General features: G+C 59.2%; 108 protein-coding genes (2 of these 108 only partly in view). 64 read left to right on the forward strand and 44 right to left on the reverse strand.

The window, feature by feature from the left end:
- The 9 genes from HUW35_RS06660 to HUW35_RS06700 all read left to right on the forward strand — a co-directional run.
- Positions 1-2,310, forward strand: the 3' portion of a protein-coding gene (locus HUW35_RS06660) for a GlyGly-CTERM sorting domain-containing protein (RefSeq protein ID WP_181254818.1). The gene continues 846 nt to the left of window position 1, outside the view; 2,310 of the gene's 3,156 nt are visible here — the last part of the coding sequence; the start codon falls outside the window, past its left edge; its stop codon occupies positions 2,308-2,310.
- Positions 2,311-2,449: 139 nt separating this feature from the next.
- Positions 2,450-3,025: a cysteine hydrolase family protein gene (locus HUW35_RS06665; RefSeq protein WP_219932661.1), complete on the forward strand. Its 576-nt coding sequence runs from the start codon at positions 2,450-2,452 to the stop codon at positions 3,023-3,025.
- A gap of 141 nt (positions 3,026-3,166) precedes the next feature.
- Entirely contained in the window at positions 3,167-3,406 is a 240-nt protein-coding gene (locus HUW35_RS06670) for a VF530 family DNA-binding protein (protein WP_181254820.1), read from the forward strand.
- A 7-nt stretch (positions 3,407-3,413) separates the two neighbouring features.
- Positions 3,414-3,956: a lipocalin family protein gene (locus tag HUW35_RS06675; protein ID WP_219932662.1), complete on the forward strand. Its 543-nt coding sequence runs from the start codon at positions 3,414-3,416 to the stop codon at positions 3,954-3,956.
- Between the two features lie 137 nt (positions 3,957-4,093).
- On the forward strand, positions 4,094-4,630 hold the full coding sequence (locus HUW35_RS06680) for a sugar dehydrogenase complex small subunit (protein ID WP_181254821.1): 537 nt from the start codon (positions 4,094-4,096) through the stop codon (positions 4,628-4,630).
- 3 nt (positions 4,631-4,633) lie between these two features.
- Positions 4,634-6,241: a GMC family oxidoreductase gene (locus tag HUW35_RS06685; protein ID WP_181254822.1), complete on the forward strand. Its 1,608-nt coding sequence runs from the start codon at positions 4,634-4,636 to the stop codon at positions 6,239-6,241.
- A gap of 2 nt (positions 6,242-6,243) precedes the next feature.
- Positions 6,244-7,566 carry a cytochrome c gene (locus HUW35_RS06690; protein ID WP_255463531.1) on the forward strand — a complete coding sequence of 441 codons (1,323 nt, stop codon included), beginning with the start codon at positions 6,244-6,246 and terminating at the stop codon, positions 7,564-7,566.
- A 396-nt stretch (positions 7,567-7,962) separates the two neighbouring features.
- Entirely contained in the window at positions 7,963-8,367 is a 405-nt protein-coding gene (locus tag HUW35_RS06695) for a DUF6795 domain-containing protein (protein ID WP_181254823.1), read from the forward strand.
- A 27-nt stretch (positions 8,368-8,394) separates the two neighbouring features.
- Entirely contained in the window at positions 8,395-9,561 is a 1,167-nt protein-coding gene (locus HUW35_RS06700) for a lipase family protein (RefSeq protein ID WP_181254824.1), read from the forward strand.
- 21 nt (positions 9,562-9,582) lie between these two features.
- Here HUW35_RS06700 and HUW35_RS06705 read toward each other — a convergent pair whose 3' ends face one another.
- From HUW35_RS06705 to HUW35_RS06715, 3 genes are all read right to left on the reverse strand, one after another.
- Complete coding sequence (locus HUW35_RS06705; protein WP_181254825.1) at positions 9,583-11,478, reverse strand: monovalent cation:proton antiporter-2 (CPA2) family protein; 1,896 nt, start codon at positions 11,476-11,478, stop codon at positions 9,583-9,585.
- Positions 11,479-11,525: 47 nt separating this feature from the next.
- Positions 11,526-12,824 carry a sodium:proton antiporter gene (locus tag HUW35_RS06710; RefSeq protein WP_181254826.1) on the reverse strand — a complete coding sequence of 433 codons (1,299 nt, stop codon included), beginning with the start codon at positions 12,822-12,824 and terminating at the stop codon, positions 11,526-11,528.
- Positions 12,825-12,885: 61 nt separating this feature from the next.
- Positions 12,886-13,776 (reverse strand): pirin family protein, encoded by an 891-nt coding sequence (locus HUW35_RS06715; protein ID WP_181254827.1) that lies wholly within the window; start codon positions 13,774-13,776, stop codon positions 12,886-12,888.
- Between the two features lie 139 nt (positions 13,777-13,915).
- On the opposite strand from HUW35_RS06715, the gene HUW35_RS06720 reads away from it, so the two are divergent.
- The 6 genes from HUW35_RS06720 to gstA all read left to right on the forward strand — a co-directional run bounded on the left by HUW35_RS06720 (position 13,916) and on the right by gstA (position 18,910).
- Entirely contained in the window at positions 13,916-14,803 is an 888-nt protein-coding gene (locus tag HUW35_RS06720) for a LysR family transcriptional regulator (protein WP_181254828.1), read from the forward strand.
- A gap of 58 nt (positions 14,804-14,861) precedes the next feature.
- Positions 14,862-15,848, forward strand: a complete 987-nt coding sequence (locus tag HUW35_RS06725; RefSeq protein ID WP_181254829.1) for a Gfo/Idh/MocA family protein — start codon at positions 14,862-14,864, stop codon at positions 15,846-15,848.
- 175 nt (positions 15,849-16,023) lie between these two features.
- Positions 16,024-16,428 (forward strand): DoxX family protein, encoded by a 405-nt coding sequence (locus HUW35_RS06730; RefSeq protein WP_181254830.1) that lies wholly within the window; start codon positions 16,024-16,026, stop codon positions 16,426-16,428.
- A gap of 13 nt (positions 16,429-16,441) precedes the next feature.
- Entirely contained in the window at positions 16,442-17,416 is a 975-nt protein-coding gene (locus tag HUW35_RS06735) for a glutathione S-transferase family protein (RefSeq protein WP_181254831.1), read from the forward strand.
- Between the two features lie 201 nt (positions 17,417-17,617).
- Complete coding sequence (locus HUW35_RS06740) at positions 17,618-18,229, forward strand: hypothetical protein (protein WP_181254832.1); 612 nt, start codon at positions 17,618-17,620, stop codon at positions 18,227-18,229.
- 81 nt (positions 18,230-18,310) lie between these two features.
- On the forward strand, positions 18,311-18,910 hold the full coding sequence (gstA, locus tag HUW35_RS06745; protein WP_181254833.1) for a glutathione transferase GstA: 600 nt from the start codon (positions 18,311-18,313) through the stop codon (positions 18,908-18,910).
- A gap of 7 nt (positions 18,911-18,917) precedes the next feature.
- Here gstA and HUW35_RS06750 read toward each other — a convergent pair whose 3' ends face one another.
- From HUW35_RS06750 to hexR, 3 genes are all read right to left on the reverse strand, one after another.
- Positions 18,918-20,165, reverse strand: coding sequence for a multidrug effflux MFS transporter (locus tag HUW35_RS06750; RefSeq protein ID WP_181254834.1), 1,248 nt, complete (start codon positions 20,163-20,165; stop codon positions 18,918-18,920).
- Between the two features lie 154 nt (positions 20,166-20,319).
- A complete protein-coding gene (locus HUW35_RS06755) occupies positions 20,320-22,113 on the reverse strand; it encodes a DUF4153 domain-containing protein (protein WP_181254835.1) in 1,794 nt (597 codons plus the stop codon).
- 12 nt (positions 22,114-22,125) lie between these two features.
- Complete coding sequence (gene hexR, locus HUW35_RS06760; RefSeq protein WP_181254836.1) at positions 22,126-22,980, reverse strand: transcriptional regulator HexR; 855 nt, start codon at positions 22,978-22,980, stop codon at positions 22,126-22,128.
- 455 nt (positions 22,981-23,435) lie between these two features.
- On the opposite strand from hexR, the gene uvrD reads away from it, so the two are divergent.
- From uvrD to pbp4b, 5 genes are all read left to right on the forward strand, one after another.
- Entirely contained in the window at positions 23,436-25,661 is a 2,226-nt protein-coding gene (gene uvrD, locus HUW35_RS06765; protein WP_181254837.1) for a DNA helicase II, read from the forward strand.
- Positions 25,662-25,728: 67 nt separating this feature from the next.
- On the forward strand, positions 25,729-26,922 hold the full coding sequence (locus tag HUW35_RS06770; RefSeq protein ID WP_181254838.1) for a TRAP transporter substrate-binding protein: 1,194 nt from the start codon (positions 25,729-25,731) through the stop codon (positions 26,920-26,922).
- A gap of 163 nt (positions 26,923-27,085) precedes the next feature.
- A complete protein-coding gene (locus tag HUW35_RS06775; RefSeq protein WP_181254839.1) occupies positions 27,086-27,793 on the forward strand; it encodes a hypothetical protein in 708 nt (235 codons plus the stop codon).
- A gap of 120 nt (positions 27,794-27,913) precedes the next feature.
- Complete coding sequence (locus tag HUW35_RS06780; protein ID WP_181254840.1) at positions 27,914-28,798, forward strand: hypothetical protein; 885 nt, start codon at positions 27,914-27,916, stop codon at positions 28,796-28,798.
- A 212-nt stretch (positions 28,799-29,010) separates the two neighbouring features.
- Positions 29,011-30,375 (forward strand): penicillin binding protein PBP4B, encoded by a 1,365-nt coding sequence (gene pbp4b / locus HUW35_RS06785; RefSeq protein WP_255463535.1) that lies wholly within the window; start codon positions 29,011-29,013, stop codon positions 30,373-30,375.
- Between the two features lie 81 nt (positions 30,376-30,456).
- Here the strand turns inward: pbp4b and groL are convergent, their stop codons facing one another.
- Both groL and groES read right to left on the reverse strand, forming a co-directional pair.
- Complete coding sequence (gene groL / locus HUW35_RS06790) at positions 30,457-32,097, reverse strand: chaperonin GroEL (RefSeq protein ID WP_181254841.1); 1,641 nt, start codon at positions 32,095-32,097, stop codon at positions 30,457-30,459.
- Complete coding sequence (gene groES / locus HUW35_RS06795; RefSeq protein WP_181254842.1) at positions 32,094-32,414, reverse strand: co-chaperone GroES; 321 nt, start codon at positions 32,412-32,414, stop codon at positions 32,094-32,096. Before groES ends, groL begins: the two co-directional genes overlap by 4 nt.
- A gap of 226 nt (positions 32,415-32,640) precedes the next feature.
- On the opposite strand from groES, the gene HUW35_RS06800 reads away from it, so the two are divergent.
- Together HUW35_RS06800 and HUW35_RS06805 are read left to right on the forward strand one after the other, a co-directional pair.
- Positions 32,641-33,237: a hypothetical protein gene (locus tag HUW35_RS06800; RefSeq protein ID WP_181254843.1), complete on the forward strand. Its 597-nt coding sequence runs from the start codon at positions 32,641-32,643 to the stop codon at positions 33,235-33,237.
- A gap of 85 nt (positions 33,238-33,322) precedes the next feature.
- Positions 33,323-33,859: a demethoxyubiquinone hydroxylase family protein gene (locus HUW35_RS06805; RefSeq protein WP_181254844.1), complete on the forward strand. Its 537-nt coding sequence runs from the start codon at positions 33,323-33,325 to the stop codon at positions 33,857-33,859.
- A gap of 57 nt (positions 33,860-33,916) precedes the next feature.
- On the opposite strand, the gene HUW35_RS06810 is transcribed toward HUW35_RS06805, so the two are convergent.
- The gene (locus HUW35_RS06810; RefSeq protein WP_181254845.1) at positions 33,917-34,207 is read right to left on the reverse strand and encodes a hypothetical protein; all 291 of its coding nucleotides are present in this window, start codon (positions 34,205-34,207) and stop codon (positions 33,917-33,919) included.
- Positions 34,208-34,442: 235 nt separating this feature from the next.
- Complete coding sequence (locus HUW35_RS06815; RefSeq protein ID WP_078083180.1) at positions 34,443-34,832, reverse strand: acyl-CoA thioesterase; 390 nt, start codon at positions 34,830-34,832, stop codon at positions 34,443-34,445.
- Between the two features lie 196 nt (positions 34,833-35,028).
- Between HUW35_RS06815 and HUW35_RS06820 the strand changes: the two genes are divergently transcribed.
- The 4 genes from HUW35_RS06820 to HUW35_RS06835 all read left to right on the forward strand — a co-directional run bounded on the left by HUW35_RS06820 (position 35,029) and on the right by HUW35_RS06835 (position 41,558).
- Positions 35,029-35,409 (forward strand): hypothetical protein, encoded by a 381-nt coding sequence (locus HUW35_RS06820; protein WP_181254846.1) that lies wholly within the window; start codon positions 35,029-35,031, stop codon positions 35,407-35,409.
- 81 nt (positions 35,410-35,490) lie between these two features.
- The gene (locus HUW35_RS06825) at positions 35,491-36,780 is read left to right on the forward strand and encodes a TolC family protein (protein ID WP_181254847.1); all 1,290 of its coding nucleotides are present in this window, start codon (positions 35,491-35,493) and stop codon (positions 36,778-36,780) included.
- Between the two features lie 18 nt (positions 36,781-36,798).
- Entirely contained in the window at positions 36,799-38,433 is a 1,635-nt protein-coding gene (locus HUW35_RS06830) for an efflux RND transporter periplasmic adaptor subunit (protein WP_181254848.1), read from the forward strand.
- The gene (locus tag HUW35_RS06835) at positions 38,430-41,558 is read left to right on the forward strand and encodes an efflux RND transporter permease subunit (RefSeq protein ID WP_181254849.1); all 3,129 of its coding nucleotides are present in this window, start codon (positions 38,430-38,432) and stop codon (positions 41,556-41,558) included. The genes HUW35_RS06830 and HUW35_RS06835 overlap by 4 nt, the downstream gene beginning before the upstream one ends.
- Before the next feature lie 337 nt (positions 41,559-41,895).
- Here the strand turns inward: HUW35_RS06835 and HUW35_RS06840 are convergent, their stop codons facing one another.
- Together HUW35_RS06840 and HUW35_RS06845 are read right to left on the reverse strand one after the other, a co-directional pair.
- Positions 41,896-43,254: a TRAP transporter large permease subunit gene (locus tag HUW35_RS06840; RefSeq protein ID WP_181254850.1), complete on the reverse strand. Its 1,359-nt coding sequence runs from the start codon at positions 43,252-43,254 to the stop codon at positions 41,896-41,898.
- Positions 43,251-43,886: a TRAP transporter small permease subunit gene (locus HUW35_RS06845; protein WP_181254851.1), complete on the reverse strand. Its 636-nt coding sequence runs from the start codon at positions 43,884-43,886 to the stop codon at positions 43,251-43,253. Before HUW35_RS06845 ends, HUW35_RS06840 begins: the two co-directional genes overlap by 4 nt.
- 264 nt (positions 43,887-44,150) lie before the next feature.
- Here HUW35_RS06845 and HUW35_RS06850 point away from each other — a divergent pair, with 264 nt between their 5' ends.
- The 7 genes from HUW35_RS06850 to HUW35_RS06880 all read left to right on the forward strand — a co-directional run bounded on the left by HUW35_RS06850 (position 44,151) and on the right by HUW35_RS06880 (position 52,140).
- The gene (locus HUW35_RS06850; RefSeq protein WP_181254852.1) at positions 44,151-45,218 is read left to right on the forward strand and encodes a PstS family phosphate ABC transporter substrate-binding protein; all 1,068 of its coding nucleotides are present in this window, start codon (positions 44,151-44,153) and stop codon (positions 45,216-45,218) included.
- Positions 45,219-45,373: 155 nt separating this feature from the next.
- Entirely contained in the window at positions 45,374-46,753 is a 1,380-nt protein-coding gene (pstC, locus tag HUW35_RS06855) for a phosphate ABC transporter permease subunit PstC (protein WP_181254853.1), read from the forward strand.
- On the forward strand, positions 46,746-48,032 hold the full coding sequence (gene pstA, locus HUW35_RS06860) for a phosphate ABC transporter permease PstA (RefSeq protein ID WP_181254854.1): 1,287 nt from the start codon (positions 46,746-46,748) through the stop codon (positions 48,030-48,032). Before pstC ends, pstA begins: the two co-directional genes overlap by 8 nt.
- A 222-nt stretch (positions 48,033-48,254) precedes the next feature.
- Positions 48,255-48,995 (forward strand): phosphate ABC transporter ATP-binding protein PstB, encoded by a 741-nt coding sequence (gene pstB, locus HUW35_RS06865; RefSeq protein ID WP_255463603.1) that lies wholly within the window; start codon positions 48,255-48,257, stop codon positions 48,993-48,995.
- Positions 48,996-49,020: 25 nt separating this feature from the next.
- A complete protein-coding gene (phoU, locus tag HUW35_RS06870; RefSeq protein WP_181254856.1) occupies positions 49,021-49,716 on the forward strand; it encodes a phosphate signaling complex protein PhoU in 696 nt (231 codons plus the stop codon).
- A gap of 309 nt (positions 49,717-50,025) precedes the next feature.
- Complete coding sequence (locus tag HUW35_RS06875) at positions 50,026-50,886, forward strand: putative porin (RefSeq protein WP_181254857.1); 861 nt, start codon at positions 50,026-50,028, stop codon at positions 50,884-50,886.
- Positions 50,887-51,339: 453 nt separating this feature from the next.
- Positions 51,340-52,140 carry a putative porin gene (locus tag HUW35_RS06880; RefSeq protein WP_181254858.1) on the forward strand — a complete coding sequence of 267 codons (801 nt, stop codon included), beginning with the start codon at positions 51,340-51,342 and terminating at the stop codon, positions 52,138-52,140.
- Between the two features lie 85 nt (positions 52,141-52,225).
- Here HUW35_RS06880 and HUW35_RS06885 read toward each other — a convergent pair whose 3' ends face one another.
- Positions 52,226-53,518, reverse strand: coding sequence for a M48 family metalloprotease (locus tag HUW35_RS06885; RefSeq protein ID WP_181254859.1), 1,293 nt, complete (start codon positions 53,516-53,518; stop codon positions 52,226-52,228).
- A 98-nt stretch (positions 53,519-53,616) separates the two neighbouring features.
- Here HUW35_RS06885 and HUW35_RS06890 point away from each other — a divergent pair, with 98 nt between their 5' ends.
- The 5 genes from HUW35_RS06890 (at position 53,617) to traF (ending at position 57,358) form a co-directional block, all read left to right on the forward strand.
- Positions 53,617-54,108, forward strand: a complete 492-nt coding sequence (locus tag HUW35_RS06890) for a DUF4265 domain-containing protein (RefSeq protein WP_078083360.1) — start codon at positions 53,617-53,619, stop codon at positions 54,106-54,108.
- Between the two features lie 56 nt (positions 54,109-54,164).
- Positions 54,165-54,944: a peroxide stress protein YaaA gene (yaaA, locus tag HUW35_RS06895; protein ID WP_181254860.1), complete on the forward strand. Its 780-nt coding sequence runs from the start codon at positions 54,165-54,167 to the stop codon at positions 54,942-54,944.
- Positions 54,945-54,950: 6 nt separating this feature from the next.
- Positions 54,951-55,547 carry a DUF938 domain-containing protein gene (locus tag HUW35_RS06900; protein WP_181254861.1) on the forward strand — a complete coding sequence of 199 codons (597 nt, stop codon included), beginning with the start codon at positions 54,951-54,953 and terminating at the stop codon, positions 55,545-55,547.
- A gap of 20 nt (positions 55,548-55,567) precedes the next feature.
- Positions 55,568-55,927, forward strand: a complete 360-nt coding sequence (locus HUW35_RS06905) for a hypothetical protein (RefSeq protein WP_181254862.1) — start codon at positions 55,568-55,570, stop codon at positions 55,925-55,927.
- Positions 55,928-56,197: 270 nt separating this feature from the next.
- Positions 56,198-57,358 (forward strand): conjugal transfer protein TraF, encoded by a 1,161-nt coding sequence (traF, locus tag HUW35_RS06910; RefSeq protein ID WP_181254863.1) that lies wholly within the window; start codon positions 56,198-56,200, stop codon positions 57,356-57,358.
- 76 nt (positions 57,359-57,434) lie between these two features.
- On the opposite strand, the gene phoR is transcribed toward traF, so the two are convergent.
- The 4 genes from phoR to HUW35_RS06930 all read right to left on the reverse strand — a co-directional run bounded on the left by phoR (position 57,435) and on the right by HUW35_RS06930 (position 61,295).
- Complete coding sequence (gene phoR / locus HUW35_RS06915) at positions 57,435-58,748, reverse strand: phosphate regulon sensor histidine kinase PhoR (protein WP_181254864.1); 1,314 nt, start codon at positions 58,746-58,748, stop codon at positions 57,435-57,437.
- A gap of 235 nt (positions 58,749-58,983) precedes the next feature.
- Positions 58,984-59,688 carry a phosphate regulon transcriptional regulator PhoB gene (phoB, locus tag HUW35_RS06920; protein ID WP_181254865.1) on the reverse strand — a complete coding sequence of 235 codons (705 nt, stop codon included), beginning with the start codon at positions 59,686-59,688 and terminating at the stop codon, positions 58,984-58,986.
- A 131-nt stretch (positions 59,689-59,819) separates the two neighbouring features.
- Entirely contained in the window at positions 59,820-60,701 is an 882-nt protein-coding gene (ubiA, locus tag HUW35_RS06925; RefSeq protein ID WP_181254866.1) for a 4-hydroxybenzoate octaprenyltransferase, read from the reverse strand.
- 18 nt (positions 60,702-60,719) lie between these two features.
- On the reverse strand, positions 60,720-61,295 hold the full coding sequence (locus tag HUW35_RS06930; RefSeq protein WP_181254867.1) for a chorismate lyase: 576 nt from the start codon (positions 61,293-61,295) through the stop codon (positions 60,720-60,722).
- 185 nt (positions 61,296-61,480) lie between these two features.
- On the opposite strand from HUW35_RS06930, the gene HUW35_RS06935 reads away from it, so the two are divergent.
- Positions 61,481-62,791 carry a dicarboxylate/amino acid:cation symporter gene (locus tag HUW35_RS06935; protein WP_181254868.1) on the forward strand — a complete coding sequence of 437 codons (1,311 nt, stop codon included), beginning with the start codon at positions 61,481-61,483 and terminating at the stop codon, positions 62,789-62,791.
- 92 nt (positions 62,792-62,883) lie between these two features.
- Here the strand turns inward: HUW35_RS06935 and HUW35_RS06940 are convergent, their stop codons facing one another.
- The 4 genes from HUW35_RS06940 to HUW35_RS06955 form a co-directional block, all read right to left on the reverse strand.
- Positions 62,884-63,564, reverse strand: coding sequence for a hypothetical protein (locus HUW35_RS06940; RefSeq protein ID WP_181254869.1), 681 nt, complete (start codon positions 63,562-63,564; stop codon positions 62,884-62,886).
- A 269-nt stretch (positions 63,565-63,833) separates the two neighbouring features.
- Positions 63,834-64,517 carry a hypothetical protein gene (locus HUW35_RS06945; protein WP_181254870.1) on the reverse strand — a complete coding sequence of 228 codons (684 nt, stop codon included), beginning with the start codon at positions 64,515-64,517 and terminating at the stop codon, positions 63,834-63,836.
- A gap of 202 nt (positions 64,518-64,719) precedes the next feature.
- Positions 64,720-66,813: an ATP-dependent DNA helicase RecG gene (gene recG / locus HUW35_RS06950; RefSeq protein ID WP_181254871.1), complete on the reverse strand. Its 2,094-nt coding sequence runs from the start codon at positions 66,811-66,813 to the stop codon at positions 64,720-64,722.
- Complete coding sequence (locus HUW35_RS06955) at positions 66,810-67,733, reverse strand: hydrogen peroxide-inducible genes activator (RefSeq protein ID WP_078082899.1); 924 nt, start codon at positions 67,731-67,733, stop codon at positions 66,810-66,812. Before HUW35_RS06955 ends, recG begins: the two co-directional genes overlap by 4 nt.
- Positions 67,734-67,969: 236 nt before the next feature.
- Here HUW35_RS06955 and HUW35_RS06960 point away from each other — a divergent pair, with 236 nt between their 5' ends.
- Both HUW35_RS06960 and HUW35_RS06965 read left to right on the forward strand, forming a co-directional pair.
- Positions 67,970-68,221 (forward strand): GlsB/YeaQ/YmgE family stress response membrane protein, encoded by a 252-nt coding sequence (locus HUW35_RS06960; protein ID WP_181254872.1) that lies wholly within the window; start codon positions 67,970-67,972, stop codon positions 68,219-68,221.
- Between the two features lie 215 nt (positions 68,222-68,436).
- A complete protein-coding gene (locus tag HUW35_RS06965) occupies positions 68,437-69,315 on the forward strand; it encodes an NAD-dependent epimerase/dehydratase family protein (RefSeq protein WP_181254873.1) in 879 nt (292 codons plus the stop codon).
- Positions 69,316-69,368: 53 nt separating this feature from the next.
- On the opposite strand, the gene HUW35_RS06970 is transcribed toward HUW35_RS06965, so the two are convergent.
- From HUW35_RS06970 to HUW35_RS06990, 5 genes are all read right to left on the reverse strand, one after another.
- Positions 69,369-69,752 carry a RidA family protein gene (locus tag HUW35_RS06970; protein ID WP_181254874.1) on the reverse strand — a complete coding sequence of 128 codons (384 nt, stop codon included), beginning with the start codon at positions 69,750-69,752 and terminating at the stop codon, positions 69,369-69,371.
- Between the two features lie 327 nt (positions 69,753-70,079).
- Entirely contained in the window at positions 70,080-72,197 is a 2,118-nt protein-coding gene (locus HUW35_RS06975) for a bifunctional (p)ppGpp synthetase/guanosine-3',5'-bis(diphosphate) 3'-pyrophosphohydrolase (RefSeq protein ID WP_181254875.1), read from the reverse strand.
- A 56-nt stretch (positions 72,198-72,253) separates the two neighbouring features.
- A complete protein-coding gene (rpoZ, locus tag HUW35_RS06980; RefSeq protein ID WP_181254876.1) occupies positions 72,254-72,517 on the reverse strand; it encodes a DNA-directed RNA polymerase subunit omega in 264 nt (87 codons plus the stop codon).
- Positions 72,518-72,841: 324 nt separating this feature from the next.
- Positions 72,842-73,462 (reverse strand): guanylate kinase, encoded by a 621-nt coding sequence (gene gmk, locus HUW35_RS06985; RefSeq protein ID WP_181254877.1) that lies wholly within the window; start codon positions 73,460-73,462, stop codon positions 72,842-72,844.
- Between the two features lie 239 nt (positions 73,463-73,701).
- Positions 73,702-74,946 carry a sterol desaturase family protein gene (locus HUW35_RS06990; protein WP_181254878.1) on the reverse strand — a complete coding sequence of 415 codons (1,245 nt, stop codon included), beginning with the start codon at positions 74,944-74,946 and terminating at the stop codon, positions 73,702-73,704.
- A 145-nt stretch (positions 74,947-75,091) separates the two neighbouring features.
- On the opposite strand from HUW35_RS06990, the gene HUW35_RS06995 reads away from it, so the two are divergent.
- Positions 75,092-76,099 (forward strand): NAD(P)-dependent alcohol dehydrogenase, encoded by a 1,008-nt coding sequence (locus HUW35_RS06995; RefSeq protein ID WP_181254879.1) that lies wholly within the window; start codon positions 75,092-75,094, stop codon positions 76,097-76,099.
- A gap of 96 nt (positions 76,100-76,195) precedes the next feature.
- On the opposite strand, the gene HUW35_RS07000 is transcribed toward HUW35_RS06995, so the two are convergent.
- Positions 76,196-78,283 (reverse strand): S8 family peptidase, encoded by a 2,088-nt coding sequence (locus tag HUW35_RS07000; protein WP_181254880.1) that lies wholly within the window; start codon positions 78,281-78,283, stop codon positions 76,196-76,198.
- A gap of 460 nt (positions 78,284-78,743) precedes the next feature.
- Here HUW35_RS07000 and HUW35_RS07005 point away from each other — a divergent pair, with 460 nt between their 5' ends.
- Positions 78,744-79,295, forward strand: coding sequence for a DUF805 domain-containing protein (locus HUW35_RS07005; protein ID WP_181254881.1), 552 nt, complete (start codon positions 78,744-78,746; stop codon positions 79,293-79,295).
- Positions 79,296-79,345: 50 nt separating this feature from the next.
- Here the strand turns inward: HUW35_RS07005 and HUW35_RS07010 are convergent, their stop codons facing one another.
- Positions 79,346-80,581, reverse strand: coding sequence for a glycosyltransferase family 4 protein (locus tag HUW35_RS07010; protein ID WP_181254882.1), 1,236 nt, complete (start codon positions 80,579-80,581; stop codon positions 79,346-79,348).
- A 7-nt stretch (positions 80,582-80,588) separates the two neighbouring features.
- Positions 80,589-81,464 carry a YicC/YloC family endoribonuclease gene (locus tag HUW35_RS07015; RefSeq protein WP_181254883.1) on the reverse strand — a complete coding sequence of 292 codons (876 nt, stop codon included), beginning with the start codon at positions 81,462-81,464 and terminating at the stop codon, positions 80,589-80,591.
- Between the two features lie 140 nt (positions 81,465-81,604).
- Between HUW35_RS07015 and rph the strand changes: the two genes are divergently transcribed.
- Both rph and HUW35_RS07025 read left to right on the forward strand, forming a co-directional pair.
- On the forward strand, positions 81,605-82,324 hold the full coding sequence (rph, locus tag HUW35_RS07020) for a ribonuclease PH (protein ID WP_181254884.1): 720 nt from the start codon (positions 81,605-81,607) through the stop codon (positions 82,322-82,324).
- Positions 82,325-82,485: 161 nt separating this feature from the next.
- On the forward strand, positions 82,486-84,183 hold the full coding sequence (locus HUW35_RS07025; protein WP_181254885.1) for a hypothetical protein: 1,698 nt from the start codon (positions 82,486-82,488) through the stop codon (positions 84,181-84,183).
- A 95-nt stretch (positions 84,184-84,278) separates the two neighbouring features.
- On the opposite strand, the gene HUW35_RS07030 is transcribed toward HUW35_RS07025, so the two are convergent.
- Positions 84,279-85,046 carry an exodeoxyribonuclease III gene (locus tag HUW35_RS07030; protein WP_078083116.1) on the reverse strand — a complete coding sequence of 256 codons (768 nt, stop codon included), beginning with the start codon at positions 85,044-85,046 and terminating at the stop codon, positions 84,279-84,281.
- Between the two features lie 123 nt (positions 85,047-85,169).
- Here HUW35_RS07030 and pyrE point away from each other — a divergent pair, with 123 nt between their 5' ends.
- The gene (pyrE, locus tag HUW35_RS07035) at positions 85,170-85,826 is read left to right on the forward strand and encodes an orotate phosphoribosyltransferase (protein WP_181254886.1); all 657 of its coding nucleotides are present in this window, start codon (positions 85,170-85,172) and stop codon (positions 85,824-85,826) included.
- A gap of 97 nt (positions 85,827-85,923) precedes the next feature.
- Positions 85,924-86,520 carry a hypothetical protein gene (locus HUW35_RS07040; RefSeq protein ID WP_181254887.1) on the forward strand — a complete coding sequence of 199 codons (597 nt, stop codon included), beginning with the start codon at positions 85,924-85,926 and terminating at the stop codon, positions 86,518-86,520.
- A 199-nt stretch (positions 86,521-86,719) separates the two neighbouring features.
- Here HUW35_RS07040 and slmA read toward each other — a convergent pair whose 3' ends face one another.
- The 4 genes from slmA to coaBC all read right to left on the reverse strand — a co-directional run bounded on the left by slmA (position 86,720) and on the right by coaBC (position 92,207).
- Positions 86,720-87,331: a nucleoid occlusion factor SlmA gene (slmA, locus tag HUW35_RS07045; RefSeq protein ID WP_078082858.1), complete on the reverse strand. Its 612-nt coding sequence runs from the start codon at positions 87,329-87,331 to the stop codon at positions 86,720-86,722.
- 217 nt (positions 87,332-87,548) lie between these two features.
- The gene (argB, locus tag HUW35_RS07050; protein ID WP_181254888.1) at positions 87,549-88,481 is read right to left on the reverse strand and encodes an acetylglutamate kinase; all 933 of its coding nucleotides are present in this window, start codon (positions 88,479-88,481) and stop codon (positions 87,549-87,551) included.
- A gap of 56 nt (positions 88,482-88,537) precedes the next feature.
- Positions 88,538-90,886, reverse strand: a complete 2,349-nt coding sequence (locus HUW35_RS07055) for a phosphomannomutase/phosphoglucomutase (RefSeq protein WP_181254889.1) — start codon at positions 90,884-90,886, stop codon at positions 88,538-88,540.
- Between the two features lie 100 nt (positions 90,887-90,986).
- Positions 90,987-92,207, reverse strand: a complete 1,221-nt coding sequence (gene coaBC, locus HUW35_RS07060; protein WP_181254890.1) for a bifunctional phosphopantothenoylcysteine decarboxylase/phosphopantothenate--cysteine ligase CoaBC — start codon at positions 92,205-92,207, stop codon at positions 90,987-90,989.
- A gap of 141 nt (positions 92,208-92,348) precedes the next feature.
- Between coaBC and radC the strand changes: the two genes are divergently transcribed.
- The 8 genes from radC to HUW35_RS07100 all read left to right on the forward strand — a co-directional run bounded on the left by radC (position 92,349) and on the right by HUW35_RS07100 (position 96,940).
- Positions 92,349-93,023: a DNA repair protein RadC gene (radC, locus tag HUW35_RS07065; RefSeq protein WP_181254891.1), complete on the forward strand. Its 675-nt coding sequence runs from the start codon at positions 92,349-92,351 to the stop codon at positions 93,021-93,023.
- A 409-nt stretch (positions 93,024-93,432) separates the two neighbouring features.
- Positions 93,433-93,669 (forward strand): 50S ribosomal protein L28, encoded by a 237-nt coding sequence (gene rpmB / locus HUW35_RS07070; RefSeq protein ID WP_010132080.1) that lies wholly within the window; start codon positions 93,433-93,435, stop codon positions 93,667-93,669.
- A 32-nt stretch (positions 93,670-93,701) separates the two neighbouring features.
- Positions 93,702-93,857 (forward strand): 50S ribosomal protein L33, encoded by a 156-nt coding sequence (gene rpmG / locus HUW35_RS07075; RefSeq protein ID WP_066960071.1) that lies wholly within the window; start codon positions 93,702-93,704, stop codon positions 93,855-93,857.
- Positions 93,858-94,090: 233 nt separating this feature from the next.
- On the forward strand, positions 94,091-94,906 hold the full coding sequence (gene mutM / locus HUW35_RS07080; RefSeq protein ID WP_181254892.1) for a bifunctional DNA-formamidopyrimidine glycosylase/DNA-(apurinic or apyrimidinic site) lyase: 816 nt from the start codon (positions 94,091-94,093) through the stop codon (positions 94,904-94,906).
- On the forward strand, positions 94,907-95,542 hold the full coding sequence (locus tag HUW35_RS07085) for a hypothetical protein (protein ID WP_181254893.1): 636 nt from the start codon (positions 94,907-94,909) through the stop codon (positions 95,540-95,542).
- Positions 95,543-95,552: 10 nt separating this feature from the next.
- Complete coding sequence (locus HUW35_RS07090) at positions 95,553-95,987, forward strand: hypothetical protein (RefSeq protein WP_181254894.1); 435 nt, start codon at positions 95,553-95,555, stop codon at positions 95,985-95,987.
- A 208-nt stretch (positions 95,988-96,195) separates the two neighbouring features.
- The gene (locus HUW35_RS07095; RefSeq protein WP_181255799.1) at positions 96,196-96,348 is read left to right on the forward strand and encodes a DUF5993 family protein; all 153 of its coding nucleotides are present in this window, start codon (positions 96,196-96,198) and stop codon (positions 96,346-96,348) included.
- 10 nt (positions 96,349-96,358) lie between these two features.
- Positions 96,359-96,940, forward strand: coding sequence for a disulfide bond formation protein B (locus HUW35_RS07100; RefSeq protein WP_181254895.1), 582 nt, complete (start codon positions 96,359-96,361; stop codon positions 96,938-96,940).
- Positions 96,941-96,991: 51 nt separating this feature from the next.
- Here HUW35_RS07100 and ggt read toward each other — a convergent pair whose 3' ends face one another.
- From ggt to rsmD, 3 genes are all read right to left on the reverse strand, one after another.
- Positions 96,992-98,767: a gamma-glutamyltransferase gene (gene ggt, locus HUW35_RS07105; protein WP_255463536.1), complete on the reverse strand. Its 1,776-nt coding sequence runs from the start codon at positions 98,765-98,767 to the stop codon at positions 96,992-96,994.
- A 68-nt stretch (positions 98,768-98,835) separates the two neighbouring features.
- Positions 98,836-99,324: a pantetheine-phosphate adenylyltransferase gene (coaD, locus tag HUW35_RS07110; protein ID WP_181254896.1), complete on the reverse strand. Its 489-nt coding sequence runs from the start codon at positions 99,322-99,324 to the stop codon at positions 98,836-98,838.
- Positions 99,325-99,433: 109 nt separating this feature from the next.
- Positions 99,434-100,027, reverse strand: a complete 594-nt coding sequence (gene rsmD / locus HUW35_RS07115) for a 16S rRNA (guanine(966)-N(2))-methyltransferase RsmD (RefSeq protein WP_181254897.1) — start codon at positions 100,025-100,027, stop codon at positions 99,434-99,436.
- 149 nt (positions 100,028-100,176) lie between these two features.
- Here rsmD and ftsY point away from each other — a divergent pair, with 149 nt between their 5' ends.
- From ftsY to HUW35_RS07150, 7 genes are all read left to right on the forward strand, one after another.
- Positions 100,177-101,463, forward strand: a complete 1,287-nt coding sequence (ftsY, locus tag HUW35_RS07120; protein WP_181254898.1) for a signal recognition particle-docking protein FtsY — start codon at positions 100,177-100,179, stop codon at positions 101,461-101,463.
- A gap of 257 nt (positions 101,464-101,720) precedes the next feature.
- The gene (gene ftsE / locus HUW35_RS07125) at positions 101,721-102,404 is read left to right on the forward strand and encodes a cell division ATP-binding protein FtsE (RefSeq protein ID WP_078082713.1); all 684 of its coding nucleotides are present in this window, start codon (positions 101,721-101,723) and stop codon (positions 102,402-102,404) included.
- Positions 102,388-103,386 carry a permease-like cell division protein FtsX gene (gene ftsX / locus HUW35_RS07130; protein WP_181254899.1) on the forward strand — a complete coding sequence of 333 codons (999 nt, stop codon included), beginning with the start codon at positions 102,388-102,390 and terminating at the stop codon, positions 103,384-103,386. The genes ftsE and ftsX overlap by 17 nt, the downstream gene beginning before the upstream one ends.
- A gap of 380 nt (positions 103,387-103,766) precedes the next feature.
- Positions 103,767-104,621, forward strand: a complete 855-nt coding sequence (gene rpoH / locus HUW35_RS07135; protein ID WP_078082715.1) for an RNA polymerase sigma factor RpoH — start codon at positions 103,767-103,769, stop codon at positions 104,619-104,621.
- Between the two features lie 264 nt (positions 104,622-104,885).
- Positions 104,886-105,263: a DUF423 domain-containing protein gene (locus tag HUW35_RS07140; protein ID WP_181254900.1), complete on the forward strand. Its 378-nt coding sequence runs from the start codon at positions 104,886-104,888 to the stop codon at positions 105,261-105,263.
- Positions 105,264-105,474: 211 nt separating this feature from the next.
- Positions 105,475-106,212: a tRNA (guanosine(46)-N7)-methyltransferase TrmB gene (gene trmB, locus HUW35_RS07145; RefSeq protein ID WP_181254901.1), complete on the forward strand. Its 738-nt coding sequence runs from the start codon at positions 105,475-105,477 to the stop codon at positions 106,210-106,212.
- 93 nt (positions 106,213-106,305) lie between these two features.
- Positions 106,306-107,142: an outer membrane beta-barrel protein gene (locus HUW35_RS07150; RefSeq protein ID WP_181254902.1), complete on the forward strand. Its 837-nt coding sequence runs from the start codon at positions 106,306-106,308 to the stop codon at positions 107,140-107,142.
- Between the two features lie 33 nt (positions 107,143-107,175).
- Here the strand turns inward: HUW35_RS07150 and HUW35_RS07155 are convergent, their stop codons facing one another.
- The gene (locus HUW35_RS07155; protein ID WP_181254903.1) at positions 107,176-109,095 is read right to left on the reverse strand and encodes an ATP-binding cassette domain-containing protein; all 1,920 of its coding nucleotides are present in this window, start codon (positions 109,093-109,095) and stop codon (positions 107,176-107,178) included.
- A 68-nt stretch (positions 109,096-109,163) separates the two neighbouring features.
- Between HUW35_RS07155 and HUW35_RS07160 the strand changes: the two genes are divergently transcribed.
- A complete protein-coding gene (locus HUW35_RS07160; protein ID WP_255463537.1) occupies positions 109,164-109,697 on the forward strand; it encodes a TIGR02444 family protein in 534 nt (177 codons plus the stop codon).
- Positions 109,698-109,746: 49 nt separating this feature from the next.
- On the opposite strand, the gene HUW35_RS07165 is transcribed toward HUW35_RS07160, so the two are convergent.
- Positions 109,747-110,763: a histidine kinase gene (locus HUW35_RS07165; RefSeq protein WP_181254904.1), complete on the reverse strand. Its 1,017-nt coding sequence runs from the start codon at positions 110,761-110,763 to the stop codon at positions 109,747-109,749.
- Positions 110,764-111,284: 521 nt separating this feature from the next.
- Between HUW35_RS07165 and HUW35_RS07170 the strand changes: the two genes are divergently transcribed.
- Positions 111,285-112,070, forward strand: a complete 786-nt coding sequence (locus tag HUW35_RS07170; RefSeq protein WP_181254905.1) for an FKBP-type peptidyl-prolyl cis-trans isomerase — start codon at positions 111,285-111,287, stop codon at positions 112,068-112,070.
- Between the two features lie 86 nt (positions 112,071-112,156).
- Here the strand turns inward: HUW35_RS07170 and rsd are convergent, their stop codons facing one another.
- The 5 genes from rsd to HUW35_RS07195 all read right to left on the reverse strand — a co-directional run.
- Positions 112,157-112,624 (reverse strand): sigma D regulator, encoded by a 468-nt coding sequence (gene rsd / locus HUW35_RS07175; protein ID WP_181254906.1) that lies wholly within the window; start codon positions 112,622-112,624, stop codon positions 112,157-112,159.
- A gap of 140 nt (positions 112,625-112,764) precedes the next feature.
- Positions 112,765-113,511, reverse strand: a complete 747-nt coding sequence (locus tag HUW35_RS07180) for an LrgB family protein (protein WP_255463538.1) — start codon at positions 113,509-113,511, stop codon at positions 112,765-112,767.
- A complete protein-coding gene (locus HUW35_RS07185; RefSeq protein ID WP_181254908.1) occupies positions 113,501-113,884 on the reverse strand; it encodes a CidA/LrgA family protein in 384 nt (127 codons plus the stop codon). The genes HUW35_RS07180 and HUW35_RS07185 overlap by 11 nt, the downstream gene beginning before the upstream one ends.
- A gap of 3 nt (positions 113,885-113,887) precedes the next feature.
- On the reverse strand, positions 113,888-114,388 hold the full coding sequence (locus HUW35_RS07190; protein ID WP_181254909.1) for a disulfide bond formation protein B: 501 nt from the start codon (positions 114,386-114,388) through the stop codon (positions 113,888-113,890).
- Positions 114,389-114,422: 34 nt separating this feature from the next.
- Positions 114,423-114,728 carry the 3' portion of an ACP phosphodiesterase gene (locus HUW35_RS07195; RefSeq protein WP_181254910.1) on the reverse strand. 288 nt of this gene lie beyond the right edge of the window, so the window shows 306 of its 594 coding nt (coding positions 289-594); the start codon falls outside the window, past its right edge — the gene reads right to left on this strand; its stop codon occupies positions 114,423-114,425.

Below are 114,728 nucleotides of genomic sequence, written 5' to 3' on the forward strand. Positions count from 1 at the left end.
ACACTTGCCGAACTTCAGTGCCCTACCAGCGCCGACAACACCAGTTGTGCAGAACCCACCCTGTACGAAACCTGGGCTGAATACACCGATGCTCAGGGGAATCTTTACTGGGATTATGGAACCGATACCGAACTTCCGGGATTGCGCCTGCAGGGCCGCCTGTATCGCGACGGCGATGGGGATGGTGCAGAAGCGGACTATGACGATTTTCCTACGCAATTCGCCGCAAGCGTCGACAGTGATGGCGACGGTGCGCCGGACTTTTGGAAAATCGGCTGCGAGGAAGAATGCCGCATCGCAAGCGGCCTGGTTTTGGACCAGTTCCCCGACAGCTTCGCTGCCACCATCGATACCGACATGGATGGCCTGCCCGACCGATGGAACGACGATTGCGACAGTGCCTGCCAATCTGCTTCCGGCCTGACACTGGATGACGACAACGATGGTGATAGTGTTGCCAACATTGACGACGCCTTCCCCGCGAATCCTGCCGCTGCAGCAGATACTGACAGCGACGGGTTGCCAGACGCTTGGCATGCCGCCTGCGATAGTGACTGTCAGACTACCTCTGGCCTCACCCTGGACCCTTCTCCGAATGATACCGACAACGACGGCGTAATAAATGACCAGGATGCGTTTGTCGACAACAGCGCTGCGGCAGTTGATGCCGATGATGATGGTCTGCCGGACGCCTGGCTAGAAAGCTGTGACAGCACCTGCCAATCCAATTCTGGCCTGACCCTGGATACATCCCTGAACGACACCGACAACGATGGTGTGGTGAACGAGGAAGATGATTTCATTAACAACAGTGCCGCCTCCGTGGATGCCGATGGCGATGGCTACCCGGACGCCTGGCTCGAAAGCTGTGACAGCGCCTGCCAATCCAACTCTGGTCTGACTCTGGATATCTCCCTGAACGACACCGATAACGACGGCGTGGTGAATGGCAATGATGCGTTTGTAAATAACTCTGCCGCCGCAGTGGATACCGATGGTGATGGCCAACCCGACGCCTGGCTCGATAGTTGTGACAGTGCCTGTCAATCTTCCTCTGGTCTGACGCTGGATGAAGACAATGATAACGATGGCGTGGTCAACAGCGAGGATCCTTACCCGCTGGATAACGAACGCTCCGTCGACGCCGACGCGCCGGAACTGCTGCAAGTACCACAGGAGATCAGCATGGCAGCCACAGGGGAATCCACCCTGATAACGCTGAATGTCATGGAAGCGCAGGCGATTGATAACTTCGATGACGAACTCGAGTTTCAGGTAGAGCTCAATAGCGAGCTGCTGATACGTAATGAGGATCAGCAGGTTTCGCTGCCGAGCGGCGCTTTGTCCCTGCAGTGGTTTGCCGTAGACGACGCGGGTAACCGCTCCGAGCCTTTGGCGCAGATGGTAAACATCTATCCCCAGGTGCGCTTTGCCGAAGCCGATTCAATCACCGGTGAGCAGCGTGTAGCTCCCGTTGCACTGCGTCTCTCGGGCCCATCTCCGGAATACCCGGTTTCGATATTGGTCAGTTGGGTAGAGTCCGAGAGTATCGCCACGTCGGCAGACGTAGTGACCGAAGGCGACAACGGTGTAAACCTGAGTAAACTGATCGTTACCATCGAATCTGCCGAAGCGCAGGACGATGCCGCGCTACTGATTCCTGTAGCCGCGGATGAGGAAGTGGAGCCGGACGAGTATCTGACACTTGAACTGGCGGCTGCACAGGCAGGCAGTGATACTACGTTCGAAATGCCAATCAACGCTGATCATCAGCGCCACCGTCTGACAATAACCGACACCAATATCGCGCCGACGGTAACGGTCACGGCGGCACAAAACGGTGAGCAGGGTACGGTATTCGTCACCGATGCCGGCGAAGTGACCCTGAATGCCGAAGTCACCGACGTCAACGGCGGCGACAGCCACAGCTACCAGTGGTATACGAGTGAGCTACCGGTGACACCGGGTAACGAGGCATCCTTCACTTTTAACCCGCAATCTATGGCCGTGGGTGAGTACAGTGTCAGTATTGTGGTTACCGATGATGGCGTACCGATGTTGTCCTCGGAGCAAGTGGAATTCACCTTTACCCTCCAGGAAGCCGATGGCGCGGATGGGGGCGATGACGGGGATAACGGCGATGGCGGCAATGACGACACTGGCGATGGAATCTCTACCGGCGGTGGTCAAACTCCAGTGCCGGAAGAGACTGGCAACTCTGGCGGCGGCTCCAGCGGCGGTAGCGTTGGCTTCTGGCTACTTTGCATGATGATGTTCGTTGGCCTGTGGCGTCGGAGATCCCTGGGTTAAACACGGCCCATTAAATACCTAAAAGCCGGTGGTAATCCCACCGGCTTTTTCGGTTATGTGCAGAATTAATAGTTAACTTGCGTTAGCCTGAGTGAATAGCCTTTTATAGCTCTGGGATTTCGCAATGAGGGAGACGCTTTTGCAATCGCCAAACCCCGCCCTTCTGATCATCGATGTTCAACAGGCAATCGATCACTTCGACGATGGCTACCGCATCAACCCCGATGCGGAAAAAACCATCGCTCTACTGCTGGATCACTGGCGAAAGTCCGGGCTGCCCATCGCCCACGTCCGCCACGCTTCAAAATTCCCGGAGTCGCCCTACCACCCCGCCTCTCCCCATTTCGCGTTCAAACCGGAAGTGATGCCGGAGGGCGATGAGCCGGTTTTCACCAAGTCGGAAAACTGTGCATTTATCGGCACCAGGCTCGAGAGCTGGTTGAACGAATGCGGTATCAGTGAAGTGGTTATCTGCGGTGTGCTTACCAACAACTCGATAGATGCGACGGTGCGCGTTGCGGCGGGTTTGGGATATCGGGTTTTGGTTCCCGAGGATGCAACCGCGGCTTTTCCACTACAGCGACTGGATGGGAAGTTTGTGTCGGCGGAGGATATCCAGTGGATTTATCTGAGTAATCTGCACGGCGAATACTGTCGGGTTTCCAGCACAGCAGAATTGCTGTCTTCTTTCCAAAAATCGGCCAATCAGGCCTAGTGTTGCGGGTAATTTATTAGCTGACTCGACCTATCCCGCATCGCAGGCGGTTTTGACGGGAAACAAAAACCAGATAGGCGGGATAAAATCCAGTATGGTGAAAGGGTCAAAATTGAATCGTCTGTTTGGATGAAATTCGCCATGCATCATGAGCAACCCAACAACCCACTGCACGGAATCAAGCTTGAAACCATTGTGGTGAAACTGGAGCAACACTACGGTTGGGAGGGGCTGGCCGAGCGGGTGCCGGTCAACTGCTTCAGAAATGACCCGTCAGTGAAATCCAGTCTGAAGTTCCTGCGTAAAACCCCCTGGGCCCGGGAAAAGGTTGAGGCGCTGTATATCTCCACCTTTACTGGTAATAACCCCTGGAAGAGCTGAACCGGCGATGATCGAGACCCTGCGCAACCGAATCCTGAAACCTTTGCTGATCCTGTGTATTGGCGCACTCTCTGCGTGTACCGGGCTGCCACAGGGTGTCGAGCCCGTTGACGATTTCGAACTGCAGCGCTATCTGGGCAAGTGGTACGAGATCGCACGCCTGGATCATTCCTTCGAGCGCGGCCTGAGTCGGGTGACCGCGGAGTACAGCCTGCGCGAGGACGGCGGTGTTAGGGTTATCAACCGCGGCTACTCCGCGGCAAAGGGCGAGTGGGAGCAGGCGGAAGGCAAGGCGTATTTTGTCGGTGAGCCGGATATTGGCCACCTCAAGGTGTCCTTTTTCGGGCCCTTCTACGGCTCCTATATCGTGTTCGAATTGGGCGCCGATTACCGCTACTCCATGATCTCGGGGCCCGACCGCTCCTATCTGTGGTTCCTGTCGCGAACCCCCACGGTGGATGACACGCTGAAACAGCGCTTTATCGACAAGGCCCGCGCGCTGGGCTTTGATACCAATGCGCTGATTTTTGTGGAGCAGCAATCTCCGTGAAGCGCGCACGAATCGGTGCCAGATAAAATACCGTTCCGTCAAAAAGCACCAACTGTGTCTCTTTTCCCAATCCGTACGCTTCCTGAGCCTTTCCTATACTGCCTGTAGCTGAAAAATTTCCGTGCAGTGAGGATGGTGTGAGCTCAGGCGTTTCCTCCAAATCCGGACCCGGTCCGGTTCCCCCCAAATCCCTCCGCCCGCTGTCGCTCGGCCGGCGGCAGTTTGTTCGCACCCAGTTCCTGGTGGCCGGCGGCCTGCTGGCGTGCCCTGCTGCCCTGCTCAATGCACAGCCGGGCCAGGTAAGGGAGGCGGAAACCCGCTTGAGCAAGTTCTTTGCGGTGTCGCAGAAACTGTTGCATCCACTACCGGTGGACACCCATCTGGACAGGCGGGTGGCGGCGCGTTTGCTCGCTGCGCTGAATCGCGAGTACCCGAGTTTTCCACAGCAGCTGGATTTGTTTCCCGACAATCCGGGGGAGGGTGAGCAGCATTCGCCCCTGGCGCGCCTGATTATTGCCGCGTGGTTTCTCGGAATTGTCGGCAAGGAGCTGGTTACCTACGAGCGCGCCATGATGTACCGGCTGACTTCGGACGTCTTTCCCGTGCGCTCCTACTGTGTGGGTGAGCCCGGCGCCTGGGCGAAGGCTCCAGAAATGAAATTCGGGAGGGTTTAAAGCGTGGCGGGCAAGGAAGCCGAATACGTAGTGATAGGTTCCGGTGTGGCCGGGGCACTGGTGGCGAATGAGCTGGCCAAGGCGGGCAAATCTGTGCTGATCCTGGAGGCGGGCCCGCGGGTACGCCGCTGGCAGACCGTGGAGCGCTTTCGCAACCAGCCGGACAAAATGGACTGGATGGCGCCCTACCCCTCTCCCTCCTGGGCACCGCATCCGGAGTACGGAGAGCGCGCCAACGATTATCTGATCTTCAAGGGCTCCCATAAATTCAATTCCCAGTATATCCGCGCGGTGGGCGGAACCACCTGGCACTGGGCCGCCTGTTGCTGGCGCTACCTGCCCAGCGACTTCAAGATCAAGACACTGTACGGCGTGGGACGGGACTGGCCGATCGACTACGACGATCTGGAACCGTGGTACTACCGCGCAGAACAGGAGCTGGGCGTATGGGGCCCCAATGACCAGGACCTGGGGTCACCGCGCTCCGCGCCCTACCCCATGCAACCCTTGCCGGTTTCCTATAGCGAACAGCGCGTTTCCAGCCGTATGAACCGACACAACCCCAACTGGAAGGTAGTGACCGAGCCGGCGGCGCGCAACAGTCGCCCGTACGATGGTCGCCCCATTTGCTGCGGCAACAACAACTGCATGCCCATCTGCCCGATCGGCGCCATGTACAACGGCATCGTCCACGTGGATAAGGCGGAAGCCAATGGCGCCGAGCTTATCCACAGCGCGGTGGTAAACCGCCTGGTGAGCGAGGGTGAGCGCATTGTTGCCGCCGAATACAAGGACCCCGCGGGCAACGATCATCGCATCTCCGGTAAAACCTTCATCCTCGCCGCCAACGGTATCGAGACGCCCAAGCTGATGCTCATATCCTACGGACGCAAGCACCCCACCGGGGTTGGCAACAGCTCCGATATGGTGGGTCGCAACCTGATGGATCACCCGGGCACCGGGGTGCGGTTTTTCGCAGACGAAAAATTATGGGCGGGACGCGGCCCGCAGGAGATGACCTCGGTAGTGGGGTTTCGCGACGGTGACTTCCGCGCAAAATACGCTGGTAAAAAGCTCAACCTGTCGAATATCTCCCCGGTGGAAAGGGTAACCCGGGAAATCCTGCAGGAAGAAACATCTCTCGATGTGCCGGATCTTACCGCGCGCCTGCGCGATCGTGCCGCCCGTTTTGTAGAGTTCGCGAGCTTTCACGAAATTCTGCCTCAGCCGCAAAACCGCATTCGCCCCAGCACCTCGGAAAAAGATGCCAGTGGCATCCCGCGACCGGAGATCACCTACAGCATCGACGACTATGTAAAGAAGAGCGCGGTGCATACGCGGGAAATCTACGGGGAAATTGCCCGGGTCATGGGTGGCACCGAGGTGCGCTTCTCCGACGACTTCGCCCCCAATAATCACATTACTGGCTCCACCATCATGGGAGAGAAAGCGGAGGATTCGGTGGTGGACAAAGACTGCCGCACCTTCGACCACCCCAACCTGTTTATCGCCGGCAGCTCGGTAATGCCCACGGTGGGCACGGTCAATGTCACTCTCACCATTGCCGCCCTCGCCCTGCGCCTGGCGGATACGCTTATCCGGGAGGGATAGACGTGCAGTATGTTAAGCGCGTCTTGATGATGCCGCTGTTGATTTTACTCACAGCGTTGACCAGCGGTGTTGGCGACTCTGTCGCCCAGGAAGTTTGGGATCGCGCTGCGGCGGTGGAAGTGAATCAGGAGCTGAACCGACCGGAACTGATTGAAAAAGGGCGCTATCTGGCCATTGTTGGTGATTGCAAAGCCTGCCATACGGCGCCCGGCGGCAGTGATTTTGCCGGCGGGCGCGCGATGGAAATGCCCGTACTGGGCACCATCTATACCAGTAACATCACCCCTGATATTAATACTGGAATCGGTGGCTGGACACTGCCGGAGTTTGATCGCGCACTGCGTCGCGGTATCGGCAAGGACGGGCGCAACCTGTATCCGGCAATGCCCTACGAGTCCTATGCGAAAATTACCGACGACGATATAAAAGCGCTATATGCCTATTTTCTTTTCGGTGTCTCCCCGGTACATGAAGCACCACCAGCGAACAAGATTCACAAGGCGTTACAGGCGCGCTGGCCACTTAAAGTCTGGAATTTCCTGTTTGCCCCCGATGAAGCTTTTACACCGGATTCGTCGCAGAGCGATGCATGGAATCGCGGCGCCTATCTGGTGCAGGGACTGGCCCATTGCGGCGCATGTCATACGCCGCGGGGTATCGCGTTTCAGGAAAAAGCCTACGACGAAAATGGCAATAGATTCCTCGCAGGTGGCCCGGTGCTCGACGGCTGGCAGGCTTACAACATAACCTCCGACCCGGTGAGCGGTATCGGCGAATGGAGCGATGAACAGTTGACGCAGTACCTGAAAACCGGGCATGTCAATCGCCTTGCCCAGGCTGCAGGTCCTATGGCTGAGGCTATTGAAAACAGCCTGTCGCGGCTCAGCGACAGCGATATAGCGGCGATGGTGACCTACCTTCGCACGGTCCCTGCAGTGCGGGGCAAGGCGCGTGTAGCGCGTCACTCGCTGGGCACGCCGGCTACCGATGTAATCATCAAGCGCGGCAATCCCCTGGCGGTGGACCGGGCGGCCAACCTGAAATCTGATGGCGCCCGTCTGTATCTGGGCCTGTGCGCAACCTGCCACGGTGTGGATGGCAGTGGCAGCAAGGATGGCTACTACCCCTCCCTGATAAACAACTCCACCGTGGGCGCCGAAAGCGAGCACAACCTGCGGCAGACAATCCTGCAGGGCGTGCGCCGCAATATCGGTGATGACGAAATCATGATGCCGGGATTTGCCAGAGATCTGGATGAGGCACAGCTGAAAAAGCTCCTGGAATATCTTCGCCGACAGTTCGCCACACCCGCCGAAAACACATAGAACACCCGGTCACGTAAGGTCCGAAGCGATTTTTCAGATCTGTACTGGAAAAAAATAATGATATTTGACTCTGGAACTATTTTTGCAGGCCCCGGAATTCCGTAAAAGTGATACGACTGTACCAATACAGTATTGAATTAGCGGTTTTTAACTCCTATCAAGTCCGTTAAAGTCCCCTTTTACCTAAAGTTCGAAGAACCAAAAATAAACACTGAACGGGATGTAAATCCAAATTTATTAAATTATGACCTTTTAAGTGAAAGCCGATGGGTAGAGAAAGCTAGAGGCGCACTAATTACGATCTGCACTTGAGAATAGTGGTGTTAGTCGATGAAAAGAGAAATTTTCAAGAAGTTATTTCTGATAATAATTTTATTACCAGTGAGTGGATACTGTATGGCAGTGTTTGATATTGGAAAGGCCTATACCTTTTCCGGCATGAACTTGAAGATTACACACAAGGGCAATCCGGCGGCTAATGCCAAAGTAACAAGGGTTGTCGAGTGGCAAAAAGAGCAGGTGGATGAATTCACTGCGGATGAGTCCGGTCAGGTCGAACTGCCTGAAGTCAAGGAGCGCTCTCTCACTCAGCTCCTGCCGACACAATTTGTGGCCGCCCAGGTCGTAAATGTTGAGTTCGAAGGAAAAGAATACGAAATCTGGGTTAACAGCAAAATGAGCCCGGAAAAAAATTCAGAACTTGGCGGACATCCATTGGATCTCGAGTGTGAACTTACTCGCGAGCCCGTTGCCGTCGAAGACTTTGACACAATCCTTGTTACCAGCTGTCACTGGAAGTGATACCAAGAAATAAATAGGGAAATAGACATGCCTGAGCTGGATCCGAATTTTGCTGCGCGCCTTGCTACCGGTGCTTACGCGATCAAAAACGAGAAAACCAGAAGCGCGTTTTATACGACGTTTAAAAACTATCTGGAGCTCGGAGAGGACAAGAAGCTAGAGAACAAGGGCCTAGTGGGAAAAACCGGCGGTATTCTCCTGCAAACCTCACACATGATGGGAGTGGCAGCAGAGGGAAAGTCCGGTAGTGAGTATCAAGACCAGGGGATCATTGCGATCAAGGGTACGGCAAGCCTGATGGATGGGCTGACAGACCTGAATGCCGGGATCAAAAGCGCTAAAACCGGCGGTATGGTGCACCAGGGGTTTCTCTCTACCTTTAATTCATTTGTCGATCAGCTGCCTCAATTTTCCCCCAATGTGCATACCATCCACTGTGTTGGACACAGCCTCGGTGGGGCCTTGGCAACATTGACGGCCGATTGGTTGAAATCGAACAGTGGCAAGCAGGTCAAACTCTACACGTTCGGTTCCCCCCGGGTCGGGTTGGAGTATTACGCGCAAAAAACGGAACGCCGTTTGGGCGCCGGTAATATTTATCGTCTCTATCACCAGACCGATCCGGTCCCCATGGTACCAACGTGGCCGTTCTTCCATGTTCCCGATGGTGGAGAAGGTGATTTCCTTTTGCCATCCGGTTTGCACCTCAAGCCCTGGGAATTCCACAGCATGGCCAGATATGCCAAGTCCACGAGGGGTGGCGATGGCAAGCCAGTTGACTGGCCGATACTCAAGTCACGCCGCCCTCAGGATTTTCTTGATTCCAGTATCGAAGCCTGGTTGAAATCCAGCAGCATCGTATCCTTTACCCTTAATTCCGCGCGACTGTTGAGCGCGGCCATTCTGTGGGTGGTGAAGAAGCTGACCAACCTGTTGGGCATCACTGTAGTTATCGCGGGCAGTACCACCTTCACTCTGCTGGATCGCCTGGCCATGCTGATGAGCAAGGGCCTGGAGCTGGCAAAGGATGTCTCAATCTGGGTAACGCGCCTGATCAAGCGTATGGCACAGATGCTCGGTATCGTCGTGCTCGAAGGTGCCGAAATGACCATGCGGTTTATTCGCCAGGTTTTTATCCAGGCGCATCACGCGGTATCCGAGCTGGTACGCCAGGCCGGCCGAACCTTGCACTGATCGCCCGCCACCAGACCGGGGCTAGAGCCCCGGTCTGGCTTTCGATTCGGACGTCTTGCTATCTTTTTCCCGCTTCCCTTCTTTGTTTCTATCCGCCCAGTGATGATCCAGATGTAGATCCGGATCCCGGCGATCTTCCTGCAGTGCCTGCAGCAACTGTTCGCGGTAGATTCTGGTCTGCGCGATGTGCTGGGATTCGTTGCGCCAGTAGGGGAACAGGGATTCCAGCATGCGCTGGTCGTGTTGTTTGAACTTGCGCGCGGCGCGCTGGGCCTGATGCCTGGAGAGCCCCAGCAGCTCCAGCGCGCCGGCACCGATCTCCAGTGCACTGTCTACGGTTTCCCGATAGATGTACTTCACCCCCGCCTCCATCAACGCATACTGGTGCATGCGGTTGCGCGCCCTGGCGAGAATGGTCAGGTGCGGAAAGTGCTTCTGGATACGGCTGACGATCTCCAGGGACGCGGCCTGGTCACTCAGGGTAAGGACAACGATTTTTGCATTCTCGGCACCGGCCGCGTGCAACAGGTCTTCACGGGAGGCATCGCCGTAGTAGGCCTTGATGCCGTAGCGGCGCACCAGCTCAAGTTGCTCGGCGTTGTGTTCCAGCAGGGTGGTATCGAACCCGCTGGCATTGAGCAGGCGCCCGGCGATCTGCCCGTAGCGGCCGTAGCCGATAATGATCACCGGAGAACCGTCGTCGTGGGGATCGGAATCCGGCAGGTCCGGCTGTCGCGGCCCGGCGAAAAAGCGCGGCTGGATCAGCAGTTCATAGGCGAGCAGTAGCAGTGGAGTGACCGCCATGGACAGGGCGATCAGAGCAATGAGTACACTACTGACGTCGTCCGGCAACACCTTGTTCTGGCTGGCGTAGGCCAGCAATACAAAACCGAATTCCCCCGCCTGGGCGAGTGACAGTGCGAACAGCCAGTCTTCTCCCCTGGCCATCCCCCGCACCCGTGCCAGTGCGAACAGGATGGCGAACTTTACCGCCACCAGCAGGATCAGCAGCCCGAGCAATAGCAGCGGTTTTTGCAGTACCAGCGCCAGGTCCAGGTTGGCACCCACCGCGAGAAAGAACAGCCCGAGCAGCAGCCCCTTGAACGGCTGGATATCCGCCTCGAGTTCGTGGCGAAATTCGCTGTCGGCCAGCACCACGCCGGCGATAAACGTGCCCAGTGCCGGTGACAGTTCCAGCCAGCTCATGATGGCTGCGGCGCTCAGCACAATCAGCAGGGAACAGGCGGTAAACAGTTCCCGGGTGCGGGCGCCCACCACCAGGCGCAACAGCGGCGTGAGCAGGTAACGTCCGGCCAGTACCAGCGCGGCGATCGCCCCGAGTACCGCCAGGGCGTAAGTCCAGCCCTGCAGGTCATCGGGATCCTGGGAAATCTCCACCGTCGCCAGCAGCGGCAGCAGCGCGAGGATCGGGATCACGGCGATATCCTGGAACAGCAGCACACTGAAGGCATTGCGACCGCCCTCGGTTTTGAGCAGATCCTTTTCCGACAGGGATTGCAGCACGATGGCCGTGGAGGACAGCGCGAGGATAAGGCCGATGGCAATGGCCGCATTGGTACTCTGGCCGAACAGGTAGACAGCGATCAGGGAGATTGCCGAAGCGGTGAGTAGTACCTGCGCGCCGCCGGTGCCGAAGATGGAACCACGCAGGGCCCACAGCTTGCGCGGCCGTAATTCCAGGCCAATCAGGAACAGCATCAGTGCCACACCAAATTCTGCAAAGTGCAGTTCATCGCTGGTGTCGCCAACCAGGCCGAAGGCGTGGGGGCCGATCAGTACCCCCGCCACCAGGTAGCCCAGCACCGAGCCGAAGCCGAGGCGTTTGGCGAGCGGCACAGAAAAGACGGCGGCGGCAAGGAAGATGACGGTCTGAAGTAGGTAGTTGTCGTGCGGCATGGCCTGTTCTTGTTGGAGTTAGAAGGTATGCCGGGAGTCCGGCAAGCTCAGTCTGGTTGCGGGCTGGGGCCGTCGACTTCGGGGCAGCTGGCGGCGCGGCTGCGGTGAATCAGCGGCGCAATGGTCGAACCCTGGACCACAATGGAGAAGACTACCACGCCGTAGGTCATTACCACCCACAGGTGTCGCAGGTCGTGATTGCCACCCACGATGTAACCGGCGGGAATCGACATCGCCAGGGCCAGTGCCAGGCCGCCCCGCAGCCCTCCCCAGACCAGTATGCGCCCGGTGTACGGATGGTACTTGCGACGCCGTTTGAGGAACATGAACGGCACACTGACCGCAGCGATACGCCCCACCAGCACGATGATGATGGCGGCAACAATCAGCGCGTAGTCAATGGGCCTGAAGTCGATGGTAATCAGGAACAGCCCCACCAGCAGGAACAGGATCCCGTTCATGAACTCTTCGGTGATGGTCCAGAAGTTGTCCAGCTCGTGCTGGCTCACCCGGGAAAATCCGCGTTCGCGGGTAAAGTTGCCGATGATGATGCCGGCCACCACCATCGCCAGGGCACCGGATACGCCGAGAATATTGGCGGTGGCAAACCCGGCGGTGGGGATCACCAGGGTCAGCAACAGTTCCAGGCTGTGGTCGTTGGTGGAGCAGATCAGCCAGTGGAACAAGCCGCCAATGGCGAGGCCGAGGGCGATCCCCCCCAGCGCTTCCACCAAAAACAGGTGGCTGATGGCCGGCAGGGTCGGGTCTGTGCCCTCGAATGCCAGCGCGTAGATCACCGCAAAGACCACCATGCCGAAGCCGTCGTTGAACAGCGACTCCCCTTCCACCTGGATCGATATCTGCTCCGGCGCCTTCATGCTCTTGATGATCGCGAGCACCGCAATGGGGTCGGTGGGAGAAATCAGCGCACCGAATAGCAGGCAGTAGACAAGGTCTACCGGCATACCAATGGCGCCAAACAGCCAGTAGAGCAGGTAGCCCACCACAAAAGTGGAAATCAGCGTGCCGAAAATCGCGAGTACAGTGATTTCCAGCTTCTGGTTGCGCAGCATCAACAGGTCGATATGCAGGCTGCCGGCAAATAGCAGAAAGCCGAGCATGCCCTTGAGCAACAGATCTTCCAGGTTCATCAGCGGCAGCAGCTGCGCCACCCAGTCGCGCAGCTCCACGATTTCCAGCTTGCCGAGGCCGGTGACAATCAGCGACAGTGCCAGCGAGCCGGCGGTAATCGCGATGGTGGTCTGGGTGCGCAGCACATACTGGTTGAGAAATCCGAGGAACACGGACACGGCGGCGAGAAAGCAGAAGATGTAATAGACGTCCATGCCCTGGGGGGTACCTCGATTGGAAGGTTGGCGCGCCGGGGGCCGGCCGGCGCGCCCGGGGTCAATCCGTGAGCGTGCCGTTATTGTAGTCGCGCAGGGTCTGTTCTATTTGTTCGCGGGTATTCATCACGAACGGGCCGTAGTGCACCACCGGCTCATTGAGCGGTCGTCCATGCAGCACCAGCAGGCCGGTGCCTTCGGCTGCATCCTCCGGCGCGCGCAATTGTAGCGATTCACCGGCACCAAACAACACCAGATTGCCGCGCTGCACCGTGCCGCGCTCGGTGGCCAGGGAACCGCGGTAGATATATACCAGCACCGAGTGTTCCGCCGGCAGGGAAAGGGAGACATCTGCACCCGCCGCCAGGCGCACATCCGCCACCGCCGCCTCGGCAGCGGCTTCCTGCAGGGGACCGCACTGGGGTTCGCCGTTCACCTGCCACTGGCCGGCAATCAGGCGCGCCAGCGATCCCCGCTCATCCAGGGACAGCTCCCGCACCTGGCCTGGTTGTATATCCCGCCAGCCGGGTTTGTTCATCTTGTCCTTTGCCGCCATGTTGATCCACAGCTGGAAGCCGTGCATTCCACCCTCGCCCTGTGAGGGCATTTCCGAATGGATGATGCCGCGGCCGGCGCGCATCCACTGGGCGCCGCCCTGGGCAATGGCGCCGCGGTTGCCCAGGTGATCCTGGTGCTCGAATTCGCCACTCAACATATAAGTGAGAGTTTCGATCCCCCGGTGAGGGTGTGGCGGGAAGCCAGCGATATAGTCGTCGGGATTTTCCGAGCGGATTTCATCGATCATCAGGAACGGGCTGAACTCCTGAGACTGGAAGCCAGCGACGCGATGGATCTTCACGCCGGCGCCATCCGCCGACGGATGCCCCGCCACTACACGGGCTGCTGGGCGCACACTGGCGCCTGATGCTTTGTTGTGTGTGAATTCCTGCATGGTTCTGCTCCTCTGTTTGCGGCAGTATAGGCCGATTAAATCGCCAGAAAATGGCAAATAATCGCAGCTAATATTCGAACAGCTCGACAGATCTTCAGTTAAAACAGTTCGCCCAACGGAATCAGACAAAGGACAGTCCATGGCCAAGGTAACCCTCGAGCAGTGGCGCATGTTTCAGGCGGTAGTGGAGCACGGCGGCTTCTCCCAGGCCGCGGAGGCAGTGCACAAGAGCCAATCCTCGATCAATCACGCGGTACACAAATTACAGGAGAGCCTCGGCGTGGCGCTGCTGGAGGTGCGCGGTCGCAAGGCGGAGCTCACTGATGCCGGTCGCGTCATGCTGAACCGCGCCGCGGGCCTGCTGGACGAGGCGGAGGCACTGGAATCCGTGGCCGCGAGTCTCGCCGCCGGCACCGAAGCACAGCTACGGCTGGCGGTGGATGTGCTGTTTGACTACGAGGCACTGCTCAATGCGGTGGAGCGTTTTACCGCAGAATATCCCCATACCCGCCTGGAACTCCGCGAGACGGTGCTGTCCGGTGCCGAGGAACTGCTGCTCCAGCAGGAAGTGGACTTCATTATCACCGCGCGGGTACCTCAGGGGTTTGTCGGCGAGCCCATTTCCCGGGTCAAGTTCGTGCCGGTCGCTCACCCGGACCACCCCCTGCACCAGCTGGGACGTCCGGTTAATCGTGAGGACCTCAAGGCGAGCCGCCAGATCGTGATGCGCGACTCGGCGCTCAAGAACCGCCAGGATGCCGGCTGGCTGGGATCGGACCAGCGCATTACCGTCACCAACGTGCACACCTCCATCGAATTGATCGAGCGCGGCCTCGGTTTCGCCTGGCTGCCGCAGACCCGGATCCGCGATTCCCTGTCGGCGGATCGCCTGTTGCCCCTGCGCACCGAGGAGCCCTGGGAGCGGGATGTGAGTGTGTATCTGGTGTATGCGGATCAGGATCGCGCCGGACCGGCGGCCTGTCTGCTGTTGCGGGCGCTGCGCGAGGGGTTGTCCCCGCTGGATTGATCGCCGCAGGTATTTTCCCCAGGCTAAACCAACACGAAATTAAAACAGGATGTATGCAATGGATCCGCTGGACACCGAAATCAACTGGGGGATCATCGGCTGTGGCGATGTCACCGAAGTAAAAAGTGGCCCCGCATTCAACAAGGTGGCCGGCTCCCGGTTGCTGGCGGTGATGCGTCGGGATCGGGAAAAGCTGCTGGACTACGCCGAGCGCCACGGTGTCCCCCGGACCCATGTGAGTGCCGACGACCTGATTCACGACCCCGAGATCGACGCCATCTATGTGGCCACGCCGCCGGGCAGCCATCGGGAGTACGCCCTCAAGATAGCGAGTGCTAACAAACACTGCTGTCTGGAAAAGCCGATGGCGCTCAATTTTGCCGAGTGCGAGGAAATTGCCGCGGCGTTCGCGGGCAAGGAGGCGCAGCTGTTTGTCGCCTATTACCGTCGTTCCCTGCCCCGCTTCAATCAGGTGAAAGCGTGGATCGATAGCGGCGAGATCGGTGCCATTCGCCACATCAACTGGAGTTACTTTCGCCCGCCCTCCGCCGCGGACCTGTCGCCAGAATACGACTGGCGCACCGATCCGGCGGTTTCTGGCGGCGGTCATTTTGTCGATCTGGCCTGTCACGGCCTGGATCTGTTTATTCATCTCGCCGGTGATATCCGCGATGCCAGGGGGATCGCCGTCAATCAGCAGGCCCTGTACGACGCCGAAGATGCGGTTTCCGCCTGCTGGGTATTTGACAGCGGCGCCACCGGTGCCGGCTTCTGGAATTTCGGCGCCAGTGAATACGGTGACGAGGTAGTGATCTACGGCAGCCGCGGCTGCATCCGTTTTTCGGTGTTTGCGGATAGACCGCTGGTGCTGGAAGGCAGTGACAGATCTGAAACCGTGGAAATTCCGCACCCGGAAAATATTCAGTACTTCCACATCGAGAACATGGTCAAACACCTGACGGGCAACGGCCAGCACCCGGTATCCGGCGCCGAGGGCGGCAAGGCGTCACGGATAATGGACCAGATTCTGGCGGGGCCCGGTTGAGTCCCCGCAGCGCCTGTTTAAGGCGCTCTTTTGCCGTTAATGGGCGCTTCCCTCCTAAAAAATCGACGTTTTCCGTCGAAAATCTGCAATTTTTGTTTCGAAAACTCGAATTACACTGAACAGCGTTGTCACTCCATACACTTAGCTCTCTGTTAGTCCATTAGAGGGCTCGAGTATGAGTAACGGTGTTATGTGTGACTTCACCAAGCTGGTGGCGCGTATTCTGATGTCGGTGATGTTTATCGTTGCCGGTTACAGCAAGATCGGCGCCTATGCCGGTACCCAGGAGTATATGGCCTCGGCCGGTGTGCCCGGGTTGCTGTTGCCACTGGTGATTCTGCTGGAGCTGGGTGGCGGTCTCGCGATCCTGTTCGGTTTTTTTACCCGCTGGATCGCGCTGGCGTTTGCCGCCTTCTGCCTGATCAGCGCGTGGATGTTTCACAACGTTCCCGGGGATCAGATGCAGCAGATCATGTTTATGAAAAATGTCACCATCGCTGGCGGTTTCCTGATACTCGCCTGCGCCGGTGCCGGTAAATTCAGTTTTGATCACGCCATGGCGCGGGTCAAAAGCAGCTGACAGGAGCAAGTAAATGGGACTGCTGGTCAACGGAGAGTGGAAAGACCAATGGTACGACACCGAAAAGCACGGTGGCGCCTTTGAGCGTGAGGCGGCCCAGCTGCGCAACTGGGTCACTGAGGACGGCAGCGCCGGACCCAGTGGCGAGGGCGGATTTCCCGCCGAGAAAGGCCGCTACCACCTGTATGTGTCCCTCGCCTGCCCCTGGGCACACCGCACGCTGATTTTCCGGCAATTGAAACAGCTGCAGGACTACATCAGTGTGTCGGTGGTCAGTCCCTACATGATGGAGAATGGCTGGACCTTCGATCAGGATGAGGGCAGCACCGGCGACGCACTGTATGGCAGCGAATTCATGCACCAGATCTACACCCGCAACCGCAAGGACTATTCCGGCCGGGTTACGGTGCCGGTGCTGTGGGACAAGGATCAGGAACGCATCGTCAGCAATGAATCGGCGGAAATCATTCGTATGTTCAACACCGCGTTCAACCAGCTGACCGGGGATACGCAGGACTTCTACCCCGAAGACCTGCGCGGGGATATCGATGCCACCAACGACCTGGTGTATCAAAACATCAACAACGGCGTGTACCGCGCGGGCTTTGCCACCAGCAAAGAAGCGTATGAGGCCGCGTATCACCAGCTGTTTACAGCGCTGGAACAGCTGGAGCAGCGACTTGCGGACAATCGCTACCTGACCGGTGCGCGGATCACCGAGGCGGACTGGCGACTGTTCACCACCCTGATCCGGTTTGACGCGGTGTATCACGGCCACTTCAAGTGCAACAAGCAGCGGCTGGCGGACTACCCCAACCTGTGGGGCTATGTGCGCGAGCTGTACCAGTGGCCGGCGGTGGCCGATACGGTGGATTTCCACCATATCAAAACCCACTACTACGCCAGCCACCGCAACATCAATCCCACCGGTATCGTGCCGGCGGGACCGGAGCTGGATTACTCGGCGCCCCACGGCCGCGGTGCCTGATCAGGCCGTAACCGACCTGGAACATTTTCCGCAGGTGGCGTTAAGCCATCAACCGCGACCGCGTCGGTAGATAAGCGCGGTGCGGTCAGCGTATTATCTGGCAGATTTTTTTGCCCGAGAGTGAGTACTCACGTCCGAATGCCCGGTTTCAGGGAGCTCGGGTGGGGCCACCGGGGAACTTCATTGCTGTAAGAGATCAATATGCGGATTTTTGTATTAACGACGGGGCGTTCCGGGTCAACGACTTTCGCCGAGGCCTGTACCCACATCGAGGGCATGACCTCCGGTCATGAGATTCATGCGGGCATGATCAACGGACGCCTGGAATATCCGGACAACCATATTGAATCAGATAACCGGCTGGTGTGGTTTCTGGGCACCCTGGATCAAATGTATGACGATGAGAATACCTTCTACGTCCACCTGACCCGCGATCACGAGAAGATAGCGCGCAGCTATCGCGACCGCTGGCAGGGGGCCATCTGCGTGGCGCGGCACTTCTACCACGGCATTTTGATGTGTCGCAAGAAACCGGATATGGAGAGCGCGCTGGATGCCTGTCGACTGCTTGTGGACACGGTGCATGACAATGTCACCTTCTTTCTGAGCCGTCGCCAGAACTGGGTAACCGTGCGCATGGAGTCCCTGGAAGAGGATTTCTTCAAGTTTATGGATGCCGCCGGTGTGCAAGGTGATCGGGATAAAATCCTGGGCGCACTGCGCACCGTGAAAAGCGGTAACAAGTACGCCCGCAAGAAAAAGGGCCTCCTTTACAAGCTGCGTTCGCTCTATTCCTCACGCTTTCTGCGGTGATCGATCTGGAGTGAAGGTTGCCCGCTGATTCGCTTCCGTCGCGGCTATACTCGAGGCAACCTTCCGAACCCGGAGTTCCCGATGAAACTGTTTTACGCCCCCGGTGCCTGTTCCCTGTCTCCACATATTGTCGCCTGCGAGGCGGGTATCGACCTGGAGCTGTGCAAGGTCGACCTGAAAGCCAAGGAAACCGAGACCGGCGGCGACTACACGCAGGTCAACCCGAAAGGCTATGTGCCGGCGCTGCAGCTGGAAGGTGGCGAAGTGCTCACCGAGGGGCCGGCGATTGTGCAGTTCCTGGCGGAGCAGAAGCCGGAGAAGAAGCTGGCGCCGGAGTACGGCTCGCTGGATCACTACCGGGTGTTGGAATGGCTGAATTACATTTCCACCGAGGTACACAAGTCCTTTGTGCCCCTGTTCTGGGACGGCAGCGATGACGAGAAGTCGGCGGCGAAGGAAAAGGTCGGCAAGGCCTTCCAGTTTGTGGAGGACCGCCTCGGTGGTGACTACCTGCTGGGGGACAACTTCTGTATTGCCGACGCCTACCTGTTTACCGTGTACAACTGGTGTGACAAGGTCGGTGTGGACACCGATAGCTGGCCGAAACTCAAGGCCTTCGCCGAGCGCATGTCCCAGCGCGACGGTGTGCAGAAAGCGATGAAGGCGGAAGGGCTAATCTGACCTTTTCCTACTTCACCCGCTCTTCAATCCCGATCGGCTGCCGCGCCCTGGCCACAAACAGTACCAGGCACAGTGCGGCCGCCGAACAGCACAGCATTCCCACCGCGATCGGCACCAGCGTGCCGGTATGGACCGCGTTCACCGCGCCGCCCAGGACCCCGCCAAAAATAAACAGGGATGCGCCGTAGAGCGCATTCGCGGTGCCGCTGATATTGGGGAAAAACTCCAGATAACAGGCGGCGGAATTGGGCGTGATGATACCGATCGCACCCATCGCCATCACCAGTGGAATCATCCACGCCAGCAGTGGCTGTTCACCCCCGAAATACAGGGTGCTGGCCAGCAGCAGTAAACAGGACACCGCCTGCAGGCTAATCCCCACGAGCAGAATCTGCCGCGGCTCGAACACTTTCAGCAGGCGGATGTTCAGCTGCACCAGAATCACCAGCCCCAGCACGCAACTGCCGAACAGTATGGGGAAGTTCTGCGAACTGACGCCGAAATGCTCCATAAACACAAAGGGTGCGGTGGTGATGTAGATAAACATGCAGCCACTCACAAACGCCTGCCCGAACAGGAAGCCCAGGGCGCGCCGGCAGCGGAAAATCTGTGCGTAACCCTGCAGCATACTGCGCCGGGACTGGCGCTGGCGCTTGGCGCGGCGGAAGCGGGAAACCGTCTCCGGCAGAATTCCGCGCACCAGCACCATCATCAGCAGGCCGTACACCACCAGGAAGATGAAGATCGCGTGCCAGTCGCCGAAGGTCAGCAGGGTGGCGCCGATCACCGGTGCCACCATGGGGGCAATCAGCATCATGGTGGCGATCATCGACATGATCCGCGCGGCCTCGCGCCCGTGGTACAGGTCGCGCACGATGGCGCCGCAGATCACCGTGGCAAAACCACCACCCACCGCCTGGCAGAAGCGCAGGGCCACCAGGGCTTCCACATTATTGGTAAACAGAATCAGCATGGAACTGACGATAAAGATGCTGAGGCCGATGGTACCCACCAGAATCCGCCCCCAGCGATCCGACAGCGGCCCACCGAAGATCTGCCCCACCGCAAACCCCAGCAGATAACTGGACACCGAATGCTGCACCTGCGCCACTTCCACGCCCAGCGCCACGGCCATGGCGGGGATTGCCGGTAGATAGGTATCGATGGCAAAGGGGGTCAGCGCCACCAGTGCGGCGAGACAGGGGGCGAGCCAGCGTGGCGGCTTGCCATCGGCGTCGAAGAAATTCGGCGGCATAACAACTCGTATAAGGGGTAATTCGGGTACGGCAGCGGATAAGTTTGCAGAGAGGTCGGCACAGGGCTGTCTGGGCAGCCAGTGCCGTGCGCCGGCATGTTAACGGGGGCAGTCCGCGGTTTCCATCACCGGCGGCCAGATTTCGCTCAAATGATTACTGGGTGGGATCGAACAGTAGCTCGTCGTTGAGATAAAGACCCTGCCAGCGCGATGGGCGCAGACTGATCTGGCCGGTGGCGAGTCGCTGTTTCAGCGCGTCGAAGGGCTCTTCGGTCTCGCGGCTGTTGTTGCCGACTACCTGCCAGCCGCTGTCACCGGCGGCATAGGCTATTACTTGCAGCCAGTGCCGATCCTTGTTGCCGCTGGCGCTGTGGACGAACAGCAGGTACTCCAGGGTGCCGTCGCCGTCCAGGTCCTGCGCCAGCCACAGGCAGGCGCGCTCTTGCCGCTCGCAGTCCTTGCCTTCAACCTGCAGCGCGGCGCTGTGCGGCGGCAGTTCAGCACCTTCGGGGAAAATCGGGATTTCGCGCAGGCGTTGCGCGCGCGCTGTCGCCTGCAGCGGATTTTCCCGCAGCGCCCAGTCCGGGCGCCCCGGCACCAGCAGCGCATCCAGATGGTCGGCCAGCTCTTTATCCTGCTGGATCTGCGGCATCTCCCGGAGCTCTTCGAGGGCATCGAGCCCCGCCCGCCCCAGTTTCTGGCGCAGGAAAAAGAAGTCGAAATCCGCCAGCGCCACGCGTCCGTCGCGCAGTCGTTCCACCTGGCTGTCGGCGCTGATGCGCGCGAAGTTCAGCAGCGGCGACTGGGTGACAACACACACTGCCAGCACCCAAAGAGCCAGCCCGGTATTGATCCGCCGCAAGCCGTCGGCCCAGTGGGCGCCGCGGCGCAGGATCGAAATGCTGTAGCTGAGCGCCAGCAGCGACAGGGTCAGCGCCACCACACATCCCCACAGCCGCTCCGGGGTCCAGCCGTACTGGTCCACCCGCAGGTACACCCCGTAGAGCCCGAACGCCGCGTAAAACGGCGCTATTGCGAGGGCGAGCAGCAATACCCGGTTGATCCACGTGGGATAGCGGGAGAACGGGAACTCGTCCTGGATCACGCCGTTGGTAAAGAACAGCAGTAACGCCACCAGCCACAGCAGCAGGGCACTGCCGTGGCCGGTATCCCAGATCGGCTGCAGGCCGGTAAACGGCAGGGTGGCGAGAAACACAATGGTGAGTACCGCCAGCAGCGGCAGCAGTGCCAGCAGCATGGTGCGCAGCAGGCGCTTCAGGGTGAGCACGAAACTCTGCTGGGAGCGGAACAGGATGGCGCCGCAGCCCGCCACCAACCAGGTCACCGGAAAGATAAACCACTCTTCGCGGAACAGGTCGTGGAAGAAGTCTACGCCGACCAGTTTGAACAGTGCCTGCCACAGCTGCAGGATCAGCCAGAAGATACCGGCGAAGACCAGGGTCAGTGCTGCGGTCAGTGCGTTGTCCCAGGAGTAGTGGAAAAGACCGCTGTATTCGGGCTTCTTCAGGCGCTGTACGCCGGTGGCGCTGGCGCGCAGCATAAACGCGAGGATAAACGTGGCGATCGCCATGGTGATGGAGAATTCCACCGGCCAGTCGCAGCGGATCTGGTCTGCAGGTGTGCACTGGTAACCCTGGTACAGCCCGAGCAGTGCCAGCAGGAGTGCGTATCCGCCGATAATCCACCAGTAGCTGTGGGTCAGGCGCGGGGCAATGCTGATGATGACCAGTGGCGGGATGGCGAGGGTGATGGTGTAACACAGGAATTGCCACACCGGTGACCAGGCTTCGACCGCAGCCGAGGATTTCAGTGCGTAGAGCACCAGCCCCTGCAGCAGTGCGGCAATCAGGATCAGGCGCTTTTCGCTGAAGCCAAGATCGGAATCATTCCGCTCGTTTTCTGTCACTTCGCTGCTGCTTCCCTGCATTTCGCGTCCCGGTCAGTGCTTTTCCTCACGCAAGTTATACAGGCCCTTTTTCAGCTTGAGCAGGTGTTCCTGCAGCTGGGGGCCCTTGCGCTGGGCGACGCCGATGGCAAGTACGTCGATCACTACCAGGTGGGCGATGCGGGAGGAAAGCGGGGTGTACAGCTCGATATCCTCTTCCACATCCACTTCCAGGGGGATACTGGCCTGGCGGGTCATGGGGGAGCCGCTGGGGCCGAGGCCGATAACGGTGGCGCCCTGCTGTTTGGCCATTTCCATGGAACGCAGCAGGGAGGAGGTGCGACCGCTCTGGGAGATAGCGACCACCACATCGCCGGGCTGCATGCTCATGGCGGACATGCTCTGCATGTGGTGGTCGGAGTGGGCGGCGGTGGCCATCTGCAGGCGGAAAAATTTGTGCTGGGCGTCGGCAGCGACCGCACCGGAGGCGCCAAAGCCGAAGAACTCCACCCGCTTGGAGGCGGCGATGGCGGACACGGCCGCTTCCAGGGCGCGCCCGTCGATCTTGTCGCGCACGTTCAACAGGGTGTCGACGGTGGAGTCGAAGACCTTGCGCTTGTATTCGGCGATGGTGTCGGTTTCGGTAACGGCGATCTGGCCGAAGCTGGGGCTGGAGGCCAGTTGCTGTGCCAGGTTGAGCTTGAATTCCTGGAAGCCGGAACAGCCGACGGCGCGGCAGAAGCGCACCACGGTGGGCTCACTCACCTGGGCTTCGGTGGCGAGATCCACTATCCGCATATGAATGATTTCGCCGGGATTGGCGAGGATGTATTCGGCGACCTTGCGCTCCGATTTCCGCATGGCGCTCAGCTGTTCGCTGATCCGCTGCGTGACTTCCGCTGGCTTCACGACACTACCTTCTATGGTTCAAGCTGTGCAGTTTAGCGGCATGGCGGGGTGCTGGCGAGCCTTGGCTTGTTTTGGCGTTGGTGGCGGTAGTGATGCCGGTGGGCCTATGCGGGACACGCCGTGAACCCATCCCTGGGGGCTCTTCCGCGAGGTCCCTCTCGCGGAAGGTCCCGCATAGGCCCACCGGCACCACCACCTTCGCTTCGGGTCTCTGAGTTTTGGGCAAATTTTGCGAGTCAGACAGGACTCGAATGCTAAGGGGCTGATACCGGATATAGCTTTGCGGGACCGTCTGCGGCCAGGACGGCCGCAGCCGAGCCCCCAGGGATGGGTTCACGGCGTGTCCCGCAAAGCTATATCCGGTAGCAGGCCCGCCACCGAACCTTATTCGGGCGCACCACAAAACCCTGTTTATATACCCAGTTATCCCAAAACCCCTGATACAATCCGCCCCCATGGACGTATCTGAACTCTTAGACCCCCTCAACGACCCCCAGCGCGAAGCCGTCGCGGCGCCGCCGGGCAATCAACTGGTTCTGGCTGGCGCCGGCTCGGGCAAGACCCGCGTGCTGGTGCACCGTATCGCCTGGCTGATGCAGGTGGAGGGGGCATCGCCCTACTCCATTATGGCAGTGACCTTCACCAACAAGGCCGCACGCGAGATGCGCGGGCGCATCGAGGAGCTGCTGGGGGTAAATACCTTCGGCATGTGGGTGGGCACTTTCCACGGGCTCGCCCACCGCCTGCTGCGCGCCCACTGGCAGGAAGCGAAGCTGCCACAGAACTTCCAGATCCTCGACAGCGACGACCAGCTGCGTCTGATCAAGCGGGTGCAGAACGAACTGGGGTTGGACGACAAGAAGTGGTCCCCGCGGGAGACCCAGTGGTGGATCGGCGCCCAGAAAGATGAGGGCATCCGCCCGCAGTATATCCAGCTGACCGGCGATCCCTGGCTGCAGACCATGGTGCGGATTTACAGCGCCTACGAAGAGGCCTGCCAGCGCGCCGGGGTGGTGGATTTTGGCGAGCTACTGTTGCGCGCACACGAGCTGTTGCTCAACAACGACAGCATTCTCGCCCACTATCGCCGCCGCTTCCCGTTCATCCTGGTGGACGAGTTCCAGGATACCAACACCATTCAATACGCCTGGCTGCGCCTGCTCGCCGGCGATCAGTGCTGTATCACCGCGGTGGGCGACGACGACCAGTCCATTTACGGCTGGCGCGGCGCCAAGATCGAGAATATCCAGCACTTCGAGGCCGACCTGAAAGGTGTGCAGACGGTGCGCCTGGAGCAGAACTACCGCTCCACCAGCACCATCCTCAACGCCGCCAACGCGGTCATCGCGCACAACTCCGGCCGTCTCGGCAAGGAGTTGTGGACCGAGGGTGACAAGGGCGAACCTATCTCGCTCTACTCCGCCTACAACGAACAGGACGAGGCGCGCTTTATTGTCGAGCGTATCCAGGACTGGGTGCGCGACGGTAATCGCCATGACAGCGTGGCAATCCTGTATCGCTCTAACGCCCAGTCTCGGGTTTTAGAAAGCGCTCTGCGCGATGTTTTGCCTTACCGTATTTATGGTGGACTAAGTTTCTACCAGCGCAAAGAAGTAAAAGATGCGCTTTCTTACATGCGCCTGATCACTAACCGTCACGACGATACCTCCTTCGAGCGGGTGGTGAATACCCCCACCCGCGGGATCGGCGTGCGCACCGTGGATCTGGTGCGCGAGTTCGCTCGCGAGCACGGCAGTTCCATGTGGGATGCCGCGGCCAAGATGTTGCAGCAGAAGGTGCTCGCCGCCCGCGCTGGCAACGCGCTGGCCAATTTTCTCAGTCTGATCGACGCCTTGGACGAAGAGAGCACCGACAAAACCCTCGACCATATCGCTGAGCTGGTGGTGGAGCAATCTGGCCTGATCGAATTTCATAGTAAGGAAAAAGGCGAGAAGGGTCAGACCCGGGTGGAAAACCTGCAGGAGCTGGTCAGCGCTTGTCGAGAGTATACTGGTGAGCCTACCGTCGACCCTGATGGCGAAGCGATGGACGAGGAAGAGATTCCACTGATTAACCAGTTTCTCGATGGTGCGGCACTTGATTCTGGCGAAGGTCAGGCAGACGAGTTCGTTGACGCGGTGCAGCTGATGACCCTGCACTCCGCCAAAGGCCTCGAGTTCCCGCTGGTATTTATGGCCGGGGTGGAGGAAAACCTGTTCCCGCACAAGATGTCCGCCCAGGAACCCGGGCGCATGGAGGAAGAGCGCCGCCTGTGTTACGTGGGTATCACCCGCGCGATGCAGAAGCTGTATATCACCTACGCCGAGAGCCGGCGTCTGTTTGGCAGTGAGACCTACAACAAGCCGTCGCGCTTTGTGAGTGAGATTCCCGTGGAATACATTCACGAGGTGCGCCTGAAGACGGAAGTTTCCAAGCCATTGTTCCAGCCGAATTATGGAAAGTTCGGCGGTGGGGTTAACCCCTACTCCGATGCCGCCCCGGAATTTGACGACGACCTGCCACCGCTGGCGCTGGGGGGGCGCGTCGACCACGCCAAGTTTGGCGAGGGTACCGTGGTCCAGTTCGAGGGCAGCGGTCCGCGTGCGCGGGTACAGGTAAACTTCGATGATGCCGGGAGCAAATGGCTGGTAGTATCCATGGCCAAGTTGCAGCCCCTCTGAAGGTATCCCGGAACGGTTCCGGGTTACCGCGACAAAAATAAGACAAACAATAAAAATTCAAACGGATATGAAAACAATAAACTGGTATCCCCCTGTAATCCTGGGGCTGCTCGCGCTGCTGGTACTTACCTTCGGTGCCCTGGTGGTGTCCCGCTCGGATCAGGAGCAGACGGTCACCGAGATAAAGAGTGCAGCCCTGAAAAATGCCGGCCAGCAGATTTTCGAGTGGAAGCTCGTTACCACATGGCCGAAAAATTTTCCTGGCCTCGGCAGTGCGCCGGAGCGTTTCGCCAGGAAGGTCGAAGCCATGTCCAATGGCCGCCTGAAGATCAAGGTGTTCGGGGCCGGCGAGCTGGTGCCGGCGATGGGCGTATTTGGTGCGGTATCCAGTGGTGCCGCCCAGGTCGGGCACGGCGCTGCCTATTACTGGAAGGGCAAGGTGCCCGCCGCGCAGTTTTTTACCGCAGTGCCGTTCGGTTTGAATGCCCAGGAAATGAATGGCTGGCTGCATTACGGCGGTGGCCTGGAATTGTGGGAAGAACTCTACGCGCCTTTCGATCTGCTCCCCATGGCTGGCGGCTCCACCGGTGTGCAGATGGCGGGCTGGTTCAACAAGGAAATCAATTCCGTTGAGGACCTGAAAGGTCTCAAGATGCGTATCCCCGGCCTCGGCGGCGAAGTGCTGAATCGCGCCGGTGGTACCGCCGTCACCATTCCCGGTGGTGAACTCTATACTGCGCTACAGACCGGCGTGATCGACGCTACCGAATGGGTCGGCCCCTACAACGACCTCGCCTTCGGCTTTCACCAGATTGCCAAATACTATTACTACCCGGGTTGGCATGAGCCGGGTTCCATCCTCGAAATCATCGTCAACAAAACCGCTTTCGAAAAACTCCCCGCAGATCTGCAGGCCATCGTGCGCACCGCTGCCCGCGACGCCAACCAGGATATGCTCGACGAATATACCGCGCGCAATAACCGCGCGCTGAAAGAGCTGGTAGAAGAACACGGTGTGGAGCTTCGCAAATTACCCGACGATGTCATTGCACATCTGAAGGCAATCAACTCCCAGATCATGCAACAGACCGCCGCGAGAGATCCCCAGTTCAATCGCGTCTACAAAGCCTTCCGGGAATTTGAGTCCCAGGTGATTCCGTATCACCGGATTAGTGAAGAGGCGTATTACAAGACGCGAAATATTGGCGAAAGAACAAATGAATGCGGGTCAATATTAACTGAGTTAAATCAAAAAAACTGACCGGAGTGTCCCCGATAGTAATATCTTCATATTGGATGGTGCGTTCGAACAATATTACGGCTTCCCCACTTTAATGCGCGCTAAATATCGATAATAATGTCTTTGTCAGTGAATTCAGCTGATCAAATGCCAATATTAAAAATATTTCCATTGGGGACTAATAATGAAGTTGAAGTTTTTTGGGGTTCTGGCCCTTGGGGTAGCTCTGTTGTCCGGTTGTGCGGGCGCACCGCAAATGCCAGTTACGCCGGATGCGGTGTTCTGGGAGCAGCCAAGCAAGCGCATTGGAGTGGTTGTATCGGAAGTGCCGAGCCCGGACGTTTACCTGCCTGGTGCCAGCTGCCTGCTGTGTCTCGCGGCGGCTGAAATGGCCAATTCATCCCTGAGCAAACACACCGAAACTCTGTCTACCGACGACGCAAAAACCCTGAAGGCTGACCTGGAAAAACTGCTGCAAGCCAAAGATGTTGAAGTTGTCGAAGTGACCGAGCCGCTGGTTGTAAACAAGCTGCCGAAGTTCAAATCCGAGGTGCCCAACACCGCCAAACGTGACTTCACTGCGTTCAAGAATCGCTACAATATCAGTCATCTTCTGGTAATGGATATCAATGCAGTGGGTATGCAGCGCCCTTATTCCAGCTACATTCCCACCAGCGACCCCAAGGGTTACTTCAACGCTCTGGGATTCCTGGTTGACCTCTCCGACAATACCTACAAATGGTACAAGCCGGTAGTCGTCACCAAGGCCGTCACCGAAGAGTGGGACGAGGCTCCCACCTTCCCAGCGCTGACCAACGCTTATTACCAGGCGATTGCGGAAGGTAAGGAAATTATTATTTCTTCACTGGACAGCAAAGCTGTAGAGAACTGAGTTCAAAGTACTCTCCAAAAAGGTACAACCAAGTAATTGGCTGTACCTTTTTTTATTCAGAAATTTAACTGAATGCGGGTTTAACTTTTCCATTTTCAAACAATAAATACAAAAGTAAAAATGAATAAATTCATAACTATAGTGTTGGTCATATTTTTGGCTGCCTGTGCCAGCTCAAAAAATCAGAATTATGTAGAACATGTAAAGCGTACTTCGGAGGTGACTCCGGGATCGATATTGCTGGTCAAGATGACCCCGGATCAAAAAGTAGATTTCTACGGCGAAGTAGATCTTGACGACGTGAACGCCGATCACGGTTCGATGATGTACGTCGCGAATACCCCGGGTGTATTTGCCGCATCGGTTCTTGCGCACGCCGTTATTGCGGGATCGGCCAACGATAATCAGAAGGCGAAAGCGCAGGAAGAAGCAAACAAGGTGCTTTTGCCATACGCCGATACCATCGATTCTCTGACCGAGGCAAGCTTGATACAGGGTGCTTTGGACAGTCGCGAATTCTCCACCTATGAATTCTCCCCGTGGAGTGAGTCTTCCCAGAGCGGCTGGTCTGTGGTGGTGAAACCGGTTTTCCTTTTATCCCAGGACCAGCGCACTATGACGTTGAAGAATGCGGTCACCTTGATTGCAAATGACAACGAAAAGACGCCAGCTTATCAGAACCTTATAGAAGTGGTGTCTATTCCTGGGGATGTTGAAGGCGTGCTTGCGCAGGAGGAAATACCCTTCGTGGCAGGTGAGCTGATCTCTATCTCGCTTGCTATTCTGGAAGAAGAGCTACAAGGCAAGCATGTGGATAAGACCAAGCAGAAAACCCTGAGTTACCAACAAGGTGGAAAAAAGAAATTCGAGCGCGGCGTAATCTTGTCGGAACAGTGTGATCGAGTAACTTTCCGCTCTTTGCGCGGATGGGTTAAATCGGTGCCTGGCGGCACTGGTGAGTGTGAAGTGCAGGCTCGGACCGACGCGGCTGCAGTGCAGATTTAGTCAGTGTCAAAGTTAACGTCAGAGGAGGCCCATTAAAGTATTGATGGGCCCTTTTTTTCGTTTTAAGCCGGATAAACAATGATTCGGACGGTAATAGAGTGGACCACCTCTGATTCAATCGTGTTTGCCCCGTGGCAGCATAGGGAATATCGGAAAATCTCCATTCAAACAAGGCTAAAAATTCGAGCTGCGCGATGTTATCAGTAAGTGCGATGGATCATTCAGAAGGAAAAGGTATGAGGAAGCCTGGGAATCACGTCCTAATTTGGATCTTTAGCCTTTTTCTTTTCAACACCGCATTGCCGGTGTCCGCAAATACCGAACAATTAAGTACTTTTCCGTTATTACGACCGGCCATTTCGGCGGAAAGTGCCGGATTCTCCGCAGAGAAACTGAAAGAGCTTGACGGGTTGATTTCCAGAGATATCGCTGCCGGTTTCCCGGGGGCGGTCTTGTTGATTATCCGTGACGGAAAAATCGTCAAGAATACCAGTTATGGTTATCGCCAGAAATTTGACGGGGCGGAGCCACTGGAAGACTTCCTGCCAATGACCACCGATACGCTCTTTGACCTGGCCTCTAATACAAAAATGTATGCAACGAATTTCGCGCTGCAGAAACTGGTCAGTGAGGGTAGGCTGGATTTAAAGGCGAGAGTGCGCGATTACCTGCCGGAATTCCGCGATCTGGACAGCGATTCTATCCGTGGCAAAGATGAACTGACCGTAGAAGATGTGTTGCGCCACCGCGCTGGCTTTATGCCCGACCCGCAATACCACAATCAGGAGGTGGCAAAAAGTCTTTACTCACAGGCAAAAGACCTTACTCACCAACAGATTGCACTGACTCCACTGGTCTACCCGCCGCGCACAGACACTGTGTACAGTGATGTAGATTATATGTTGCTCGGCCTGATTATTGAGCGGATTACCGGCCAAAAACTGGATGAGCATGTGGAGGGCTCGATCTATACGCCTCTGGGATTAACGCATACCCGCTTCAATCCATTGCAAAAAGGTTTTGATCGTTCGAAGTTTGCGGCTACTGAGCTTCAGGGTAATACCCGGGGCGGTACCGTCTCCTTTCCCAATATCCGGACTGCTACGCTGCAGGGGCAGGTTCACGATGAAAAGGCTTACTATGCGATGGCGGGTGTTGCTGGCCACGCTGGTCTGTTCTCCACCTCGGGGGATCTCGCGGTACTTCTGCAGGTGATGCTCAATGGCGGCGGCTATGATCAGGTTGCACTGTTCGACGCCGATACTATTCGGCTATTCACGCAACCTTCCGAGCGCGACCCGACCTTTGCATTGGGTTGGCGCATCAATGGCAATGAAGACATGCAATGGATGTTCGGCGAACATGCGAGCAACCAGGCCTACGGTCATACCGGATGGACCGGTACGCTCACCATCATTGATCCGGTTTACGATCTCGGGATTGTGCTACTTACCAATAAAAAACACTCACCCGTAATTACCCGGGGACGCGGCACCGGCAGATTTATCGGGGATTACTTTGCGGTTGGACGTTACGGAGAGGTGGTATCGGCGATATATCGGGCGATGATAATGTAGTGTCAAATCGACCATCTTCGCCCGTGTAAAAAAAGGGGGCCTTGCGGCCCCAAATAATACAAAGCACTGGGGGTTGGAAGATCAAAAATCGTAAGCGTCTGCCTCCGCATCCGATTTTTTCTCCTCGGGCTTGTCTGCCACCATCACTTCGGTCGTGAGCATCAGCCCGGCAATGGATCCTGCGTTCTGCAGCGCTGAGCGGGTGACCTTGGCGGGGTCGATGATGCCGAACTCCAGCATATCCCCGTATTCGCCGGTCTGGGCGTTGTAGCCGAAGTTGGCGCTGTCGTCCGAGCGCACATTGTTCAGCACCACGCTGCCTTCCACACCGGCATTGGCGACGATCTGGCGGAAGGGTTCTTCCATCGCGCGCAGGGCGATATTGATACCCACCTGCTGATCGTCGTTGGCCCCTTTAAGGCCCCCTTTTCCATTCAGACCGCGCAGGCTATCGGCAACGCGCACCAGGGTCAGACCACCACCGGCGACGATACCTTCTTCCACCGCCGCACGGGTTGCGTGGAAGGCGTCGTCCACCAGATCTTTTTTCTCCTTCATTTCAACTTCGGTGGCGGCGCCCACCTTGATCACCGCAACACCGCCGGCCAGCTTGGCCACGCGCTCCTGCAGTTTCTCCTTGTCGTAATCGGAGCTGGATGCTTCGATTTCCGCGCGGATCTGTTTTACGCGGCCGTCGATCGCGGACTTGTCGCCGGCGCCGTCCACCACCACGGTGTTGTCCTTGCTGATCACCACACGCTTGGCGCTGCCGAGCTGTTCCAGCTGAACTTTCTCCAGGGTCAGCCCTACCTCTTCGGAGATCACGGTGCCACCGGTAAGGATGGCGATATCCTCCAGCATGGCCTTGCGGCGGTCGCCGAAGCCGGGGGCTTTTACCGCGGCCACCTTGATGATGCCGCGCAGGCTGTTGACCACCAGCGTCGCCAGCGCTTCGCCTTCAATATCTTCAGCGATGACGACCAGCGGGCGGCCCGATTTCGCTACGGACTCCAGTACCGGCACCAGGTCGCGGATATTGCTGATCTTTTTGTCGAACAGCAGGATGTAGGGGTTGTCCAGTTCCGCCTGCATCTTTTCCTGGTTGGTCACGAAGTACGGCGACAGGTAACCGCGGTCGAACTGCATACCTTCCACGACTTCCAGTTCATTGTTGAGGGACTTGCCCTCCTCCACGGTAATTACACCGTCGCGGCCCACTTTTTCCATCGCCTCGGCGATGATCTTGCCGATGTCCTCGTTCCAGTTGGCAGAGACGGTGCCCACCTGGCCGATGGACTTGGTGTCGTCACAGGGCTTGGCCAGTTTCGCGAGTTCTTCCACCGCCGCTTTTACCGCGGTGTCGATACCCCGTTTCAGATCCATGGGGTTCATACCCGCAGCGATGGACTTGTGTCCCTCGCGCACCAGTGCCTGGGCCAAGACCGTGGCGGTGGTGGTGCCGTCGCCGGCCACGTCCGCGGTTTTGGACGCGACTTCTTTCACCATCTGCGCGCCCATATTCTGGAACTTGTCCTTCAGCTCGATTTCCTTGGCTACGGACACACCGTCTTTGGTCACACGCGGGGCGCCAAAGCTTTTGCTCAGCACCACGTTGCGGCCTTTCGGCCCCAGGGTGGCTTTTACCGCGTCGGCGAGAATGTTCACGCCCGCCAGCATGCGTTCGCGGGCGTCATCGGAAAACTTGACTACCTTGGCGCTCATGCGGCTTTCTCCTGTTGTTTGTCTTCCACTTGTTCCAGTACGGCGAGAATGTCGGACTCTTTCACGATCAGATAGGTCTCGCCGTTGTGCTTGATTTCGGTGCCGGCGTACTGACCGAACAGCACCCGGTCTCCCACTTTGACCGCCAGGGGGCGCAACTCGCCGTTGTCCAGCGGGGCGCCGCTACCTGTGGCAATCACTTCTCCCTGGGTGGGTTTTTCGGCAGCCTTGTCCGGAATAACGATGCCACCCTTTGTCGTGGTCTCGGCGGCAAGGCGTTTCACAACCACCCGGTCGTAGAGCGGTTTGATACTCATCGGATTTCCTCCCAATAAGCATTTGGATGTTTCAATGGTTAAAGGGTTTGCCGGGCAGGATCTGGGTTCCTCCCGACAATCGCGAAAATAGGATTCAAACAATGATTTTCAAGGGGGTAAAAACGGATTTTTTATAAAAAATTTTTATAAAAATACGAGGTCAAAAAATAGAAGGGGGATAAGGGTGGATTTATAGTTGTAGTGATGGAAAGAGAAGGAGGAGCTGATGCCATCCGTATCACAAGCCACCTTTGAGCGAACCCTGGCGGATTTTTTTCGCGAGCGACTGCAGGCCGGAGCCAATGAGCTGGATCCGCGCCCCCAGGAGGACACCCTGTGGTATCTGGGCAGCCTGCTCGCGCGCTTCGGCGATAGTGGCCAGGTCTTTAGCTACGACGAAGGCGAAGTGTCAGTTCGTCCACTGGCGCTACTGTACCGGGACGCGGTGGAGGTGGATAACCACTACCACCGCTGTCTGATCCTGCGCCAGCTGGGGGACCTGGCGCTGTTTATGGGCGCACTTTTTCCGGAAAGCTACCGTCGCCGTGGGATCAGTCGGGATTACTTTATCGGTATGGGCGGTGGCGCCTACGACTACCTGGGGGAAAACGCACGGCACAACCGGCGTGTATTCAGCGAGCTCGCAGAACACTTTGCCCGATTGTTGGAGCTGGTGGCGGCGGTGTGCGGGCGCGGGCGGGGGATGGACGCCACGGATATTCTGCAATTGTTCCAGCGCTGGCGAGAAACCAATGACCCGAAACTGGCGATACAGTTGCGCGGCCTCGGCGTCGTGCTACCGGAGGTTGGCGGGCTGCATTGAGGCGGTGGTCCCGGCTCCAAAAAATACTGACAGTGGTAGGCTATATTTCGCTGACTTGGGGTAAAGACAAGGGAGTGTCTATACCGTGGAAACAACTGCCGCACCCGCGGTTACCCGCGAAGTCGAACGCATACTCAGGGTCGACCATGCCGGCGAGTATGGCGCCATCCACATTTATCGTGCCCAACGATTTATTGCCCGCCGGTTCTATCCCGACATCGTATCCGAGTTTGACGAAATGCTGGCCCATGAACGCGGGCATTTCCGCCGGTTTGATGAGATCCTCAGGCGGCGATCCATCCGTCATTGTTATGCGCTGAAACTGTGGGCACTGGGTGGATTACTGCTCGGTAGCTTTGCGGCGTTGCTGGGACGCAATGCCATCTGGGTCTGCACCTATTCCATTGAATCCACGGTGTTGCACCATCTGGGATGGCAGCTGGAATTTCTCGATCTTCACGATCGCGAAGTCTTCGATGCGGTGCAGAGTATTCAGGCGGATGAAGAGGAGCACCGGGACAAGGGGCTCAAGTACGGCACCAGCCCGGATGCGCACCGGTGTATTTTCTGGGTGGTGCGCCGGGCTACGGAGTTTGCAATCTGGCTGTCCACCAAGCTCTGAAAATGCGATTGCCGGTTCCGGTCCGGCAATCGCTTTAGACGGTGGTTAGTTGATGAATCAGCGTTCGGCCCGCTCTGAAGGCAGTGGAATAAACCGCACCAGTAGTAGTTTGTAAATCAGTGCTCCGCCGATCAGCATGAAAAGCAGGTAGCGACCGGCCAGCTCGGTCGTTGCCAGGCTGACCTCCAGTATGGATGGAACAACACCGGCCGCAGTAATCGTTACCAGCACCGCGCCGATGCGGATCAGCGAGCGATAGAGCGTGCGCTGGGTCCTCCTGGCAATCGCCAGTCCCGCATAAAAAATAATGGTACATGTGGCTGCGATTATTAATGCGCTTACGATCATCGACTTCTCCCTGTTTGAAAATATCCCTTGATGTCGGCGCGTATTGTTCTGCTGAACTTCGCCACCGTCAAACTGGTACGTATTTTCAAACTGGGCTGTTGCCGGCTGTTCGCTAAAAGTATTCGCGGAAAGGCGCGGGAGAAGGCAGGGAAAGGGGAAATGCAGGAGATGGCGACCGGCTGCATAGCGGCCGCCTCACATTCAGTCGGGCGAGATGCTTTGGTAAACGACAGGCTCAGGGCAGCGGTCGTGTGCGTCCGCGGTCGTCTATGGCGACGAAGACAAATTCGCCCTCGGTCACTTTCACCTGTTCGCCGGTGTCTACCCGGGTGAGCCACACTTCCACCATGGTTTTTATGGAGGAGCGCCCGACTTCCACGGCCTCGGCATAACAGCTCACGGTGGAGCCTACCGGTACCGGGCGCAGGAACACCATGCTGCCGACGGCGACGGTGGTCACGCGACCGCGGGCGATGCCCTGGGCGAGGATGGCACCGGCCACGTCCATCTGTGACATCAGCCAGCCGGCAAATACGTCACCCTGAGGATTGGTATCCCGGGGCATGGACTGGGTTTGCAGGGTCAGGGTACCGCTGGGTTGCGGCTCTTCATCTATGGCGGACATCGCAGGTGCTCACATTCTTAGATTTATTGATCCCCCGGAATGGCGCTTGGGCCTCCGTCGGGGTGGCGCATTCTAGCACAAACTGGGCACTAATTAGCCAGTACCCGTCGTGCAAATTCTTGCGAAACTTTTCAGAAACCGCAGCATAATCTGCGCCAGCTTGTCTGATTTTCCAACATCTCCTAGACTCCGCTCCATGCGTGCACTGATTTTGACCCTGATCCTGTGGTGTTTTGCCGCCCAGAGCCTGGCTCTGGCGGTTGCGCCTGCCTGCGATCCGGGTGCCGATGCCCACGGCGATCACGCCGCCATGATGGCCGGCACCGGTGTGCATCCGGCCAGCGACATGCACGCCGATGACCACCACAGTATGCCCTGCTGTGATGAGGCCGAGGACAGCTCTGCCGCTGAACTCTGCCTGATGACCTGCGCCGTTGGCGGCTGTGGTGCCGCCGCGCCCCTGGCGCAGGAATGGCAGCACGCGGCACTGCCCGGTGTTGCCCTGTTCCAGCCGATCTCCCCTTCCCCCCTCGCTGCTTCGCAGCGCAACCTGTTGCGCCCACCCATAAGCGCCTGATGCTTCCCGCTCAACGTCTCACCAGGCGTTGAATTCAACGATCGAGCCATCGATCAGGTATCAGACAGACAGGATTTATCCATGGGATATGCATTGCGCGCCCTGGGCCCACTGGTCCCGGCGCTGCTGATTTGTGCGATTGCCCTGCCCGCACAGGCGCAGCTGAGCCTCGAGAGTGCGGTACAGCTGGCCCGGGAACAGGACCCACAGACCGCAGCGGCCATTGCCGCGGCGGAGGCGACCGCGGAAACCGCTGTGGCCGACAGTCAGTGGGAGGACCCCAAGCTGAAACTCGGCATCGCCAACTTGCCCACCGATAGTTTCGCCTTCGACGACCAGCCGATGACCCAGAAAGTGATCGGCATCAGCCAGAAACTGCCTCGCGGCGACTCGGCTGCGCTGGCCGGCGAGCGCGGTGGACATGCGGCCGAGGCGGGTTTCGCCGGTGCCGCGGATATGGCGCTGGTGCTGGAGCGGGAAGTGGGCCTCGCGTTTCTCACTCTGTCGGAGCAGCTGCGCGTGCGTGAACTGCTGATGGAAAACCGCGGCTGGATGCAGGAGCTGGTGGGCTACAACCGCGCGCGCCTCGCCAGTGCCCAGATCCAGTCCCAGCAGTTGCTGCAGTCGCAGCTGGCGCTGGCGCGCCTGGATGACCGTATCGCCGCGGTGGACGGGGAGATCAATCGCGCCCGCGGCACCCTGAGCCGCTGGATCGGTGGTGCCGCCTGGGGCGCGCTGGACGCAACCCCACCGGCCTGGCGGGATACCCGCGACTGGTTGGCGGGGCAGTCACTGCCGGTGCCGATGGCGCTGCTGGAGCAGCACCCCGCGGTGGCTGCCAGCAGTGCCCGCGTCGCTGCGGAGCGGGCCAATGTGGCGCTGGCGCAGGAGGCCTACAAGCCGCAGTTCGGTGTCGACTTCAGCTATGGCCAGCGCGACAGAACCCCGATGAGCGACGGTTCGGACTTTGCCAGCGTCATGGTGTCCTTCGACCTGCCGCTGTTCCGCCAGAACCGCCAGGACCGGCGCCTCGCCGCCAGCCGCGCGCGCGAGAGTGCCGGTATCCTGCAGCACCAGAACCTGTTGCAGCAATTGCACGCCGAGCTGAATAGCGCCGTGGCCATGGCTCAGACCCTCGATCGCCGCCGCGCGGAGTATCGCGAGTATCTGTTGCCGCAGGCGGAGGCTACCGCCGATGCGGTCCTGCGGGGCTACGCCAGCAATACCGCGGATCTGGAAGCGGCGATCGCCGCGCGCATGGACGATATCGAGACCCAGATCAGCGCCGCGCGCCTCACCTACGGCTACTTCCGCGCCCTCGCGCGCATCCGTTACTTCCGCGCCGTCGAGCCCGACGCCAACATCAAATAACCAGCGGTCTGCCAAGTTATGAACAGAATTCTGATTGTCGTTTTCGCCATCATCGCCCTGGTGGTGGGCGTTCTTGTGGGGCGCAGCCTGCCCGGTGGTGACGACACCGCACCGAGCGCCAGTGGCGAAAAGAAAATCCTCTACTGGGTCGCCCCCATGGATCCCAACTACCGCCGCGATGGACCCGGCAAGTCGCCCATGGGCATGGACCTGGTGCCGGTGTACGAGGGCGAAGAGGGTGAAGCAAAGCCGGGTACCGTCTCCATTGCCCCCCAGGTGGAAAACAACCTGGGCGTGCGCACTGCGGTCGCCGAGAAAGGCCCGGTGCAGATCGAGGTGGATACCGTGGGCCTGGTGCAGCTGGATGAAGATAAGCTGCACCACGTGCACACCCGCCTGAGCGGCTGGGTGCACAAGAGCTGGGTCAAGGCGGTGGGTGATCGTGTGCGCAACGGGCAGCCACTGGTGGCTATCTACTCGCCGGAGCTGGTCAAGGCGCAGAGCGAACTGGTGGCGGCCCTGGAGAGCGGCAACCGCACCCTGATCGAGGCCACCCGCGAGCGCCTGGACAGCCTCGGGGTGCCCGCAGAGCAAGTGCGCGCGCTGGTCAAATCCCGAAAGGTAAGCCAGACCATCACCCTCTATTCGCCCACCGATGGCTATGTGAACGAATTTGCCGCCCGCGATGGTATGTATATCACTCCCGCAACCACGCTGATGAGCATTGGCCCGCTGGACACCGTGTGGGTGGAAGGCGAGCTGTTCCCGAAACAGGGCGCCCAGGTACAGGTGGGCGACACCGCCACCCTGCACGGCGAATTCGCCCCCGGCCGCAGCTGGACCGGCGAACTGGTGCACATACTGCCCGATCTCGATCCCAAGACCCGCACCCTGCGCGTGCGGGTGCTGGTGGACAACGCCGACAAATCCCTGCGCCCGGGCATGTTTGTGCGCCTGCAATTGGAGGGACCGAAGGTGGACACATTGACGGTACCGCGCAGCGCCCTGATCCGCACCGGTGACATGGACCGGCTGGTGATCGCCGAGGGCGGCGGCCGCTATCGCTCCGTGCGGGTGCGGGTGGGCCGGGAGCTGGGCAAGCGGGTGGAGATTCTCGCCGGCATCGAGCCCGGTACCGAGGTGGTCACCTCGGCCCAGTTCCTGCTGGACTCCGAGTCCAGTATCAGCGCCGATCTGCAGCGTATCGAAGGTGAAGGAGCCGCGAACAGCAGCGAAAAGTCGGTAAAAGCCGAGACTGCCTGGGCCGAAGCGACAGTGCTCAGTATGCCCGATGACAATCATTACGCGCGCCTGGAGCACGGCCCGGTACCCGAATGGGACTGGCCCGGCATGGTGATGGGTTTCCATGTGGCGGAAGCCGCGCAACAGGCGTTGCGCGAGGCGCTGGAAAGCGGAGCGCCGCTGCGGGTGCAGATGCGCCAGCGCGACGACGGCAAATACGAGGTGATCGCTACCCGCGCGGTGGCCGGTGCTTCCCTGGTGCCCGGGCATGAAGGCCACCAGCCGATGGACCACTCGCAGATGGGGCACGGCGACATGAACCACGATGATGTGGATCATTCGCAGATGGATCATGGCGACATGGATCATGGAGAAAGGGATCACGATGGGCACCAGGAGCCGCAGAAATGATCGCGCGTATCATCCAATGGTCCCTGCACAACCGCGCGCTGGTGCTGATCGGCGCGGTGGCCCTGACGATTGCCGGCCTCTACAGTCTGCGCAATACGCCGGTGGATGCCCTGCCGGACCTTTCCGACGTGCAGGTGATCGTCAAGACCAGCTACCCGGGCCAGGCACCGCAGGTGGTGGAAGACCAGGTCACCTACCCCCTTACCACCGCCATGTTGAGCGTGCCCGGTGCACATACGGTGCGCGGTTACTCATTTTTTGGCGATTCCTACGTTTACGTCATTTTCGACGACGATGTCGACCTCTACTGGGCCAGATCCCGGGTACTCGAATACCTGAGCCAGGTGGCCCCGCGCCTGCCCAGTGCCGCGCGCTCGGAGCTGGGGCCGGATGCCACCGGCGTGGGCTGGATCTACAGCTACACCCTGGTGGACCCCACCGGCAAATACGACCTGGCGCAGCTGCGCTCACTGCAGGACTGGTTTCTGAAATACGAGCTGCAGACCCTGCCCGGGGTGTCCGAGGTGGCGACCGTGGGCGGCATGGTGCGCCAGTATCAGGTGCAGGTGGATCCCCTGCGCCTGCGCGCCTACGACCTCACCCTGGCCCAGGTGCAGGCGGCGATCGAGCGCGGCAACCGCGAGTCCGGCGCCTCGGTGGTGGAAATGGCGGAAGCCGAATACATGGTGCGCGCCAGCGGCTACATCCAGAGCGTGGAAGACCTGCGTCAGCTGCCGCTGCTGGTCAATGCCGCCGGCACCCCGCTGCTGCTGCGGGATGTGGCGGACGTACACCTGGGGCCGCAGATGCGGCGCGGTCTTTCCGAGCTGGATGGCGAAGGCGAGGCCGTGGGTGGCGTGATCGTGATGCGCTTCGGTGAGAACGCGCGCGCGGTGATCGACCGCGTGCGTGAGCGACTGGAAGAATTGCAGCGCAGCCTGCCGGCGGGTGTGGAAATCGTGCCCACCTACGACCGCAGCGAGCTGATCGACAGCGCGGTGGACAACCTGTGGCACAAGCTGCTGCAGGAATTCTTCGTGGTGGCACTGGTGTGCGCCCTGTTCCTGTTCCACCTGCGCTCGTCGCTGGTGATTGCCATCAGCCTGCCCCTGGGGATTATCGGTGCCTTTATCGTGATGCGCCTGCAGGGTATCAACGCCAACATCATGAGCCTGGGCGGCATTGCCATCGCCATCGGTGCCATGGTGGACGGCGCCATCGTGATGATCGAGAACCTGCACAAGCATTTGGAGCGCACCCCGCTCACCGAAAAAAACCGCTGGCAGGTGGTGGGTGAAGCGGCCAGTGAGGTGGGGCCGCCGCTGTTCTTCAGCCTGCTGATCATCACCCTGAGTTTCCTGCCGGTATTCGCGCTGGAAGGCCAGGAGGGGCGGCTGTTTGCGCCGCTGGCCTACACCAAGACCTACGCCATGGCAGTGGCCGCCGGTCTCGCCATCACCCTGGTGCCGGTGCTGATGGGCTATCTGGTGCGCGGCGAAGTGAAGCCGGAACAGGCCAACCCAATCAATCGCGCTTTTACTGCCGCCTACCGCCCGGCGCTGGAGCTGGCGATCCGCCATCCGCTGTTCGTCGTCATTACCGCTCTGTTGTTGCTCGCCAGCAGCCTGTATCCCCTGTCGCGCACCGGCAGTGAATTCATGCCGCCGCTGGACGAAGGCGACCTGATGTATATGCCCAGCACCCATCCCGGCATTTCCATCGGCAAGGCCCGCGAGCTGCTGCAGCAGACCGACAAGATGATCATGCAGGTACCGGAAGTGGCGCAGGTGTGGGGCAAGATGGGCCGTGCCGAGACCGCAACCGATCCGGCGCCGCTGACCATGGTGGAGACGATTATCCGCTTCAAGCCCCGCGACCAGTGGCGGCCGGGGATGACCCCGGAAAAACTGCGCGCGGAACTGGATGCCGCGGTGCAGTTGCCCGGCGTCACCAACGCCTGGGTGATGCCGATCAAGACCCGTATCGACATGCTCGCAACCGGCATCAAGACCCCGGTGGGTATCAAGGTGGCCGGTGCCGACCTGCACCAGATCGAGCAGATCGGCACTCAGCTGGAATCCCTGCTCAAGAATGTGCCAGGTACCGCGTCGGTATTTGCCGAGCGCGTCGAGGGCGGCCGCTATATCGATATCGACATCGACCGCAGTGCCGCGGCGCGCTATGGCCTGAATATCCAGGACGTGCAGACGGTGATCGACACCGCGGTGGGCGGCAAGAAGGTGGGCGAGACCACCGAAGGCCTGGAGCGCTACCCGATCAATGTGCGTTATCCACAGGCCTGGCGCGACTCGCCGGAAAGCCTGCGCGGCCTGCCGCTGGTGGCCCCCAACGGTACCCACCTGAGCCTGGGGGATGTGGCGACCATTGAGGTGCAGAGCGGTCCGCCGATGATCAAGACCGAGAACGCGCGCCCCAATGGCTGGATCTATATCGATATCGCCAACCGCGATCTGGGTTCCTGGGTGGCGGAGGCACAGCAACTGGTGGCAGACCAACTGGAGCTGCCGCCGGGCTATTCCCTGGCGTGGTCCGGGCAGTACGAATACATGGAGCGCGCCCGCGAGCGCCTGGGTCTGCTGTTGCCGGTGACCTTGGGCATCATCGTTTTGTTGCTGTACTTCAGCTTCCGCCACTGGGGTGAGGTGCTGGTGATCATGGGCACCCTGCCACTGGCGCTGATCGGCGGTCTGTGGCTGTTGTACTCGCTCGATTACAACCTGTCGGTGGCGGTGGGCGTGGGCTTTATCGCGCTCGCCGGCGTGGCGGTGGAGATCGGCGTGATCATGCTGGTGTACCTCAACCAGGCCTGGAAACAGGTGCTGGCAGATTGCGCGGCTGCTGACCGTAAACCTGAGCTTGATGACCTGCGCGATGCGATCCGCCGCGGTGCCGGTCAGCGTATGCGCCCGGTACTCATGACCACGGCCACGGTGTTTATCGGTCTGGTGCCGGTGATGATTGGTTCCGGGGTTGGCTCGGAAGTGATGCAGCGGATTGCGGCGCCGATGGTCGGGGGCATGGTCAGCGCGATGCTTCTGACTCTGATGGTTTTGCCTGCGGTTTATCGACTGTGGAAAGGGCGGGGTCTGCAGGGGGCTTCGTAGCGAAGTGCTGTGGCGGCGGGGCACCGGGTGCAGGTTTTCAGGACCGCTGCGAGTACATCCATGTACGCTGCGTCGCAAACGTCCCTGTTTGCGACGCTCCTGAAAACCTGCACCCGGCACCCCGCCTTCGCTTCGTGTTGCACACTCCGTAGCCGCGGCTGTAACTGCTCACGAAGTATGAAAGTTCAATGCGAAGGTAGAGTGCCGGGTAGGCGTTTTTGAAAGCGTCGGAAACAGGGATGTTTCCGACGCAGGCTACAGGGACGTATTCATGCCGGTTTCAAAAACGCCTACCCGGTGCGCTACCGCCACCGGGCCAGCGCAGAAACCACGCAACCTACCCGGCTACGAAGCCAGGTAACCAGGTCGCCAATGAAGGCCAAATCGCGAGCAACAACATCACCAGCAACTGGATGGCAATAAACGGCACCACCCCGCTGTAAATGGCCCCGGTGGCCACTTCCGCAGGGGCCACACCGCGCAGGTAGAACAGCGCAAAACCAAACGGTGGGGTGAGGAAGGAAGTCTGCAGGTTCAGGGCAATCATCACGCCCAGCCACACCGGATCCAGCCCCATAGCCAGCAGTACCGGGCCGACAATGGGCACCACCACAAAGGTGATCTCGATAAAGTCGAGGATAAAGCCCAGCAGGAAGATCACCAGCATCACCAGCAGGGTCGCGCCGACCACGCCGCCCGGCAGGCTTTCGAACAGGTGGGTAACCACTTCCTCACCGCCAAATCCACGGAATACCAGAGAGAACAACGACGCACCGATCAGGATCGCGAACACCATCGCCGTGACCTGCAGCGTGCTCTGCCCCACTTCGCCAGCGCGCGCCCAGTTCAGTGCACCGCGGCTCCAGGCCAGGATGCCCGCACCCAGCGCGCCTACCGCCGCGGCCTCTGTGGGCGTGGCGGCACCGGTGATGATCGAACCCAGCACCAACAGCATCAGCGCAATGGGGGGAAACAGGCTCTTCAGGGTCTGCAGTAGATCCACGTCTTCCGCAGCGCGTTCCGTGGCGGGTTCGCGGCGGGCGATAAACAGCAGGTAGAGGATATACGCCGCTACCAGCAGCAGGCCGGGAATGATCGCGCCCATAAACAGGTCGCCGACGCTCACCGGTTTCGGGTTGAAAATACCCTGGCTGAGCTGGGCCTGCTGGTAGGCGTTGGACAGGGTATCGCCCAGCAATACCAGTGCGATGGACGGGGGAATGATCTGGCCCAGGGTGCCGGTGGCGCAGATGGTGCCGGTGGCGAGTTTGGGTGAGTAGCCCCGCTTCAGCATGGTCGGCAGGGACATCAATCCCATGGTTACCACCGTCGCGCCGACGATACCGGTACTGGCGGCGAGCAGAGCGCCTACCACCACCACGGAAACCGCCATCCCCGCGGGAATCCCGGAGAAGACGCGGGCGAGATTGACCAGCAACTCTTCGGCGATCCGCGCCCTTTCTAGCATTACGCCCATCAGCACAAACAGCGGCACCGCCATCAGGGTGCCGTTCTGCATGATGCCGTAGAGGCGGTCGGGGAAGGCGCGCAGCAGCTCCGCATCGAATATTCCGGTGACGATACCGAGGCCGGCGGCAATCAGCGCGGTACCGCCCAGGGTGAAGGCGACCGGATAGCCGAACATCAGTGCTGCGCACACAGCGACAAACATCAGCAGGGGGATCAGTTCCATCATGCGCTTGCCTCCCCAGCCGCTTCCCGCACCAGCGGGCGGGGTTTCTCCGCGGCCTTTTCCGCAGCCTGGGTGGACTCCGTATTGAAGGGGGTGGTGCTGCCGGCGCGGCTTTCAACCTGCATCAGGGTATGCAGTGCGCGCGTAAACTGGGCAATCCCCTGCAGGGCCAGGGTCGCGGCGGCGAGGGGCATCAGGCTTTTCAGCAGGAACACACCGCCGAGACCGTCAGCGCTGGCGCTGGATTCCAGCACCGCCCAGCTGCTGGCGGCAAACTGCCAGCTGCCCACTGCAATGAAGATGCAAACCGGGAGCAGGAAAATAAGGCAGCCCACCGCATCGACCCACGCCTTGCCGCGAGCGGACATGGTCCGGTAGAACACGTCCACCCGCACATGGGCCCCCGCCTGCAGCGCATAGGCCAGGCCGAGCATAAAGGCCGCGCCGTGCAGGTAGACCACGGTGTCCTGCAGGGCGGTGGAACCGCCGTCGAACCCGTAGCGCAGGGCCACCACCAGGCTCTGGATCAGCACCATCGCCAGGGTAAACCAGCCCAGTACGCGGCCGCTCAGGCCGGCGAAACGGTCCAGAGCACCGGCCGTACCGAGGAGCAGATTTCGTGGGGAAGACTTCATGGGGAATGTCTCACATCATCTTTATTGTTCTGTTATGTAGGGCAGAGACTACCTGCTGGTCAAAGTTTGCGCCAGTTCTGCCGGGGCTGCCGCCAGCCGTGCCCTGAGCGCGAAATGACGCATCCGTGGCTGTTTGGTCACGTAATGAGTCGACCACTGTAATCTTTTTGTAACTTTTCATTCATAGAATCGTCACCGGTTCGACATAGCATGCGCCGCGTGCAGAGATTTTGAGCAAATAAGCGACCACTTTTGGAGATATCCATGAACAACCGTTCTGCGAGTAAGAAAGTCCTGGCCTCGGCCCTGGCCGCCCTGACTGTTGCCGCCTCCAGCGCTGCCCTCGCCGCGCGCGATCACATCAGCATTGTCGGCTCTTCCACCGTATACCCGTTCACCACCGTGGTTGCCGAGCGCTTTAGCCGCGCTACCCAGTTCAAGACCCCGGTTGTCGAGTCCACCGGTACCGGTGGCGGCATGAAGCTGTTCTGCCAGGGCGTGGGTGAAAACACCGCGGACATCACCGGTGCTTCCCGCCGCATCAAGCAGTCCGAACTGGACATGTGTAACGACAACGGCGTCGACGTTGTGGAAGTGCAGATCGGTTACGACGGCATCGTTCTGGCCAACGCCAAGACTGCCGAGCCGTTTGAGCTGTCCCGCAAGGACATCTTCCTGGCCCTGGCCAAAGACGTGCCCAACCCGGACGGTTCCGAGTCACTGGTGGCCAACCCCTACAAAACCTGGAAAGACGTGAATCCGTCCCTGCCCGCGCACGACATCGAAGTTCTGGGCCCGCCCCCGACATCCGGTACCCGCGACGCCTTTGCCGAGCTGGCGATGGAAGGTGGCTGTAAAAAATTCGACTGGATTGCGGCCAAGAAAAAATCTGACAAGAACGGCTACAAGGCCATCTGTCATAACATCCGCGAAGACGGCGCCTACGTGGAAGCCGGTGAGAACGACAACCTGATCGTGAACAAGCTGGCGGCGAACCCGAATGCGCTGGGTATCTTCGGCTTCAGCTTCCTGGACCAGAACGCAGACAAGGTGCAGGGCTCTCTGATCGAAGGCCAGGAGCCGACGTTCGACTCCATCGCCGACCAGAGCTACCCGGTTTCCCGTCCGCTGTTCATCTATGTGAAAAAAGCACATGTGGACGTTGTGCCCGGCATCAAGCAGTTCCTGAGCGAGTTCACCAACGCGCGCGCCTGGGGTGAAGAAGGTTACCTGGCGGACAAGGGCATGATTCCCCTGCCCAACGCCAAGCGCCAGCAGGTTGCCAGCGATGTGCGCAAGCTGAATGCCCTGACCAACCTCGCGGCAAAATAACCATCTCGCAGTAACTGGTAGATGGAATTACCGGCCAAGCCCCATAAGAAGGGCTTGGCCTTTTACGTATAAAAGAGGCACAGGTTTTATCGCCTCATGCAATTGCGGCCACAAGCACCGATAATGGCCGACAAATTTTTTAACCGAGTGAATCGATGCAGACTCCCACTCTATTTGCCCTGCTGTTGCTGCTGATACTGGTGGCCTACGGTACCGGTTTCAGCCGCGCCATTGGCGCTGCCCGCAGCCGCGGCGGAATCCGCAGCCTGGCTTCCCTGCCCAGCTATTACGGTGTGCACACCGCACTCTGGTGTGGCCTGCCGGCGTTGATCATCCTGGGCCTGTGGCTGGTATTTGACGACGCCATTATCCGCACGCTGGTGATGGGCGGAATTGCGGACAAGCCCGAATCCCTGTCCGGCCAGAACCTGCTGTACGCGCAGATCCAGAATATGGCATCGGGCAATCTGGTGGGCGAGGCTACGCCACAGCTGGAGGCAGCGTCGGCACATCTGAACAGCCTGCGCCAGAGTGGCCAGTGGCTGCAGACTGCATTGATCCTGATTCTGTCCGTTGGTCTCGGTGCATATGCGCTGCTGAAGGTTTCCCCGGAGATGCGCGCGCGGGAAAAAGTCGAGAAGGTGCTGCGGGCGATTCTGTTGATGTGTGCCTGTGCGGCCATCTTTACCACCGTTGGCATCCTGTTGTCGGTATTGTTCGAGTCCGTGCGCTTCTTCCAGGCGGTCCCGGTCACCGAGTTCCTGTTCGGTTTGCACTGGAGCCCGCAGATGGCGATGCGCGAGGACCAGGTAGGTTCCAGCGGCGCTTTCGGTGCGGTGCCCCTGTTTACCGGTACGCTGATGGTGTCTGCCATCGCCATGCTGGTCGCCGTACCCGTAGGCCTAATGTCTGCGATTTACCTGGCCGAATATGCGGGCAACAAGGTGCGCGCCTTCGCCAAGCCGCTGATCGAAATTCTCGCTGGCGTGCCCACTGTGGTTTACGGCTTCTTCGCTGCGCTTACCGTGGCGCCGTTTGTGCGCGAGTTGGCGCAGTCCGTGGGCCTCGAAGCTTCCAGTGAAAGCGCCCTGGCCGCGGGTCTGGTGATGGGGGTGATGATCATCCCGTTCGTATCCTCCCTGTCCGACGATGTGATCAACGCGGTACCCCAGTCCCTGCGCGACGGTGCGCTCGGCCTCGGTTCCACCAAATCCGAAACCGTGCGCAAGGTGGTGATCCCCGCGGCTCTGCCCGGCATTGTCGGCGGCGTGCTGCTGGCAGTTTCCCGTGCGATCGGCGAGACCATGATTGTGGTGATGGCCGCCGGCCTCGCCGCCAACCTCACCGCCAATCCACTGGAGTCGGTCACTACCGTGACGGTACAGATCGTCACCCTGCTGGTGGGCGACCAGGAATTCGACAGCCCGAAAACCCTGGCTGCCTTCGCCCTCGGTCTGATGCTGTTTATCAGCACCCTGATTCTGAACTTTATCGCCCTGCACGTAGTGAAAAAATACCGGGAACAGTATGACTGATCTTACTCAAACCCAGGTGCGCGAGCGTATTGCCGCGCGCCTCGCCAGCCGTCACCGCAAGGAAAAGCTTTTCCGCGGTCTGGGTATTGCGAGTATCGCGTTCGGCGTACTGGCGGTACTGGTGCTGTTCACCGATATCATCAGCAAGGGCGCCAGTGCTTTCGTGCAGACGGATATCCAGCTGCAGGTGACCTACGACCCGGCCGAGCTCGGTATTGAACAGGTGGATGAAGAGAGCCTGGCCTGGGCCAATTTTGACGGCGTTATTCGCGCGGCCCTGCGCGAGCGTTTTCCCGATGTCAGCGGCCGCCGCGACAAGCGCGAGCTGTATTCGCTGGTATCCAACGGTGCCGGCTTCGAGTTGCGCGAGCGCTTGCAGAACCATCCCGAGTTGCTCGGCAAGTCCGAAACCCTGTGGTTCAACGCTGACGACGATGTGGATACCTATGTAAAAAGCCTGTCGAAATCCGAAAACGGTTTCCTTGGCCGCACCTCCGAGCAGAAAGCGCAGTGGATCCTGACCCTGCGCGAATCCGGCGAGCTGAAAAAGCGCTTCAATACCACCTTCTTTACCAACGGCGACTCGCGCGAGCCGGAGCAGGCGGGTATTCGCGCGGCGCTGGTGGGCTCCCTGTTCACCCTGCTGGTAACCCTGGTGCTGTCCTTCCCTATTGGCGTGGCCGCGGCGATTTACCTGGAAGAATTCGCGCCCAAGAACCGCTGGACCGACCTGATCGAGGTGAATATCAACAACCTTGCGGCGGTGCCGTCCATCGTGTTCGGTCTGCTGGGCCTGGCCATTTTCATCAACTTTTTCGAGCTGCCGCGCTCCGCGCCGCTGGTTGGGGGCTTGGTGCTGACCCTGATGACCCTGCCGACGATCATCATTTCCAGCCGCGCATCGCTCAAGTCCGTGCCGCCTTCCATCCGTGAAGCGGCGATGGGCATGGGCGCTTCGCGCATGCAGGTGGTGCTGCACCATGTACTGCCGCTGGCAATGCCCGGCATGCTGACCGGCGCCATCATCGGTATGGCGCAGGCACTGGGCGAAACCGCGCCGCTGCTGATGATCGGTATGGTGGCGTTTATCGTCGATGTGCCCCACGGGGTTACCGACCCCTCCACGGTGCTGCCGGTACAGATTTTCCTGTGGGCCGACAGCCCGGAGCGCGCCTTTGTCGAGCGCACTTCCGCCGCGATCATGGTACTGCTGGCAGTCCTGATCACCATGAACACCTGTGCAGTGTGGCTGCGCAAGAAACTCGAGCGCCGCTGGTAACGCGCTGCGCTGCCAACGAATGCTAAGATTGCGAACCGAGATAGATCCATGACCACCATGACACTGAAAGCCGGCGAAGCAGGTCCGGCTGAAGATCAGACCGCCAACCCAGCCAGCGAATCTGCTGTGGAGCAAAGTGCAGTGAAAGCCAGAGCGGCCAATACCAATATCGAAGTTACCGGCACCGTCGGCAGTCCTTTTTGCGACGACGCCAAACTCAGTATGCGCAACGTCAACGTTTTCTACGGCGAGGCCCAGGCCATTCACGACGTGAGCCTGGATATCGGCCGCAACCAGGTGGTGGCGATGATCGGCCCGTCCGGTTGCGGTAAATCCACGTTCCTGCGCAGCCTCAACCGTATGAATGACACCATTGAGGGGTGTCGTGTCGAGGGCGAGCTGACGCTGGATGGCGAAGCGATTTACGGACCCAAGGTAGACGTGGTGCCGCTGCGCGCGCGCGTGGGTATGGTGTTCCAGAAGCCCAACCCCTTCCCCAAGTCCATTTACGACAACGTCGCCTACGGCCCCAAGATTCACGGCATCGCCAGCCGCCGCGCGGAACTGGATGAGATCGTGGAAAACAGCCTGCGCCGCGCCGGCCTGTGGAACGAAGTGAAGGATCGCCTGGACAAGCCGGGTACTGGTCTCTCCGGCGGCCAGCAGCAGCGCCTGTGTATCGCCCGCGCCATCGCCGTGAGCCCGGAAGTGATCCTGATGGATGAGCCCTGCTCGGCCCTGGATCCCATCGCCACCGCGCGTATCGAAGAGCTGATCGACGAGCTGCGCCAGAACTACACCATCGCCATCGTGACCCACTCCATGCAGCAGGCCGCGCGGGTAAGCCAGCGCACCGCCTACTTCCACCTGGGCAAGCTGGTAGAGGTCAATGACACCGAGACCGTGTTCACCAATCCGGAGCACGAACTCACAGAAGCGTACATCACCGGCCGTTTCGGCTAAGGTTGGGGGGAGCCCGCAAAAGATTATGGAAATGCATTTCGATCAACACATCTCCCGCCAGTTCAACGAAGATCTTGAGTCCCTCAAGACGGAAATGCTGGAAATGGGTGGCATGGTCACCCGCCAGGTAGCGGACGCCGTGGAAGCCCTGGCCAACGCCGACAGTGAGCTGGCAGAGAAAGTTCTCAAGGTGGAAGAGGAAATCGACCGCTGCGAAATGGAGCTGGACGAGCACGCGACCCTGATTATTGCCAAGCGCCAGCCGGCGGCATCGGACCTGCGCATGGTGATGTCCGTGATTCGCATCGCACGCGATCTGGAGCGCGTGGGTGACGAGGCCAGCAAGGTAGCGAAGATGGCCATCGCCCTCACTGACGAAGGCACCGCACCGCGGGGTTACACGGAGATCCGCCACATCGCCAATGCGGTGCGCAAGATGCTCAATGACGCCCTCGATGCCTACACCCGTTTTGACGTCGCCTCCGCCATGGAAACCCTCGCCGAAGACGAACAGGTGGATATGGACTACCGCAGTGCGGTGCGCGAAATGATCACCTACATGATGGAAGATCCACGCAGTATTTCCCGGGTGATGAATGTGCTGTGGACCCTGCGTTCACTGGAGCGCATCGGCGACCACGCAAAGAATATCTGCGAGCAGGTGGTGTATCTGGTGAAAGGTGCGGATATCCGCCATGGCAACGAACAGAACCTACGATAAAAGCTAGGGTGGTAGCTATAGCTACCGAAAAGCTATTTCAAGAAGGCCGCCGTTGCGGCCTTTTTTATATTTATCGAAAGTGGGAACTATTCATTGCAGTTGCTGCCATAGAGTGCGCAGTGCGAGCTGGGCCAAGACTCTATAACCAAAAGCTTGCGTTGGTACGTTGGTTACCTGAGAGTTTGGGTCCGGTATATTTATTATTATTCGCAAGCCATTTTTTGGATAATTTTTTTGCCCGTATATTTCATCAAAGAGATATTGGGGATCGTCGTTATATGCGCATAGTTTAAAACAAGGAACACTTATATGAAGTTTAAATTTTGCACGCTTACATTAATACTTACCTCTAGTGCAGCCATTGCAGATGAATACCAGTCCTTTACCGATGCCAATTATCGCCTAAGTGATTATGGAATCGCTGAGTCCAATGATTATTTGATTTCATCTCAATACTATTTTGGCTCCTTGAATACTCTCGGTCCCCGTAAAGAATTTTCGTATATTCTTCCTGTTTCAAATGTTTACGGAAGTTATTACCGTAGTAAACGGAAGTATGATAGTGGTTTCTCTGGGTACAATAGCACGGACGAAAGCTTTTCTGTTGGGGGGGAGTACTTTGCACGACAATTGAAACTTTTTGGTGGAGTTAGTGATTCTAATTCTAGAAGTTACCATGCAGGAATTGGTTACCTTTTCACCTCAAATTTTCTCGCGGAGGTTGAAGTAGATAAGCAAGAATGGGACGTTGAGTACGAGTCTTCAATTATAGAATATGACGAAACTACGACTTGGCTGCGAGGCAAGTACAATCATCAAATAAGTGATACCGATTACATTGGATTTTCCGCGCAGGTTAATGATGATTTTGATAGCCGTAGTATTTCCTCAAAATATTTCACCGCTTTATCTTCTGGGCGTTATTTGACTGCGGGGCTGAGTCTCATCGACAGGGATCGTGTTGACCTCTATTGGGGAGGCGAAGTAGAGTTTTTCTTTAATCAGGATACTTCCATTGGTGCTCGATATGATGAATTTGATAACTTTGAGCTGAATGCTACTCATTTCTTTAACCGTAATGTTGCGGCAAGCTTTTCATATGGATCATCAACCGAATCTTTGTTAGATAATTTGGATATTTTTAGTTTAGGGGTGACCGTACAGCTTTGATCCCATCTTAAAAGGTCTCTAGCTATAAAGTTGCATCGATCTAATGGCGTTTAGAAGTTATTTCTGCAATGGCCGCCGCTGCGGCCTTTTTTATTAGTACCAGTTTTAATTGAGAATTAGTTACAGGAATTAAATGATTTTTTGGTATGGCCAAAAAATTTATTTTCCTGCGTCTGTCTGGCCGAAGCGCTGGCAACACCGCGTTTTATATCGCGCAGACTGCATTCAGCTTTGATTCAGCTACACCACTCCACAATGCCCCCGCGACTGTAGTTAAGCTACCGAAATTAATGCGTAATTGAGACGTCCGTCGCAATTAATTCTTTTCGTTGCACAACCATTTTCTTGCGCTTAGAATCCGCGCCGAATTTGCCCCCAGGGCAAAAAAAGTGGGTACGGGTGCGAAAGCACAGTCATAAACGTACAGATGTAAATTAAACAGGGAACACTTCCATGAAGTTCAAGTTTGCCGCACTTCCTCTTATGCTGGCCTCTGCCGTTGTTTCTGCAGAGCAGTACAATTCTTTCACCGACGCTGATTACACCTCAGAAGATTACGGCTTTGCCGAAATCGATACCCTGAGTTTTCAATCTCAGTATTACTTCGGTGCCCTGGAAACTCTGGGTCCGCGCAAGGAATTCAACTACATCCTGCCGGTTTCCAACATCTACGGTGGCTTTGATTATATCGATTACACCGGCGGTGACAGCGACATCGTACAGATCGGTGGCGAGTACTTCACCGGTCAGTGGAAGTTTTTCGGTGAGCTGAATGACTTCGACGCAGGCAATTCTTACCGCGCCGGTGCAGGCTTCCTGTTTACCCCGAACTTCCTCGGAGAAGTTGAAGCAACAAAAGCGGAAGGTAACGATACCGAACTGTGGGTGCGCGGTACCTATAACCACCAGCTGAGCGGTTCTGATTACATCGGTTTCACCGCGCAGGTGGACGATGACTTCGACTACCGCTCCGTTTCCTCCAAGTACTTCACCGCACTGTCCGGTGGCCAGTACCTGACCGCCGAGCTTAGCCTGATTGATACCGATTTCAGCGACCTGTACTGGGGCGGTGCCGTTGAGTTCTACTTCAACGAAAACACTTCCATCGGTGCTGCTTACGACGAAGCGGAAAGCTACGAGTTCAACGCTACCCACTTCTTCAATCGCAACGTTGCCGGCAAGGTAGCCTACGGCTCCAGCCGCGATTTCGACGATCTGGATGTATTCAGCCTGGGCGTAACCGTGCAGCTGTAATTTCCAAATCGGAAATACACAGACAAAAAAAGCGGGTGAATCTCTTCACCCGCTTTTTTTATGCCCGCGTTTTTTGCGCGAGATACTAGCCTTTATTGCTCAACGCCTGCACTCGCGCCTGTGCCTTGGTAGCGATATCACCGGAAGATTTGGCGGCAATCTGGTACTGGCTGAGGGCGTTCTGGGTGTTGCCCTGCTGCTCGTATACCTGCCCCAGGTAATAGTGCGCGTGTGGTGTGTCGAGATAGCGGGTGGAGCGCTGCAGGTCCCGCTCCGCTGCCGTGTAGTTTTTCAGTTCCGCATTCAGCATGCCGCGCATCAACCAGTTGGAAAACAGCGTCGGGTTCTTCTGCACTGCGGTTTCATAGGAATTGAGTGCGGACTGGTACTGTTTTTTGTGTGCCAGCAGGTCACCTTCGAGTGCGTAGAAGGCCGCCTCCTTGGGCTGTTGCTGCTGCGCCTTGCGAGTCAGGGTCAGCGCACGGTCGTACTGCTTGTTCTTCACTGCGGCCAGCGCATCGTCATAGCTTTTGTAGGCGTCCGCATCGCGCTTCAGCTGTCCGATGGCCTGTTGGTACTGGCTGCGGTTTGCGGTACCGCCTGGTAGTTTTTTGGCGTGCTTGATATTCGCGTCTACCCGCGCCTGTGACGGCGGGTGGCTGGCGAACAGCGCTTCCAGGCCACCGGCCTGTTTGCCCTTGGAAAGTTCGACAAACTTTTTCTGCAGGCGCACCGCACCGTAGGGGTCGTAGCCCGCGGCAACCATATACTTCATGCCGTACTGATCGGATTCCAGCTCATTGTCGCGGCCGTACTTGGCGATATATGCGGAGCCGCCGAACTGGCTGCCGAGGGAGATCAGGTCACCGTAACCGGTGTTCTGGGTGGTGGCGCCGAGAATGGCCATGCCCGCGCCTAGGATCTGCTGCTGGGACATGGCTGCGGCGGAATGGCGCGCGGCGGCGTGCACAATCTCGTGACCCAGTACCGCGGCCAGCTCGGCCTCGTCTTCCAGCAGTACCAGCAGGCCGCGGTTGACCGCAATCTTGCCGCCGGGCAGTGCCCAGGCGTTCGGGGTGGAGTTGTTCAACACCACAAATTCGTAGGGCAGCTGCGGCTGGTCGGAGACCTTCGCCAGCTTCTGGCCCACGCGGCTCACATAGCTCTGCAGGGACGGGTCGATCAGGTATTCGCCGCCCTGGGTCTGCTGGGCCTGGGGATATTGCTGTTCCCCCAGGGCCACTTCCTGGCCCTGGGACATCAGCGACAACTCTTTCTTGCCGGTGACCGGGTTGACCGCACAGCCGGCGATGCCCGCGGTCACAGAAGCGGCCACAGCCGCGGCCAGCAGGCGGTTGGAGATTGAACGCGGAATCATAGATCACTCCCTGTATAATGTTCGATTCAAAGCTGCTGTAGCGGTGGCTTTGGCAGCATTTAAATGAAGCTATTGTACACAGTCCGGAGACCGAGGTTATGACGACCGCACTGCAGATTATCGAACTATTCGCTGGCACCAACCCCGATGGCGAGCCGGTGGTGGAGCGGATGCAGGTTCGGGTCAATGAGGACGACAGCGTACAGCTGGTGCGCTCACCCGCGTTTATCAAGGGCATTGCCAGCGGCGATACCATCAAGGTCAATCGCGAAGACCCGGAGAAGCCCAGTTTCGAACTGGTAAAGCGCTCGGGCAACCTCGCCGTGCGGGTTTTCTGCCGCAGCGATAGCACCAAGCTCTCCGACCAGCTCACCCCGCAGCTGGAAAAACTCGGTGGCGAACTGGATATGGAGAGCCCGCGCCTGCTGGTATACAGCATCCACGTGAGCTGCGGCTTTGGCGAAATCGAGCAGATCCTGAACAGCGTGTGCGATGGGGCCAACAGTGTCTGGTATTACGGCAATGTCTACGACCCGGTGGATGGGCAGACGCCGCTGAATTGGTGGCAGGACATTTTAAAGCCCGAGTAAGTCCAAACTGCGTATAACACTCGCTGCATACCGTTAAAGACCGAGAAGTTGTTGTCATGTTGATAGTCATCTCCCCCGCAAAAACCCTCGACTACGAGAGCGAGATTCCACAGCTGGAAACCACCCAGCCGGATTTCCTCAAGGAATCCGCGGCACTGATCAAGGAGCTGAAGGCGCTCAGCCCGCAGGATATCTCCAGCCTGATGAAGATCTCCGACAAGCTGGGCGTGCTCAATTACGACCGCTTCCACAGCTGGAAGCGTCCGTTCACCGATGACAATGCCCGTCCGGCCCTGCTGGCTTTCAAGGGTGACGTCTACACCGGGCTCGCGGCGGAATCCATGGGCAAGCGGGATTTTGCATTTGCGCAAAAGCACCTGCGCATGCTGTCCGGTCTCTACGGCCTGCTGCGCCCGCTGGACCTGATGCAGCCCTACCGCCTGGAAATGGGCACCAGGTTTGCCAATGCGCGCGGCAAGAACCTGTACGAGTTCTGGGATGGCAAGATCACCGACGCCCTCAACCAGCAGCTGCAGGCGCTCAAAAGCCGCGAGCTGGTGAACCTGGCCTCCAACGAGTACTTCAAGTCGGTACAGCCAAAGAACCTGGATGCGGAGATCATCACTCCCCACTTCAAGGACTGGAAAAACGGCCAGTACAAAATGATCAGCTTCTTCGCCAAAAAGGCCCGCGGCATGATGAGCCGCTGGGCCATCGACAACCGCGTCAAGAAAGCAGAGCAGCTAAAAGACTTCGACAGTGCGGGCTACTACTTCAGCGCCGAGCACTCCAGCGATCGCGACTGGGTATTCCTGCGCGACGAACAGCCGGCCTGATCGACCGTGACGGATCAGGCACTGCCCGACGCCCCCTCTACCGGGCGCAACCGGGAACCCATCCTGGAGCAACTGCAGAGACTGCTGGCCAACCGCCGCCGTGTGCTGGAAGTCGGCAGTGGAACCGGCCAGCATGCCGTGTATTTCGCCCCGCGTCTGCCGCAGGTGCTGTGGCAGACCTCGGAGCGCCGGGTAAACCTGCACGAGGTGCAGCGCTGGCTGGCCCACGCTCCCGCGGACAACCTGCCGGCGCCACTGGAGCTGGATGTTACCGGTTCCTGGCCGGCGATCTCGGTCGATACCGTATTCACCGCCAATACCCTGCATATCATGCCCGCGAAGGTGGTGGAAACCCTGTTCCAGCGCTTGCCGGAGGTGCTCACCGCCGATGGCCAGTTTATCGCCTACGGCCCGGTGAAGATCGACGGTGCCTATATCGGCCCGGGCAATGCGGGCTTTGATGAGTGGCTGAAAGAAGAGGATCCGGCACGTGGTATCCGCGACCTGGAGTGGCTGGATCAACTGGCCGAATCCCAGGGCCTGCGCCGGACCGAAATCAATTACCTGCCCGCCAACAACCAGTTGCTGGTGTGGCGACGTTAACCCGATAACAGGAGTGCACTATGCCCCCGTGGTTTGAAACTACCCTCGCCATTGTTGCCGCTATTGCCGCGGTTTTTTTCTTTGGCAAATACCGTGAGGCCGCTGCCGCGCTGCACGAGTCCGAGCGGATGAAGCGCAAGCTGTCCAAGGACCTGGACCGCTATCGCGATGTGCCCCAGCTGCGCGCCCTGCGCGACGGTCTGATCGGCGAGCGCAACCTGCCGGTGGATGACGAAGGCCGCGAGCACCTGTTGATCCGCAACAGTGCGCGCAAGCTGGTGCATGTCACCGTGCAGAGAAGCGCTGCACCGGTGGCCAAGGAAGAGGTGGTGCATTACCGCGTGGGTGGCGAGGAGCGCCCCCTGCAGGAGCTGGAGTAACGCTCCACACCGGCTTTTCGCCGCTTATATTTTTTTCCGCTACTTCTTTTAAAGCCCCGTTCGCGGGGCTTTTCTGTTCCAGTTGCCACCTCTCCGAGCCGTTTCCGGTGCGTCTCCGTCACGATTTTTATGCGACAAGTTCACCAAAATGATCAAAAAGGGCCATTGCTGCCTCCACTCATAATGATTATTTTGGCGCCGCCGATAATTCTAATTACATGCGCATATACAAAATATTCTGAATCAATAGTACATAGGACATGGTTGATCATGTGGACCAAGAACCAAATCGCCGGCATGGTAGCTGCGGGGGCAATTCTGGGGGCGGCGCCGGTAGCCGCGGAAGTTTTTTCTGGACGTGGCAGCGCCATGGCTGGCGCCGGCGTGGCCGGCGGTGACTACACCTACAGTGCGCTGGTGAATCCGGCGACCGCGACCAACTTCGAAGAAAACGACGATTTTGCAGTGACCTTCGATTTCGGCCTGCTTGCCAGCGACAGGAACGACTTCCTCGATACCGGTGAGGACCTGAGTGATTTCCTGGACGCAATCGACGGCACCAGCGCGGGCCAGGAAGACGCCGACTACATACTCGAGCAGCTGCAGCTGCTGGATGAGGGCAGCCTCACCGCTGAGGCCGGCGCACAGCTCACCATCGCCATTCCCAACAGCCTGGCTTCCGGTTTACTGTTCGTGCGTCAGTCCGCCTTTGTCGCCACGGATGTTCAGCTGGCGGACGCCGATGTGGAACTGCTGGAGGATTTCGGCTCGCAGATTTTTGACGAGAGCGACCTGCAGACCGCCGCCGGCGCTTTCGGCTACACCATGCAGGAAATCGGCTTTGCCGCCGCCCGCGACTTTAACTTCGCCGGCTACCAGCTGTCCCTCGGCGCCACGCCCAAGTATCAGCGTGTCGAGACCATCGAATATATCGAGACCATTGCCGAATTCGACAACGACGATTTCGAAGCCGACGACTTCATGCTCGAGCACACCAACTTCAATATCGACTTGGGTGCCACCATCGACTGGGGGGAATTGCAGGCCGGTGTTTCCCTGCGCAACGCCCTCTCCCAGGAGTATGAAACGGTGCAACAGGGTGTGGAGATCCAGCTCGAACCGCAGTTGACCGCAGGTCTCGGCTATACCGGTGAGGTCTTTACCCTGCTTGCCGATCTCGATCTGAATTCCGTCGAGCTGTTTGACGGCGCGGGCGAAATGCAGATCGCCCGCGTGGGCGCGGAAGCGGATCTGTTCGACTGGGCTCAGCTGCGTATTGGCTATCGCCACGACCTCAAGGGTACCTACGACGGTGCGATTACCGCCGGTATCGGCTTTTCGCCGTTCAACGTGGTGCAGTTCCACCTGTCGGCGATCAAGTCGTCTGACGACACCCTGGGTGCCGCGCTACAGTTCGGGCTGGATCTGTAAAGACACCGATCCGCTTGCCAATAAAAAAGGGGCCTGTTGGCCCCATTTTTATCTGCTGTGTTTTATCCCTGCGTGATCAGGCGGAACTGGCGAGAGTCAGCTTCTGCTTGGGAAAATTCAGGGTAAAGGTACTGCCGCGGCCGGGAACGCTGGTTACGCTCATATTCGCGCTGTGGCGCAGCAGCACGTGCTTGACGATGGCGAGACCGAGCCCGGTGCCACCGCTCTCGCGGGAGCGGCCGGCATCTACCCGGTAGAAGCGCTCGGTCAGGCGCGGGATATGCAACGGGTCTATCCCGATACCGGAATCCTTCACCGAAAAATGGCCGCCCGCGGAATCCACTTTCCAGCGCAGCTCGATGGGCCCGCCATCGGGGCTGTACTTCACCGCGTTGAATGCCAGATTGGCAAAGGCACTGTGCAGCTCGCCGGCGTCGCCGGTAATCGTGCAGTCCTCGTCGCAGTGCACCGAAATTTCATGGCGCTCACCACTCAGCGAGCGCGCCTCACTCGCCACCCGCTCCATCAGCTCCCGCGGCGACACCCGGTCGCGACCGCTGTCGCGCTCCGAAGTCTCCAGCCGCGCCAGCAGCAACAGATCGTTCACCAGGCTGGTCATGCGCACCGTCTGTTCACTCATCTGCCCCAGCGGCCGCTCCCAGTTGCGCGGCGCCTGGCCACTGGCCTGCAGGGTCTCCAGGTAACCCGCGATCACCGTCAGCGGCGTGCGCAACTCGTGGGAAACATTCGCCACAAAATCCCGCCGCATCTGCTCGAGATTGTGTAGCCGGGTCACGTCGCGCACGATCACTAGCGCCTCGTCCTGGCCGAAGCGGGTGACTTCCATTTGCAGGATTCGGGAGTCATCCCCCGGTGCCGGCAGTGTGATCGGCTCCTGGGTCTTGTTGTTCTGTTCCAGCATGCGCTGGTACATGTGCTCCACAAAACGCGGATCGCGGACAAAGTTGACCAGCGGCTGTCCGGCATCGTCCCCCTGCAGACGCAGCATCTCGCCCGCCGCCGGGTTCCACCAGGCCAGGTTGCCCTCGTCCTCGAGCGCCACAATGCCCTCGCGCAGTGCACTGGTACTGTCCTGTACCCGGCGCAGCATCGAGTGCAGCTTCTGCTTTTCTTTGCGATGGCGGCGTTGCAGCCGGTAGAAATCGTCGGAGATATCGCCCCACACACCGAAACTGGTGGGCGCGGGGCCGCGTCGTCCGTTGGACAGCCAGCGGTCGAACTGGCTCTGCTGCCACAGTAGCCAGAACAGGTAGACAGAGAGGCCGGCACAGAGCGCCAGCCACCAGTGGCCGGTAGAAAAACCGAAAATGGTGGTGCCGAGGGCGATGACGATAAAACGCGAGAACTCGCCAATACTGCGATCGAGCATGATGGTTGGGCCATCTTTTTGAGTGAGGAGTCGGGGCAATACTGAAATCGGTAATGCGCAGGACTCTAAGCGAAGGCGGAGTGCCGGGTGCGGGTTTTCAGGATCGCCGGCGACACGGATGTCGCCGACGAAGCGTACAGGGATGTATTCACTGCGGTCCTGAAAACCCGCACCCGGTGCTCCGCCGCCACCGGGCATTCACATTGGAAACCCAAATTTTTCAAGGACGGTAGGATTACACCCTTTCCACGGTCTGTACAGAAAAGCGGTAGCCGGTGCCGCGCACAGTCTGGATATAGCGCTCGTGGCCATCGATGGTGAGTGCCTTGCGCAGGCGGCGGATGTGTACGTCCACGGTGCGCTCCTCTACATACACGTTGCCACCCCACACGTGGTCCAGCAACTGGGTGCGGGTATAGGCGCGCTCCTGATGAGACAGGAAGAAGGTCAGCAGGCGAAACTCCGTCGGCCCCATGTCCACCGGGTTGCCATTGATCGTCACCCGGTGACTGATCGGGTCCAGCACCAGGCCGCCGGCGGTCAGCGGCTCTTCCGGCGTACTCGGACCCGCCCGGCGCAACACCGCCTTCAGGCGCGCCACCAGTTCGCGGGGAGAAAACGGCTTGGTGATGTAATCATCTGCACCCGTCTCCAGCGCCTTGATCTTGTGATCCTCCTCGCCCTTCGCCGTCAGCATGATGATCGGCAGCGAAGACGTCAGTTCATCCCGCTTCAGGCGCCGCGCCAGTTCCACCCCGGAAACATCCGGCAGCATCCAGTCGAGCAGGATCAGGTCCGGCTTCTCATCGATTACCAGCGCGTGTGCCGCCTGGGCATTTTCTGCCTCGAGACAGCGGTAATCCGCCATCTCCAGGGCAATTCGCAACATGTCCCGTACCGGGGCCTCGTCGTCGACTATGAGAATCGTCTTGTTGTGCATCTGCCTGCCGTACCCTAACTGGTGAGTGTGTCATCCAACTGACATTCCTTAGAGTGGCCATTTAACGTCACTTTAATGACAAATATATGACAAGTGCCCAACGATCACGAATCTGCGGGAAAACACCGGGTTCAATTGACGAGAAAGTGGAGGAAAATCCCGGAAAATACCGCTGCGCCGACCCAGTTGTTGTTCAAAAATGCCTTGAAGCAGTTGCCCCGTTCCCGATTCTGCACCAGCCATTGCTGGTAGCCGAAGAGTCCCGCCGCCGCTGCCACTCCGCAGTAGTACAGTGCACCCAATTCCGCCCGGCTACCCAGCATCACCAGAGCCAGCACCACCATCACCTGCAGGCTGGCGGTCATCACCTTGTCCATATCGCCGAACAGGATCGCCGTGGATTTCACCCCGATCTTGAGGTCATCGTCCCGGTCCACCATGGCGTAAAACGTATCGTAGGCAACCGTCCACAGCAGGTTGGCGGTGAAGAGCAGCCAGGCGACCGCCGGTACCTTATTGGTAGCGGCGGCAAACGCCATCGGAATGCCCATACTGAACGCCGCCCCCAGCACCACCTGCGGCAGGTGGGTATAGCGCTTGGCAAACGGATAGCAGAACGCCAGCGCGAGTGCAGGTAATGACAGCAAAATGGTGAGCTTGTTGGTGGTGAGTACCAGCAGGAAGGCCAGTAGCATCAGGCCGGCAAACAGCAGCAGCGCCCCTTTGGGCGTCGCAGCCCCGGTGGCCAGGGGGCGCTGATTGGTGCGCTTTACATGACCGTCGATGTTGCGGTCTGCAAAGTCGTTGACCGCGCATCCCGCCGCGCGGGTAAGAATGACCCCGAGGGTGAACACCGCAAACAGATGGATACCGGGCCAGCCGCCGGCGGCAATCCACAGTGCCCACCAGGTGGGCCACAGAAGCAGCAGGGAGCCGATGGGCCTGTCCAGGCGGGCGAGCTGCCAGTACGGGAGGGCGGCGGGCCAGCGCTGCTGGATCTGTTGGCTGATCATGGGTTTCTCGTCCGTTATTCAGGTCATGGGCGGTTTGTGGGGATTGAAACTGCTCAGGAAAGTCTCTGCAACCAGCAGGGGTTTATCGTGCAGCCAAAAGGTGGAGCGGCGGCCCCAGGCGGTGTTCTCCAGTGAGTCCAGCTCGGGCTGCTGGCTGCGCGGGTTGCGCGCCAGACGGTTGAGTACGATGGGACCGCGGCGAATGTCCGGTTGGCTGAACAGGAGTTCCCCCAGGGGGCGGTTGTCCAGGCTGCGTAGGTAGCGGGATTTGCCCGCCAGGGTGCGTTCGGGGAGCACACTGCGGGCGTATACCCAAGGCTGCTCGTCGCTGCCGTAGAGCAGGACTTCGCGCACCAGGGCACGGGTCCTCTCGCGCAGATTGAGGGCGCGGCGCTCCTCCAGTTGTGGCTGCTGCCAGCCCTGACTCAGGATCTGCACGCTAAACTCACCGTTGCTCAACTGCTTGAGCGCAGCGGTGAGTGAGCCGGGGTGCAGCAGCCACGGCAGCAGGTGCTCCGGAGGCGTGTGTCCGTGCAGGCTCTCGAGGGGCTGTGGGTGCCAGTCACCGACGGCTTCAAAGGGGGAGTGGAACAACGCTGACTCCGCGCAAGCTCAAAAGCGCCATTGTAACCGACCGACGGCCTGGGGAAATGGTCCAGATTTTGCTCCGCTTTCAGCCTGCCGATATAGTGGCGGTCTGTTTGCCGCACTTTGTATGAGTGCGCTGAGTTTTTATCGACAATAAATAATCGGCGATCGCCGAAGTAACAGGACGGACCATGGGGCTTACCAAAAAAATCGTTCTGGCCATGATTGCGGGGATCGCGGTTGGCCTGATAAGCAATCTTCTCAATACCAGCCAGGTGCTGGGGCCCGGGATAACCGGTTTTATCAACAACTACCTGACCAATGGCCTGTTCGATATCGTCGGACGGATTTTCATCGCTTCGCTGAAGCTGATGGTGGTGCCGCTGGTTCTGGTTTCCCTGATCTGCGGTGCCTGTGCGCTGTCTGAAGGCAGCCGTGTGGGTGTGCTCGCCGGCAAAACCCTGTTGCTGTATCTGCTCACTACCGCAGCAGCGATCACCCTCGCGCTGGTGCTGGCGCTGGCGATCCAGCCGGGGGTTGGCATGGAACACCTGGCCGGGGATGCGAGCTTTGAACCCAAGGCGTCGCCGTCGCTGTCTGAAGTGATCGTCAACATCTTCCCGACCAACCCGGTGGATGCGATGGCCAAAGGCAATATGCTGCAGATCATCGTGTTTGCCCTGCTTATGGGTTACGCGATTTCCCGCAGCGGCAAGCCGGGACAGCGTATCGCCGGCTTCTTCAATGACCTCAACGAAGTCATCCTGCGCATGGTCGGGGTGCTGATGGTGTTTGCGCCTTACGGGGTGTTTGCCCTGCTGGCGACCAAGATTGCGCAGCTCGGCTTTGATGCGATTCCACAGCTGGCGAAATACTTCGGCGTGGTGTTGCTGGCGCTGTTGCTGCATGCGCTCGGGGTCTATCCATTGCTGCTGAAGCTGCTTTCGGGCCTGAGTCCGCTGAAGCTGATCAAGAAAATGCGCCCGGCGATGGTGTTTGCCTTCAGTACCGCATCTTCCGCGGCCACTATCCCGGTTACCCTGCAGACGGTGGAAAAGCGTCTGGGTGTGGATAACAAGGTGGCCTCGTTTACCGTACCTCTTGGCGCAACCATCAATATGGATGGCACTGCGATCATGCAGGGGGTGGCGACGGTATTTATTTCCCAGCTGTACGGGATCGATATCGGCCTGATGGGCTACCTGACGGTCATCCTGACCGCCACCCTCGCCTCCATCGGCACCGCCGGTGTGCCCGGAGTTGGCCTGATCATGCTGGCAATGGTGCTGCAGCAGGTTGGCCTGCCGCTTGAGGGTATTGCCATTGTGATGGGTGTGGATCGGCTGCTGGACATGGTGCGCACGGCGGTGAACATCACCGGTGATTCCGTGGTGAGTACCATTGTGGCGAAGAGTGAGGGCGCGCTGAATGAGAGCACCTTCAACGATGACAACTACAACAGTGTGGTCGCGGACGGGCGGGACGGCACCGCGACGTCTTGAGGCCACTCGCGAATAGTTCACCCGGGCTTAAATAAAAAGGGCGAGTCGCGGTGCGGCTCGCCCTTTCTGTTTGTGGCCTGGAAAATCGGGGATTAAAGCGCTGCCATATCCCGCAGTTCATCTGCCTCCAGGTTGTCCTCCATGGATTCCACCAGTTCTTCCGCCAGTTCGCTGAGGGCGTCCTTGATGGCTTCCTCGGTACTGTCTTCTCCTGCGCGTCCGTCGTGGTATGTGCGCACCATGTATTTGCTGGATATGTCGAGCTCATCGATGTCGATGCGCTGCTCGCGCAAAGCGGTGCCGTTGCGGTTTTTCAGGGTGTAGCGAAACTCACCGGAGAGGGCCATATTGCCCTTCTCAAGGTCGTAATCTTTTTTCGGCGTCATGGCACTGAGATGCTTGATGACCCGCAGATTCAGGGAGTTTTGCAGGCTCAACACGCCCTCTTCCACAACCAGTGGGACTTCTTCGTCCTCGAGGTACTCGTACAGCTCGCGCGCGAGTTCGCTGTGCAGGTGCTGGGTGTATTTGCGTACCGCCTGTTGTTTTAGCTCGGCAAGACCGCCGCCTTTACCGGCCTGGGCCAGCATTAGCTGCAGGTCGCCACTGGAGCCTGGCATGGGCACATCTATCCGGATATCCGTGGGGGCAATGGCCAGGCTGGGCGTGGTTGTGTCTCCGCCCCAGAAGCCATTCTGGGCGGCGGCCGGCGTGGACAGGCCAATAGTGAACAGACTGGCGAGCGCCAACCTGCGGAGTCCTTGGGTTCTCATGCATCTCTCCCTGTTTTGATTTTTATGCCGGGAAGCTGTTTGCTATTTGTAAATTGGCGAATGGATTCGCTCTTTATTTATGCGATAACCGTCACAGGCTGCCACTTATCGGTGCAGAGAGCAAAAAATTTCCGTGACTTGTGCGTCAGTAGTAGTCGGTTTTGTGATTTGGATCTCGGCGGGAATTTGCAGGCTGCAGTAAGAAGGGTTAGGTGAAAGGGATCGGGGAGCAGGCGGAGAGATGGCGGGTAAATGAAGTGGGGGCTTGATCAGCCCCCCTTGGCGAGTTCGCGCAGGCTGTCTGCTTCCAGATCGTCCTCGATACGGTCGATGATACGTGCCACCAGTACGTCGACCATTTTCTGCAGCTGTTCCTCGGTGTTGTCTTCGGCTTCACCGCTTCCCAATGGTGTCTTGATTTCGTATTTGCCTTTCAGGTTGAGATCCGCGATATCCAGCCGCTTTTGTTTCAGCACCAGGCCACTCGGCGTATTCAGGCTGAAGTGGTAGTCGCCGCTTGCACTCAGGTTGCCCTTCTCCACCTCGAAGTCGCCGCGGTTTTTGAGGCCGCTCAGCTGCTTGACCACGGAGATGTCGATGCTGTTGTGCAGGGTGAGGGAATTATTGTCGGTAATCAGCGCTACTTCTTCATCGGCAAAGAATTCGCGCAGCGCAGAATCCAGTTTGAAACGCAGTTGTTCGCTGAAGACACCAATGGCTTTTTCGCGCACGTCGCTGAGGCCTTCGCCGGAGGTGGCCTGGGCGAGCAGCGCATCGAAATCATTGCCTTGCAGCGGAGTGGGAATTTCCGCGGCGACCTTGGTGTGGGCAATGGTGATATGCGGGGTGGGCTCGTCGCCGCCGCCAAAAAAACCTTGGCCCCACGCGGGGCTGCCAAGCAGCAGGGCGATCGCGGCTACAGAGCGCTTCATGTATGTGTGCAAGTGGATCATCCGGTATTTCCCGTACTGGTGGTCGGGAGTTGACGGGCTCGATAAGCCCTTTTTATTGAGGCTGCCACTGCTGGCACGGGAGTGCAAAATTATTGGTGACCAGAAATGACTAATCGGTCTGGCTATCGAGTGGCGCACGGGCAGAGCGAGCGCTAGTTCGCATTTTGTGCGTTGGATTCCACGGATGGGGTGTGCGAGTCGCTCAGGCCTCGGCGAAGCGGGGTTTGTTGTGCAGCCAGCGGCGCACGAGAGCGGCGCGGGCGTCGGCGCCCAGCTGTGGCGCTGCAGCGATTTTCTGTACCTGCGGCAACAGGTGCGCATCCCGTTGCAGGTCGGCGATGCGGTGCTGGATCTCACCGGTCTGACGGGTGCCCAGAATCTCACCTGGCCCCCGCAGGCGCAGGTCCTCCTCGGCGATGGCAAAGCCATCTGCATGGCTGCGCAGCGCCTGCAGCCGCGCACGACCGTTGACAGACAGCGGCGTGCTGTACATCAGCACACAGTGGCTGGCGATACTGCCTCTGCCGACGCGCCCTCTTAACTGATGCAGCTGGGCGAGGCCGAGCCGTTCGGGGTTCTCGATGATCATCAGGCTGGCGTTGGGGACATCGACCCCCACCTCGATCACCGTGGTGGCCACCAGCAGGTCGACCTCGCCGGCCTTGAAAGCTTTCATTACCAGGTCCTTGGCGTCGGGCTTCATGCGCCCGTGCACCAGTGCCACACGCACACCCTCGAGGGATTCCGCCAGTTCCTCGGCAGTGGATTCCGCGGCCTGTGCCTGCAGGGTTTCCGACTCCTCGATCAGGGTGCACACCCAGTAGGCCTGGCGCCCTTCGGCCACGGCCCCCTGTACCCGCTCCATCACATCGAAACGGCGCTCGTTGGAGATGGCCACGGTATTGATGGGTTGACGCCCGGGAGGCAATTCGTCGATTACCGAACAGTCCAGGTCAGCGAACGCAGACATGGCCAGAGTGCGCGGGATCGGGGTCGCGGTCATGATCAGCTGGTGTGGCTGGGTACGGATGCTTCCCTCCGCCGCGCCTTTCTCGCGCAGCTGCAGTCGCTGGCGCACACCGAAACGGTGCTGTTCGTCGATGATCACCAGCGCCAGCCGGTGGAAGGTCACGCCTTCCTGGAACAGTGCGTGCGTGCCCACTACCAGCTGGGCGTCGCCGCTTTCAATCGCCGCCAGCTGCGCGCGGCGCTCCGCGGCCTTCATGCTGCCGGTGAGCCAGGCCACGGTGATACCGAGGGGCTCCAGCCAGCCGCAGAAATTGATGCGGTGTTGTTCGGCGAGGATTTCCGTGGGGGCCATGACCGCGCACTGGTATCCGGCGCCGATGGCCTGCAGCGCTGCCCGCGCCGCGACCAGAGTTTTGCCTGCACCCACATCACCCTGCAAAAGACGCATCATCGGGCGGGACCCCGCGAGATCTGTCGCGATCTCCTTACCCACTCTCTGCTGTGCATTGGTGGGGCTGAATGGCAGGCGGGCGCTAAAGTCCCGCTCCAGTGCAGCGTTGGGCGCAAGCGGTGGAGCCGCGACACGGGAGGCGGTACGCCGCAGTTCCAGCAGGCTAAGATGGTGGGCGAGCAGCTCCTCCAGCGCCAGGCGTTGCTGGGCCGGATGCTGGCCCTCTCCCAGTTGTTCCAGGTCCGCGTCGGCGGGTGGCTGGTGCAGGTACATCAGTGCGCCCGCCAGAGGCATCTGCAGGGCGCTCGGCAGCAGCTCCGCGGGCAGCAATTCGGTCACTGTGCCCTGTGCCAGCCAATCGAGGCCTTGGCCGATCAGTGCGCGCAGGCGGCCCTGGCCCAGGCCTTCGGTAAGCGGGTAAATAGGCGTCAGGGTTTCCGCGGTGGGAGAAATATCCTCCCCCAGAATCTCGGTTTCCGGGTGATAAAGTTCCACGCCCGCACTGCCCCGGCGGGCCTCGCCGTAACAGCGCACCCGGGTGCCCGGCGCCAGGCGACTTTTCTGCGCGGCGGTGAAGTGGAAAAAGCGCAGCATGACGCTGCCGGTGGTGTCTTGCAGGCGCACCGCGAGGCTGCGGCGGCGCCCGAATACCACGTCGGCGGCGCGTACCTCGCCCTCGATTACCGCATCCATACCGGGACGCAGTCCCGCCAGGGGCACCACGCGGGTGCGGTCCTGGTAGCGGGCGGGCAGGTGGAACAGCAGATCCTGGAGGGAGCTGATGTGCAGTTTGGCGAGGGTTTCCGCCAGCTTGGCGCCCACCCCTTTGAGGGCAGTCACCGGAATTTCGGCCAGCGGTTTCTGCGGTCGATTCACGGACTCTTCAATTGGCACTGGTTGATGGCGTCGCGCAGCATATCGATGGCGCGGTGTCGCGGAAAGCTGGCGCGCCAGGCCAGGGCCACGGTGCGTTGCGGGGCCGGCGCCACAAACGGGCGGGTTACCAGTACACCGGTAGCGTACTGGGACGCGGCCGCCGCAGACAGCGGCAATACAGTGATGCCGAGGCGCGAGGCCACCATATGGCGCAGGGTTTCGAGTGAGCTGCCATCGGCGGCGGTGCGGATATGTCCGTTGCCGGACTCCTTCTCGATCGACTGTTGCAGCTGCGGGCAGGCTTCCAGAACCTGGTCGCGGAAACAGTGGCCTTCACCGAGCAGCAGCACATTGTCCTCGCACAGCTGCTCCGGGGACAGGGCGTCGAATTTGGCCAGGGGGTGGTCGGATGGCATCAGCACCACAAAGGGCTCATCGTACAGCGGCTGGGTGACCACATCCGGTTCGGTAAACGGCAGTGCGATAATCACCGCGTCCAGTTCGCCCTTGCGCAGGCGGGCGCGCAACGTGGAGGTGTAGCCTTCTTCAACAAACAGCGGCATCTGTGGTGCCAGCTGCTGCAGCTGCGGGATGAAGTGCGGAAACAGATAGGGGCCGATGGTGAAAATTGCACCCACCGACAGCGGACTGCTGAGCTGGTCCTTGCCGGCGCTGGCGATGTCCTTGATCGCCGCCGACTGTTCCAGCACCAGCTGCGCCTGGGCCACGATGCGTTCCCCCAGCGGCGTGGCCTGAACCCGGGTTTTGGAACGCTCGAACAGCGCCACGCCGAGTTCTTTTTCCAGTTTCTTGACGGCGATGGACAACGTCGGCTGACTTACAAAGCAGCGCTCAGCGGCGCGCCCGAAATGCTGCTCCTGGGCCAGGGTGACGATGTAGCGCAATTCATTCAATGTCATGGTAAACGCAATCAGATAAAACTTTGCGATAGAGTTTATTCATAAATGCCCCCGCGCGGCCAGCAAATCTGCAGATGAGGTGGGTAAATGTCTCAATCTAGAAAAAAATGCTATTAACGGGTCTTATGGTTAGTAAAAGTTGCTATTACCATGCTGTCTTGTTCGGTGGCGTGGCGCTTTTTTTGCTATACGTGTAAGGGCAAGTGTTCAATACACACAAAGCGGAGAAACGCTCTATGGGAATCTTGTCTTGGATTATCTTGGGCCTGATCGCAGGCGCCCTGGCCAAATGGATCATGCCCGGCCCGGATCCGGGTGGCTGGATTGTCACCATGGTGATCGGCATTATCGGCGCTTTCATCGGCGGCTGGGTCGGCAGCTTTGTCGGCCTCGGTACAACCGGTGGCCTGTCTCTGGGCAGTATTATTACCGCGGTGGTGGGGGCAATCATTTTGCTGTTCATTTTCCGCATGGTGAAGTCCCGCTGACGTCGCCCGATCACATTCATTGAAAATGCGTGCAGGGCCCACAGGATGCTGTGGGCCCTGTTCACAGTTTGTCGTTGGCAAACAGGTTATAAAGGCTTTTGCCGACTGATTTATTACGCAAATTCATAAAAACTATTTAAATGCGGTGCCGCTTCTACTCTGGCATCGTGTATTGTGGGGCCGGAATTCGGTACCGGGGGTTGATTCGAGCGGTTATGGCAAAGGAAAAAGTCTGGATCTTCGGTTGTGGCGATCTGGGGACTCGTCTGGCATTGAAGTTGGATCGCAAGGCGTACGATGTGTTTGGTGTGCGGCGTAACCCGCTGCAGGCACTGGCACGCAAGCGTCGCGCCGATGTGGTCAACTGGCGCCGCGGCGATGCCACCAAGCCTGAAGATATCCGTCGTCACCTGAACAACGGTGCGGATATTGTTATCGCCACTTTCACTCCGGGCGCGAGCACTCCCCAAGCCTATCAGCGCGCCTATGTGGAAACTGCCACAACCCTGCGCGACGCCCTCGCCGAAATGGAAAAGCCCCCGCGCCTGGTGCTGTGGATTTCTTCTACCCGGGTTTACGGCCAGAGCGGTGACCACTGGCTGGACGAGCGCTCCCAGCCCCTGCCCGGCAGCTTCCAGGGAGAAGCCCTGCTCGCCGCGGAAAAAATTGCCCAGACTTCGCCCACCGAAACCTGCGTCGTGCGATTTGCGGGTATTTACGGCCCCGGCCGGGATCGACTGTTATCCCAGGTGCGCGCCGGTCGCTGCGCACCGCCCTCGCCGCCGCAATTCAGCAACCGTATTCACGTAGACGATGCCGTGGGATTCCTGGCCCATCTGATCGAGGGGCAGAAAACCGGTATGGCACTGGAGAAACTGTATATCGGTGCCGACTGCACGCCGGTACCCATGTACGAGTTGCAGAGCTGGCTGGCAAAATCCATGGGATACACCAGCGCACACCTGCGCGAGGAAGTGGCCACCAGCGAACGCCGCTCGAAGAAAATGAGCAACAAGCGCATGTTGGATAGTGGCTATGAAATGCTGTATCCCGACTACCGCGCAGGCTACAGCACCCTGCTGGAAAACGACTGAATTCGATAACCGCGCCGCTCGTTCGCAGCGGCGCGATCTCCTTCAAATCGCTGTCAGATCACCATTACCGCTTCGGCTTCGAACTGGGCGCCCTTGGGCAGTTCGCTCACGCCCACTGCCGCGCGCGCGGGGAACGGCTTGGTAAACACCTCTTCCATGACTTCGTTGACGGTAGCGAAGTTGCTGAGGTCGGTGAGGTAAAGGTTCAGCTTCACGATACTGTCGAGCGTCCCGTTGCCGGCCTCACACACCGCTTTCAGGTTCTTGAACACCTGTACAGCCTGCTCCCTGAAATCGTCAGAGATCAGCTCCATGGTTTCCGGTACCAGGGGAATCTGGCCGGACAGGTAGATGGTGTTGTCGACCTTGACGGCTTGCGAATAGCTGCCGATTGCGGCCGGTGCCTTATCTGTTTTTATCACGGCGCGATTGGGCATTGGTTACTTCTCTCCCGGCCTGATAAGGCCTGCTTGCTGAAAAAGAAAGCGGGAGAATATAGCGCGCTTTATGGGGTTTGGGGAGCGGTGCCGAAGGCAGATTGACGATATGCGGAACCTGTCCACATTCCGGGAAAATAAGCGCAAAACCCCACCCGTTTTCCGTCTGCTGTCGCAATAACTATCCGCAGAAACAGAAATACCCGAAGCTGCCTCGGAGGCCCAGTGCCGGTACTTGTCCGACAAACGTTCGCCGACGAGGCTGTTTGGCGGATGGGCATCGGCACTGGGCCGGCCCCAATCAAACCCGCCAAACGCAAGTGCTACTCAGGGACGCGCGATCTTGATCACTGCAGGCAGGTTGCGCAGCCGTTTCATCACCTGGGCGAGGTGCACCCGGTTGGCTACTTCCAGGGTCAGCGCAATCACACTGTGCTGAGCATCTTTCTCGTCCACGTGGATCTGCTCGATACTCGCCCCCTCTTCCGTAATGCGCGTTGCCAAACGGGCGATAATGCCGCGTTCAGACTCTACCTCTACCCGCACATCGCCGAGGAACTCACCCTTCACATCCGGCGACCAGGCCACCGCCATAATATTCTCCGGGTGCTCGCGCAGTTCTGCTGCATTGCGACAGGTATCCCGGTGCACCACCACGCCCTTGCCGGAACTGATATGACCCATGATCGTATCGCCCGGAATCGGACGGCAGCAGCGTGCAAAACTGATCATCATGCCCTCCTGGGCATCGATGGTCAGGGGCGAGGAAATGCTGCTGGCTTCGGTTTCCATGGTGCCCGGCGGAATCAGCAGCTTGGCTGCAGAGAAGGCCGCGCGGTTGCCCAGGCCGATCTCTTCCAGCAGATTGTCGAAACTATCGCACCTCGCCTCACGCACACCGCGCGCGATGTGTTCCTCGGAAAGATCGGCGATTTTCAGGCGGAACTTCACCAGCGCCTTCTCCAGCAAGCGCCGGCCCAGCTCGATGGAATCGTGGTGACGCTGATGCTTCAGGTAGTGACGGATGGCACTGCGCGCTTTCGCCGTCACCACAAAATTGAGCCAGTTCGGGTTTGGCTGAACGTTCTTGCTGGTGAGGATCTCCACCTTCTGGCCGCTTTCCAGCGGTTGCGACAGTGGTGCCAGGCGCTGGTTGATGCGCACCGCCACACAGGAATTACCCACATCGGTGTGCACCGAGTAAGCGAAATCCACCGCGGTGGCACCGGCGGGCAGATCGATGATCTTGCCCTTGGGAGTAAACACGTAGACCTCGTCCGGGAACAGGTCGATTTTTACGTTTTCGATAAATTCCAGCGAGTCGCCGGCCCGTTGCTGCATTTCCAGCAGCCCCTGCACCCAGCGGCGCGCGCGCACCTGGCTGGTACCGCCGGTATTCAGGACCTCGTCACCGGAGGACTTGTACAGCCAGTGTGCGGCGATACCGCTGTTGGCCATCTCGTCCATTTCCTTGGTGCGGATCTGCACCTCGATGGGCACACCGTGCATGCCCAGCAGAACCGTGTGTAGAGACTGGTAACCGTTGGACTTGGGGATCGCGATGTAGTCCTTGAACTCGCTGATCACCGGCTTGTACAGGTTGTGGATAACCCCGAAGGTGCGGTAACAGGTGTCCACGCTGTCCACGATGATGCGGAAAGCGTAGACGTCCATGATTTCGCGGAAGGATTTCTTCTTCGAGCGCATCTTCTGGTAGATGCTGTACAGGTGCTTTTCGCGGCCGATGACCAGCGCATCGATTTTTTCCCGCTCCAGGCGAAGCTCGATGGCGTTCTGGATTTTTTCCAGCAGCTCCTTGCGGTTGCCGCGGGCCGCCACCAGCGCCGCGCGCAAACGGCTGGCGCGCAGCGGGTAGATGGCAAAGAAGGCGCGGTCCTCGAATTCGATTCGCACATCGTTCATGCCCAGGCGGTTGGCGATGGGGGCGTAGATCTCGAGTGTTTCGCGGGCAATACGCGCGCGCTTTTCCGGCTTCAGGGAGCCGAGGGTGCGCATGTTGTGCAGGCGGTCGGCGAGCTTGACCAGGATGACGCGGATATCCCGCGCCATGGCCAGGGCCATTTTCTGAAAGTTTTCCGCCTGCTTTTCCGCGGGGCTGTCGGTCTCGAACTGGGTCAGCTTGGAGACCCCGTCCACCAGGTCCGCTATCTCCTCCCCGAACTGCTCCGCCAGTGCGGCCTTGGGAATGCCGGTGTCCTCGATCACGTCGTGGAGCATGGCCGCGGCCAGGCTCTGGGCATCCATGTGCATGCCTGCCAGGATGGTGGCAACTGCGAGCGGGTGGGTGATATAGGGTTCGCCGGAACGCCGTTTCTGGCCTTCGTGCGCCTGCTCCGCGTAGAAGTAGGCGCGGCGGACGAACTGAATCTGGTCGGAGGGAAGGTAGGACGAGAGGCGATGGGCCAGACTGTCTATGGTGTGCAAAGCCGCGCTCGCCTCTTAAATTTCCAGCAATTCCTGCATCGGTCAAAAAATCGGGATTACATATCCTGTTCGGACAGGAATACCGGTGCCGGTGCGGAGTGCTGAACCGGCTCTTCTTCCGGCTCGTCGAGGATGCTGGCGTCTACGAAGCCCTCTTCGATTTCGCGCAGGGCGATCACGGTGGGCTTGTCATTCTCTTCTGCAACCATCGGGTCACGGCCGCCGGTAGCGATCTGGCGGGCGCGCTTGCTGCCAACGATAACCAGCTCAAAGCGGTTGTCTACGTGGTCGAGGCAATCTTCAACGGTAATACGTGCCATAAAATTTCAGTTCCAGTGTGGGTTCGCCCGGCCGGGCGAGATGGGCAAATTCTGTTGTCCGACCGGCTGGCCATTGCCGCGGACGGACCTAGTGTGACTATTCTACCGGACCGCGCGGTGTACGCAAATCGATCAGTGGGCTGATTGCGCACAATCCCCGGTTTTATTGGGTTTCTTGGCGGCGCTACTACCGGGTACAGCCTTGTGAGACACGCCGTGAACCCATCCCTGGGGGCTCTTCTAAAACATCCCTGTTTTAGAAGGTCTCACAAGGCTGTACCCGGTAGCAGCGCTTTCGGGGCAAGCTCAAGTTGCTTGGATGGCTTATTGCTGTCGCAACAGTGACTGCAACAGAGCCCCGTGCATCTCCTGCTGGCGCCCGAGCCGCTGGCGCTCGGCCACCATGATGGCGCGCAGTTCGGCAAGCGCGGTGGCGAAATCGTCGTTGATGATCAGGTAGTCGGTCTCGACATAGTGGGACATCTCGTCGATCGCCTGCGCCATGCGCTTGTCGATCACCGCCTGGTCGTCCTGGCCACGGCCGGTCAGGCGCTCGAGCAGCGCCTGCTGGGACGGCGGCAGGATAAAGATCCCCACCGTCTCCGGCATCTGCTTGCGTACCTGTTCGGCGCCCTGCCAGTCGATCTCCAGGATCACATCGCGTCCGCTGGCGAGGGTTTCCTCGACCCACGCCTTGGATGTGCCGTAAAAGTTGTCAAACACCTGGGCGTGTTCCAGAAACGCGCTCTGCCCCAGCATCTCCACGAACTCATCGCGATCCACAAAATGATAGTTGATGCCTTCAATCTCACCGGGACGCATGGGCCGGGTGGTGTGGGATACGGACACGGTAACCCCGCTATCCGCCTCGATCAGCGCTTTGACGAGACTGGTTTTGCCAGCGCCGGAGGGCGCGGAGACCGTATATAAAGTACCTGTGGACACGGCGAACCTTGCTGCAGTGGTGGTGATTGGAATGATGGGCGGGGATTATAGCGAAAGCCGGCGGTGACGTGCGAACCGTAAACAGGCCGTCCCCCGACCGGTGCTGGGGGCAAAGTGTTGGGCTTTTCCGGAATATCTGCCGCGGGGCGGCGTGTCTTCCGAAGCCGGTCGGGGGTGCCTGCGGAATCTCAACCGCTTCGCCTTTGGGGAAGGCTGGGGGCTACTGCGGATTCCTGTTGCTAATTGCGAACGGCAGTGACTGTATCGTCTTTATTGTTAAAAACCAACCACCACCACACGGCGCCACTGGCAAGGCAGTAGCCGGTCACGGGCAGCCATATTGCCGCCGGCAGCAATGGCAGGCTCGCTGCCAGTAGCGCCAGCCGGCCCAGCTCCCAGAGTTTGCCGCGCGGCTCGCCATCCAGGATGCGGCCGTTTACCACCAGTCCGATCACCAGCATCCCTACCATCATTGCCGTTGTGGCGTAATCCAACTGCTGGGCACTGGCCATTAGCGCCAGTGCGGCGCCGGAGTAAACCAGATGCTGTATCAGCGCGTACCAGCGCTGAGCGCGGGGGATTTCAGGGTCAAATCGCTGGAAATTTTCCAGATCCCCACTGGGAACCGGCATCGCCGCTTCCGCATCTGCCGGGCGGTAGCCGGTGGCACGGAACCAGAGGGTGAGTTTTTCCTTCCAGCTTTTGGTGAACACGGCATCCAGCCACATGCGTTTGTAGTGTTGCAGGTTGGCCGCCAGGGGGTCGAAGGTATTCAGCGGCTTGCGCACTCCGTAGATACAGGGTTCGGTGTCCAGTTCCTCCTGATAGGTGCCGAACAGGCGATCCCAGATAATCAGTACTCCGCCGTAATTGCGGTCCACGTAGACCTTGTTCTGGGCGTGGTGCACCCGGTGGTTGGAGGGGGTGACCAGGAACCACTCCATCCAGCGCACCTTGGGGAATTTCTGGGTGTGGACCCAGAACTGGTAGATCAGGTCGATGGCCCCTGCGGTAACCAGGACTTCCCAGGGCATACCGATGAGCAGCAGCGGCAGGTAGAAGATCCAGCCCAGGGGAACCACATCGGTGGACTGGCGCAGAGCCGTGGTCAGGTTGTAGTCCTCGCTCTGGTGATGCACCAGGTGCTCGGCCCAGAAGATATTGATTTCGTGGCTGAAGCGGTGATTCCAGTAGTAACAGAAGTCGTAAGCGATCACCGCCAGCAGCAGGTGCCAGGGGTTGTCGAGGGACCACTGGATACCGAGGGCCTGGTAAGTGGGCTCCAGCCACTGGTAGAGCGGAACGTAAATGAGCAGCAGGATGCCCACGCGTATCAACCCGAGGATCCGGCTCATCACGCCGGCGGCGAGGCTGCCAATGGCATCGTTCAGGCGGTAAAGACCCCAGCCGCGCCAGCGATCCAGCGCGAGCTCCAGCAGTACAGCGAGCAGAAAGAAGGGGATGGCAGCAGTGACAAGACCCACGGGCACCTCGGAAGTTGTCTAACTATTTTTGTTCTAACCTCGAGGGTAATGTTGCCACAGCCGCGAAAGTGAACAATGTCCCCAGAGACCGGATTCCGAAATCCGTGAGCATTTTTCGTCAATAATCCAATAAACGGGAGCCAATATGATCAACGCCTATGCTGCCGAGTCCGCCGGCGCGGAACTCAAGCCGTTCAGTTATGACCCGGGTGCCCTGGAGCACGGGCAGGTAGAGATTGCGGTGGAATACTGTGGCCTCTGCCACAGTGACGTGAGTGTGGTGAACGACGAGTGGGGTATGACCGCATTTCCGGTGGTCCCCGGGCACGAGGTGGTCGGGCATATCGTCGCCCTGGGCGATGGGGTGACCCACCTGAAACAGGGCCAGCGCGTGGGGCTGGGTTGGCACTCGGGCTACTGCGGGCACTGCGGCGAATGCGATACCGGCCACCAGAATCTTTGTGCCCAGGCTCAGCCTACCATCATCGGTCATCACGGCGGCTTTGCCGACAAGGTGCGGGCGGGCGCGGCGAGCGTGGTGCCGGTGCCAGACGGCCTGGATCCGGCGGTGGTCGGCCCCCTGTTCTGTGCCGGCATCACTGTGTACAACCCGCTGGTGCAGTTCGGTATCAAGCCCAGCAGCCGCGTGGCGGTGATCGGCATCGGCGGGCTGGGTCACCTGGCGCTGCAGTTCCTGAACGCCTGGGGGTGTGATGTCACCGCTTTCACTTCCAGCGATAGCAAGCGCGATGAAGCGCTGGAGCTCGGTGCCCACCACACCCTGAACAGCCGCGACCCGGAAGCGCTCAAGGCCGCAGCGGGTCAGTTCGACCTGATCATCTCCACGGTCAACGTCAAGCTGGATTGGAACACTTACCTCACCACCCTCAAACCCCGTGGTCGCCTGCACTTTGTCGGCGCCACCACCGAGCCACTGGATCTCAATGTGTTCAACCTGCTGATGGCCCAGCGCGAGGTTTCCGGTTCGCCGGTGGGCAGTCCCGCCACCATCGCCGACATGCTGGAATTTGCCGCGCGCCACAATATCGCGCCGAAAGTGGAGCACTTCCCCATGAGCAAGGTGAATGAAGCGTTCGCGCGACTCGAGAGCGGCGAAGCGCGCTATCGCATCGTGCTGGAGGCGGGCAAGTAAGCAGACAGGTAAGCGGGAAACACCGCGCACAAAAAAGGCCGGCGAATGCCGGCCAAGCAAGGTTGGGGTCTTGCGATTTGAGAGAGCGTCGATCGGTTAGGGTGCGGCTTCAGCCTGCAGGGTCACGCCCGAGTAACTGTTGTATCCGCGGATACTGATGTACCAGGTGCCCGCCTGCGGGTTGCTGATACTGCAGCTCTCGTCGTTGCCCCAGCGATACGGGCGGCAGTCATAGCTGCTGGTAGTGGGCTGTGAGCCGTAGCGCACATACAGATCGCCATCACCGCTGCCGCCGGACATCAGTACTTCCAGGGAAGACATACCGCTGTTCACGTCGAGGGTAAAGTGCTGCCAGCTGCCGCTGCTGCCGGTCACGTTGGTTTCCGTCCAGCCAGTGGCACCGCCTCCGCTGCTGCCTTCATCAAAGCTGCCGACCAGGCTGACGCTGGAGAAGCTGCTGTAGGCGCGCACCATCACGTGATAGGTGCCGGCCTGAACATTGCTGATGGAGCAGGTTTCATTGTTGCCGTTCAGGTAGGGACGGCAATCGTAGGTGGAGGTGGTGGGCTGGCTGCCGTAGCGTACGTAGAGGTCTGCATCACCGCTGCCACCGGAAATCTGGAAGCTCAGGTTGGATGCGCCCGCGGGGACTTCCAGGGTGTAGCGCAATTCACCGCCGGTACTGGCGGAAAGTCCGGTTTCGGTAACCCCGTTGGTCAACACGCCGTCACCGGGCTCCGGGTCTGGATCAGGGTTGCCGCCGCCATTGGCCGCATTCACCGCCGCTGTCGCATCCACAATGCCGGTACCGCACTGGCTACAGGAGCCGGGGAAGCTGCGGGCAGTGTTTTTCAGGACAGTTTCCACTTCGGTCGGGGTAATGCCGCTGTCTACCGCGTACAGCAGTGCTGCCGCACCGGCTACGTGAGGTGCCGCCATACTGGTGCCCTGGTAGAAGGCGTAGTTGTCACTACCCGGTCCCTGGGTGCCGCTGTTGAGAGTCGACAGTACACCGTTGGAATTGGTCGAGGTCTCGCCGCCCGGGGCTGCCACATCCACCACGCTGCCGTAGTTGGAGTAGTAGGCGCGGCTGCCGGCGCGGTTGGTAGAGGCCACGGTCACAACGCCGGAACAGCTTGCCGGACTGTAGTTCGCCGCATTGGCGTTGGAGTTACCCGCAGCAACCACCACGGTAGTCCCCAGGCTGCGCGCGGTATTGATCGCGTTCTGGGTGGTGTTATCACAGCTGCCGCCGCCACCGAGGCTGAGGTTCAGCACCTGTGCCGGGTTGGGGTTGGACGGTACGCCGCTCACGTTGCCGCCGGCGCCCCAGATGATGCCATCGGCAATATCCGAGGTGTAACCGCCACAGCGACCGAGTACACGGATCGGCACGACCTTCGCCTTGTAGGCAACACCGGCCACGCCGCTACCATTGTTGGTAACCGCAGCGATGGTGCCGGCCACATGGGTGCCGTGCCAGCTGCTGTTGCGCGCCGGCTGGCCTGCGCCACAGGCACCGGCCGGCGACCAGTCGCCAGGATCGCTGGCATCGGAGTCGCGACCATTGCCGTCCTGGGCCACGGTGGTGTCCGAGATCATGTCGTAGCCGGGCAGAATATTCGCGTTCAGGTCCGCGTGTGGGCGGTAACCGGTATCGATCACACCTACCACCACGCCTTCACCCTGGGTGATGTCCCATGCCGAGGGCAGGTTCAGTCCGCCGGTGGATTCAAAGTAATGCCACTGCTGGTTGTAATTAGTATCGTTGGGGGTGGCCATGGGCTGCATCAGGCGATCTGGCTCGACGTAGTCCACCTGGGGGTCTTGTTGCAGGCGTGCAACGATCGCATCGAGTTCTGCTTTGCTCGCGCGCTTTTCCAGCTTCATCAGCTGCGCACCGGTAGCAAGACGGCGCATATGCTTGAAGCGATGACCTGCGGTTTGTGCCAGGCGATCGATCGCCGTTTGCGACATGGCGGAGGCATTGGCGCCGGCCATAGTGCTTTTGTATTTGACGATGATCCGATCGGTCACCACTTCATCCGGCGCTACCGCCATAGAGGACAGCTCGGGCTCCACCGCTTGTGCCGTAAAGCTGATACCGATAGTGGCGCTGGCGATCAGCGTCGCCGCGCCGAGCACGGTACTCGGACCTCGTTTGAATAATGCTGATAATTTCATTGTTGCGAATTTCTCCTTGATTATTTTTGTCGGCAGAATTGGGTGCTTCCGCCGCGATCCCGCTGCGTTACCCCAGTGCAGCGCTTCCTCCGGAAACGACCCCACAATTTTGTTGTGGGGATTTCTCCTAAGGCCTTTGTTTAACGAGGAGATGAATTGCCCCCCCAAGTAAAAACAGGGACAACTCTTTGTAATACGCGCCAAAATTAGGATCTAACTGGTACGCTTGTCACCCATTACAAAAGCCGCGTGAAGTTGATCTCAATAATCGGATGATTTGTACGAAGGCCATTTTCCGTGAAAAAAATCGTGGGATATGTTGTCGGCTTGTTGCACCTGGTTGGTGCGGTGATAATTGATAGCGGGGAGAGCTCACACTGCGGTGTGATTTTCAAAAGATAAAAGTCACCAATAAAAATTACTGGATCGCTGAACGCGAGCCGCCATACAAGGATTTTCCATGACCACTTCCATTGCTGCGGATCCCTACGCCTCTCCGCAAACTTCAGACCTGGACAGCGCGACAGCGGAAACCTTCAGTCAGCCACAGCTGTTTTCCTTCAATGGCCGTATCGGTAGGATGCGTTATTTTTCCTATCTGGTGCTGTCTTCCATTTTCTTGATGTTTGTTGCGGGTATCGCGGCGGCGATGTTGCTTCCGGTAGATCTGTCAGCAAGTCTGTACGTATACGGTGCATTTTTTATCTCTATCACCGTTTACGGATTTTCACTCAATGTGCGCCGTTTGCACGACCTGGATAAATCCGGTTGGTGGTCTTTGCTGGTGGCGCTGCCGATATTGAACCTGCTGTTGATGGTTTATCTGGTTTTTTTTCCGGGTAGCAAAGGGCGCAATGGGTTTGGTGATAAACCTGTGGGTAATGGCGCTGGAGTATTTATCGCATTTGCCCTGAGCCTGTTATTGGGCTTTGCCTATGTGGGTACGCTAATGGCGGTAGCACTGCCGGCTTACCAGGAGTACGTGGAGCGCGCACAGCAGACCGCACAGTAAAATTTGTATTCTAGGACAACTAAAAAAGCCGCCCTAATCGGGCGGCTTTTTTAGTTGTCCTGGATTTTATTTTTGGCCTCGATCCAGCGGCTCATAAATTCCTCCGCACGGTGCTCGGTACGCCGGAGGATGCGCCCCCAGATATTCCGGTTGCGGTGCGTCTCCAGATTTTCGGCGATGTCCTGCAGCCGCTGTATAAAGTTTGCTGCATGGTCCTGATAGAAAAATCCTGCGGCAAGTGCACGAATACCCGCATCGCGCACGTTTAGCCAGTCTGATTTATTTTGGTAAAGGCGCGCGATAGATTCAGCAAGCTGATCGGGATCATCGCTGAGCGTATAGCCCCATGCATTTTCCGGAGCCATGGACTCGGCGCCGACGGGCGTGGTGACCGTGGGTGTTCCGCTGAGCCAGCCCTCCAGTATCTTGCCTTTTTGTCCGGCGCCGAAGCGCAGAGGTGCTAAGTTCAGTCGATAACGGGCGAGTGTCGCGAGAGCATTTTCGGTGCGTCCGTGAATCCGCAATCCGGTTTTCGGGTCACTGAGACGATGCATGGCGTGATCCGAGTAGGCTCCGTACACGTGGCACTCCACACCGGGTAGTAGGGTGTGTAAGCGCGGCCACACGGTTTGTGCAAACCAGGTGGTGGCATCGCGGTTGGGCGCGTGCTTGAAGCCGCCGATCATGACGAGGTGTTCGCGTTCGTCAAAATCGGGCAGCTTGTTAACATCAGGCAATTCATGCACCAGAAATGGCAAATAGTGCAATTGCCAGTCCGGCAGGCAGAAATGCTGTTTGAGGAGTTCTACCTCGACCTGGGAAATCATCACCGTGAGATCGCAGCGCGCCATGGCCGCAATTTCGCGTTCGGCACTCGCGTTAAACAGGTTAACCGGCTCACCAGTTTTCAGTGCCTGGTGACGCGCCTCGCGCAGGCTGTGGAAGTCGCTGGTGTCGAGCAGCGTAACGGCGTCCGGACACTGCTCGCGCACCCGCCAGCCGAACTGCTCTTCCATCATAAAGCGATCGTAGATCACCAGTGTGGGGTTCAGTGCGCGCACCCATTGATCAAAGCTGGCGTCGTTGACTGCAATGGGATGCTCGCCATAACCGGTCTTCGCCTGGAACGGAGTGGGCTGCGCCGGACTCGCAATCTCCACCTGATAACCGGCTTCGCCCAGCAGATCGAGAATATCCAGTGTGCGACGACCGGCAGCGGTGGAGGTGGGTTCTGGCCACTGCTTGGCGATTAAAAGTGCGCGCCTGGTGGGCGCGGTGCTGGCCATCCGCGAATTACTCGATGTTCTGCACCTGCTCCCGCATCTGCTCGATCAGTACTTTCAATTCCACCGCGGCCTGGGTGGTGTCGGTGACCACGGCTTTTGACGACAGGGTATTCGCCTCGCGGTTAAATTCCTGCATCAGGAAATCCAGACGCCGGCCGATGGGACCGCCGTTTTTCAGCACGCGACGGGTCTCGGTGATGTGGGCGTCGAGGCGGTCGAGTTCTTCGTCTACGTCCGCTTTCTGGGCCAGCAGGGCAATTTCCTGCTCGATACGGTCCTTGTCGATCTCTTCGAGTAATTCTTCCAGCCGGCTTTTCAGTTTGTCGCGCTGGTTCTGCAGGATCTGCGGCAGTAACGCGCGCACGGTAGTGACCTGCTCATTGATGCCGATCAGTCGCGCCTCGATAAATCCGGCCAGTTCCGCACCCTCGCGCTCGCGGTTGTCCACGACCTGTTCCAGCGCCTGCTTGAAGCCATCGAGGATGGCTTTGGCCTGCTCGTCCGCGTCGGTTTCTGGTTCGGCAATCACGCCCGGCCACTTGAGGATTTCCAGGGGATTCAGAGACAGGCTGTCGCTCGCCGGTGCCACCAGCCCGGCGGCCTTGACCAGCTGCTCGGCGAGCGCCTGATTTACTTCTATACCCGCGACTTCCCCGCTGTTCGCCTTGAGGTTGAGGGTCATCTCTACCTTGCCGCGATTGAGGGTCTTGCGCAGGATTTCACGCAACTTGGACTCCAGTGCGCGGGCAGCCTCCGGCAAACGGAAGTGAGGTTCGAGATAGCGGTGGTTGACGGAGCGCATCTCCCATACGGCGGTGCCGGTGGAGTAGTTGACTTCCGCACGACCGAAAGCGGTCATGCTGCGCACTTTGTTTTTGGCCATACTGCCGGGCTCCAGAAAAGAATGCTGCTTGGAAAAAAGAGCGGCAAAGCATAGCACAGGGTGATTGTGTGCTTAGATGGCTATAATGCCGAACCTTGAACGCTTTCAAGCTTAAATCGATTTCAAACCAGAGGTGCAATATGCAGCGACCAAGCGGCCGCAAGCCAGAGCAACTGCGCGATGTGCGCATTACCCGTCAATACACTCGTCACGCGGAGGGATCCGTACTGGTTGAGTTTGGTGACACCAAAGTGCTCTGCAACGCGTCAGTAGCGGCGGAAGTGCCGCGTTTCCTGCGCGGACAGGGCGGCGGCTGGATCACCGCGGAGTACGGCATGCTGCCCCGCTCCACTGGCTCGCGCATGGGGCGCGAGGCCGCGCGCGGCAAACAGGGCGGTCGCACCGTGGAAATCCAGCGCCTCATCGGTCGTTCCCTGCGCGCAGCGGTGGATCTGAAACTGCTGGGCGAACACCAGATCACCCTCGATTGCGATGTGATCCAGGCGGATGGCGGCACCCGTACGGCCTCTATTACCGGCGCCTGTGTGGCCCTGGTGGACGCGATTCGTTATATGCAGCGGGAAAAAATGATCGCCACCGATCCGCTGAAAAATATGGTGGCGGCGATTTCCGTGGGTATCTATGACGGCGAAGCGGTGCTGGATCTGGATTATCCGGAAGATTCCAATGCCGATACCGATATGAATCTGGTGATGGCTGAAGATGGTGGCATGATCGAGGTGCAGGGCACCGCGGAAGGCGCACCATTTACCGAACAGCAATTTGCCGAGATGCTGGCGCTGGGCAAGGCGGGCATCAAGGAGTTGATCGGGATGCAGAAGAAGGCATTGGCGGAATAACCTGCCGATACCGGGTGGACGGGGAGTGCCCGTTCGCCCACTTTTTATCCGCGGTAACAAACTGACGCCAATAAATCCTTCCTTGTCGCCCTTTTGATGATCCCTTCTTTCCGCATCTATTAGGCTTTCTTTCCGCCCCGTGGAATACCGACGAGAAAGCCATGTATCAGACACTGATTATTGCGGCACTCGCTGTAGCGCTGCTCACCTTTAATTCTCCGCTGCACGCACAGGGTGACGATAAACAAGCCCGCCCCCAGCACAAACACTACCGCGCACCGGAACAGGATAAGCCCTCCCCGACTGGCGCTCTGGCGCCGCGCCTGCAGAACCTCGGCGATCACAAGTTTCCGGTCAGCTGTCAGTCGGAGCGCGCGCAGAAGTTCATCACCCAGGGCGTGAACCTCGCCTACGCCTTCAACCATGCCGAGGCGGGGCGCTCATTCCGTGAGGCCGCGCGCCTTGCCCCGAACTGTGCCATGGCCTATTGGGGGCAGGCGCTGGTGCTGGGCCCGAATATCAACGCACCCATGGACCAGGAGAAGGAGCCCGAGGCCCTGGAGCTGGTAAAGAAAGCCATGTCGCTGCGAAATACCGCCAATGATCGCGAGCGCGCTCTGATAGAAGCGCTGTCCACACGCTATTCCGGTGATCCTGCCGACAGGCGCCAGCGTGACAGCGACTATGCCGCGGCGATGAAAAAAGTCGCGCAGCGCTTTCCGGATAATCTGGATATTGTGACCCTGTATGCCGAGTCGATGATGGACCTGCGGCCATGGAATTACTGGATGCGCGACGGTACGCCCTACGAGGGCACCGAGGAGATAGTTTCTCTGCTGGAAGGCGTGATGGAAAAAAATCCCAGGCATCCCGGCGCCCTGCACCTGTACATTCACCTGATCGAGCCCACCAACAATCCAGCCCGCGCCGAAAAAGCCGCGGATACCTTGAAGGGACTGATGCCGGGGGCGGGACATATCGTGCATATGCCAGCGCACATTTATCAGCGGGTGGGACGTTACGCGGATTCCGCCAGCACCAATGTGCGGGCAATTGCCGCCGATGAGGATTACATCACCCAGTGCCGGGCGCAGGGTATCTATCCCATGGCCTATTACCCGCACAATATCCATTTCCTGTGGTTTGCCGAAAGTGCTCGCGGCCGCGGCGCCGCCGCCATCGAAGCCGCCAACAAAACGGCGGCGCAGATCTCCGATGAGACGCTGGCGGCAATGCCGATTCTGGTGACCTTCCGGGTAACGCCCTACTGGGCGCTGGCGCGGTTCGGCAAATGGGGTGAGGTGCTGGCGTTACCGGAGCCAGCGGAAGACCTCTTCCTCAAGGGTGCCCGGCACTATGTCCGTGGCCTGGCATTTATTGGCAAGGGCCAACTGGATCAGGCCCAGAAAGAACTGGCGGCGGTGCAAAAGATTGCCGCAAGCCCGGCGCTGGATTACACGCTGTTTTCCCCCAACACCGCGGCGTCCATTCTCGCCATTGCCCCGGAAGTGTTGAGCGGCGAACTGGCGGCAGCCAAAGGCGACTACGACACGGCGATCATGCACCTGGACCGGGCGGTGCGTATGGAAGACGGGCTGGTGTATACCGAGCCCACCGAATGGCACTACCCGCCGCGCCTGGCGCTGGGTGCAGTACTGCTGAAGGCCGGTAAGCCCGCGCAGGCAGAAACCGTGTACTGGCAGAACCTCAGCCGTTACCCGGAAAATGGCTGGGCACTGTTCGGACTGACCGAGGCCCTGAAGCAGCAGCACAAGGCGGATGAAGCGGAATTGATCGAGGCGCGGTTCAGGAAAGCCTGGCGGGATGCGGATGTGAAGCTGACGGCGTCGCGACTGTAGCGAGAGTCGACTGTCCCGGATACGCAAAGGGCGCACCTGGTGGTGCGCCCTTTACTTTTTGTCCGGTGTTGCGTATCGGTCGTCCGACCGCGGCATCAGACTTCCAGGTCGTAATCCATGATCACTGGCAGGTGGCTCGAGAAGGACACGTTCTTGTTGATGGCCCCGTACTCGATCTTGTTCTTGAGGGTCTGGGAAACGATCTGCATATCGGTGCGCCAGCCATCGCCCTTGCCGATTTCGCCGCTCGGCCACCAGGTGAACTCGTCTGCGTCCTTCACTACCCGGCGGAAAGCATCCACATAGCCAATTTCGTTGAACAACTGATCGAGCCAGCGCTGTTCATGGCGCATGAACCCCGGGGTGTCCTGATGGTCCTGCCAGTTCTCCACATCCGCGCGGCGGTGGGCCATGCCCCAGTTGCCGCAGAAGATGAAGTCGCGGCGTTTGCGGCTGATCTTGGCCAGGTGGGCCTGCATGTCGTCGAAGAACTGCACCTTGGTTTCCAGCGACGCTTCGTCGGTAGCCACCGGCGCCAGCAGGGAGCCGACGCTGAGGCGCTCAAAGTCCGCCTGCAGGTAGCGGCCGTACATATCCACACCATTGGCAAAGCCCATGCCGAAGATCAGGGCCTTGGGCTGGGCGCGGGTATAGATGGCGACGCCGTTCTCGTGGGGGGTGCCTGAATCGAAGAAGTAGCTGTAGTAGCCGTCCGGATGGAAGATGGGGTGATCCAGCTCCGGTTCCAGTGAGCGCAGGTCCTGGAGGCAGATGATGTCTGCATCCTGATCTGACAACCAATCGTACAGTCCGCGCTGTGCAGCCTGGTGCACACCATCAACGGACAAACTCACTATTCGCATTATTAGCCCCTTACCAGCGGACTGTGTAAAATTGCAGTCGTTATTCGTCTGAACATTTTTCGATTGCCGCTCCCCTTTCCGTGGGGACCTTCCTTCACCTTAGCCAATAGTTATCAAATTGCCATGCAGCAGTACCAGCGCGACTTTATACAACTGGCCCTGGAGCACGATGTGCTCTGTTTCGGGGATTTTACGCTGAAATCCGGGCGCCAGAGCCCCTATTTCTTCAATGCCGGCCGATTCCACAGCGGTGCGGCGCTCGCCGCCCTGGGCAATGCCTACGCGGAGGCGATTATTGCCTCTGGAGTGGAGTTTGATGTCATCTTCGGACCGGCCTACAAGGGCATCCCGCTGGGTGCGGTGACCGCGGTGGCACTGGCGCAGAAAGGGGTAGATAAACCCTTCTGTTACAACCGGAAAGAGGCCAAGGACCACGGCGAGGGCGGAACCTTAGTGGGTGCGCCGCTTAAAGGCAAGGTTTTGATTATTGATGATGTCATTACCGCCGGCACGGCGGTGCGTGAGGTCATGCAGATCATCAAGGCCGAGGGTGCCGAACCCGCCGGTGTGGTGATCGGTCTGAATCGTCAGGAAAAGGCGAATGACGACACCGACCTGTCCGCCATTCAACTGGTGGAGCAGGAATACAGTATTCCTGTGATCGGTATTGTGGAATTGGACGATATTATTTCCTATCTTAAGTCCGAGGCTGCCAGCGAAGAGCTGTTGCAGCGTATCATCGACTATCGGCAGCAATACGGCGTGCGTACTGAGGGGTAAAGCCCTCTCCTCGTCAGTTATTGGTACCGGGGCACTAGGGACGAGTGCTAGAGGTCAAAACTTGAACGATGTACGCAATATATAAGAAGAGGCACGTTTGAAAACCGCAATAGCGCTGGCATTGGCCGGCGCCTTTCTGACAATGGACGTCGGAGCCGCAGACCAGGGGTGGAATGGCAAGAAGCTATACCGCTATACCAACGAACACGGTGTTCAGGTGCTGGATGACGTGGTGCCCCCGCGCTATGTGGCTGGTGGTTATGAGGTTCTGACCGCGACTGGCCGGGTGCTGGAGGTGGTGGAGCCGGAGCTGACGGGCAAGGAGCTGGCGGAGAAGCAGCGTCGCGAGGCGCGCATGGCTGCCGACTTGCAACTGCTCAAGCGCTACAACAGCGTTGCCGACATCGAATCCGCGCGCAAGCGCAAGCTTGCCATCGTACAGCAGGATATGGCGATCCTGCGTTCCAATTTAGCTTCCCTCAACCGACAGATCGAAAGCGAAGAATCCTCGGCGGCGCGCACACAGCGCAACGGCGGTACGGTTTCCCCGGAGCTGCTGCAGCGGATTGAGAATTTGCGCAAAGAGGTTGAGGTGGTTAGCGAGCGTCTGGCATTGCGCAAAAAGGAAGCGGTAACGATCAACAGCGAGTTCGACCACGCCGCCAACCGCTATCAGGAAATCGCGGGGAAATAGGTTTTCCTGCTGGTTTTGAAGTGGGCCCGTGGGCGGTGAAGCACCGGGCAAAGCATTTCAAAATCGCTGTGAACCCATCCCTGGGCGCTCCGGCGCCGCCATCCATGGCGACGACGGTTTTGAAAAACTTTCCCCGGTACTTCCCCTTCGATTCTGGGCACTGCGCATCGTTGTGAATAGTGCGCCTGAAAAAGAATTGTTACCCCTGCGCAGCCAGCGCACTCTCCCTGAAGAATCCTGCAACTAGCACCGGCCACTGCTCAGCCCAGAATTCGGTGGGCTTGCGCTTGAAACCACTGCGCACGTACTGAACGATACGGCCCTCGGCGCTGGCCAGCAGCAGGTTGGCCGCGGCGGTCAGGGGGATGGCGGGGCGCAGTTGCTCGCGCAGTTCCGCTTCGCGCAGGATCTGCTTGAGCTGGGTTTCCAGACGGTCGAACAGCTGCAGAATACGGCCGTGCAGACGCTCGGTTTCACCGGTCAGTGCGTCGCCGGTGAGAAGGCGGGTGATGCCGGGGTTGCGTTCGCAGAAGGCGAGCAGCAGGTGCAGGATTTTCTGGCAGCGGGCCAGTGCGCTGGGCTCATCCTGCATGATGATCTTGATGCGGCTGAAGATGGTTTCTTCGATGAATTCGATCAGCCCTTCGAACATCTTGGATTTACTGGGGAAGTGGCGGTAGAGCGCCGCTTCGGAGAACCCCACCTCTTTGGCCAGTGCGGCGGTGGTGATACGGGCGCCGGGGCTGGCTTCCAGCATGTGGGCCAGGGCCTGCAGGATCTGCTGGCGCCGATTGATTTTTTCGCTGCTCATGAACTGCCTTTACCCGGAATATTCAGCCGGGAACTGATTTTGTTGTTGTACCGGTATGGTTCTCGTTGCGCGGCTTTTAAGCGTTTGTGTTGTGAGCGGGGTGTCAGAAGCCCGTTATAAGTCGCAGAAAAGCGCATTGTCCGGCGGCAGAATCGTAACCATTCGCCGCCGCGGCATCAATTGTTAGTGCCTGTTAACAACGGTAATGTGATGGAAATCACGCGCCATCCGGTTCGGTTTGCAGGTTGCTGTTGGTGATCAGGGTGCCGACACCGGTGTCGGTGAAGATTTCCAGCAGCACCGCGTGGGGTACGCGACCGTCGATGATGTGGGCGGAAGTCACGCCGGCTTTTACCGCATCCAGGGCGCAGGCGATCTTGGGCAGCATGCCGCCATAGATGGTGCCGTCGGCGATGAGGCCGTCGACTTCCAGGGTGGAGAGGCCGGTGAGGACCTCGCCTTCCTTGTCCTGCAGGCCGGCCACGTTGGTGAGCAACATGAGCTTTTCCGCTTTCAGGTATTCGGCGATTTTACCGGCCACCAGGTCGGCGTTGATGTTATAGGATTCGCCGTTCTTGCCGACGCCTATCGGTGCAATCACCGGGATAAAGTCGCTGTTGATCAGCATATCGATCACGCCGGTATCGACACTTTCCACCTCGCCCACATGACCGATGTCGATGATTTCCGATGCGTGCAGGCCGGCCTTGTCTTGTTCTTGGTCCTTGCGGCGCAGTTTGCGTGCGCGGATCAGCAGGCCGTCTTTACCGGTCACACCCACGGCGCGGCCGCCGTTTTTGTTGATCAGGTTGACGATCTGTTTGTTCACGGTGCCACCGAGCACCATTTCCACCACGTCCATGGTCTCGCTGTCGGTAACGCGCATGCCATCCACAAAGCGCGACTCTATGCTGAGTTTGTCGAGCAGATCGCCAATTTGCGGGCCGCCGCCGTGGACCACTACCGGATTCATGCCCACCAGTTTCATCAGGATCACGTCGCGGGCGAAGCTGTTCTGCAGTTCTTCATCCACCATGGCGTTGCCGCCGAACTTGACCACCACGGTCTTGCCGATAAAGCGCTGGATATAGGGCAGTGCTTCGTTGAGTACCTGTGCGACGCGCAGGGCGGATTTCTGGTCCAGGGACATAGCGTTTTCCTTACCGCTTTGGGTTACTGCTGTGTGTTACTGCTCGGATCGGTTGATCAGCCCGGAATCTTCAGGGCGGGATCGATGGACTGAAGCTGGATCGCCACAATCTTGCGGATACGTTCCAGAGCCTGTTCATCGTCGGCTTCAAAGCGCAGGGTCAGTGCGGCGCCCGTATTGGACGCGCGCACCAGCCCCCAGCCGTCGGCGAATTCGATGCGCAGGCCATCGATGGTATTGAGATCGGCATCGCCAAAGTGCCCTTGTTCGCGCAGCTTGTCGATGAGGCCAAATTTCCTCTGCTCGGGTACCGGCAGCAGAATTTCCGGGGTGTTGACCATCTGTGGCAGGGAGTCGAGCAGCTCGTCGAGGGACTGTTCGCGCAGGGCCATGATTTCCAGCACCCGCGCCGCGGCGTAGATGCCGTCGTCGAAGCCGTACCAGCGATCCTTGATAAAGATGTGCCCGGAGAGCTCGCCACCGAGCAGCGCGCCGGTCTCGAGCATTTTTTCTTTCATCGGCGCGTGGCCGGTTTTCCACATCACCGGGCGACCACCGTACTGGGTGACGAGATCTGCCAGCGCGCGGGTGCTCTTCACATCGAACACGATATCCGAGCCCGGGTTGCGCGCGAGGATATCCCGCGCCAGCAGCATCACCAGTTGATCTGCCCATACGATCCGGCCGCTGGCGGTAACCAGGGTGACGCGATCGCCGTCGCCGTCGAGCGCGATGCCCAGGTCGGCGCCCTCGCCTTTGACCGCGGTGATCAGATCCTGCAGGTTCTCCGGCCGCGATGGGTCCGGCGCGTGATTGGGGAAGTTGCCATCTACTTCGCAGTAGAGGGTTTCCACTTCACAGCCCAGTTGTTCAAACAGTTCCGGGGCGAGCTCGGAGGTGGCGCCGTTGCCGGCGTCGATGACGATACGCGGCTGGCCCGCGAGCGCCACGTCGTTGAAGATCTCGTCGATGTAGGTTTCGCTAATATCCTGGCGGCTGTTGCTGGCCTCGCCGCTGGCGAACTTGCCGGACTGCATCAGCGTGCGCAATTTCTGCAGGCGATTGTCTGCCAGCGGGCGGCCGTTCATCACGATCTTGAAGCCGTTGTACTCAGCGGGGTTGTGGCTTGCCGTTACCATCACACCGCTGTTGGCATTTTTGCCCCGTGCGCAGGCGAAATAGAGTAACGGCGACGGCACCAGCCCCAGGTCCACGGCGTTACAGCCGCTCTCCAGAATGCCCTCGATCAGGCAGTCCCGCAGCAGCTCACTGCTGTTGCGTCCATCGCGCCCTACCAGCAGCAGTTTTTCCCCGGCTTGCAGTGCAATGGTGCCCAGCGCGCGGCCCAGCTGATAGGCAAAGGGCTCGTTGATTTCCTCCCCGGCAATGCCGCGGATATCGTACGCGCGGAACACATGTGCGGGGATTTCGGTGCTGGGTGTGCGCATCAACGCACCGGTTGCAGGAGCCTGCTTCGCAGGTGCGGCGGGTGCGGGTGCCGGCGCGGCGGCGACCGCAGCCAGGTGGTCATCGCTGGCCGGGGGCGGCGCATGCAGGTCTTCTTTGCGCAGGCCTTTTTTGGCTGGCGCGCGACCGCTGCGCGTAGATTTCTCCCAGGGGGCGGCATCGCCTTCGGCGGGAACCAGGGTGCGCAGCGCGAACAGGGTTGCGAGCAGCCCGATCAGCGCCGCTGCGTAAATCCAGTAGGCCGCGATACTGTGATCCCCGGCAAAGGCTGTGGACGGGGTAAACACCAGCTGCAGATAGGAGCCGGCGATGGGTGCGCTGACCGCATCTCCACCGGCAGCGCTGCCGGGAGACTGCCAAAGTCCGCGCGCGGGGCCGTCCGGGAACTGTTGCATGATCTGGAAACTGCCCGGATTCTGGTCGAGCTGGTCCAGGGCGCGCTGGAATACGCTGAATGGCTGGCTGATCAGCAGTGCGCCGTCGCTTTCCGCGCGGGCGCTGTACAGTTGCCACTGCTTGTCGCTGCCGCGCAGGAATTCAGGTTTTGGCTGCCCGTCTTCACGGCTGCGCTTCAGCAGGTCGACCAGCGCGAAATCCAGTGGCGGATTACCGGTACCCACCTGCAGTTGATCGGGCGTAAAAAACTGTATTGAAGCCTGCGTCAGCGTGCGGCTCGGGGTGCCGGTTGCGGATTTTCGGACACTCTTCAGGTCATCGAGCTTTTGCTGGCGTGCACTGAAAAAATCCCCAAGCTGCTGCGCATAGCCGTCCGCCAGTTGCTGCGCGGCGCTGCGCACGCTGTCGGCATTGTGTCCCTGGATAACATTGGTCATCAGCAGGTGCGCACCACCCAGCCACACCGCCGCTGCCAGCAGTGCGGGCAGCGTCAGGCCGCTGTGCCACAGGGGTTTTGTTTGCGATTGAATATGTGAAGCCACGACTTGTGCAGTCTCCCAGTCTTCCCAGACCAGCCCCCGGACCGGTTCAGTATTGTCTGAATCTTGTGTGTTGTTGTTTCTTGTTCGGCTTTTATAAGCGCTAAATATTGCTGGCGGGGAAAGCCCGCGCCGCGATCAGTGCAACCAGTTGCGTTGCCAGTTCAGATTTCAGTGCCGCCGGCAATGGCTGCTCACCATCGCGATCGATAACCGTCACCTGATTGCGATCACTGTTGAAGCCCCCTGCAGGATCGCTCACATCGTTGGCGATGATCATGTCCAGATTCTTGCGCGCCAGCTTGCCCTTGGCGTGCTCGGCCACCTTTTCGGTTTCCGCGGCAAAGCCGACTACAAACGGGCGCTTGTGCTCGCGTCCGGCAATGGCGGCGACGATGTCCGGGTTTTTCACCAGCTGCAGCACATCGCTGTCATTGCCATCTTCTTTCTTGATCTTCTGCGCGGCGACCACTGCCGGGCGGAAGTCCACCACCGCAGCGGCGGCGATAAACAGGTCGCAGTTGTCTGCGGCGGTTTCCGCAGCCCGATGCATATCCTCGGTACTGACCACATCCACGCGCGTGACCCCGGCGGGGGTATCGAGGCGCACCGGTCCGGCAATCAGCGTGACGTCAGCGCCGGCGCGCGCGGCGGCAGCGGCAATGGCAAAGCCCATCTTGCCGGAACTGTGGTTGCTCAGGTAGCGCACCGGATCCAGTGCCTCGCGGGTGGGGCCGGCGGTGATGGTGACCTTCTTGCCTGCCAGCACCGGTTCCGGGGCGATGGTATTGATCAGCCCCTCGACGATATCCAGCGGCTCGAGCATACGCCCGGGGCCCACGTCGCCGCAGGCCTGGCTACCGGCATCCGGGCCAAGCAGCGTGGCGCCGCGATCGCGCAGGGTTTGCGCGTTGTCCTGGGTCGCGCTGTTGCGCCACATCGCCTGGTTCATAGCCGGGGCCAGCACCAGGGGTGCCTCGCTGGCCAGGCACAGGGTCGTCAGCAGATCGTCGGCCATGCCCGCGGCGAGCTTGGCCATCACACTGGCACTGGCGGGGGCGATCAGGATTACGTCCGCCCATTTGGCCAGCTCGATATGCCCCATTGCGGCCTCGGCAGCCGGGTCCAGCAGGTCGGTATGCACCGGGTTACCGGACAGTGCCTGGAAAGTGAGCGGCTGTACGAACGCGCGGGCACCAGCGCTCATGACCACGCGCACGGTGGCGCCGCGATCCTGGAGCCTGCGTACCAGGTCGGCGCTTTTATAGGCGGCGATGCCGCCGGTAACACCGAGCAGTATCCGTTTATCGGCCAGAGAGGGCATATTCTGTGGTTCCGGAACTCTGAGAACGCGTAAGATTACCATTTTAGCGCCTGTGGCAATACGGCCCATGGGCAGCAGTAATTAGCGCGCAATGGAAGCGAGCATTCACTTTGACTATGTGGTTCTGCCCAGGGAGGGGATATGGCGATTACGGATTGGCCGGCAGAGGAGCGGCCGCGGGAAAAGCTGCTGGCCAGGGGCGCGCAGGCGTTGTCCGATGCCGAGCTGCTGGCAATCTTCCTGCGCACCGGCCTGCCCGGGGTTTCCGCGGTGGATCTGGCGCGCCAGTTGCTGGCGGATTTTGGCGGCCTGCGACCATTGCTGGAGGCCGATCGCAAGGCATTCTGTGCGGGCAAGGGGCTCGGCGATGCGAAGTTTGTGCAGCTGCAGGCGGTGCTGGAGATGGGCCGTCGTCACCTGGCGGAAGGCCTGCAGCGCTCGGATGCCCTCACCAGTCCCCAGGCGGTGCGCGACTATTTATCCGCGCAATTGCGCCACCGCACCCGCGAGGTCTTCTGTTGCCTGTTCCTGGACAGTCAGCACCGGGTGATTGCCTATGAAGAGCTGTTTGAGGGCACCCTGAACGCGGCCAGCGTGTATCCGCGGGAGGTGGTGCAGGCGGCGCTGGCCAAAGGCGCAGCGGCTGTGATCCTTGCCCACAACCACCCTTCCGGGGTCAGCGAGCCCAGCCAGGCGGATATCCACATCACCGGCCGGCTGAAGGACGCCCTGGCGCTGGTGGATATCCGGGTGCTGGACCATCTGATTGTCGGTGAAGGGGGTGGTTGTTCCTTCGCCGAGCGAGGACTGCTTTAATCCGGGCTGCTGGTGCAGGTGGGTGTAGCGGGCGCGGTGGCGGCCAAGTGCCGGGGCGGGCTTTCGAAATCGCTGTGAACCCATCCCTGGGCGCTCCGGCGGCGACTTCCTGTCGCCGACGGTTTCGAAAGCCCGCCCCGGCACCTGACCTTCTCATCGCGGTTCTAGCCCCCGCGGCCTGCTTTCGGGCGCCATCAAGTTGGTTTTTCCGCCCTTGACCCAAAGTGGCCGCCCAGACAGCAAAAAAACTGGTCAAAACTTGCCCCACCCAGGGTGTTCTGGTATAAAACGCCGCTCTTTGCGGCCGGGCCAGATTCTGTACAGATCCCGCGGTCGCGCTGGATACCGAATTTAGTCCCTGCCCCGCCCCCGAGCTGAGGGCACGAGAGTTATTGAAGAGGCCAATCAGATGTCTAAGGTATGTCAGGTAACCGGCAAGCGCCCGGTAACCGGAAACAACGTTTCTCACGCCAAAAACCGCACCAAGCGTCGCTTCGTGCCGAACCTGCAGTCACACCGTTTCTGGGTGGAAGCAGAGAAGCGCTTCGTTAAACTGCGTGTTTCTACTAAAGGTATGCGCATTATCGATAAGAAAGGTATCGATACCGTACTGGCAGAGCTGCGCAAGCGCGGCGAGAAAGTTTAATTACTGCTTAACCGCAGATTGGAGACAGAACAATGCGTGACAAGATTCGCCTGAATTCCAGCGCCGGCACCGGCCACTTCTACACCACTGACAAGAACAAGCGCAACATGCCTGAGAAAATGGAGATCAAAAAATACGATCCCGTTGTTCGCAAGCACGTTATGTACAAGGAAGGCAAAATCAAGTAATTGATTGCCTTGCTAGTTCGCAAAAAAGCCCGGTTTTCCGGGCTTTTTTGTGTCTGGAAAAAACTACTGTACGTCGACGCTAAGGCTTCGATAGTGTCTCCCCTTTGCCAGACCTTCAAAAACAGGATGTTTTTGCAGAGCCCCCATGGATGGGTTCACGGCGTGTCTGGCGAAGGGGAGACACTAGCGGAGCCGCCACTCAATCAGCTAGTGGCGCCCCGGAACCTATTAAGATGCCTGAACTACCAGAAGTAGAAACCACCAAACGCGGACTGGCCCCCCACCTGGAAGGCCGCAAGGTAAAGCTGTGCGAAATCCGCCAGCACAGCCTGCGCTGGCCCGTGGACGCGGATTTTGCGGAGAAGATCCAGGGCGCCCGTATCCAGCGCCTGGACCGACGCGCCAAATACCTGCTGGTGGAAACCGACAAGGGCCTCGCGATCTGGCACCTGGGCATGTCCGGTAGCCTGCGTATCGTCGATGGCAAACTGCCTCCGGAGAAACACGACCACATCGACTGGCTGCTCGACAGCGGCCAACGCCTGCGTTTCCACGACCCCCGCCGCTTCGGTGCGCTACTGTGGACCACCGAAGCCATCGCCAACCACGAACTCATCGCCCACCTGGGCCCGGAGCCCCTGAGCGATGACTTTCACGCGGACTACCTGTTCAGCCGCTCCCGCGGTCGCAAGGCCCCAGTGAAAACCTTCATCATGGGTGGTCGCATCGTCGTCGGTGTCGGCAACATCTACGCCAGCGAAGCCCTGTTTATGGCCGGCATCCGTCCACAGACCCCGGCCGGAAAAATCTCCCGGCCCCGTTACGAAAAGCTGGTGGAAGCCATCAAAACCGTCCTCGGCAACGCTATCCAACAGGGCGGCACCACCTTGCGGGACTTTGTCGGCGGCGACGGCAAGCCCGGCTACTTCGCCCAGCAACTGAACGCATACGGCCGCGCCGGCCAGCCCTGCCCACGCTGCCCCGGCACCATCCGCGAGCAGATTATCGGCCAGCGCAACACCTTCTTCTGCCCTCGTTGTCAGCGTTAAATGCTCCAACAGCACCGCGACAAGGGTGGGGCGAAAGGTGAAGCTTCAGTACCAGTTAAGGCGGGTTCCCTGGGACCCGAAATGATTCGCGTGATTCATCCTGAAGCCGTCAGTATAAAATCGCCCAACCTATTTCATTCATTAAACCGCAATGGAAATGTTATGCAGTTTTTGAAAGGTATCGCAGTGACCCTGCTGTGTTTAGTTTCGTCAAGTGTGCTGTCTGTCGAGTGTCCGGTGTCTACCGCGCCCAGAGCAATCTTTTCTGAATTGGAGCAACTCGCGAATGAGCGTTTCGAGCCAGATCACGGGAAATATAGTGCAACCTTCAGGAACGGTGACAGTGTTACCGCCCGATTTGATCTGTGTGGATTGGGCATTAGTGCGAGCTACTTGATTGAAGGTGACGCTGAAAATTTGTCAGAAAAAATCAGCTTGTTACTGACACACGTGATTCCTGAGAAAAATTCGGCCAGTGATCTAGCTGCTCGAGTGGTCAGTTATTCCAAGGAAAATTTCCAGCGGGGGCTTACCTTGCAAGGTGTCAATGGTGATCACTGGGTTCAGATCAAAGAATCTCCTAGCCCCTTGTATTCTGGAATTATCCACTATCGTTGGATTCCGCCAGAGTACTGAGGAGATGGTGATGACATTATCTAAATTAATCGGTACTGCTGCGTTGCAATTTATCGCCCTCATGGGTTGCGTAGAAGAGAGCCGTGCAACAGGTGCCGAAGAACAAGCTAAAATAACCAGAAGTGCGCTGAAAACAAAGCTCAAAAGTAAGGGGGATATTTTATCTATCGGAGCAGGTTCTTCTGGAAGTATAAAAGCGAGCTACATATTTACCTCGGAACCAACTAAAGAGCGACTCGCCAATCGAATCGTTGAAATGATGCGAGAGTTAGGAATAAACAAAGAATTTATTCAGAAAATCAGAGGGCGACTAAAAGGGAATCGTGCTCTCGGTAAAAAAGAATTTTCTTTGCAGCTTACTGATATGGACGGAGTCGTGTATCGATTTGAATTTTTCAGTGATACTGAAAACCAGTTCTTCGTTATTAATTACTCTTCGCCATAAAATGTATTCAAAGCGAGAAAGCAGCTGATATTTAGCTAGCGGTTGGGCTTTGCATGACAAATAATTTCCGAAGGGCATGAATCAGGGGGGATGGGATACCCTGATGGACTAAATGTCCTTTTCCACGTCGTTTTCTAGCAATTGGGATTTCTGCTGGCGTCACTCTAAGTTTGAGTCCGATATTCCAATCGGTCTCCTGCATATGGTCATGATGTTGCCTTTTCTCACTGCACTGATCTCCGCGTGGTACTGCTGGCGCGGCGGTCGTCGTGCTGCCATGGGGTGGTGGGCGGTTACTGCGGTCATCTATGTGGCCTGGTGCTTCTACCATATGACCGACCCGCTGAAGATCTCCCTGTAGGAGGTACGTTGTGGCGAATACTACCTCTGGCGCTGTACATGGCCTCGGTCGTTGGTCCGATTGCCTCAATGCCCTCGGCTTGTTAGGTATCAGCGGTATCCTCTGGTTCGCATTTGCCTGGCAGATATTCCTGCACGAACTACCCTGCCCCCTGTGCCTGCTGCAGCGAGTGGCCTTTGTCATGGTCGGGCTCGGCTTGCTGCTGAATGTGTGTTTTGGCAGCCGCCCCGCGCACTATGGCATTGCGATTGTGTCTGCACTGGCTGGCATGGTGTCGTCTGCGCGACAGGTGTTGCTGCATATCGCACCGGGTGATCCTGGCTACGGCTCGCCGTTTCTGGGAATGCATTTTTACACCTGGGCACTGGTGGCTTTTTTTGCGCTCGCCCTGTACCTGGGTGGTCTGCTGATGATCGACGGGATGAAGCTGAAAGAAGCCGCGGATACACCGCGGAAAGCCGGTTGGCTGGGAAGGCTGGCGGGGATCAGCTTTCTGTTGGTTCTGGTAATGAATGTCCTGTCGACACTGGCCGAGTGCGGCGTGGGTGCCTGTCCCGACAATCCCACCGATTATCTGTGGTTGCCGGGATAAATCATCACACCGTAGCAATCACCCTGAGGCTGATCGCTTTTTTCCGGTTTTCTAGCGTCCCAGCGCGCTGCCTTCACGGCGGGGGTCGGCGCCGCCGTGGAGTTTCCCATCCATCAGCGCGATGGCGTGGATGCCGCTGTTCAGTTCTTTCTGCACTACCTTGTGGCCCATGGCTTCCAGCTTTGCGATATCCGGCGCGGAGATCGTATCGGGCTCCACTTCCAGTCGGTAACCGATAGCAGCGATGTTGCCCGCGTCGATGGCTTCGGCGATGGGGATTCCTTTGCCCAGGTGGTAGAGGATGGTGCGCGCGGTGTAGTCGATAATACGCGAGCCGCCAGGGGAGCCCACCAGTAACCGCAGGCTGCCGTCTTTATTGAATACGATGGTGGGAGACATAGACGACCGCGGACGCTTGCCAGGCTGCACGCGATTGGCCACCAGCTCTTTTTCCGCGTTGGTGGGCACGAAGGAAAAGTCGGTGAGCTGGTTGTTGAGCAGGAATCCTTTGACCAGCAGGCGTGAACCGAACCCGGTCTCGATACTGGTGGTCATGCTCACGCCGTTGCCGTACTTGTCCATGATGGACAGGTGGCTGGTGTTAGGCATTTCCGGCGATTTCGCCTTGATCCGGGCGCCGGAAAATTCTCCCGGGACACCCGGTCGCGCTGGCTGTGCGGTTTTCAGGTTGATCAGTTTGGCCCGCTGCGCCAGATAGTGCGGTGCGACCATCGCATTGGTGGGGACTTCGACAAAGTCGCTATCCGCGCTGTAGGTATTGCGGTCGGCAAACGCCAGCTCCGAGGCTTCGGTAAACAGGTGGGTGAGTTCGGCGCTGCCCGCATCAAAATCGTCGATGGGGGTATGTTGCAGCATGCCGAGGATGGCCCCCACGGTGGTGCCGCCGGAAGACGGCGCCGCGGCACCGCACACCCGGTAAACCAGGAATTTACTGCATACCGGCTCGCGCACCTTTGCCTGATAATCGGCCATGTCCTTACGGGTCATAACGCCGGGATTTTCCGGATCGTTGCGCACCGCATCGACAATGGCCGCGGCAATCTCACCTTGATAGAAGGGCGCCACACCCTCTTCGGCCAGGGTGCGCAGGGTTTGCGCGTAATCGGGGTTTTTCAGCAGATGCCCGACCGCGAGCGGTTCGCCATCGGCGTCGAAGAAGTAATCGCGGATCGCCGGGCGCACCGCTACCCGCGGCATGCGCACCAGCAGCTCGCGCAGGCGCGGTGACACTTCAAATCCCTGTTCGGCGAGGCTGATCGCGGGCTGGAACAGGTCTTTCCACGGCAGTTTGCCGTCGCGCTTGTGGGCCAGTTCCAGCATGCGCATGACCCCAGGCACCCCTACCGAGTTACCGCCGATCACCGCTTCGAAAAATCCGCGCGGCTTGCCGTCGCGCATGAAATAGTTTTCGTCCACCGCCATGGGCGCGGTTTCGCGGCCGTCGTAATAGTGGAGATCTTTCTGGTCGGCGCGGTAGCTCAGCATAAAGGCGCCGCCGCCGATGCCGGAGGACTGCGGCTCCACCAGGCCCAGCACCAGCTGTGCGGCAATGGCGGCGTCTACCGCGGTGCCGCCGCGGGCGAGGATCTGCTCGGCGGCAGCAGAGGCGTGGGGGTTGGCGGTGACTGCCATATATTCCGCGGCGCTGGCGGACTTGATTTCCGATCGCCCGGTGGCGAATTCAGGCTGTACCTCCGGTTGCGCATCCTGTCCGGCATAGGCGGAAGACGCGGCCACCGCGGTGGCGGAGGTCAGGGAGGCAGAGAGGATGAGACGAGCTACTGAGTAACGCAGAAATCTGTTCACAGGGCGATCCGGTTGCCAAATTTGCAGGGATCGCCCGAGTGTACCAGACAGTCAGTGACTGAAGCAGATCAGGGAGTCTGCTTGCTGTACTTTTCCTGCAGGGCTTTCTGCACGCCTGGGGGCACGAACTTGGTGACGTCGCCACCGAGGGAGGCGATTTCGCGCACCAGGGAAGACGAGATGTACGAGAGATGTTCCGCCGGTGTCAGGAACAGGCTTTCCATCTGCGGCGCCAGCTGACGGTTCATGTTGGCGAGCTGGAATTCGTACTCGAAGTCGGACACCGCGCGCAGGCCGCGCACCACACCGTAGGCGTCAAGCTGGCGCACCAGGTCGGCGAGCAGGATGTCGAAGCCGATCACCTCAATGTTCTTCAGGTGGGACAGTTCCTGTTGGGCCAGTTCAACCCGCTCTTCCATGGTGAACAGCGGATTCTTACGGGTGCTGGCGGCAACGGCGACCACCACGTGATCGAACAGGCGGCAGGCCCGTTCCACGAGGTCCATATGACCATTGGTAATGGGGTCGAAAGTACCCGGGTAAACCACTTTTTTCATAAGCCAATTCGCCTTGCCGGCCGGAAACGGACGCGCATGTTAAACAATTTAGGCCCTGCTCTCAAAAAGTCCTGCAAAAGTGCGCCAAACTGGAGTGAATATGGGGGATTCAGCGGACAAATAATCGCATGCAGACCTGCCCAGCGTGCTTTTCCTTCTCCAGTTGCCAGTCTGCCGGAGCCTCGATCAGGGTGTTTCGAGGGGATTCCACATAGATCAGGGTGCCCTCGCCGATACACCCCGCCTCCACCAGGCCGCTGAGCGCACTTTGCCACAGGTCGTTGGCAAACGGGGGATCGATAAAGATCACGTCGTAGGGGGCGGCCGGCTGGCTGAGGAATACCTCCGCCGGACAGTTGTGCACCCGTCCCCCCTCGGCCTGCAACAGGTCCAGCTGCTGGCGCAGGGTCTGTGCGGCACCCCGGTCCAGCTCCACGAAGTCCACGGTCTCGGCGCCGCGGCTCAGGGCCTCGAGCCCGAGTGCGCCGGAACCGGCAAACAGGTCCAGGCAGCGGGCGCCGGGCAGGTGAAACTGCAGCCAGTTGAACAGGGTCTCGCGCAGGCGATCGCCGGTGGGGCGCAGGCCGTCGATGGGGGCGAAGGCGACTTTGCGCCCGCGCCAGCGGCCGCCGATGATGCGCAACTGCGAGGACGAGGCCGTTTTTGACTGGTCACTGGTGCGGGGTCTGCGGTTTCTGGGCATTCGGTATCCGGGTGATGGGGAAAATTAAGCGGGGCATCACTGTGTGCTAAACAGTCAGCGGTGCTAAGATTAGCGCCTTTCTGCCACCGGCCGCCAGCGGCTGTTGGTGACCCTGTCATCCAAGTTTCCAGTCAAAGAATTCACACCCGATGATTTTTGATTTCCTGCGCAAGAAGAAGCCCGAGGCTGAAGAGTCCACAGAAGAGAAGGTGGATAACCCCCTGGCACCGGAATCGCCAGAGCCTGAGGCGGAGCCAGAATTCGAGATCCCGGATAACCTGCTGGCGGATACCGCGGAGGCCGAGGGCGCTGCGGAGACTGCCCCTGCGCAGGTAGAGGTCGAACCGGAGGAGACTGCGGAAAAGGCTGAAGCGGATAAGGCTGAAGAAAAACTGTCGGTAGAGGAAGCGCCGGAGGCGGCGTTTGACGCAACTGCCGAGGTTGCCGCTGCCACAGATACTCCGGCGGAGCCCGCACCCCAGCCAACCCCACAGGAAAAGCCCAAGAAAGAGGGCTTCTTTGCGCGTATCCGCCGCGGCCTGGCGCGCACCAGCAGCCAGTTTGCCGAGGGCATGGGCAACCTGTTCCTGGGCGCCAAGGAAATCGACGAAGATCTGATGGAGGAGCTGGAGACCCAGCTGTTGATGGCGGATGTGGGCGTGGATGCCACCACCGAGATCATCGACCGCCTCACCGATCGCGTGTCCCGCCGGGAGCTGTCCAATGGTGAAGCGCTTTACACGGCGCTGCAGGAAGAGCTGGCCGGCCTGCTGGACAAGGTGGAGGCACCGCTGGATATCGATACTGCCAGGCAGCCATTCGTGATTCTGGTGGTGGGCGTCAACGGTGTGGGCAAGACCACTACCATCGGCAAGCTGGCGCACCGCTATCTGAACGAGGGCAAGTCTGTGATGCTGGCTGCGGGGGATACTTTCCGCGCGGCGGCGGTGGAGCAGCTGCAGGTTTGGGGACAGCGCCACAATGTGCCGGTGGTGGCCCAGCACACCGGTGCCGACAGTGCCTCGGTTATTTTTGATGCGATCCAGTCCGCCCAGTCCCGCGGTGTGGATGTGGTGATTGCGGATACCGCCGGGCGTCTGCACAACAAGTCGAACCTGATGGAGGAGTTGTCCAAGGTGCGCCGGGTGATGGGCAAGCTGGACGATTCCGCGCCCCACGAGGTGCTGTTGGTGCTTGACGCGGGTACTGGTCAGAATGCGCTTTCCCAGGCGGAGACCTTCCGCGATTCGGCCGGGGTGACCGGTCTGGTACTGACCAAGCTGGACGGCACTGCCAAGGGTGGGGTGATTTTCGCGCTGGCGCAGAAGCTGGGGATTCCGGTACGCTTTATCGGCGTTGGGGAGCAGGCGGAAGACCTGCAGCCTTTTGTGGCTAAAGACTTTGTGGCGGCGCTGTTTAATCGGGCTCAGGGCTGATTAACCGGGCGCAGGGCTAATTAGCCGAAAGCTGGGCTGAATTGCCCCGGCTTTTTAGGTTTATGAACTCGGACGCGAAGGTGACGATGCCGGGTGCCCCCTTGTGAGACCGTATGCGGCCTGGATGGCCGCATCCGAGCCCCCAGGGATGGGTTTACGGCGTGTCTCACAAGGGGGCACCCGGTAGCGGCACCGCCACAGGGGCCTGAAAAATGCTTGTGCATTCTCCCCAGAACTAAAACAACAAAAATGCGCTCATGATCCAATTCGATAACGTCAACAAACGCTACGAGTCCGGCCAGGATGCGCTGGGGCGTGTCAGTCTGGAGATCGATCGCGCGGAGATGGTTTTCCTTACCGGCCATTCCGGCGCCGGCAAAAGTACCCTGCTGAAACTCCTCACGGCCATCGAGCGCCCGACCCGCGGCAGCATTATTGTCGGCGGGCAGAACCTGAACCGGTTGCGCAACGGCCAGATCCCCTTCTATCGCCGCAATCTCGGCATCGTCTTTCAGAACCACCAGCTGCTGTTTGATCGCAGTGTGTTCGACAACGTCGCTCTGCCGCTGTCGGTCTCCGGCTGCAGCAAGCGCGAGGTGGGGCGCCGGGTGCGTGCGGCGCTGGACAAGGTCGGGTTGCTGCACAAGGAAAAACAGAACCCCATCGTGCTCTCCGGTGGTGAACAGCAGCGGGTGGGGATTGCGCGCGCGGTGGTGAACAAGCCCGCGCTGCTGGTGGCGGACGAGCCCACCGGTAACCTGGACCCGAAGCTGTCGGAAGAAATCATGCAGCTGTTTCGGCAGTTCAACGCGGTGGGTACCACGGTGCTGATCGCGAGCCACGATCTCGAGCTGATTGCACGTATGCGCCAGCGGGTGCTGACCCTGCAGCAGGGGCAACTCATTTACGACGGATACCCGAGCCGTGAACCAGCGTACTAAACCCTCTCCCCCGGCTACCGAACGCGCCCGCTCCGCCGGCGCGGTGACTGCGCGCACTGGCGCCGGCGACCGCTTCAGCAGCTGGCTGGATCATCACCGCGAGATGTGGCGGGAGTCCTGGGTGCGCTTTTTTGCTTCGCCCATGTCCAGTGGCATGACGGCGCTGGTGATCGCGATCGCGCTGGCATTGCCCGCGGCACTGCAGCTGGGGCTGGCCAATTTCCAGAAGGCGGTGGCTGGCTGGGACGGGCAGCCGCAGATTTCGGTGTTCCTGCACAAGCGCGCGAAGGACAGCGCGGTGACTGCCTACGCGGACGATCTGCGTGGGGATCCGCTGGTGGCGGAGGTGACTTACATTTCCCCGGAGCAGGCGCTGGCGGAGTTCCAGCAGGCGTCCGGGCTCGGTGATGCGCTGGCAGGTATGGACAGCAATCCGCTGCCGGCGGTGCTGCTGGTGCGGCCTTCGGGGTCGGATAGCGCCGGGCTCGAGACGCTGGCGGAGCGCTTGCGGGAGAGCGCGCTGACCGATTCCGTGGTGCTGGATATGGCCTGGGTACAGCGCTTGTCGCAGTTGACCGAGCTGGGCCGGCGCATGAGTCTGGGGCTGGCGTTTCTGCTGGCGCTGGGGGTGTTGCTGGTGGTGGTGAACAGTATCCGCCTGCACATTGAGAATCGTCGCCAGGAGATTCTGGTGGTGAAGCTTGTGGGGGCGACGGACGCATTTGTGCGGCGTCCCTTCCTGTACACCGGGCTGGTGTACGGCCTGGTGGGCGGTCTGATTGCCTGGTTACTGGTGAGTGTCGGTGTGTGGCTACTGACGGGGCCGGTGAGCGGGCTGGCGAACCTGTACGGCAGCGGTTTCCAGCTCGATGGACCGGGCATTACCTATCTGATCGGCCTGGCCGGCGGTGCCGCCCTGCTGGGGCTGACCGGTGCCTGGCTGGCGGTGGCGCGACATATTTCGGCGATCCAGCCGCGGTAAGTATCTCCGTGAGCCCGTTAACGCCGCCTTTGCCGCAAAATCCATGTTTTTGACGCGGCTTACCTCGCATATCGATCGCATGACCTCGCGGTCAGTCAAGATTCGTAAAGCCGCCTTCCCGCGTGGAACTTCCCCTGTGGATAACCGCTCTAACCTCCCGTATATCAAGGCCTGGCGCGGTATGTCGGGCAATCGCGGGCGGGGTTCCATTTCCCGTTGCGAGTGCTACACTGTGGCCAACTTTGCTCTCCCGGTGCCGCTCAAAAGCTGATCAGCTCAGGGCTGGAGGAGCAAGCCGCCGCAAACTACTGGTCCCGGTAAGAAATAGTCCGGGCAGCAAGTGCCAAGCGGGGCAACAAGAGTTACGAGGAGAATCCTGAATGGGAACCAATCTGCAGCCGATCCATACACTGTCCCCGGGCGCCAATCTGAACGCCTATATCCAGACAGTAAGTGGCTTCGAGGTGCTCTCCGCCGAGGAAGAAAAGAAGCTCGCGGAAGATCTCTACTACCACGAAAACCTTGAGGCAGCCCGTCAGCTGGTTATGTCTCACCTGCGTTTTGTGGTGCATATCGCCAAATCCTACTCCGGTTACGGTCTGAACCAGGGCGACCTGATTCAGGAAGGTAACGTGGGCTTGATGAAGGCGGTGAAGCGTTTCAACCCTGAGAAGGGTGTGCGTCTGGTGTCTTTTGCGGTGCACTGGATCAAGGCGGAGATTCACGAGTTTATTCTGCGCAACTGGCGTATCGTGAAGATCGCGACCACCAAGGCGCAGCGCAAGCTGTTCTTCAACCTGCGCGGCCAGAAGAAGAAGCTGGCGTGGCTGACTAGTGATGAAGCCAAGCGGGTTGCTGCTGAGCTGAATGTGGATGTGCAGCATGTGCACGACATGGAAGGCCGTCTGTCGGCCCACGATGCGGCGTTTGACGCGGGCGTGGACGACGACGAAGACTCCGCGTGGCAGGCACCGGCACACTACCTGGAAGACCGCCGTTACGATCCGGCCACCATGCTGGAAAACGATAACTGGCAGGAGACCAGCGTAAACAACCTGACCTCCGCCATGGAGCAACTGGACGACCGCAGCCGCGATATCATCGAGGCGCGCTGGTTGAGCGAGAGCAAGTCCACGCTGCATGAGCTGGCGGACAAATACGGTGTTTCTGCTGAGCGTATTCGCCAGCTCGAAAAGAACGCCATGAAAAAAGTCCGGGTGGCGATGGAGGCCTGATACGCCAACAGATTCAACCGGATTCAAGAACCGCGCTACTGGCGCGGTTTTTTCGTATGTGGTCCCGGGCTTCTGTGGTATTTGCTTTGGAGCTGGTTCGGTGGCGGGGAGGCACCGGGTGCTGCTTTTTGAAACCGCTGTGAATACATCCATGTACGCTGCGTCGGCGACATCCCTGTCGCCGACGCTTTCAAAAAGCAGCACCCGGCACCTCCCCTTCGATTTGATCTCTGTACTTCGTAAGCTCGAAAGAAAGGCATAACGATGGCTAAATTGTATCTATTGCTCGCCGCATTTTTTGGCGGCACTGGCGTGATCCTTGGTGCATTCGGTGCTCACGGTCTGCGCAACAAAGTCGCGGAAAATCTGCTGGAAACCTATAAAACCGGTGTGCACTACCAGATGATTCACGCCCTGGCGCTTATTGCTGTGGCTATCCTGATTCATCAGATCGGTGCAAAAACTTCACTGATCGTAAGTGGCGCGCTGTTTTCCATCGGCATTTTGCTTTTCTCCGGTAGCCTCTACGGCCTGACATTTGGTGGTCCGAGAATACTGGGCCCGATCACACCACTGGGTGGCACTCTGTTGATCGGCGGCTGGATATCACTGTTTATCACGGCACTTAATTACTCAAAATAACCACCAACATAGGGTGGTAAAAACTTAGAAGCATGATTCGAAGGCCAAGTGCCGGGTATGGGGTTTCAGAAGCGTCGGCGACAGGGACGTCGCCGACGCAGCGTACAGGGATGTATTTACAGCGGTTCTGAAACCCCATACCCGGTGCTTGGCCGCCACAGCACAAGCCACGAAGCACCGAAGAACAGTGCTCCGGGCCTAGAGGTAAAAGATGCAAGAAGAACCCAACAACGAACAAGGTAACGAGGAAGAAGACTTCCCCTACCGCACCGAATTCAAAAAGAAATCCATCCGCAGCTACGTGATTCGCGGTGGGCGGATGACGGAAGGCCAGCGCAAAGCGTTCGATACTTACTGGGGGCCGTTTGGTCTCTCTCTGTACGATGGTGGTATCGAGCCGCAAGAAATCTTCGGTCGCGAAGCGCCCGTCGTTCTCGAAATCGGCTTTGGCATGGGTGACTCCCTGCTGGAAATGGCCACCGCCGAACAGGACAAAGATTTTATTGGCATCGAAGTCCATCCTCCCGGTGTCGGTCGCCTGATCAACAACGCCGGTAAAGCCGAAATCAAAAACCTGCGTGTGTACATGGCCGACGCGATCGATGTATTGCACGACTGTATCCCGGACGCCAGCCTCGATCGCTTCCAGCTGTACTTCCCGGATCCCTGGCACAAAAAGAAACACAACAAACGCCGCATCGTACAGCCCAGCTTTGTGAAGCTTCTGTGCAGCAAGCTGAAGCCCGGCGGCCTGATGCACATGGCAACCGACTGGGAAAACTATGCCGAGCAGATGCTGGAAGTACTCGAGGCGGAAGACATGCTCGAGAACACCGCCGGCAAAGGCAACTATGCCCCGCGTCCCGAATTCCGCCCGCAGACCAAATTCGAGCGCCGTGGCGAGCGCCTCGGCCACGGCGTGTGGGATCTGCTTTATAAAAGAAAATAAAATGCCAACCGGTCGGGTGTCCTGCCACAAGGTCACCCGGTCCACTGTGCTATCTTCACACTACCGCCGGTAAACGGAAGCTCCGGAGTAACAATGACAACAAGACCCACTGCCGCACGCAAAAACCTGCGTCATTCCCTGTCCAGAATAGTACTCGGTACCTGCCTCGCGCTGCTCAGCGCGCAGACCCTGGCCGACCGCGAAGGCACCCTCAATCTCTACCTGAATGGCGGTCAGTACTGGTTCGATAAAGACCGTCTCTCAGGCACGCCCTATTTCGGCGATGAGCTGGAAGACAGCAGCGGCGGCGGCATCGGTTTTGGCTACAACGTTACCGATCGCTGGGTGGTCGAAGGGGTCTACGATTACTTCAGCGTCAATCTGAAGGATTCCTACGAGGACGTGACTGTCGAGAATTACCACCTCGACCTGATGTACCAGTTTGCCGGACGTTTTTGTGGCAACTTCGACTGGCAGCCCTACGTGGTAGTTGGCGCCGGTGAATTGCGCGTGAACGAGGATACCTACGGCTATCCGTACAACTGGCACGAGCGCCAGACCATGGTCAACTTCGGCGCCGGTATCAAATACCGCCTCGGTCCGCGCTGGCAGTTGCGCGGCGACGCGCGCGGATTCCAGGGCGTGGAAGAAGGCGGGTTGGACAGTTTTCTGAGCCTTGCCATCGGCTACCAGTGGGGTTCCGATCCGGTGGTGTACGACCGCGATGGCGACGGAGTATTCAGCGATGTGGACGAATGCCCGCAGACCCCGCCGGGCATCGATGTAGACTTCCGCGGCTGTCCCATGGACAGCGATGGCGATGGCGTGCCTGACTATCTTGACCAGTGTCCGACGACGCCCATGGGTATGGCGGTGAATGAGGACGGTTGTCAGCGCGAGCCCTACGACCCCGCTGACTTCGCCAAATAGGAGTGTGCGCGCAGGCCGGATAAGTAGACGGATCTATTCGCCGCGCGCCGCCTCCAACTGTTCGGAAATTTCCAGCCACTCCATCTCCAGCTCGTCCAGGGCGTCTCGGGTTTCCCCCTGGGCCTTGGTCAGGCGCGCAATCTCATCCTGCTGACCGCCGCTGTACAGGCCCTCATCGGCGAGCTGGTTCTCCAGCGCGGCCAGCTCTTTCTCCGCCTTTGCCATTTTCTGTTCGATGCTTTTCAGCTTGTTGGTAAGCGGCTTCAGCTGCTCGCGCAGGGCCGCAGCGGCGCGGCGCTGGGCTTTTTTGTCCTCGACGGGGTTCTCCGCCCCGGTGTCACCGGTGTCCACGCCGCTATCCTGGCGACGTTTTTCGTCGCGCTTGAAGGACAGCAACCACTGCTTGTAATCGTCCAGGTCGCCGTCGTAGGGCTCGGCGCGGCCATCTGCGACCAGGATGAACTCGTCGGTGGTGTTGGCCAGCAGGTGACGATCGTGGGAGACCAGCAGCATGGCGCCGGGAAATTCCGCCAGCGCCAGGGTCAGCGCGTGGCGCATTTCCAGGTCCAGGTGGTTGGTGGGTTCGTCCAGCAGCAGCAGATTGGGCTTCTGCCACGCCAGCAGCGCCAGCGCCACCCGCGCCTTCTCACCGCCGGAAAAACCGCCCACCGGCTCGAAAACCCGGTCTCCGACAAAGCCGTAGCCGCCGAGAAAGTCCCGCAGTTGCTGTTCGCTGGCATCGGGAGACAGGCGCTGCACGTGCAGCATCGGTGAGGCCTTGGCATCCAGCGCCTCCAGCTGATGCTGGGCGAAGTAGCCGATTTTCAGGTGTTCGCCGCACTGGCGTACCCCGGACACCAGCGGCAGATCCCCCGCCAGAGTCTTGATCAGCGATGACTTGCCGGCGCCGTTGGGGCCCAGCAGGCCGATACGACGGCCGGGCTGGATACCCATTTCCACCTTGTGGAGGATGGTCTTGCCCGGGTAGCCGATCTCGGCCTCGCGCAGGTCGATCAGCGGATTGGACACCTTGTCGGCACACGGCAGGCGAAAGCGGAATGGTGAGTCCACATGGGCCGGGGCAATCTCCGCCATGCGGTCCAGGGCTTTCAGGCGGCTCTGGGCCTGCTTGGCTTTGGTGGCCTTGGCGCGGAAGCGGCGTACAAAGTCTTCCATATGTGCGCGCTGTGCCTGTTGTTTCTCATACTGGATCTGCTGCTGCGCCAGGCGCTCGGCGCGGGCGCGCTCGAATGCGGTGTAGTTGCCGCTGTACAGCACCAGCTCCTGCTGCTCGAAGCTGACGATGCCATCCACCACAGCATCGAGAAAATCGCGGTCGTGGGAGATGATCAGCAGGGTGCCGGGAAAGCGCTGTAGCCACTGTTCCAGCCACAGGGTTGCATCCAGGTCCAGGTGGTTGGTGGGTTCGTCCAGCAGCAACAGGTCCGCCGGGCACATCAGTGCCCGCGCGAGGTTCAGGCGAATACGCCAGCCACCGGAAAAGCTCTTTACCGGACGCTGCTGGTCTGCGTGGGAGAAGCCCAGGCCGTCGAGCAGCTGTGCCGCGCGCGCCGGGCCGCTGTAGCCATCGATGGCCGCCATGCGTTCGTGCAGCTCGGCAATACGCTTGCCGTCGCTGCCATCGGCCTCGGCTGCGTCCAGTTCGCGCTGCAGGTCGCGCAGGCGGTGATCGCCGTCCAGGGCGTACTCCAGCGCGCTCTGATCTGTGGCGGAGACCTCCTGGGCCATGTGCGCCACTTCCCAGCCCGCTGGTACCTCGATACTACCCGCGTCGCTGTCCTGCTGTTTCAGCAGAAGTTTGAACAGGGTCGACTTGCCGCAGCCGTTTGCGCCGATGACGCCCACCTTGTGACCCGGGAAAATACGACAGCTGGCGTTGTTGAGCAGATCTCGCCCGCCCACTTGCAGCGACACGCCTTGCAGATTAATCAATGGAAACCTCTTTGAATTCGCCCAAAATTGACTAGGCTAACGGCATAACAAATCGCCGGGATTCTATCGTGACAGAAACCGCACCTCCATCATCGCCGCCCTCCCCGCTGCAAAATCCACTTTGGCACTTCAGCCTGGAGTTCTACCAACAGCCCCATGTCGCCGAGTTCCTGCTGCAGTGTCAGGACACTCGCGGTGCGGATGTGTGTCTGCTGCTGTGGGCCAGCTATACCAGTGCCTGCGGCCGGCAGTTGAGTGAAGAGAGCTGGAGAGTGGCCGATCGCGGGCTGGCCCCGCGCAGGCGCATGATCCGCAGCGTGCGCAACCTGCGGCGCTGGCTGGGGCGGATGAACAAACAAAGTGGCGTTTACGAGTGGTGCAAACGCTGTGAGCTGCGCATGGAACAGCGGCAGCTGGCGGCGCTGTGGAAACTGCACGGCGAAACCTGGCCGGAGACCCGTTCACCGCTGGAGCTGGCCGGACAGCAATACGGCCTGTTACAAAAAGATCAGGCCCGCTGGGCGGGCCTGATCGATGCCTACAGTACCGGTGCCGATAGCACGCTGGACTCGGTGGTTTCTAGCGACGGCGCCGCCTCCTGATCCAGTGCACCGGTAACTGCTACCGGTGCAGGGAGCTGGATTAAACCACTCAGTGTTTGTGCTTGTGCTCTTCCGGACCGTAGTGCGGGTTTTCCTCGGTGGAAAACAGGCTGTTAGCGGGCGTGCTGGGGGTGATGGTCGGAGTCACCGGGGTTACCGCCGCCGGGCTGGATTCGGATACCAGTGGTTTCGGCTCGGAGGTTTTGCCCATGATGGGTTCCGCTGCGCTTGATTCCGCTGGCGCTACCGGCGCAGCCGGTTTTTCCTGAGCTGGCGCTGCCGGCTTGCTGCCGTTGGTCTTGGCCGGCTTGGCCGAGGCTTTGGGTGCTGCGGTTTTCTTGGGGCTGGCTTTTTTGGCCGCGGGCTTTTTCGCGGTGGTTTTCTTGCTGGCCGCCTTCTCCGCCGGTTTTGCCGCTGCAGAGCTGGCTTTGGCGCTGGCAGCTTTTTTCGCCGGGGCTTTCTTGGTTGTCGCTTTTTTTGCCGCTGCCTTTTTCGGTGCGGCTTTCTCGCTCGATGCTTTCTTGGCGGTTGCTTTCTTCGCCGCGGGCTTCTTCTCGCTGGCCTTTTTCTCGCTCGCTTTGGACTTGGCCGCTACGGCTTTCTTGGCAGTCGCCTTCTTCGCGCCGGCCTTTTTCTTTTTCGGCTTGGCTGCGGCTGCTACCTTCTTGGCTGCGGCTTCACCGGCTTTCTTGATGGTGTTGGCGGTCTTCTCGGCAAACTTGGCGGCGCTGGCTGCAGCCTTGGAATCGGCCAGTGCCTTTGCTGCGTCCTTAGCGACCTTCTCAACCTTGGCTACGGCAGCCTTGGCAGTGTCTACTTTTTTCTTGCCAGCGGTTTTGGCCGCTGGAGTTTTTGCCTTGGCGGCAGCGGTGCGCGCGGTAGCCAGCTTGGCCTTGGCTTTCTTTACCTGGGCCTGGGCTTTTTCCGCTTCCTTACTGGCTTTTTTCAGCGCTTTGTCGGTGTCGGCTGCTTCCTTGGCTCGCGCCTTGTCGAGTTGGGTGGTGATCTTGGCGATCTGTTTTTCCAGATCGGAAATGGATGCAACGGCTTTGCGTTTAGCGGCCATGAGTTGAAATCCTGCGTTTGAAACGGGTTGTGAGTATCGGTGAGCACTATACCCTGCGCCCTCTCCTGTTCGCAGTGTATAACCACCTTTCTGCGGGAGAAAAAAATCAGGGTTGAACGCTGATAATAGCGCTGTTATTTGGGAAGTGCATCCCCGCATCCCGCGCAAATCCATGCATTTATTTAGGGCGTTTTGCGATTGCACTCATCCCCGGGCGGATCTGCGGGCAGAACGATGGGCCGGGATGCCTGGCAGTACCAATCGCGCAGTGCCGGAAATACCGTATCGCCCGCGGGTCTGAAAATATTACCGGGAAATGAAACCACCGGCAGTAAATGCAGTCTTAGCGGACGATGTGCAGCCCTAACCTGCATGGGGTAGACTTGCCTGTCGCTGGCCGGACCTGCTGTACTGTGACCTGCCGCACATAGTGCGCCGGGGGTTCGGGTGTACAACAGCAGAGGAGGGTGGGACCCTGCTCAAACCTAATAATGCTACACGGAAATAAAGAGACGATTCTCATGAACAAAACTTCTTTGGCTGCTGCGATTGCACTGGGTGTTGCACTGGCTGGCTGTAACAAACAGGAGTCCGCCGACTCCGCCGATATCAAGCTCGAGTCCCAAGAGCAGAAAGTCAGCTATATCATTGCCGAAGATATGGCCAATCGCCTCAAGAGCCAGGACGTTGCCCTGGATCCGAAAATTGTCGCCATGGCCCTGAACGATGTGGCCAGCGGCCGTGAATCCCGCCTGAGTGAAGAAGAGAAGAAGTCCGTCATTCAGGTATTCCAGGAAAACATGCAGGCCAAGCAGAAAGAGCTGATGGCCAAGCAGGAAGCCGACTTTAAAGCCTCCGCTGACAAGAACCTGGAAGAAGGTAAAAAGTTCCTGGAAGAGAACGCCAAGAAAGAAGGCGTACAGACCACTGACTCCGGCCTTCAGTACAAAGTGATCACAGAAGGCTCTGGTGCTAGCCCCAGCGAAACCAGCGTTGTTGAAGTGGATTACAAGGGCACCCTGATCGACGGTACCGAGTTCGACAGCTCTTACAAAAACGGCAAGCCGGTTCAGTTCCCGGTGAACGGCGTGATCAAGGGCTGGACCGAAGCCCTGCAGCTGATGAAAGAAGGCGCTAAGTGGGAACTGTATATCCCGTCTGACCTGGCCTACGGCCCGGGCGGTGCGGGCGGCCTGATTGGCCCCAATTCCACCCTGATTTTCGAAGTGGAACTGCACAAGGCCGACATCAGCAATGATGAGGGCGCGGCGGAAGAAGAAGCGGTAGAAGAAGATTCCGCGCAGTAACAGCGTTCAGCGCGACCGCTGAGGTCGAGTGCTAAATAAAAAAGGGGCCCCGCGGCCCCTTTGTTATTGCCTGCCTGAAATTAAACTCAGGCCAGCTGATTCTTGTGCGCTGTGTGCAGGGTATCGATCATGCGATCCTCGGCGGCAAAGCGGGTTTCCAGTGCAACGCCGAGTTCGGAAAGGTCCTTGGACAGGGATTCCAGATCGTCGGTCTCCTGGTATTTGTCGTTGAAGTCCACGGCAATATCGGTGGTCGCGTCGATTTCCCGATACAGGGATTTTGCCTGCTGCAGACCCTCGGCGTCGCCAAATGCCTGACCCTCTTGGATAAGCTGGTCGTAAATTTCGAAGTGCCCGGCAGATATATAATCCACCAGCTGCTGACACAGGGTGCGTACACCGGCTTCGGCTTCCTTGTCGCCGTCGGCGATTTCTTTCTTTTCCGACAGGTGGCAGAAGCTGACCAGCAGCAACTGTCGCGAGTGCAGCCAGCGGTCGATGATCTGGCTCACGCCGCCCCAGCGCTCCTGCGCATTTTTACAGTTCTCCAACATCTCCAAGATTCCTTTTTTGACTTCTACAACTGCGTCTTAGGAATGTAGAAGCTTCTGCCGCCGTGGGCAAGGACGACGCCGCATTAAACGCCAGAAAGAGACATCTGTCGGCAGCACCGTGAAAGAATGGTAATAATCGGTCAGAAAGTTGCGACCATCGGCAGCACCAGCGCGGTCAGGGCGCCGCACAGGCCCATGGCCAGCGCGGAGAAGGCACCGCACAGGGCGCTGATTTCCAGCGCGCGCGCAGTGCCGATTGCGTGGGCATTGATACCGAGACTGAATCCCAAAACGCGCTCATCGGTCACGCTCAGGCGGCGCAAAATACTGGGGCCGAATACGGCACCGATAACCCCGGTAAACGCGACCACACCGGCGGCCAGGCTCTGGATGCCGTGCAGCTCCTGCGCCAGGGCCAGCGCCACCGGGGTGGTGACTGATTTGGTGGTGAGCGCAATCAGTACCATGCGACTGCCTCCCAACAGGACGGCGATCAGCACGGCGACCAGCGGTGCCAGAATCGCGCCCACCAGCAGTCCCAGCATCAGCGGCCAGCCCGCCCGGCGCACCATCGCCAGATTCTGTTTGAGGGGAATGGCCAGGGCCACAATGGCCGGTCCCAGCAGCAGGTACAGCAGCCCGCTGCCGCGCTGATAACCCTCAAAGTTCACGCCCATCAGCCACAGGGTGACGAATACCAACAGGCTGGCGCCAATCACCGGGTGCAGCAGAGGGCTCCCGCTGCGGCGATAGAGTTGCAGTCCGACCCAGAAGGCGACGGCGTTCAGCGGAAGGATGACCAGCGGATGGGCGGCGGAGAGAGGTTCGAAAATATCACCTGCCACTTGCTGGGCCTGAGTCAGCCAGCGCTGCCACTCATTCCACATGCGCATTTCCTGCGCGCTGCAGCAGTCGCTGCAGCAGCAGTGCGGTGAGGGTAAAGCTGATGAGCGTGCCCACCAGCATGGCGATGGCGAGGGTTAGCCAGTCGCGGATGGCGAGCTCCTGCAGGAAATAGATCCCCACGGTGGCGGGGAGCAGGATTAGCACCAGCATGCGCAGAATCAGAACCGCAACTTCTGCAAGGCCGCGCGGTATGCGGCCATAGATCACCAGTGCCAGCAACAGCAGCAGCATTCCCACAACCGGCCCGGGCACCGGCAGGGAGAAGGCGGTGCTGAGGCTGCGGCCGGCGAGATCAAAGCCCAGCAGCAGCCCTGCCCCCATCAGCCAGCGCGGGAATGCTTTTAGTAGCGCCATGGCTCAGTGTTTGCGGAATGCCTGCCAGGCGCCAAACAGGATCAGGCCAATGAAGCCCACCGCGGCCCAGCCGGCAATGGAGAGGCCGAGCAGGGTCCACTGCACTTCGGCACAATTGCCGTCGCCGGTGAGCAGGGTTTTGATCACCTCAGCCATGGGGAATACGTCGATCATGTAGCTGATACCGGGGCCGCAGGCGGGCACCTGGTCTTCCGGCAGGCTCTGCAGCCACAGCTGGCGGCCAGAGAAATACAGGCCGCCGATAGCCCACAGGGAGACCAGCAGGCCGTAGATGCGCCGCCCGATCTGGTTCACTCCATTGGGGTTGTGCAGGAAGGCGATCAGGGAGGTGAGGCCGACGCCGAGAAACATGACCCGCTGGGTGATACACAGTGGGCAGGGTTCGAGGCCCTGGACGTATTCCAGATAAAACGCGACACCGAGTACAAAGACAACGGCGAGGAACATAAGCAGAAAGGTGTAGCGAGGGCTTGGCAGGGTCATGTGATTATTTTCCGGGGTATTTCTTTTTAATTCGTTACTGGCGGAATGTTTGTTGTCGGAACAGTTCGGCCTGTTGCGACAAGTCGGTAAACACCCGTTGAAAGTCCTGCTCCAGCGCTTCGTTATCGGCCAGCAGCAGCGGCAGGATATCTGCCAGTGGCTGCGGGCGCCGCAGGCGCATGCCGACCCGTTCCAGTGTGCGCTGGATGACATCTACCTCGCGGTAGCCGGGCAGCAGTTTAAATTGCTCGGCGCGCTGAATAAATGCCTGTGCGTTGTCGGGTATCCATTGGCGGCGCCTGTGGAAGTTTGACCAGCAGTTCCGGGTGAAGGTTTCCAG

It is taken from the genome of Microbulbifer sp. YPW1, assembly GCF_013367775.1.
GTDB lineage: Bacteria > Pseudomonadota > Gammaproteobacteria > Pseudomonadales > Cellvibrionaceae > Microbulbifer.

Bases quoted from the DNA above. Each gene is read 5' to 3' on its own strand.
- HUW35_RS06670 (WP_181254820.1), top strand. From the start codon at position 3,167: ATGCATCATGAGCAACCCAACAACCCACTGCACGGAATCAAGCTTGAA.
- HUW35_RS06675 (WP_219932662.1), top strand. From the start codon at position 3,414: ATGATCGAGACCCTGCGCAACCGAATCCTGAAACCTTTGCTGATCCTG.
- HUW35_RS06695 (WP_181254823.1), top strand. From the start codon at position 7,963: ATGGCAGTGTTTGATATTGGAAAGGCCTATACCTTTTCCGGCATGAAC.
- HUW35_RS06700 (WP_181254824.1), top strand. From the start codon at position 8,395: ATGCCTGAGCTGGATCCGAATTTTGCTGCGCGCCTTGCTACCGGTGCT.
- HUW35_RS06705 (WP_181254825.1), bottom strand. From the start codon at position 11,478: ATGCCGCACGACAACTACCTACTTCAGACCGTCATCTTCCTTGCCGCC.
- HUW35_RS06710 (WP_181254826.1), bottom strand. From the start codon at position 12,824: ATGGACGTCTATTACATCTTCTGCTTTCTCGCCGCCGTGTCCGTGTTC.
- HUW35_RS06715 (WP_181254827.1), bottom strand. From the start codon at position 13,776: ATGCAGGAATTCACACACAACAAAGCATCAGGCGCCAGTGTGCGCCCA.
- HUW35_RS06720 (WP_181254828.1), top strand. From the start codon at position 13,916: ATGGCCAAGGTAACCCTCGAGCAGTGGCGCATGTTTCAGGCGGTAGTG.
- HUW35_RS06725 (WP_181254829.1), top strand. From the start codon at position 14,862: ATGGATCCGCTGGACACCGAAATCAACTGGGGGATCATCGGCTGTGGC.
- HUW35_RS06730 (WP_181254830.1), top strand. From the start codon at position 16,024: ATGAGTAACGGTGTTATGTGTGACTTCACCAAGCTGGTGGCGCGTATT.
- HUW35_RS06735 (WP_181254831.1), top strand. From the start codon at position 16,442: ATGGGACTGCTGGTCAACGGAGAGTGGAAAGACCAATGGTACGACACC.
- HUW35_RS06740 (WP_181254832.1), top strand. From the start codon at position 17,618: ATGCGGATTTTTGTATTAACGACGGGGCGTTCCGGGTCAACGACTTTC.
- gstA (WP_181254833.1), top strand. From the start codon at position 18,311: ATGAAACTGTTTTACGCCCCCGGTGCCTGTTCCCTGTCTCCACATATT.
- HUW35_RS06750 (WP_181254834.1), bottom strand. From the start codon at position 20,165: ATGCCGCCGAATTTCTTCGACGCCGATGGCAAGCCGCCACGCTGGCTC.
- HUW35_RS06755 (WP_181254835.1), bottom strand. From the start codon at position 22,113: ATGCAGGGAAGCAGCAGCGAAGTGACAGAAAACGAGCGGAATGATTCC.
- uvrD (WP_181254837.1), top strand. From the start codon at position 23,436: ATGGACGTATCTGAACTCTTAGACCCCCTCAACGACCCCCAGCGCGAA.
- HUW35_RS06770 (WP_181254838.1), top strand. From the start codon at position 25,729: ATGAAAACAATAAACTGGTATCCCCCTGTAATCCTGGGGCTGCTCGCG.
- HUW35_RS06775 (WP_181254839.1), top strand. From the start codon at position 27,086: ATGAAGTTGAAGTTTTTTGGGGTTCTGGCCCTTGGGGTAGCTCTGTTG.
- HUW35_RS06780 (WP_181254840.1), top strand. From the start codon at position 27,914: ATGAATAAATTCATAACTATAGTGTTGGTCATATTTTTGGCTGCCTGT.
- pbp4b (WP_255463535.1), top strand. From the start codon at position 29,011: ATGGATCATTCAGAAGGAAAAGGTATGAGGAAGCCTGGGAATCACGTC.
- groL (WP_181254841.1), bottom strand. From the start codon at position 32,097: ATGAGCGCCAAGGTAGTCAAGTTTTCCGATGACGCCCGCGAACGCATG.
- groES (WP_181254842.1), bottom strand. From the start codon at position 32,414: ATGAGTATCAAACCGCTCTACGACCGGGTGGTTGTGAAACGCCTTGCC.
- HUW35_RS06800 (WP_181254843.1), top strand. From the start codon at position 32,641: ATGCCATCCGTATCACAAGCCACCTTTGAGCGAACCCTGGCGGATTTT.
- HUW35_RS06810 (WP_181254845.1), bottom strand. From the start codon at position 34,207: ATGATCGTAAGCGCATTAATAATCGCAGCCACATGTACCATTATTTTT.
- HUW35_RS06815 (WP_078083180.1), bottom strand. From the start codon at position 34,832: ATGTCCGCCATAGATGAAGAGCCGCAACCCAGCGGTACCCTGACCCTG.
- HUW35_RS06820 (WP_181254846.1), top strand. From the start codon at position 35,029: ATGCGTGCACTGATTTTGACCCTGATCCTGTGGTGTTTTGCCGCCCAG.
- HUW35_RS06825 (WP_181254847.1), top strand. From the start codon at position 35,491: ATGGGATATGCATTGCGCGCCCTGGGCCCACTGGTCCCGGCGCTGCTG.
- HUW35_RS06830 (WP_181254848.1), top strand. From the start codon at position 36,799: ATGAACAGAATTCTGATTGTCGTTTTCGCCATCATCGCCCTGGTGGTG.
- HUW35_RS06835 (WP_181254849.1), top strand. From the start codon at position 38,430: ATGATCGCGCGTATCATCCAATGGTCCCTGCACAACCGCGCGCTGGTG.
- HUW35_RS06840 (WP_181254850.1), bottom strand. From the start codon at position 43,254: ATGATGGAACTGATCCCCCTGCTGATGTTTGTCGCTGTGTGCGCAGCA.
- HUW35_RS06845 (WP_181254851.1), bottom strand. From the start codon at position 43,886: ATGAAGTCTTCCCCACGAAATCTGCTCCTCGGTACGGCCGGTGCTCTG.
- HUW35_RS06850 (WP_181254852.1), top strand. From the start codon at position 44,151: ATGAACAACCGTTCTGCGAGTAAGAAAGTCCTGGCCTCGGCCCTGGCC.
- pstC (WP_181254853.1), top strand. From the start codon at position 45,374: ATGCAGACTCCCACTCTATTTGCCCTGCTGTTGCTGCTGATACTGGTG.
- pstA (WP_181254854.1), top strand. From the start codon at position 46,746: ATGACTGATCTTACTCAAACCCAGGTGCGCGAGCGTATTGCCGCGCGC.
- pstB (WP_255463603.1), top strand. From the start codon at position 48,255: ATGCGCAACGTCAACGTTTTCTACGGCGAGGCCCAGGCCATTCACGAC.
- phoU (WP_181254856.1), top strand. From the start codon at position 49,021: ATGGAAATGCATTTCGATCAACACATCTCCCGCCAGTTCAACGAAGAT.
- HUW35_RS06875 (WP_181254857.1), top strand. From the start codon at position 50,026: ATGAAGTTTAAATTTTGCACGCTTACATTAATACTTACCTCTAGTGCA.
- HUW35_RS06880 (WP_181254858.1), top strand. From the start codon at position 51,340: ATGAAGTTCAAGTTTGCCGCACTTCCTCTTATGCTGGCCTCTGCCGTT.
- HUW35_RS06885 (WP_181254859.1), bottom strand. From the start codon at position 53,518: ATGATTCCGCGTTCAATCTCCAACCGCCTGCTGGCCGCGGCTGTGGCC.
- HUW35_RS06890 (WP_078083360.1), top strand. From the start codon at position 53,617: ATGACGACCGCACTGCAGATTATCGAACTATTCGCTGGCACCAACCCC.
- yaaA (WP_181254860.1), top strand. From the start codon at position 54,165: ATGTTGATAGTCATCTCCCCCGCAAAAACCCTCGACTACGAGAGCGAG.
- HUW35_RS06905 (WP_181254862.1), top strand. From the start codon at position 55,568: ATGCCCCCGTGGTTTGAAACTACCCTCGCCATTGTTGCCGCTATTGCC.
- traF (WP_181254863.1), top strand. From the start codon at position 56,198: ATGTGGACCAAGAACCAAATCGCCGGCATGGTAGCTGCGGGGGCAATT.
- phoR (WP_181254864.1), bottom strand. From the start codon at position 58,748: ATGCTCGATCGCAGTATTGGCGAGTTCTCGCGTTTTATCGTCATCGCC.
- phoB (WP_181254865.1), bottom strand. From the start codon at position 59,688: ATGCACAACAAGACGATTCTCATAGTCGACGACGAGGCCCCGGTACGG.
- ubiA (WP_181254866.1), bottom strand. From the start codon at position 60,701: ATGATCAGCCAACAGATCCAGCAGCGCTGGCCCGCCGCCCTCCCGTAC.
- HUW35_RS06935 (WP_181254868.1), top strand. From the start codon at position 61,481: ATGGGGCTTACCAAAAAAATCGTTCTGGCCATGATTGCGGGGATCGCG.
- HUW35_RS06940 (WP_181254869.1), bottom strand. From the start codon at position 63,564: ATGAGAACCCAAGGACTCCGCAGGTTGGCGCTCGCCAGTCTGTTCACT.
- HUW35_RS06945 (WP_181254870.1), bottom strand. From the start codon at position 64,517: ATGATCCACTTGCACACATACATGAAGCGCTCTGTAGCCGCGATCGCC.
- HUW35_RS06955 (WP_078082899.1), bottom strand. From the start codon at position 67,733: ATGACATTGAATGAATTGCGCTACATCGTCACCCTGGCCCAGGAGCAG.
- HUW35_RS06960 (WP_181254872.1), top strand. From the start codon at position 67,970: ATGGGAATCTTGTCTTGGATTATCTTGGGCCTGATCGCAGGCGCCCTG.
- HUW35_RS06965 (WP_181254873.1), top strand. From the start codon at position 68,437: ATGGCAAAGGAAAAAGTCTGGATCTTCGGTTGTGGCGATCTGGGGACT.
- HUW35_RS06970 (WP_181254874.1), bottom strand. From the start codon at position 69,752: ATGCCCAATCGCGCCGTGATAAAAACAGATAAGGCACCGGCCGCAATC.
- rpoZ (WP_181254876.1), bottom strand. From the start codon at position 72,517: ATGGCACGTATTACCGTTGAAGATTGCCTCGACCACGTAGACAACCGC.
- HUW35_RS06995 (WP_181254879.1), top strand. From the start codon at position 75,092: ATGATCAACGCCTATGCTGCCGAGTCCGCCGGCGCGGAACTCAAGCCG.
- HUW35_RS07000 (WP_181254880.1), bottom strand. From the start codon at position 78,283: ATGAAATTATCAGCATTATTCAAACGAGGTCCGAGTACCGTGCTCGGC.
- HUW35_RS07005 (WP_181254881.1), top strand. From the start codon at position 78,744: ATGACCACTTCCATTGCTGCGGATCCCTACGCCTCTCCGCAAACTTCA.
- HUW35_RS07010 (WP_181254882.1), bottom strand. From the start codon at position 80,581: ATGGCCAGCACCGCGCCCACCAGGCGCGCACTTTTAATCGCCAAGCAG.
- HUW35_RS07015 (WP_181254883.1), bottom strand. From the start codon at position 81,464: ATGGCCAAAAACAAAGTGCGCAGCATGACCGCTTTCGGTCGTGCGGAA.
- rph (WP_181254884.1), top strand. From the start codon at position 81,605: ATGCAGCGACCAAGCGGCCGCAAGCCAGAGCAACTGCGCGATGTGCGC.
- HUW35_RS07025 (WP_181254885.1), top strand. From the start codon at position 82,486: ATGTATCAGACACTGATTATTGCGGCACTCGCTGTAGCGCTGCTCACC.
- HUW35_RS07030 (WP_078083116.1), bottom strand. From the start codon at position 85,046: ATGCGAATAGTGAGTTTGTCCGTTGATGGTGTGCACCAGGCTGCACAG.
- pyrE (WP_181254886.1), top strand. From the start codon at position 85,170: ATGCAGCAGTACCAGCGCGACTTTATACAACTGGCCCTGGAGCACGAT.
- slmA (WP_078082858.1), bottom strand. From the start codon at position 87,331: ATGAGCAGCGAAAAAATCAATCGGCGCCAGCAGATCCTGCAGGCCCTG.
- argB (WP_181254888.1), bottom strand. From the start codon at position 88,481: ATGTCCCTGGACCAGAAATCCGCCCTGCGCGTCGCACAGGTACTCAAC.
- coaBC (WP_181254890.1), bottom strand. From the start codon at position 92,207: ATGCCCTCTCTGGCCGATAAACGGATACTGCTCGGTGTTACCGGCGGC.
- radC (WP_181254891.1), top strand. From the start codon at position 92,349: ATGGCGATTACGGATTGGCCGGCAGAGGAGCGGCCGCGGGAAAAGCTG.
- rpmB (WP_010132080.1), top strand. From the start codon at position 93,433: ATGTCTAAGGTATGTCAGGTAACCGGCAAGCGCCCGGTAACCGGAAAC.
- rpmG (WP_066960071.1), top strand. From the start codon at position 93,702: ATGCGTGACAAGATTCGCCTGAATTCCAGCGCCGGCACCGGCCACTTC.
- mutM (WP_181254892.1), top strand. From the start codon at position 94,091: ATGCCTGAACTACCAGAAGTAGAAACCACCAAACGCGGACTGGCCCCC.
- HUW35_RS07085 (WP_181254893.1), top strand. From the start codon at position 94,907: ATGCTCCAACAGCACCGCGACAAGGGTGGGGCGAAAGGTGAAGCTTCA.
- HUW35_RS07090 (WP_181254894.1), top strand. From the start codon at position 95,553: ATGACATTATCTAAATTAATCGGTACTGCTGCGTTGCAATTTATCGCC.
- HUW35_RS07095 (WP_181255799.1), top strand. From the start codon at position 96,196: ATGATGTTGCCTTTTCTCACTGCACTGATCTCCGCGTGGTACTGCTGG.
- coaD (WP_181254896.1), bottom strand. From the start codon at position 99,324: ATGAAAAAAGTGGTTTACCCGGGTACTTTCGACCCCATTACCAATGGT.
- rsmD (WP_181254897.1), bottom strand. From the start codon at position 100,027: ATGCCCAGAAACCGCAGACCCCGCACCAGTGACCAGTCAAAAACGGCC.
- ftsY (WP_181254898.1), top strand. From the start codon at position 100,177: ATGATTTTTGATTTCCTGCGCAAGAAGAAGCCCGAGGCTGAAGAGTCC.
- ftsE (WP_078082713.1), top strand. From the start codon at position 101,721: ATGATCCAATTCGATAACGTCAACAAACGCTACGAGTCCGGCCAGGAT.
- rpoH (WP_078082715.1), top strand. From the start codon at position 103,767: ATGGGAACCAATCTGCAGCCGATCCATACACTGTCCCCGGGCGCCAAT.
- HUW35_RS07140 (WP_181254900.1), top strand. From the start codon at position 104,886: ATGGCTAAATTGTATCTATTGCTCGCCGCATTTTTTGGCGGCACTGGC.
- trmB (WP_181254901.1), top strand. From the start codon at position 105,475: ATGCAAGAAGAACCCAACAACGAACAAGGTAACGAGGAAGAAGACTTC.
- HUW35_RS07150 (WP_181254902.1), top strand. From the start codon at position 106,306: ATGACAACAAGACCCACTGCCGCACGCAAAAACCTGCGTCATTCCCTG.
- HUW35_RS07165 (WP_181254904.1), bottom strand. From the start codon at position 110,763: ATGGCCGCTAAACGCAAAGCCGTTGCATCCATTTCCGATCTGGAAAAA.
- HUW35_RS07170 (WP_181254905.1), top strand. From the start codon at position 111,285: ATGAACAAAACTTCTTTGGCTGCTGCGATTGCACTGGGTGTTGCACTG.
- rsd (WP_181254906.1), bottom strand. From the start codon at position 112,624: ATGTTGGAGAACTGTAAAAATGCGCAGGAGCGCTGGGGCGGCGTGAGC.
- HUW35_RS07180 (WP_255463538.1), bottom strand. From the start codon at position 113,511: ATGTGGAATGAGTGGCAGCGCTGGCTGACTCAGGCCCAGCAAGTGGCA.
- HUW35_RS07185 (WP_181254908.1), bottom strand. From the start codon at position 113,884: ATGGCGCTACTAAAAGCATTCCCGCGCTGGCTGATGGGGGCAGGGCTG.
- HUW35_RS07190 (WP_181254909.1), bottom strand. From the start codon at position 114,388: ATGACCCTGCCAAGCCCTCGCTACACCTTTCTGCTTATGTTCCTCGCC.